We start from the raw sequence: 111,748 nt of genomic DNA on the forward strand, positions 1-111,748 counted from the left end.
GGACCACGGCGACAGCGTCCCATTCGAGGCCCTTGGATCCGTGGATCGTCAGCAGCTGGACCACTCCCGGCTCGGGCGGCTCCGGTCGCGGGACCAGCTCGTCGGTGCTCTCGGCCTTGTCGAGCCAGGCCAGGAGACTGGAGATGGTGCCCCGCTCGTCGGCTGCGAGGAAGGTACGCACCTCGTCGGTGAACGCCCGCAGCTGGGTGGCCGCGATGCGCGCCGGTCCTCTCGTCTCGTTCGCCGCGAGCTCGATGTCGAGACGCAGCTCGAGCTCGATGAGCCTCAACATGTCGGGAAGAGGAAGGGACGAGGCTCGACGGAGGCGTTCGAGCATCTCCCCCGCCGCGCGTATCCGGGCCCGCCCCTCGGGAGTGATCCGTGCCAGAAGGCGGTAATCGTCGCTGAGGCCGCGGAGCACGTCGACGGCGTCGACGATCGAGAGCGCCTCGTCGGCACCGCGTGATGCGCGGATGCGCTGCCGGAGATCCTCGTCCAGAGGCAGCAGCCCGCTGTCACGCCTCGACAGCTCGGCAGCGAGCTCTTGGAGGGCGGCCATGTCGGCGATCCCGACCGCGAATCGGGGCCCGACGAGGAGTCTGATCAGCGCAGAGCCGGCGGTGGGGTCGTGCAGCACCCGCAGCGTCGAGACGACATCGACGACCTCGGGCGTCGCCAGGAGCCCGCCCAGTCCCAGGATCCTGTGCGGGATCCCCTGTGCAGCGAGCGCCGCGGCGAACGTCTGCATGTGTCGCTTCGATCGGAACAGGACGGCGCCGGTGTGCGGCTTCGATCCGTCTTCATGCGCCGCGCGCCGTGCCGCGAACCACTCGGCGACCTCACGCGCCTCGTCGTCGACCGTGAGCGGGAACCGGATCTCCACCGCACCGTCACCCGCGCCTGGGCGAGCCTCGAGCGGTGGCACGTCCAATCCCGGTCGGCGCAGCGGCCCGAGGACCCTGTTGGCGATGCCGAGGATGTTCCGGTCGTTGCGCCAGCTCGTCATCAGGCTGTAGTTGCCGACCGACTCCTTCTCAGAGAAGGTCCGCGCGAAGGCGTGCAGGTTGTCTGCGCTGGCACCCCGCCATCCGTAGATCGACTGGTGCGGGTCTCCCACAGCCATCACGGCGGAGTCGCGGAAGAGCCGGGCGAGGAACTGCGTCTGGATCACCGAGGTGTCCTGGTATTCGTCCAGGAGCACCACGCGATGCTGCTGTCGCAGTTCGTCGCGCACATCGGGCGATGATTCGACGATGTCGTAGGCGCCGCTGACCTGATCGGCGAAGTCCAGCACGCCCCGGCGCTCCTTCTCCGCGATGTACTCGCGCACCAGGATGGAGAGCGCCGGCAGTGCGCGCAGATTCGCCGTGATTGTCGAGATGTCGGCATTGCTTCGGTACGGCTCGAACGCGTCAGCCTGACGCGATGCGATCCGATCCGCGCGTTCGAGGTCCGCTCGGTGATCGAGAGAGTCACCGGCCAGCCGCTGGACCGCGTCGACCACGCCGGCCACCGATCGGTCGATCTCCTCCAGCTCCGGCAGGTCGGCGCGGAGAACGATGTCCCGCGCCAGCATCCATGATGCGGCCTGACTGAGCATTGCGACGTCGGAGTCACGGCCGATCCGTGCCGCGTGCTCCCTCACGATGCCGTCCGCGAACGCGTTGTACGTCGAGACCTTGGGGCGGATCAGCAGATCCTCGACCGCGGGCGGCGTCACGTCTCCCGCGGTTCCGTAGCGTTCTGCGAGCTCGTCGAGCACCTGCGATCTGACGACCTCCCGCTGACGGGCGTTCGCCGCTCTGGACACACGATCGAGCGCGCCGCTCGCCACGATCTCGGGCAGGTGCGGCAGGAGGCCACGTCTGCCGTATTCGTCGATGAGCGCGAGCCGGACAGCGATCCGCTCCGCGAGCTCGCCGGCGGCCTTGCGGGTGAATGTCAGCCCGAGGATCTCATCGCGCCGCACGTGTCCGTTCGCCACGAGCCAGACGACGCGTCCGGACATGGTCTCGGTCTTGCCGCTCCCCGCCCCTGCGACGACGAGCGCGGGCGCGGGCGGTGATTCGATCACCCGCTGCTGCGCCTCGGTCGGTGCCGGGAGGCCGAGTGCTGCGGCGACGTCGAGGGCGGAGATGCCGTTGCCCGCCCCCGTCCACGCTGTCATGCGCTCACCGCGGCGACGGTGTGGATACGGCACGGCTGGACACGCCATTGCGTGTCTGCGCAGTGCGACTCGACGTGTGCGGTGAAGCTCGACGCCGACATGCCTCGAGCGGCCTCTGCGATCCGGCCGAGGAAGTGCACCCGTTCGTCTCCGGCGAGAGTGTGCTGGTGCGCGACGCGGAAGTCGCTGCCTGCCAGTGTCTTGGCCACGAGGACGAGGCGCGCTCCGACGAGCGCCGCCGGGTCCGCGCCTGCGATGAGTCCCTCCTGCACGGCCACCTGGTAGGCCGCGAGCTGGGCATGGTCTGCGACCTTCTGCTCGCTCTCGGGCTCGTACTTGCCCGTCTTCAGATCGACGACCACGACGCGCTCTCCGTTCTGAGCGTCCGCCATGCGCGTCCACTTCTGCCCTCGGGCCTTCGCGTGCTCGCCGCCGCCGGGCGCGTATGCCTCGACCCTGTCGATGAAGCCGTGCACGATCGCTTCGTGAGGGTGGGTTTCCACCTCGGTGCTCGCCGCGCGCGCAGTGGGCAGCGCGCCGGATTGCTCGGGGATGTCGACGGCGAAGCGGAACTCGACCTCACCGGCGATCACACGGCCACCGTCCGCTGCGACGTCCGAGAGGTAGCTGTGCAGCCGATCGATGTAGAGATCGGCCCGGCGGCGCTCTTTTCGTCCGATCCACGCCGTCTCGAAGTCGAGCTCCGGCCAATGCTCGGCGAGGACGTCGCGCAGGCGCTCCAGTTCACCGTCGGGCACCTGCTCCATCGCCTCGTGGATGATCGTTCCGATCCCCGCAGACGGCGGCATCACCGTGTCGCCGCCGAGTGCGGACACGGCCCAGTTCAGCTCGCATTCCTCGAACGACTCCATCCGCGAGGGCGACACCCTCGCGGCCTCGACCGTCAGGTCATGCAGGGGCGCATCCGTCGACGGTGGCGTCACGCCGTACCACTCGGCAGGATTCGCACCGGGCACGCGCTCGTTCGCGAGCACTGCCAGTTGGGAGGCCGCATGCTCTCGCGCGGGCGCGGAGCTCGAAGACGTCAGCACGCGACGGTGGCGCGCGACGAGGCCCCGCAGAGTGAGGGGATGTTCGGCCGACGCGTGCATCTCGGGCGGATCGGGCACCGGGAGGAAGGCGAAGAACGGGCTCGGCGTCATGTCGTCGTCGTCGACTGCGGTGATCAGGAGTCGACGCCGCGCCCGCGAGATCGCTCGCACGAAGAGGCGCAACTCGTCGTGCAGCGCACCTCGGCGCCGATCGAGCACATCGGGAGGCTGCTCGGCCGTTGCGGTGCGGGCCGCGAGCAGCGCGTCGGCGAGCCTCCAGGTCTGCAGCATTCCTCCGCGGAGCCGGACGTTGGGCCAGATGCCGTCCTGAACCCCCGCGACCACCACCGCGTCGAATTCGGTGCCGAGAGCCGTCGCCGGGGTGAGCAGAGTCACCCGTCCCGGTCGATCGGGGCTGGCGAGCGAGTCCTCAGGCACCTCGCTGTCGAGGATGTCGCGGACGAACACCTCCGGCTTCTCGTTCGGGCTCCGCTCGACGAACCGCTTCGCGGCACCGAACAGGGATACCAGCGCGTCGAGCGCCCTCGCAGTCTCAGACCCGCTCGCCTGCAGCGACATCTCCCGCCAGGCGGTCTGCAGCTTTCGCCCGTCGACGGCCCTCGACTGATCCCACACACGCCAGAGGAGGTCGTGGATCGTCTCGCCCGCCGCGGCCCCGTCGGCCACCTCGGCGACCGTCTGCGCGAAGCGCGCGGCTCTGCGGGACTCCTGCGAGTCGATCAGGTCGAGGTGCGCGGGTGCGGTCAGTGCCTGGCGCAGGAGCTCTCGCGCCGGGGTGGAGCCGCCGTGCTCGAGCTCGATGTGGCGAAGACGAGCCCGAAGGCGGCGCAGTCCGATGGCGTCCATCCCGCCGAACGGAGTGCGCAACGACTCCTCCCAGTCCTGGGAGGAGCGCTCGCCCGGTGCAGTGAGGCCCAGCCGCACGATGCCGACGATGTCGCGGACGACCGATTCGCTGCCGAGCGGGCGCTGCACTCCGGCCGCGCGCGTCGGGATCTCCCGGGCGGCCAGCTCCGTCTCGAGCTGGGTCACCTGGCGGGTGTCGTGCGCGATGACCGCCATGCGATCCCACGGGACATCGTTCGTCAGGTGCCATTCGCGCATGACGCCCGCTATGCGATCGAGCTCCTCGTGAGGCGACGGCGCCACGAAAGTGCTGACGACGGCTGTCGCTCCGCGCTCCTCCGGCTCGGCGGGGACCGGGGCGCGCCGATGGTCGACACGACCGGACACGCCGATCGCCTGCGTGACCGTCCTCGTCAGTGCGGTGAGTGCTGCTGCCTGCCGATGCGGACCGTCCAGGACGTGCACCTCGCCGAGCTCGGTCGCGAGCCGGGAGAACAGCTCAGGGCTCGCCCCTCGGAAGGCACCGGACGAGATGTCGGGATCACCGAAGGCGAGAACGGCGATACCGCGGGCCCGGAGGGCCTCGACGACCGCGATGCCGCCCCTGGTGAGCTCCTGGGCATCGTCGATCAGGACGGCTCTGAGGTGCGCGAGAGGTCCGAGGTCCGCGGCATCCGCCGTGCGCAGGATCGCACTGGCCTCTGCGAGCAGGTCGGCGGCGTCCCGATGCGATGCGCGCGCCAGATCGAGAACCGCCCGGTACTCGACGAGGAAGTCCGCCACCGCAGCCCACGCGGGATCGCCCGCCGCCCGGAGCTCGGACGGCTGTGCGCCGAGTTCGACGCACTCCGCGAGGAAGGCCCGGAGCTCGGAGCGGAACCCCTTGGACGCTCGGACCGACGGGCTGAGCGAGTCGGGCCAGGCGATGCGCTCGTCTTCTGCATCGCCCGCGAGCAGCTCGGCGATGATGCGGTCCTGATCGGCACCGGTCAGCAGCGCCGGAGGTTCGGCTCCTGCACGGACCATCGCTCCACGCACGACCTGGAAGGCGAACGACCCGAGCGATCGGGCGAGCGGACCAGGGGTCGCCTGACCGATCCGCACGCCGATCCGGTCGCGAAGAGCCGTCGCGGCCTGCCTGCTGGGCGTGAGCACGAGGAGTTCTTCGGGTCGGACTCCTCGCGAGTCGAGCAGGTGCACGACCCGCTCGGTGAGGGTGCGGGTCTTGCCCGTTCCCGGTGCGCCGATGATGACTCCGGATGCCGTGACGTCAGCGCCGATCACGGCGTTCTGCGCGGCATCCTCTGTCATGTCCTCCACGCTACTGGGGCGCACGGACATCATCGGCCGGGCGGTGCCGCACGTGCTGTGCGCTCACGGCGAAACCGGCCACTCGGCCGATCCGAGGGCGTCGCCGCCCGGTAGAGTTGGGCGCAGTCGTCGACCTCCGTGGTCGACTCGACCACAGCATCGTCGACTGGAAAACAGGAGTACGCGTGGAAATCCGCATCGGCATCATCAACACCGGCCGCGAGCTCAGCTTCGAGACCGCATCGAGCGCGGACGAGGTCCGCACGCAGGTCGCCTCGGCTCTCGAGCAGAACACCTCGCACCTGAACTTCTCCGATGTCAAGGGGAACTCGTACCTGGTTCCCACCGCGAACCTCGCGTACATCGAGCTGGGCACCGAGGAGTCCCGTCGCGTCGGCTTCTTCGCCTGACACCGCGATGTACATCCTTCTCGCACTCATCGGGGCGTGCGCGCTCGGCATCGCCGCCCACTTCATGATCGGTGGCCGAGAACTGCGCGGAGTCGCACTGACGCCCGCGATCGCCACGGCTCTGGCCGCTGTCGTCTACACCGGGCTCCAGTGGCTGGGTGTCGGCGAGGACAGCGTCTGGCTCTGGCTCGCCAGCGTTCTGGGCGCGGTCGTCGTGGCCGCTGGGCTGACCGTCGCGATCGTCGCGCTCCGTCGCCGGTCGGACGCCACGGCCAAGGCCGCACTCGGCATCTGACAGCTCGTGGACGAGCGTCGCACTCTGCGGTGGATCCGCATCAGCATCGTCGTGCTCATGATCGGTCTCGTCGTGAGCGGCGTCACGGCCTTTCCGTTGCGCCTCGAGCTCGGCTTCGCGTCGAACCTCCTGCACGACAGTCCCGCCGCAATCTGGTTCCCTGACGCGGTCGGCTGGGTCGACCGCGTGGCGGATGCTCTCACCGATGTCGACGCCCGATACCCGTTCATCGCCTACGGCACGGACTGGCTCGCCTTCGCGCACCTGGTGATCGCCGTCGTGTTCATCGGCCCGCTGGTCGATCCGGTGCGCAACATCTGGGTGATCCAGTTCGGTGTGATCGCCTGCATCGGGATCGTCCCACTCGCCCTGATCGCCGGCAGCGTCCGCGGCATTCCGCTCGGTTGGCAGCTGATCGACATCTCGTTCGGCGTGATCGGAGCCATCCCGGCAGTGATCGCCTGGCGCCTGACGCGGCGCCTCGAGCGGATGCGCGCGCAGGAGGTCGTGGCCTAAGAGGCCAGGCCCATGGCATCCATACGCCGTGCGTGGGCTCCCATGAGCTCGGTGTAGACCAGCTCGACGCGGTCCTCGCTCATGGCGGCGAGCTCGGGCTGACGCAGAGCCGACCGGCAGACGAGGATCGTGTCGCCGACCAGACGACGAGCCCACATCGAGAGCAGCGAGCGCCACTCTCCGTCACCGTCGATCGTCTCCTGGATGATCGCGACGATCTCGTGTCGAGCATCGTCCTCGCTGAGGAGCTCTGCCACCCGTTCCCCCGTGTCGCCGTAGCTCGACGCGAGCGCGAAGTAGAAGTCGTCGAGCATGCCCGCCGTGATGTAGACGGCCAGGAGGGTCTCGCGCGGGCGGGCGCCGATCGTCTTGCGGCGGAACGCGTCGAGGTTCTCCCGGAACGGGAGCATCAGTTGCGTGGGGTCGTCCCCGCGCTCGGCGATCAGATCGACGATCGCCCGGTGCTTCGTCAGCGCCGCGCCGGCGGCGCGCGACAGCGATTCCTTCTCGGACAGCTCCGGGGTCGCTCTGATCAGACGGGTGAGCGTCTCGAAGTAGCCGAGCTGCAGATACGCCGCCTGTCCGAGGAACCGGGTGAGCTCAGGCGCGAGTTCGGCGAAGTCGACGCGCGTCGACGCGCCCTGCTCGCCGCGACTGCGCAACGTCATCGTGCGCCGGGGCGTCCTACGCTTCCAGAACCAGTTCACCACGGGGTTCACAATACTCGGGCGACGCGGTACTTCCGGGCGCCACCACCCCCTCGGGTAGGCTGGTGCTGTCCCCGCCGTCGGAGCGGGGCCCGCGCCTGTGGCACATGAGACGGCGTGGATCCGTGAAACATGGCGATCCTCGCAGGTCGCCGGACAGGCATCTGAACATTGACAACCTTCGCTGATCTCGGAATCGATCAGGACATCGTCGACGCACTCGCCTCCAAGGGCATCGTCGACGCGTTCCCGATCCAGGAGCAGACCATCCCCCTCGGCCTTCCCGGCCAGGACATCATCGGCCAGGCCAAGACCGGAACCGGAAAGACCTTCGGCTTCGGCATCCCCGTCGTGCAGCGACTGGGCCTGAACCCGGAACACGGCGTCAAGGCGCTGATCGTGGTTCCCACTCGCGAGCTCGCCGTGCAGGTGTACGAGGACATCGACCTGCTCACCAGCAACCGCTCGACCAGCGTCGTCGCGATCTACGGCGGCAAGGCATATGAGGGTCAGATCGACCAGCTCAAGGCCGGGGCGCAGATCGTCGTCGGCACGCCCGGTCGTCTCATCGACCTCGCGGGCCAGCGCCTGCTCGACCTCTCGAACGCGACCGAGGTCGTGCTCGACGAGGCCGACAAGATGCTCGACCTCGGCTTCCTGGCCGACATCGAGAAGATCTTCCAGCGCGTGCCCGCCGTGCGGCACACGCAGCTCTTCTCAGCGACCATGCCCGGCCCGATCGTCGCGCTCGCGCGCCGATTCATGTCGAACCCGATCCACATCCGGGCCAACGACCCCGACGAGGGTCTGACGCAGGCGAACATCAAGCACCTCGTCTACCGAGCCCACTCGCTCGACAAGGACGAGATCATCGCCCGCATCCTGCAGGCCGAGGGCCGCGGCAAGACCGTGATCTTCACCCGCACCAAGCGTGCGGCGCAGCGTCTCGTCGACGAGCTCGGTGACCGCGGCTTCAACGTCGGCGGCGTCCATGGCGACATGGGCCAGGATCAGCGCGAGCGCTCGATGGCCGCCTTCAAGGCGGGCAAGCGCGATGTGCTCGTCGCGACCGATGTCGCCGCTCGAGGCATCGACGTCGACGACGTCACGCACGTGATCAACCACACCATCCCGGATGAGGACAAGACGTACCTGCACCGCGCGGGTCGCACCGGCCGCGCGGGGAAGACCGGCATCGCCGTGACCTTCGTCGACTGGGAGGACCTGCACAAGTGGGCGCTGATCAACCGCGCCCTCGAGTTCGGCCAGCCCGAGCCCGTCGAGACCTACTCGTCGAGCCCGCACCTGTTCGAGGAGCTCGACATCCCGGCCGGCACCAAGGGCCGCCTCGTCTCGGCTCCGAAGACGCAGTCGGTGAAGACCGAGCGCGCGCCTCGTCCCGAGCGAGCGGCAGATGCCGCCGCCGAGGGAACGGAAGAGGGCGGCACCCGTCGTCGTCGCCGCCGCCGCGGAGGCTCGAACCCGGTGGGTTCGACGTTCGCAGAGGGCACGACCGACTCGGCATCAGGCGACTCGCAGTCCGCTCCGTCGGGTGACCGCAGCGCCGAGGGCGCCGGCACCCACGACGGTGCAGGCAAGGAGCACCACGACGGCAAGCCCGCCCCGGCACGTCGTCGCCGCCGTCGCCGCGGCGGCTCGGGCGGGGCAGGCGCCGCTCCGGTCGTCGGAGCCTGATCGTCTCGACCTGATCGACCTCAGAGGGGGCGGATGCCGCATCAGCGGCGTCCGCCCCCTCTGTCGTCTCCCCGAGACCGCGGCACTGCACCTTCGTGATCAGGGGTAGCGCGGCGCAGTACCCGTCGCTCGTTCGATGAGCCGAGCCACCATCTCGTCCGATGTCGTGTTCTCCCCCGGCAGGTTGGGTTTGCCGGTGCCGTGGTAGTCGCTCGAGCCGGTCACGATCAGATCGTGCTTCTCGACGATCGCGCGCAACGTCTTCTTGCCGGATTCGGTGTTCTCACGGTGATCGATCTCGAAGCCACCGAGGCCCGCGGCGATCAGCTTCTCGATGAACGGCACCGGCATCATCCGATCGCGTCCGACCGTGACGGGGTGCGCGATGATCGCGACTCCCCCGGCATCGGTGATGAGACGCACCGCCGTGAGCGGGTCGGGAGCGTAGTGAGGCTCGTAGTAGCCCTCGCGCGGGTGCAGGATGCCGTCGAAGGCCTCCGTGCGGTCTCTGACGATGCCGCGCGCGACCAGGGCGTCTGCGATGTGCGGGCGTCCGACGGTCGCGTCGAGGGTGGTCTGCGCGAGCACGTCTTCCCAGCTGAGGTCGTAGTCGCGGCCGATGCTGCGGACGATCCGTTCCGCGCGCCCGATCCGGTCGCCGCGGATCCGGTCGGTCTCGGCGATGAGCGCATCGTCGAGCGGGTCGAAGAGGTATCCGAGCACGTGGACGCTGCGCCACTCGTGCTTCGCCGACAGCTCCATGCCGGGGATGAACGTCATTCCGAGCTCAGCGGTGGTCGCCACCGCTTCATCCCACCCGGTCGTCCGATCGTGGTCCGTCAACGCCATCGTGCGCACCCCGAACCTCTGCGCCTGCCGCACCACCTCAGCCGGCGACTCGGTGCCGTCGGACTGGTTGGAGTGCATGTGCAGGTCGGCGGGACCGGCGAAGCGAGGGGAACGATCGGTGGCCATCCTCTGAGCGTACCGACGACGGGCGACGCCGGACGCGCGCCCCGTCGCGGCAGGGACTTCACAGAGACGCCTTCTAGGCTGGATGGGATGTTTCGACTACTGGGGATCCTCGTCACCGTGCTGTTCGCGATCGCGACGGCTGTGCTGGTGTGGCCGCAGTTCTTCCATCTCGAGCAGACGTATCCGTTCGCGCAGGTCGTGGCGGCCCGTGGGGTCGTGCTCGCCGCGTTCCTCGTCGTCGCAGCTCTCGCCCTGCTGCTCCTCCTCGCCAGGCCCCTGCGCGGCTTCGCCGCATCGGTCCTGATCGTCGCCCTGCTCGGCGCCGGCGCGACCGGCGCCATCGGATTCCAGCGCGGGTTCGGCGGAGACACGCTTCCTGCGGCGACGGATTCCAGCATCCGCGTCCTGACATGGAACACGGCCGGCGACGAGGTCTCCGCCGAGGAGATCGCGAAGCAGATCCTCGATCGGGGTGCAGACATCGTCGCGCTCCCGGAGACGACCGAGGAGGTCGGCGAGCAGATCGCGGTGCTGCTGCGCGAGCAGGACCACCCGATGTGGGTGCACCACGTGCAGTTCAAGCCGGACGTCGTCGACGGTCCGAAGTCCTGGCACACGACGGTCCTCGTCTCGCCCGATCTCGGCGAGTACTCGGTCATCGAGTCCTCGGAGGACGGCACGAGCAACACCGGTTCCGTGCCGAGCGTCGTGCTGATGCCGGTCGGCGGGAACGCCGGTGGCCCCGCGATCGTGGCCGTGCACGCCGTCGCGCCCCGCATGGAGGACATGGCGCAGTGGCAGAGCGATCTGCGCTGGATCGCCGACCAGTGCCCCGAAGGGAACTTCATCCTCGCCGGCGACTTCAACGCGACGATCGACCACATGGCCGGCCTCGGTGTCGACGGCGGCGACATGGGGTACTGCCGAGATGCCGCGACGCGCACCGGCAACGGCTACAGCGGCACCTGGCCGAGCTCCCTTCCTGCACTGCTCAGCACTCCGATCGACCACGTCATGGCGTCCCCGAGCTGGACCGCCACCGGGTCCGTCGTCATCGACGACGCCACCGGCAGCGATCACCGCGGCCTCGTGGTGCAGCTCGAGCCCGCAGGCTGACATCCCGCGTCCGTCGCGCAGGTGACAGACTGGAGGGATGAGCACCGCAGAGCGCGACACGATCGCAGAGCCCACCACAGAGACCCCCGTCGAGGCAACGACGACGAACCGCAAGCAGCCCTTCCCGCGCGGCTTCCTCGACACGATCTCGACCGGTTGGGCGGAGCGCCCCGAATCGATTCCCGCACCTCGCGCACAGGCATCGTACGCGGCGACCCGCAGGGCAGCCGTCTCGGCCGCGTTCCCCGGCAAGCGCCTCGTCATCCCCGCAGGTTCCCTGAAGCAGCGCAGCAACGACACCGACTACCCGTACCGCGCGCACTCGGCATTCGCGCACCTCACCGGGTGGGCCTCGGATTCCGAACCCGATTCGATCCTCGTCTTCGACCCCACCGACGACGGACACGACGTCACCCTCTACTTCCGTGAGCGAGCAGACCGCACCACGACCGAGTTCTACGCGGACGCCACGGTCGGCGAGTTCTGGATCGGTCCCCGTCCCTCGCTCGCAGGGGTCGCCGCCGACCTCGCGGTCGAGACCCAGCACCTCGACCGGTTCGCAGCCGTCGAGGGCGAACTGGTTCTCGAAGAGGACGACGACCTCACCCGCTTCGTCTCCGAGCTGCGTCTGGTCAAGGACGAGTTCGAGATCACCGAGATGCGCCGTGCGGTCGACATCACCGCTCAGGGCTTCGAGGACGTGATCCGCTCGCTTCCCGAGGCGATCGCGCACGCACGCGGCGAGCGCGTCGTCGAGGGCGTGTTCCACCGCCGCGCCCGCGAAGACGGCAACGGCGAGGGCTACGACACGATCGCCGCCTCCGGACCTCACGCGTGCTACCTGCACTGGACGCGCAACGACGGCACCGTCGTCCCCGGGGATCTGATCCTCGTCGATGCGGGGGTCGAGGCCGACAGCCTGTACACAGCCGACATCACCCGCACTCTGCCGGTCTCCGGCACTTTCACCGAGGTCCAGCGCCGCGTCTACGAGACCGTGCGCGAGGCTGCGGACGCCGCCTTCGCCGCAGCACGGATCGGAGTGCGCTTCCGCGAGGTGCACGAGGCGGCCATGCGGGTGATCGCCGCACGTGTCGCCGAATGGGGCCTGCTGCCCGTGACCGCCCAGGAGGCCCTCGACGGTGACGCGGGAGGACAGCACCGCCGCTACATGGTGCACGGAACGTCGCACCACCTCGGCATCGACGTCCACGACTGCGCCCAGGCCCGCCGCGAGATGTACTACGACGGCATCCTGGCCCCGGGCATGGTGTTCACGATCGAGCCCGGCCTGTACTTCCAGATCGACGACCTCACCGTGCCAGCGGAGTACCGCGGCATCGGAGTGCGTATCGAAGACGACATCCTGATGACGGAGGACGGCCCGGTCAACCTGTCGGCCGACATCCCCCGTACGGCCGACGAGGTCGAGGCGTGGATCGCTCGGGTCCAGGGCTGACGTCGCCGGATGCATGAGGGCGAGCTCGAGCTCACCGACGGCACCGCCGGGCGTCTGATCGCCCGGCGGTTTCCCGAGTTCGCCCTGATGCCGCTGCGGCGCGTCCCCACGGTGGGGACGGTGAACACGATCTTCCGCATCGGCGACGATCTCGCCGCGCGATTCCCGCTCACCGGGGAGGCCGAAGCGGCGCTGACCGCCGAGGCCGACGCGATGTCGGCGTTCGCTGCGGTGTGCCCGGTGGCGGCGCCCCGGCCTGTCGGCATCGGCGTGGCATCCTCTGCCTATCCGTCGGCCTGGTCGGTACAGACCTGGGTTCCGGGAGAGACAGCCCACCATGACCGCCACGAGGCATCCGAGTCACTGGCGTTCGATGTCGCAGGGCTCATCGCCTCTCTCCGGGCGATGGATGCGCGGGGACGCGTCTTCGACGGGCACGGTCGCGGTGGCGTCCTCACCGACCACGACGAGTGGATCGCGCTGTGCGTCGAGCGGAGCGGGCACCTGCTCGATGCCGCTCGCGTGCGGACCCTGTGGGATGCTCTGCGGTCCCTCCCCTCCGCAGGCCCCGACGTCATGAGCCATCGGGACCTCACACCTTTCAACCTCCTGGTCTCGGAGGATCGCCTGGTCGGCGTCCTCGACGGAGGCGGTTTCGGAGCGGCGGATCCTGCGCTCGATCTCGTCGCCGCCTGGCACCTGTTCGACGTCCCTCGTCGCCGGGTCGTCCGAGACCGGCTGGGCTCGGGAGACGTCGAGTGGATGCGGGGTGCGGCGTGGGCACTGCAGCAGGCGATGGGGCTCGGCTGGTACTACGAGGACTCCAATCCCGCCATGAGCGACCTCGGGCTGTCGACCATGCGCCGACTGCTCGACGACGCCGAGCTCTCATCCCTCGGGTGATGCCTCGGCGTGTGACTCCGCGACGATCTCGACCTTGAACCCCTGCGCGTTCTCCACCCATCCCGCATAGTGGTCCGGTCCGCCGGCGTGCGGATACCTCTCCTGGTACAGCGGATGCCAACCGTGCGCCTCCGCGTCCGCCAGCACGGCATCGACTTCCTCGCGGGTCCCGCCCCAGAAGGCCAGGTGGTTCAGGCCCGCGCGACGCCGGTCATGTGCGGCAGACGTGAGGTTCGGTGAGGTCGTGAGTGTCACATAGGCGCTCCCGGAGTCCCACGTGCGGCCGTCCGACCACTCACTCGTGAGTTCGAGGCCCAGTCGCGTGAGCAGCCACCCCCAACTGCTCACGGCCTCGTCGATGTCGGGCACCCAGATCTCGACGTGATGCAGCCCCTTCATGACTGCCGCCCCCGGTATACGGCGGTGCGGAGCTCGACCGACCAGACATCGGCGGTGGGCATGTCGAGCGACTCGGCAACCGCGATCTCGGCCTCGATGTCGTACGGCACTCGCACGAACTGCACGCCGAAGGGGTCGTCGGACGAGGCCCCGCCTTCGAGGATCACGTACGACGGCACCGGAGTGTCGAGCGGGTTCCCGACGCTGCCGACGTTGAACAGCGTGCGTCCGTCATTCGATTCGATGTAGGCGTCGTGGATGTCGGCATAGCCCACGACGTCAGGGAGAGGGCCGTCGCCGGTCATCTCGGTCGCCTCGAACATCGCGGAGAACTGCTCGGGTGTGTGGTGGAAGTGCACCCGGACATGCGGGCTCTGCGCCGAGGCGTGGAACAGCCGGATCCGACGACCGCTGAGCATGAGATCGGCGCTCAGCGGAAGCGCCGCCAGCCAGTCCCTGCTCGACGGCGACAGCTCGTCGCGCCACCAGAGCATCTCGGGCGGTCCGTCGTCGGGGATCGTGTGGAGGAAGTCGTCCCAGTTGCCGCGGACGTTCAGCTCGCACACGGCGCGGCAGCGCTGCACGGCATCCTCACCTCGCGGGCCCTTGCCCGCCGTATCGCCGAGATTGACGATGCGGGTGATCCCGCGACGCCCGATGTCGGCGAGCACCGCCTCGAGAGCGGTCAGGTTGCCGTGCACATCCGAGATCAGGGCGATTCGTTCGAGGCTCACCCTGCCATGCTGTCAGGGCCGGGCGAACTCCGCGACGAAAGGTGCGAGCGACGCGCCGATATCGGATGCCGGGCGCTTGCGCCCCTTCACCTCGAAGGTGTGGCCGCCGCCCTCGATCCAGATGACCCTCGCGTCCTGACAGGTGGCGACGACGTCTTCGAACTGCGTCACCGGCTGGATGAACGGATCGTTCGTGCCCTCGATGAAGAGCTGAGGAACGGCGATAGGCGGCAGGTGCTCCGCGCGCGGCTTCTCGGGTCTGCCCGGGGCGTGCAGGGGATAACCGAGGTAGGCGAGGCCGTCGACGGCGAGTCCCTCGGACGCCGCCATGGAGGCCATGCGCCCGCCGTAGGACTTGCCGGTGGCCCAGATCGTCGCGGCCGGATCCTGCTCGCGGGCGAAGGCCACCACCGCGTTCCACGTCGCGATCGCATGCGCCGCCGGCCCCGGCATCCTGCGGCCCTGCTCGACGTAAGGGAAGTTGAACCGCAACGTCGAGAATCCGAGCGCCCCGAGCGCGTCGGCGAAGCCCGTGAGGAAGGGGTGGTTCTTGCCCGTGCCCGCGCCATGCGCGATGACGACGGTCGCACCGTTCGTTCCGGGCGCCCAGTCCGCCGACACCGTTGCCACTCCATTGGCCAGCTCGACGGAGATGTCGGCCATCAGCCGCGGAGGTACGGGATGGCGAACGGCACCCGCATGACCTTGCCGCCTGCTGCACGGACCATGCCGATGATCACGAGGACGAGGTGCAGCACCGAGAGCGCGAAGTAGATCGTGATCGGGATGCCGATCGGGTAGAAGCCCGACGGAGAGTCGGCCGTCAAGGAGAACAGCAGAACGAAGTGCGAGACCAGGAGGACCGTCGAGACGAGCAGGTAGGTCAGACCCCAGTTCAGTGCCGCGCGCGCATTCTCTCGCGCCACTCCCCCGAAGCGACGGGACGCTCCGCCACTGACCGCCATCGCGATCCCGGACGCGAGTCCGCCCAGGAACGGGAAGGGGATGAGGATCAGGAGGCCCAGCGCCCACGGGAGCAGGCCACGGGGTGGGACGGCGGCAGGATAGGCACCGACCGGGTAGCCTCCTGCGGGATAGCCGGGAGCGGGGTGACCGGTCTGCTGCGGCGGGTATCCGTATGCGGGCGCCTGCGGCTGGGCGTACCCGGGCGCAGGCGGCTGGGCGTACCCGGGCGCAGGCGCCGGGGTGTCGCCGTAGACCGGCGCCTGGGGCGGCACGGGAGGCAGCGGGCCTGCTGTCGGCGTCGCCGGAGGAACCGGCGGCGCAGGCGGAACGGACTCGTACGGCGACGGTGCCGGCGACTGCTCCGATGCCGCGCGATCCGTGGGAGCGTGTGTCTCGCGGTTCGTGTCCGACATCAGGCGGGCTCCGCCGACTTCGGCGGGATGCCGGCCGCGCCGGGGTCCGGAGCCTCTGCGGGCGGTGTGGCCGGGTCCGCCGGACGCGGCGGGATCGCCGGTTCGGCGGGCGGGGTCTGGCCACCGCCGAGGGGCGGTGTCGGCTCCGAGCCCGGGACCTGATCGGGGCCGGGAGTCGGCTCGACGGGGGTGGCGGGAGGAGTCGGTGCAGTGTGCCCCCCGGGAGTGATGCGCTCGCCGTACCGCGGCGGTTCATCCAGGTTCACCGGCGCGCGGACGGGGGTGGGCTTCGCCGCTCCCAGCGCCAGACGCGCCTTCGCCAGCGAGGCAGCCTGCACCCTGACCTCGTAGTGGTCGGCGGCGAACTGCGTCACGCTCGCGAAGTCGCGACGGCGACGCACGATGGCGTAGGTGACGAGGCTCAGCAGCATTCCGAGGGCCACACCTATGAAGACGAAGCCGACGAAGAGCTGGATCGGCACCTCGGGGTTGCCGATCACGAGGATCGCCGAGAGGAAGAGTCCGATGAGCACGCCGTTGACGGCTCCGGATCGGGCGGCGGCGGCATACCCGAGGCGACCGGTGATGCGCTCGACCGTCCGGACGCTCTGTCCGATGATCGCGATGTCGCGGGCCGGCACGTCTTCGGCGATCAGTTTCGACACCGTCTTCTGCGCGCCTTCGTAATCACGGGTGGAGGCGACGATCTCGCCTTCATCGCGGCTGTCAGCTGGACGGTTCAGCATGCTCATCCCGCCATTGTTCCATGCCCACCGGTGACGGGGCCTGGAGTGTGTCACACCGAGGCCCCGGCGCATCGCTCCCGGCAGTACCCGCACAGGCCCCGCGCACTACGCTGGATGGGTGAGCACACAACGGGTATTCGCCGCGCGCCTTGCAGGTTGCGCCGTCTTCGACCCCGTGGGCGACCGGCTCGGCAAAGTCCGTGATGTCGTCATCGTGTACCGAAGTACGGCGGCCCCGCGCGTCATCGGCCTCGTGGTCGAGATCCCCGGGCGCCGACACGTCTTCCTCTCGATCGGACGGGTCACATCGATCCGTGCAGGCCAGGTCATCAGCACCGGGCTGATCAACGTGCGACGGTTCTCGCCGCGCGCCGGTGAGGTGCGCGTCCTGGCAGAGCTGCTCGGCCGCCGGGTGAGCCTGGTCGACGGGAGCGGCACCGCCGTGATCGAAGATGTGGCGATCGAGCCCAACCGCCTCGGCGAGTGGGCCGTCAGCCAGCTCTTCCTCCGCCGGCCGAAGACCAGCGCGTCGCCGTTCGCCAAGGGCCCGACCACGTTCGCCGCGTGGAGCGAGGTCGCGGAGCAGCACTCGCCCGGCGAGGCGCAGTCCGCCGAGCAGCTCGTGGCGTCCTATTCCGAGCTGCACGCCGCCGACCTGGCGAACACCCTGCTCGACCTGCCGCAGCAGCGCATGATCGAGGTCGCCGAGGAGCTGTCCGACGACCGTCTCGCCGACGCCCTCGAGGAGATGCCCGAAGACGAGCAGGTGCACATCCTCGATCGACTCGGCGACGAGCGTGCCGCCGACATCCTCGACCAGATGGAACCCGACGACGCGGCCGACCTCCTCGCCCAGCTTCCGCCCAACCGGCTCGAACAGCTGCTCGAGCTGATGGAGCCGGAAGAGGCCGAAGACGTCAGGATGCTGCTGCGTTACGGCCCTGACACGGCCGGTGGCCTCATGACCCCCGAGCCGATCATCCTCTCCGCCGATGCCACGGTGGCCGAGGCGCTGGCACTCATCCGCAGGCACGAGCTGCACCCGGCCCTCGCCGCGGCGGTCTTCGTGACGCTGCCGCCCTTCGAGACGCCGACGGGCCGTCTTCTCGGCATGGTGCACTTCCAGCGGATGCTGCGCTACCCGCCCCATGAGCGACTCGGCGCCATCATGGACGACAGCCTCGAGCCGGTGCACGTCACGGCGTCCGCCGCCGAGGTCGCCAGGATGCTGGCGAGCTACGACCTGGTCTCGCTGCCGGTGATCGACACCGCGCACCGACTGGTCGGCGCGATCAGCATCGACGACGTCCTCGACTACCTGCTCCCCGATGACTGGCGCACGCACGACAGCGACGAGCCGACGGTCCCGAAGGAGGTGCGCTGATGGCCCGCTCCCGCTCGCCCCAGCTCGACGCTCCTCTGGGCCGTGGCACCTCTCGCCAGCGGTCGACGTCGCGCGACCGCTTCGGGCGCTTCACCGAATGGGTCGCCCGCGCCATGGGCACCCCTGCATTCCTACTGATCCTCACGCTGTTCTGCGTGCTCTGGATCTGCTGGAACACGCTGCTGCCCGATCACCTGCGCTTCGATGACGCGGCGCTCGGATTCACGGCGCTCACCTTGATGCTCTCGCTGCAGGCGTCCTACGCCGCTCCCCTGATCCTGCTCGCGCAGAACCGGCAGGACGACCGCGACCGCGTGCAGATCGAGCAGGATCGTCAGCGCGCCGAGCGCAACCTCGCCGATACCGAGTACCTCGCCCGCGAGATCGTCGCCCTGCGCATGTCGCTCGAGGAGCGCAACAACCAGGTCGTGACCCGCGACGTCCTCCGCCAGGAGCTCAAAGCCCTGCTGGCAGAGCTCGGCGACAACGACGAGCCTCCCGCCCCCGAGCGACGGTCCGGCGGGCGATCCGCATCATGAGTTCCGCCGAGTCCGTCCGCGCGGCGGTCGCAGCCGTCAGCGACCCTGAGCTCCGCAGACCGATCGGCGACCTCGACATGGTGCGGGAGATCGCGGTCGACGACGGTCGCGCGCGCGTCTCCATCGTGCTCACGATCGTCGGATGCCCCGCAGCGGCACGCATTGAATCCGACGTGCGCGCCGCCGCGGCATCCGTGCCCGGTGTCACCGAGGTCGACGTCGAGGTCGGCGTGATGACGCCCGCGGAGCGCAAAGCGCTCACCGAGAAGCTCCGTGACGGACGCCCTGCTCGTCAGATGCCGTTCGGCCCGGATTCGCTCACGCGCGTGATCCTCGTCTCCAGCGGCAAGGGCGGAGTGGGAAAGTCCACTGTGACCGCGAACCTCGCGGCCGCCCTCGCCGATCAGGGGCTGGCCGTCGGCCTCGTGGACGCCGACGTGCACGGGTTCTCGATCCCTGGCCTGCTCGGCATCCCGACCGGGACTCAGCCGACCCGCATCGACGACCTCATGCTTCCGCCCGTGGCACACGGGGTGAAGACCATCTCGATCGGCATGTTCCTCCGCGACGGCGAGGCCGTCGTCGCGTGGCGCGGACCGATGCTGCACCGCACGGTGCAGCAGTTCCTGACGGATGTCTTCTTCGGCGACCTCGACATCCTGCTGATCGACATGCCCCCCGGCACCGGTGACATCGCCATCTCTCTCGGCCAGCTGCTTCCGCACGCCGAGGTCCTGGTCGTCACGACGCCGCAGGCCGCCGCATCCGATGTGGCGATCCGCAGCGGACTCGTCGCCCGCCAGACCGGTCAGCGGGTCATCGGCGTCGTCGAGAACATGGGCGCTTTCACGCTGCCGGACGGCACAGTGATCGACCTGTTCGGCTCCGGCGGAGGTGCGGCCGTCGCCGAGGCCCTGTCCGAGACGGAACCCGTTCCGCTGCTCGCCTCGATCCCGCTCAGCCCCGCCCTGCGCACGGGAGGGGACATCGGCGTCCCGATCGTCCTCAGCGACAGCACGGATGTCGCAGCGACGGCGATCCGCGACCTCGCCCGCACCCTCGCAGGCCAGGGACGCGGACTCGCAGGCCGCTCGCTCCCGATGACCCTCGGATAGGTGCGACAGATGGCACTCACCGTCGATGAGCGGCTGCTGAAAGGCATGGCCCGTGACGCCGCGGTCTACGCCCTCACCCGCCCTGCGGCGATCGTCATGTGGATAGCCCTCGCCGCAGCGCTCGCGCTGAGCATCCTGAACCTGAGCGCAGCCGGAGGGAGCGCCGGGCTCTCGGGGCTGCTTCCCGTCGCGAGCATCGCCCTCATGGTCTACGCCGTCGTGATGACGATCGTCGGAGCTCGACGCGCTGTGCGAGCCGCCACTCCGCCGGGCACCGTGGTCTGGGTGCGGCTCGGCGAGAGCGCTCTGCACATCGGCTCAGGCAGCCGCTCGTCCGACATCGAGTACCGCACGTTCCAGAGCGTGCGCGCAGGCACGGATGCCGTGCTGCTCAAGCTGCGTGGCGCATCGGCGATCACCGCGATCCCGCGGGCGCTGGTGAGTGACGCCGACATCGCGCAGCTGCGCGCGCGGATCGGCTGACCGCAGCTCGCAGGTCAGGGGCCGGTTCAGGTGGATTCCGGGTCGTACGGCGGAGGGCTCGAGTGCGAGAACTCCGGTCGCACCCTGGGCGTGTGCACAGGCTTCACTGCGGGCTCCGCGACGACTGTCTCCGCCCGGGCCTGGCCCGGTGCGGGGTCGTCCTCGAAGAGTGCATCCCGGATGATCCGCCGCGGGTCGTACTGCCGGGGGTCGAGCTTGCGCCAGTCGACGTCGTCGATCTCGGGGCCCATCTCGTCTCGGACGCGCGATTTGGTGTCCCGCAGGAACTCGCCGGCACGCCGAGCGAGCTTGGCGACGCTCTCGGCGTAGCGCGGCAGCCGCTCCGGTCCGATGAGCAGCACAGCGATCAGACCGATAAGCAGCAGCTTTTCGAAGGTGATCCCGAACTGCATCTGTCCAGGCTACCGCCGCGCCTGCCCGTGCGCCGCGCACCGAGCACATACCCTGGGAGAACACACATCTCAGTCGGGAGAATCAGGCAATGAGCGAGAACGATGCGAACGCACGTTTCATCCGCGAATCCATCGTGGAGCCGTCGCCGATCGCCCGCGCCCGCGCGCACGCCGTCGAGCTCGGCGCGTCGCCGATCAGCGCGGCCATCGGCTCGCAGATCTCCGTGCTGGCCGCCGCGACAGGCGCTCGGTCGATCGTCGAGATCGGCACCGGAGCGGGCGTCTCAGGGCTCTGGCTGCTGCGCGGCGCACCGCAGGCCGTCCTGACATCGATCGACAACGAGCCGGAGCATCTGGCCGCCGCTCGTCAGGCGTTCGCGGATGCGCGCATCCCGGCGACGAAGGCGCGATTCATCACCGGGCGCGCCGCCGACGTGCTGCCGCGCATGAACGAGGCGTCGTACGACATCGTGCTCGTCGACGCAGACCCCGAGAACGTCATCGACTACGTCGAGCACGGGCTGAGGCTGGTGCGCACCGGCGGTATGGTCCTGGTCCCCCGCGTGCTCGGTGGAGGCCGCGTCGCCGACCCCGTGCAGCGGGACGAAGTCACCTCTGCCTACCGATCGCTCATCCAGGAGACCCAGGAGTCGTCTGCGGTTCTCGCCACCGTGTCGACGACCGGCGAGGGCCTGCTGCAGCTGATCAGCGTCGGAGAGTCCTGAGCGATCGGATCACCACGACAGAAAGAGGGCGACGGATCATCGATCCGTCGCCCTCTTCGTGAATCCGCGTGCGCGAATTCGAGTTCGATCAGGCGGGTGCCACGACGGCTGCCAGCACGTCGTGAAGTTCCTTCGCCTCTGCGTCGTTCACGGAGACGACCAGACGGCCGCCTCCTTCGAGCGGGACGCGCACGATGATGAGTCGCCCTTCTTTCACGGCCTCCATGGGTCCGTCTCCGGTCCTCGGCTTCATCGCTGCCATCGTGGGCTCCTTTTCCTCCGGTGGTATGCGACCAGTTTATCGGGTGTTACCCGAACCTGGATGTCCCCTATGAAGAAATGCATCAAGCCTTAACATTCAGGGCACCTGCCAGAAGGTGTTCCCGAGGGCGTAGACGTGGTAGATCCACAGCCACTGGCCCACCAGACAGGCGGCCAGAACTCCCACTCGCCAGAGGCGCGACCGCGGCACCGCGAGTGCTCCCCAGGCAGGGCTCAGAGGAAGCAGCAGCCGGAACGTACTGGACTGCGGGAAGAAGACCGCGAGCAGGTAGAGCAGGTAGCTCGCGCTCCACAGACGCAGATCCGGGCCGAGTGCGCGCACCTGCGGAAGGTAGATCAGTGCGGCGCCGGCCGCCACCACCAGGAGCGCGAGCACGACCGGCCCCCACGATGTCGGAAGCCCCCACTGGCCGAACCAGAACTGGGATGCCTGGATCCATCCCTCGAAGGGGATGAACCCCTCCACCCCGCCGACGAGCCAGTTCCGACGCCAGGAGAGCTCGGTCGCGAGGTAGGCCCCCGGGTCTCCGGTGACGATCCCGGCGATCACCTGCCACGAGAATCCGGCCACCGTGGCCAGAGCGCCGAGGGCGACGATGTGCATGACCTCTCGGGTCGCAAGCGGGTCCTCGCGCCGGTGCCACCAGCGGAGGATGCCGTGCAAGCCCAGGTAGAGCGCGAAGGCAAGGATCCCCGGACGTGTGAACGCCATGATCGGGATCAGCAGGTACAACCACGTGTATCGGCGACGCACCGTGGCGTCGAGTGCGAGGAAGAGCAGGAGGAGGAAGAGCGTCTCGGCGTAGCCGACCTGGAACATCGCGGCGATCGGCCCCGACGCGAAGAACACGACCGCCCACATCGCGGCCTGCTGCCCGATGCGGTCGCGCAACAGGCGGTGCAGCGCGACGCACGCGAAGTACCCGGCGACGAAGGACAGCAGGAAGGCGCCCATCCCCCACGACCCGAACAGGAAGCCGATGCCCTTGGCCGCGAACGCGAACACGGGCATGAACGCCCAGGCGTTCTCGGCGACGTCGCCGGACTCGGTGAGCGGCAGCTCCGACGGGTATCCCTCTTCCGCCACGAGCCAGTACCACTGCGCGTCCCAGGCGACGATGAAGTCGACGAGGCCGGGATCCGCGCCGAATCGCGACAGCGACGTGGACTGCAGCGCCGCCGCGATCATCAGCGCGGTGGTCACCGCCCGGGCGGCCAGATAGACGAGCGCGATCCGCAGCGGGAGCGGAGCACTCGCCCAACGACGTGTGAGCGTCAGCGCGAGCTGAGCCACGTGCGCAGTCCTCGCTCGACCGCGTCGATCTGCGCGAGGGGCACCCGCTCCTCGTCGTGGTGTGCGAGGTGGGGGTCGCCGGGGCCGTAGTTGACGGCGGGGATGCCGAGGGCCGAGAAGCGCGCCACGTCGGTCCAGCCGTACTTCGGGCGGGGCTCGGCGCCGACGGCGGTCACGAACTCCTGCGCGATGGGTGCGTCGAGCCCCGGGCGGGCGCCTTCTGCGGCATCCGTGATCTCGACGTCGAAACCGGCGAGCAGGTTGCGGATATGAGCCTCGGCGTCGGCGGCGGACTTGCTCGGCGCGAACCGGTAGTTGACCTCGACCTCGCACGCGTCGGGGATGACATTCCCCGCGACTCCACCGGCGATGCGCACAGCGCTCATGCTCTCTCGGTAGAGCAGTCCGTCGACCGGGATCTCCCGGGCGCGGTACTCGGCGAGACGAGCGAGGATCGGGGCGGCGCGATGGATCGCGTTCTCGCCGATCCAGGCGCGCGCCGCGTGGGCGCGAACCCCGGTGGTGCGCACGATCGCGCGCATCGTGCCGTTGCATCCGCCCTCGACCTCGCCGTTGGAGGGCTCACCGAGGATCGCGAAGTCGGCCTGGAAGAGATCGGGGCGCACCACGGCGAGAAGCGCCAGGCCGTTCTTCGACGCCTCGACCTCCTCGTTGTCGTACCACATCCAGGTGATGTCGACCGAGGGCTCGGTGAGCTCGGCGGCGAGCTTGAGCTGCACGGCGGTGCCGCTCTTCATGTCGACGGTTCCGCGGCCCCAGAGGTAGGCGACGCCGTCGACCTCGATGTCCTTCGTCGGCACGTTGTCGTTGATCGGCACCGTGTCGATGTGACCGGCGATCGCGACCCGCTGTGTGCGCCCCAGGTTCGTGCGGGCGACGATCGTGTTGCCGTGGCGGATCACCTCGAGGTGTTCGAAGGCCGAGATCGCCTCCTCGATGGCATCCGCCAGGGTCTTCTCGTCACCCGAGACACTCGGGATGTCGCAGATCGCGCGGGTCAGGTCGACGGAGGACGCTGTCAGATCGAGCACCATGCCCCCAGCCTACTTACCCCGACATCTGTGCGATCGCGCATATCTCCTCGCGATAGCGTGGAGACATGACTGAGGCGCGCACCGTGTGGGGTACTGGACTTTCGACGATCTCCGGCAACGGGACCGTTCTCGATGCCTGGTTCCCCGAGGTGCACACCGACACTCCGTCGGCAGCGGACGCCGCGGCCGCGCTCGTCACCCTCGAGGCTCTGGCCGGACCCGACGAGCGCCGCAACGTCACGGTGGAGACCGTCCAGCTGCAGATCGACCTCGATGCCGCACCGGCATCGACCGTCGACGCATACCTGCGCCTGCACGCGCTGTCGCACCTGGCGGTGCGTCCGAACCAGCTCAACCTCGACGGCATCTTCGCCCATCTGCCGAACGTGGCGTGGACGAATGCCGGCCCCGTGCACCCCGATGACGCGGCCAGACTCCGTCCGCTGCTGCAGCGCGCCGGCATCCAGGTGCAGGGACTCGACAAGTTCCCGCGCCTCAGCGACTACGTACAGCCCACCGGTGTCCGGATCGCCGACGCCTCGCGCGTTCGTCTCGGCGCCCATCTCTCCCCCGGTACCACCGTCATGCACGAGGGCTTCGTGAACTTCAACGCCGGCACGCTCGGATCATCGATGGTCGAGGGCCGCATCTCGCAGGGCGTCGTGGTGGGCGACGGCAGTGACATCGGCGGAGGCTCGTCGATCATGGGCACCCTGTCCGGTGGCGGTGCACACCGTGTGTCGATCGGTTCTCGCACGCTGCTCGGGGCGAACGCCGGCATCGGCATCTCGCTCGGCGACGACTGCGTGGTGGAGGCCGGTCTCTACGTCACGGCGGGCACCAAGGTCGTGCTCGTCGACGGCCCCGCCACGGCCGACGGCGGCAGGAAGACGGTCAAGGCCGCTGAGCTCTCGGGGCAGGACGGTCTGCTGTTCCGTCGCAACTCGCTCAGCGGAGCGGTCGAGGCGGTCAAGCGCGCCGGCGTCGGCGTGACCCTCAACGACGCTCTGCACGCCTGACCCCGACTCGCTGGGGCGGGCGACGTCCCAGGCTTCTCCTCCTGACGCGTGATAGTGTCGAGGCGACGCTCCTCGCTATGCGAGACGTCTGCGTCGTCGACACGCTCCCGCGCCACTTGCCTGGTTCTGGCCATTTCGAACGGCGAAACGATGCGCGATCCCGCGCCGTCGCCCACCTTCCCGCACCCGGCCCGATGGTTCGTGCGTGCATTCTCGGAGATACTTCATGACTTCCTTCCTCGATCTCGGCGTGCCCGCCGACCTCGCCGCCGTCCTCTCGAAAGACGGCAAGACCGAGGCGTTCGCGATTCAGCGCGACACGCTTCCCGACTCTCTCGCGGGCCGCGACCTCCTCGGCCGTGGCCGCACCGGCAGCGGAAAGACGATCGCATTCGCGCTTCCCCTCGTCTCCCGCCTCGCGGCCTCTTCGCGCAAGAGCCGCCCCGGACACCCCCGAGGACTCGTCCTCGCTCCGACCCGTGAGCTCGCGACCCAGATCGCCGCGACCATCGCTCCCCTCGCCGAGGCCAAGGGCCTGCGCGTCACCACCGTCTTCGGCGGCGTGAGCCAGCGCCCGCAGGAGCAGGCGATGCGCAACGGCGTCGACATCGTCGTCGCGTGCCCCGGCCGCCTGGAAGACCTGATGAAGCAGCGGGTCGTGCAGCTCGACGCCGTCGAGGTCACCGTCCTCGACGAGGCCGATCACATGGCCGACCTCGGCTTCCTGCCCGGCGTCACCCGCATCCTCACCGCAACCCCTGCCGGTGGTCAGCGCCTGCTGTTCAGCGCGACCCTCGACCGGGGCATCGACACGCTCGCGCGTCGGTTCCTCTCGAACGCCGTGAGCCACGAGGTCGATGAAGAGAGCGTTCCGGTCGGCGAGATGACGCACCGCGTACTCGTGGTCGATTCGACCGACAACAAGACCACGCTCGTGCGCGACCTCGCCTCGGGCACCGGGCGCCGCATCCTCTTCACCCGCACCAAGCACCAGGCCAAGAAGCTCGCGAAGCAGCTCACCGCCGCCGGCATCCCGGCCGTCGACCTGCACGGCAACCTGTCGCAGAACGCGCGTGAGCGCAACCTCGGCGCGTTCTCGTCCGACCCCGAAGACGGCGGAGTTCGCGTTCTCGTCGCGACCGACGTCGCCGCCCGTGGCGTGCACGTCGACAATGTCGACCTCGTCGTCCACGTCGACCCGCCCATGGAGCACAAGGCGTACCTGCACCGCTCCGGTCGCACCGCTCGTGCGGGAGCCGCCGGGACGGTCGTCACGGTCGTGCTGCCCGAGCAGCGTCGCGATGTGAAGGACCTTCTGCGCAAGGCGTCGATCACCGCCGCTCTGGAGCCGGTCACGTCCGGCGCCATCACCGAGCTCGTGCCTGAGCGTGCGCCGCACGTTCGTCCGGCTCCGGTTCAGGCGCAGCAGCAGCAGCAGCGCCAGTCGTCGAAGCAGCGCCCGGCCGGTGGCGAGCGCAACTCGGCCGCCAACCCGCCGTCGCGTCGCAGCCGTCGCCCCCGCTCGGGCGGTCAGGGCGGACAGGGTGCAGCGGCTGGATCCCGTCAGGGCGGCGGCCAGTCCCGCTCCGGTGGCCAGGGCGGCCGCGGTCGCGGCTCACAGGGCCGCTGACCCTCAGACATGACGAGGCGGGTGCACCGATGCTGAGGCATCGGTGCACCCGCCTTTTCGTGCCNTGAGGCGTGACCTCGTCTCGTCACCCCCGAACGGCGGCCAGCACCTGCGGGTCAGAGCACCCTCGGACGAAGCCGGCGAGGCGTCGCCGGATCTCGAACCCGAGAACTCGCACGCCGATCCACTCCGCGATCGGAGCGATCCACGCCGGGCGGCACGAGAAGTTGTACTTCCACACCGCGAGCGTTCCCTCGGGAACCTCGGTGAATCGCCAGCCGCCGCCGAGCTTGGTGAAGAACCATGGCCCGGTCTCCATGACCATTCCGACGTTGCGCGGTGGGGCGTAGGACACGTAGCGGCTCACCATCGAGAAGCCGAAGCGCTGGCGTGTAAAGGTGCGCACGTCCTTCGCCGCGACATCGGCACCGTCGAGGAAGTGCTGCTCGCTGATGAACGGATCCCAGCGCCTGCGCACGGCTCCGGTCGTCTGGGACACCGCGAAGGCCGTCGCCGGATCAACCGGAACGACGGCCTCAGCGGTGACGACGGGCATCGCGCCTCGGATCAGCGAGTCTGGAACGTGCGCTCGGGGGACCCCGTGTAGAGCTGCTGCGGACGGCCGATCTTGGTCTGCGGGTCGAGCTGCAGCTCGCGCCACTGCGCGAGCCAGCCGGGCAGGCGGCCGATCGCGAACAGCACGGTGAACATGCGCGTCGGGAAGCCCATCGCCTTGTAGATCACGCCGGTGTAGAAGTCGACGTTCGGGTACAGACGACGCTCCTTGAAGTAGTCGTCGGCGAGGGCGAGCTCCTCGAGCTCCTGAGCGAGGTCGAGAAGCGGGTCGGTGACACCGAGCTCTGCGAGGACTTCGCCCGCGGCTTCCTTGACGAGCTTGGCACGGGGGTCGTAGTTCTTGTAGACCCGGTGCCCGAAGCCCATCAGCTTCACGCCCTCTTCCTTGTTCTTCACCCGCTCGACGAAACGCGACACGCTCTGACCGGAGTCGCGGATCTGACCGAGCATGGTGAGGACGGCCTCGTTCGCCCCGCCGTGCAGGGGGCCGGAGAGCGCCTGGATGCCCGCGGAGACCGAGGCGAACTGGTTCGCGCCGGTCGATCCGACGAGGCGCACGGTCGACGTCGAGGCGTTCTGCTCGTGGTCCTCATGCAGGATCAGCAGGAGCTCGAGCGCCTTCGACATGACCGGGTTGACCTGGTATTCCTCGGAGTGCACGCCGAAGTTGAGCTTGAGGAAGTTCTCCACGAACCCGAGGGAGTTGTCGGGGTAGAGGAACGCCTGGCCGACGCTCTTCTTGTGCGCGTACGCCGCGATGACCGGCAGCTTGGCGAGCATGCGGATCATGTTGAGCTCGACGTGCTCGGGGTTGTGCGGGTCGGTCTGGCCCTCGTAGTAGGTCGACAGGGCGGCGACAGCCGACGACAGTACCGACATCGGGTGCGCCGTGTGCGGGAGAGCCGAGAAGAAGCGCTTGAGGTCTTCGTGCAGCAGCGTGTGCCGACGGATCTTCTCGTCGAACTCTGCGAGCTCGGCAGCCGAGGGCAGCTCGCCGTAGATCAGGAGCCAGGCGACCTCGAGGTAGCTGGTCGAGCCCGCGAGCTGCTCGATCGGGTACCCGCGGTAACGCAGGATCCCCTTGTCACCGTCGATGAACGTGATCGCGGACTTCGTCGACGCCGTGTTGACGAACCCGTAGTCGAGTCCCGTGTACCCGGTCTGGCGGGTCAGCGTCGAGAAGTCGATGCTGTCGGTTCCTGCCGTGCCGCGCACGAGCGGGAACTCCGCAGTGGTCTCGCCGATCGTCAGCTTCGCCGTCGCCTGCTGCTCTGCCGCTGCGCTCACGCGGGCCTCCTCATGGATCTTCATCAAGTCGGATGTGGCGATGTCACGGCGCTGTGCACCAGGTCGGATCGAGATCATCGATACATGACCGAATCGCCTTTACAGCCTAGTAGGCACACCGGCCTACTGTGACATCGGACAAAAGAAAGGCAATGGTAGGGAGGGAACCTACAGAGCCTGGGCGTGCAGGCGCCGAGCACCCTCGGCGATCCGCTCGGACGGGGCCGTCAGAGCGAGACGCACGTGCTGCGTGGAGTGCGGCCCGTAGAAGGGGCCGGGGCCCGCGAGGATGCCGAGATCGGCGAGCCGGGCGATGCTGACCCACGCATCCTGCCCTTCGGTGGCCCACAGGTACAGCCCGGCCTCGGAGCCGTCGATGCGGAACCCCGCAGCCTCGAGCGCGGGGCGCAGGGTGTCACGCCGGTGCCGGTACAGCTCCTTCTGCGCCGCGACATGCTCGTCGTCGCCGAGGGCGACGGCCATCGCATGCTGCACGGGCTCGGGCGGCATCAGACCGAGATGCTTGCGTGCCGTGAGCAGCTCGCCGACGATGCGCGCGCATCCGGCGACGAACGCTGCTCGGTAGCCGGCGAGGTTGGACTGCTTGCTCAGCGAGTACACGCTGAGCAGGTTCGCCCTGCTGCCGTCCGTCACGCGGGGATCGAGGATCGATGGAATGGACTCGCTCGCCCAGCGACCGTCCCAGCCGAGCTCCGCGTAGCACTCGTCGCTGGCGAGAACCGCGCCGATCTCACGCGCGCGGCGCACCGCTGCCGAGAGCTCGTCGACCGTCCACGTGCGTCCGTCGGGGTTTCCCGGGGTGTTGATCCAGATCAGCTTCGCACCCTCGGGCCATTCGGCGGGGTCATCGGCGGCCAGAGGTGTGGCACCGACGACGCGGGCGCCGACCTCGTAGGTCGGGTAGGCGATGCGCGGGTGCACCACGATGTCGCCCTCACCGAGACCCAGGAGGGTCGGCAGCAGCGCGACGAGCTCCTTCGAGCCGATCGTCGGAAGGACGTTGGCCACGGTGAGGTCGGGCACTCCCCTACGCCGCGCGTACCAGTCGACGATCGCCTCGCGGAGAGCCGGAGTTCCGACGGTCTGCGGGTAGGCGTGCGCGTCGGTCGCGTCGGACAGCGCCCGACGGATCAGCTCGGGCGTCGGATCGACGGGCGATCCGACGGAGAGATCGACGATGCCCTGGGGATGCAGGGCTGCGCGCTCACGGTACGGGACGACGGCATCCCAGGGGTAGTCTGCGAGGTCGCGGACGCTCACGGACTACTCGCCCTGGGGAGGGAGAGCGGCGATGATGGGGTGGTCGTGCGCGATGACGCCGACCTTCGCCGCACCACCGGGCGAGCCGACCTCGTCGAAGAACTCGACGTTGGCCTTGTAGTAGTCCTGCCACTCGTCGGGCAGATCGTCTTCGTAGTAGATCGCCTCGACGGGGCAGACCGGCTCGCAGGCGCCGCAGTCGACGCACTCGTCGGGGTGGATGTACAGCGAGCGTTCGCCCTCGTAGATACAGTCAACGGGGCACTCGTCGATGCAGGCGCGATCCTTGACATCGACGCACGGAAGGGCGATCACATACGTCACCCTCTCAGTCTACGACTCGCGACCTGTCCGATCGCCCAGCGCGGGTCCTCGAGTGGGCGAACTCGCGTCGTCGCCGCGCGGTCCGGCCTGCGGTGCGGCGGGCTCCGCCACGGCATCCGTGCGGACAGGCAGCCGAGAGAACGACGGCCACGCGACAGCGAGCAGTACGAGACCGGCGACCAGATAGATCCAGATGCGACCGCTGAGCGTGTCTTCGACCACGACGGATCCGCCGGGGCCGACGCCGGAGATGAGGACGAGCATCCCCAGCATCCCGAGACCGGCGGCGAGAGTCGCACCCCGATCGTGGGTGAGCGCCCGGATCGCCACGAGGATCGCGCCGCAGGCGATGGCACCGACGATGAGACCCACGGGGATCGGTCCCCACATCAGACTGTGGCCGATCGTGCCGGCGACGCCGAACACGCCGCCGACGAGGGCCGCCGCTATCCAGGAGAGCACCCGGGAGATCCATCCGATACGCACGAGACGATCCTACGCGCGGTCGCCCTGCGCCCGGATCATGCCGCGGCCCGGCGTCAGGCTGCGAGACCGAGCAGACGCAGCAGAGCGGCCACCGCGGCCGCAGCGAACACCACGACCAGGAATGACTGCCGCAGCCACAGCAGCCCTGCCGCGACGAGCAGCGCGGGCACCCGCGCATCCACGACGACGGCCTGCCCCGCCCCCAGGGTCTGCACCGCCACGAGCGCGGCGAGCAGCGCGACGGTGAGGAGATCCGAGATGCGTGCGGGACGAGGGGCTTCCAGCACCTTCGGCGGCACGAGGTATCCGACAGCTTTGAGCGCGAGGCAGATAACCGCGGCCAGCAGGATGGCGCTCCAGACGCTCATCTGCCCGCCTCCGGATCGTCAGGTCCGACCGGGGCGTCCCGACCGAGCCAGTTGAACCATCCGACGACGATCGCCACGACCGCGGCGATCAGCACCGGGAGCCCCGGCATGATGAACGGCGTGAGTGCCGCCGCCACGACCGCTGCCGCGATGCCGACGGCGATCGCCTGACGCTGCCTGAGCCGTGGCCAGAGCAGAGCGAGGAAGGCCGCAGCAGCCGCGGCATCCAGTCCCCAGGTCTTCGGATCACCGAGCACGTCGCCGACCAACGCGCCGATGAGGGTCGTGGCGTTCCATCCGACGAAGATGCCGACGCCCGTGACCCAGAAGCCCACCTGGCGGAGCCGCGGGTCGCTCTGCGCGATCGCGACCGCGGTCGACTCGTCGATCGTGAAGTGAGCCGCGGCCACCCTCCGCGCCGGAGTCGTGCCGACGATCGGCGACATCCGCATGCCGTAGGCGACGTTGCGCACGCCGAGCAGCGCGGCCGAAGCGATGGCCGACGGGAGTGCGGCGACTCCCCCGGCGGCGAAGACACCGACGAAAGCGAACTGCGACCCGCCGGTGAACATCAGCAGGCTGAGCACGCAGGACTGCCAGACGTCGAGACCGGATGCCACGGCCAGCGCGCCGAACGAGATGCCGTAGGCGCTGGTGGCGAGCACGACGCCGAGCGCCTCACGCCAGACCTCGCGCTCGGCGCTCACGAGAGATTCGTTCGATTCAGTGAACACACGATCATCATTCTGAACATCGATCGATGGATAGTCAAGCGAACGATCGTTTGACATGATGAACACATGGAGGATCTCCGCACCCGCATCGCCCGTACCCTGCGCCGAGAACGAGAGGTCGCCGGGCTGTCGGTCTCCGAGCTCGCCCGTCGCGCGGGGATATCGAAGGCAACGGTCTCGCAGCTCGAGTCAGGATCGGGCAACCCCAGCGTCGAGACCCTCTGGGCGCTGGGCGTCGCGCTGGGCGTGCCGTTCGCCGTCCTCGTCGATCAGCAGACCAACGCCCCCACCCTGATCCGCGCAGACGATCTCGCGGGCGTCCCTTCCTCCGCAGCGGCCTACAGCGCGACGCTGCTCTCCGCCAGCCCTCCCGGGGCACGTCGGGACGTCTACCTGATCCAGGCGGAGCCCGGAGATCCGCGACGCTCGGACCCGCATCATGCCGGGACGACGGAGCACGTGATCCTCATCTCCGGACAGGCGCAGATCGGACCGGCGGGCGAGCCCGTGCTGCTGAACCCTGGCGACTACCTCTCCTATGCCGGTGACGCCCCCCACGTGTTCGAGGCCACGGCGCCCGGAACCAGTGCCGTGCTCATCTCGGAGCTGCGCTGAGGTCAGTCGGTGGCCGTCGCCGGTGACGGATCGGGGATCTCGTCGGGCTTGTACTTCGGCAGGCGAGACGCCGGGAGGATCGCCACGGCGCTGAGCCCCGCGAGAAGCAGCAGCCCGAGGCGCAGGGTACCCAGGCGCGACTCCTCGTTGACCGCCACCGCGGCGTCGATCTGCTCGGGGGTCGCATCCGTCTGTTCGAGAGCCGCGCGGAGATCGTCGTTGCTGACGAAGTTCAGGTTGTCCATGTCGACCTGCGCCACGAGCGTGGGCGGCAGCTCAGGATGCTCCACCACCGCGCGACCGATGCTCAGGCCGAGCAGAGAGACGAGCAGCGCCCCCGCCAGGGCGGTTCCGACGGCCGACGCGAGGTTCTGGGTCGTTCCGCGGAGGGAGCCGACGTCGCCCGCGAGCTCAGCGGGGGCTGCCGTGACCAGGACGTTGAAGACCAGGGTCACGAGCGCACCCTGCCCGATGCCGAAGACGATCAGACCGAGGATCGTGGGCAGGGTCTCCCAGTTGTTGTTCACCACGAACGAGAGCCAGACGAGCGCGACCGTCGTCAGGATGAACCCGAAGACGCCGATCACCCGGGGCGGGTACTTCTTGTAGAAGCGCACCACGAGCGTTGCGGTGATGAAGACGGTGAGGTTGAACGGCATCATCGCGAGCGAGGTGTCGAACGGCGTGCGTCCCTGCACGATCTGGATGTACAGCGGGATCGTGAAGTTCACGCATGCTTCGAGGGCCACGACGATGAACATCGCGTACACCGCTGCCCGCTCCTTCGAGGACCCCAGCACGCTGAGATCGATCAACGGCACCTTGCCCTCAGCCATCCGCTTGCGAGTCCACACGAAGAACGCCTGGCCGAGCACGATTCCCACCACGATGAACGCCGGCGCCGGCGACAGACCGAGGATGCTGAACGGCGCAGCCTCCGTTGCCGCCACCGCGCCCCACCCGTTCAGGTTGTTGAAACCGAGGGTGAGCAGCACGATCGCCGCACCGATCAACAGCGAGGCGACGAGGTCGATGCGGATGGAGGCGTCGCCTCGGTCACCGCGAAGGGTGAAGCTGAAGGCGAAGACGACGACCGCGATGCCGAAGACGATGAAGAACATCGGACGCCACCCGACGAGCGTGCCCAGTGTGCCGCCGATCAGGAACGCCGTCACACCCGAGATCGCGCGAGCAGAGCCGATGGCACCGATCGCGGTGGCCTGCTGGGCACCTCGATAGTTCTCGGCGATCAGCGCCACGATCGAGGGCACGATGATCGCCGCTGCAGCTCCCGCGACCGCCTGCCCCGCGATGGCCCATCCCACGGTCGGAGACATGATCATCAGCACAGACGACGCGGCGAACAGCGCGATCACGACGCGGAAGATGAGCACCCACCCGACGCGCTGCCCCAGCTTCGCGCCGGTCATGACCAGCGCGGCGACGGCGAGTCCGTACATCACGATGGTCGTGCTGGCGACGGTGGGCGGCACGCCGAACTCGCTCACCATGCCCCCCAGCGAGATCGGCAGAGCCGCCACGTTGAACGACATGAGCACCTGAGCGAGGAAGAGGCTGACCAGCGGCATCCACGACTTCTTGGTGGACGTCGGCGCGATGTGTGTCATGGGAGGGTCCTCTGATCGGTGGATGAAGGAGTCAGTCCGTCGACCGAGCGGTCGCAGAGGGGGCGGAGGCGAACAGGTTCAATCCGAGCGCGCGGGAGAGATGACCGATCGCGAGCTGCGACCGCACCGAGTTTCCCGCCCGATCGAGACGCGGCGAGAATCCTGCCACGGCGCCCTTGCCCGGGGCGACAGCGACGATGCCACCGGCAACGCCCGACTTGGCTGGAAGGCCGATCTCGAACAGCCACTCCCCCGATGCCTCGTAGAGTCCCGTCGAGGCTGTCACGGCGAGGGTGTCGCGGCAGACGTCGGCGGAGACGACCCGCACGCCCGTGACCGGGTTCACGCCGCCGTCGGCGAGCGTCGCCCCCATGACCGCCAGATCATGCGCAGTCACGCTCAGCGCGCACTGCCGGGTGTAGACGTCGACGACCTCGTCGGGGTCGCCGTCGAGCCGCCCGTAGCTGCGCAGAAGCCAGCCCATCGCGCGGTTGCGCTCGTTCGTCTCCGCCTCGGAGGCGTGCACCACGCCGTCGAGACTGAGCGGACGACCGGCGAATGCCGACAGTCCCTCCCTGACGCGCTCCCACTGCTCAACCGCGGTGGCCCCGGGCATGAGCCCCGTCGTCGCGATCGCGCCGGCGTTGACCATCGGGTTCATGGGGTGCCCGCTGTTGAGTTCCAGCGCCATCAGCGAGTTGAAGGCGAGACCTGTGTTGTTGACACCGACGATCTCGCGCACGCGCTCGTGACCGTGCTCCTGGATGGCGAGGGCGTAGACGAACATCTTCGAGATCGACTGGATCGAGAACGGATGCAGGGCATCCCCCGCATCGTGGAGGCCGCCGTTCACCTCGATGACGGCGAGGCCGAACAGCTCGGGGTCGACCTCGGCGAGCACCGGGATGTAGTCGGCCACCGATCCGCTGCGATCGTCGGCGTAGCGCCGGTGCGCCTCGCGGACGTGATCCTCGACGCTGTCCCACGCGGGAAGGGTTCCCGTCGACACCTGCTGGGGAATGTCGGATAGCACCTCGACGTCCATTGGTCCTCCTCCGGATCCACGACCCCCCAGCCGTCACCGCTCACGGTAGTGCCAGCGCGCCCGCGCTGCCTAGAGGTTTCAGTGACCGTTTCAGATCGTCACAAACGCCGAGACCCACCCGCCGCGGATATCACGGGGGTGGGTCTCGGTGGGTGCAGCTGCTCGTGGCGTGAGGTTCAGTACCAGTTGGAGGCCTGCGAGTGACCCCAAGCGCTGCACGGCGCGCCGTACACGGAGTCGATGTAGCCCAGACCCCAGGCGATCTGGGTGGCTGCGTTGGTCTGCCAGTCGCTTCCGGCGGAGGCCATCTTGCTTCCGGGAAGCGCCTGCGGGATGCCGGTGGCTCCCCCCGATGCGTTGTACGCCTGGTAGTTCCAGCCCGACTCCTTGGTCCACAGCGAGTTGAGGCAGGAGAACTGGTCCTCGCCCCATCCGTACTTGTCGGCCATCATCTGACGAGCGGTGGCCTTCGCGCCCTCGGGGGTGTTCGCCTGCGCGAGTGCGGCAGCCTCCGCCGCCGCCTGCTCGGCAGCAGCCTGGGCCGCGTCGTCAGCCGCCTTCTTCTCCTGGGCGGCAGTGAACGATGCCTCAAGCGCGGCCGTACCGGCGATGACGTCGTCGGTGCCCGTGGAGGTCGCGACGGCGACGGAGGAGAGCAGGAGCGCGGACATGGAGTCACGATCGCCGCTCAGACGGTCGATGTCGGCCGCGAGCTCGTCGGTCGCGACCGACGACGGGTCGGCGCCGAGGTCGAGCCCCGAGGCCGCGACCTCGGCGTTGAGGGCGTCTGCCGCGGTCACGGCATCCTCTGCCAGAGCGATAGTGATCGCCGAGTCGTCGGCGATCTTGGCCAGGGGCTCGCCGCCGGTCACGAACGAGGTCACCTCGGCGACAGCATCCGGCATCTCTGCTCCGGCGGCCGGGCCCGCCGCCATTCCGACGGTGACCGCGAGTCCGAGGACAGCGCCCGCGACCGTGCCGAAGATCATCTTGGGGCGGCGTGCGGTGACCGCGTTACGGGCGGACGCCGCCGCGTGGGCGCGCCGAAGCGCACGGGAGGTGTGAAGCATGGGTTCGACTTTCGGGTCGTCGTACGCCCGTCACAGGACACTCATCGGGAGATCGCCCCAGGCGCAAGGTAACGATTCTGCAACGGCCCGCCTGTGCGTTTCATGAAAAAAGGGCCCTGTACAGCCATTTACGGCTGCACAGGGCCCTTCTCTTAGACGATTCTCAGGAGCCGGCGTCCTGACGCTTCAGGCGCGCGGTGTCGCGAGCACGCGTGTTGGCGTCGAGGTTCACCTTGCGGATGCGGACGACCTCGGGCGTGACCTCGACGCATTCGTCGTCACGCGCGAACTCGAGGCTCTCCTCGAGGGTGAGCTGGCGCGGAGGGGTCATCGACTCGAAGGTGTCGGAGCTCGCCGCACGCATGTTGGTGAGCTTCTTCTCCTTCGTGATGTTCACGTCCATGTCGTCGGCGCGCGAGTTCTCGCCGATGACCATGCCCTCGTAGACCTCCTGCGTCGGCTGCACGAAGAACGACATGCGCTCCTGCAGGGCGATCATCGCGAACGGGGTGACGACACCCTGACGGTCGGCGACGATCGATCCGTTCTGGCGGGTCGTGATCGATCCTGCCCACGGCTCGTAGCCGTGGGAGATCGCGTTGGCGATGCCGGTACCGCGCGTCGTGGTGAGGAACTCGCTGCGGAAGCCGATGAGGCCGCGCGACGGGACGACGAACTCCATGCGCACCCAGCCGGTGCCGTGGTTCGTCATGTTCTCCATACGACCCTTGCGGCCCGCGAGCAGCTGGGTGATCGCACCGAGGTGCTCCTCCGGCGTGTCGATCGTCAGGTGCTCGAACGGCTCGTACGTCTTGCCGTCGACCTTCTTCGTGACCACCTGCGGCTTGCCGACGGTGAGCTCGAAGCCCTCGCGACGCATGTTCTCGACGAGGATCGCCAGAGCCAGCTCGCCGCGGCCCTGCACCTCCCAGGCGTCGGGACGCCCGATGTCGACGACCTTGAGCGAGACGTTACCGATCAGCTCCTTGTCGAGACGGTCCTTGACCATACGAGCGGTGAGCTTGTGGCCCTTGACCTTGCCCATGAGCGGCGAGGTGTTCGTACCGATCGTCATCGAGATGGCGGGGTCGTCGACCGTGATCGCGGGAAGCGGACGGACATCCTCGGGGTCGGCGATGGTCTCGCCGATCGTGATGTTCTCGAAGCCTGCGATGGCGACGATGTCGCCGGGGCCTGCGGACTCAGCGGGGTAGCGCTCGAGCGCACGCGTCTTGAGCAGCTCCGTGATGCGCGCGTTCTGGTGCGTGCCGTCTGCACGGACCCAGGCGACGGTCTGACCCTTCTTCAGCGTGCCGTTGAAGACGCGCAGCAGCGCGAGGCGACCGAGGAAGGGGCTGGAGTCGAGGTTGGTGACCCAGGCCTGCAGCGGGTGCTCGTCGTCGTACGCCGGAGCCGGGACGTGCTCGAGGATCGCCTCGAAGAGCGGCTCGAGGTCGTCGTTGTCGGGCAGCGAACCGTCGGCGGGACGGTTCTGCGATGCCGCGCCGGCACGACCGGAGGCGTAGACGACCGGCACGTCGAGCAGTGCGTCGACGTCGAGGTCGGGCACGTCGTCGACGAGGTCGGATGCGAGGCCCAGGAGCAGGTCGTGGGCTTCTTCCTCGACCTCGGCGATGCGAGCGTCGGGACGGTCGGTCTTGTTGACCAGGAGGATGACGGGGAGCTTGGACTCGAGAGCCTTGCGCAGCACGAAGCGGGTCTGCGGAAGCGGGCCCTCGCTCGCGTCGACGAGCAGGACGACACCGTCGACCATGGACAGGCCGCGCTCGACCTCACCGCCGAAGTCGGCGTGGCCCGGCGTGTCGATCACGTTGATCGTGATCTCCTTGCCCTGGGCGTGCTTGCCCTTGTAGGTGATCGCCGTGTTCTTGGCGAGGATCGTGATGCCCTTCTCACGCTCCAGATCGTTGGAGTCCATCGCGCGCTCATCGACGTGGGCGTGTTCGCCGAAGGAGCCCGTCTGACGCAGCATGGCGTCGACGAGGGTGGTCTTGCCGTGGTCGACGTGCGCGACGATTGCGACGTTGCGGAGGTCAGAGCGGAGGGCGTGCGCCATGCATAAGTCCTAAAGAGTGTGGGTTTTTGTCGAGAAGCCGACGTTCCAGGATACCGTATCCAGACGATTCGTTCCTGAACGGCGAAGTACGATCGTGTGCGTGACCGATGCCGACCGCCCCCTCGCCCCCTCTCGCAGTCGTCTGTGGTGGGAGATCGCGATCGTGCTGGCTCTCGGGCTCGGGCAGTCCGCGGTGTACGCGATCGTGCAGCTGGCCTACCGGCTCACCGACGAGACCCCTCTCGCCGATCAGACGGCCGCGCTCAATCCGTCCCGCAGCGATCGGGAGATCTTCGACCTGATCTATCAGGTCCTCTCGATCGGATTCTCGATCGTCCCGGTGCTGCTGGTCTGCTTCCTGCTCTGGCAGTCGTCGAGGCCGCACCTCGGCAGGCTCGGCCTCGACGGGACCCGCGTGGGTGCCGACATCGGACGCGGCGCACTGCTCGTCGCGGCGATCGGCATCCCGGGGATCGGGCTCTACCTGGCCGGAAGAGCCATGGGAATCTTCGTCGCGGTCGACCCCTCGGGCCAAGGCGCCCACTGGTGGACCGTTCCGATCCTCCTTCTCGCGGCAGCCCGTGCATCGCTGCAGGAGGAGTTCGTTGTGCTGGGATATCTGTTCGCCCGCCTGAAGCAGCTCGGGTGGGGGCCGTGGACCATCATCCTGACGACGTCGCTGCTGCGCGCGAGCTACCACCTCTACCAGGGCCCCGGCGCCTTCATCGGCAACTTCGCGATGGGCCTGCTGTTCGGCTGGCTGTTCCAGTGCAGTGGCCGGCTCATGCCGTTCCTGGTGGCGCACTTCCTGATCGACGCGACGGTTTTCGTCGGCTACCCCTGGGCCGCTGACGCGTTCCCCGCACTGTTCGGCCTTCCGGGCTGAGAGTGCCGAGCCTCACGCAGGCGTTCAGGCGTTGGCGATGAGGACCGACACGACGGCCCAGAGCACGATCACAGCGAGCGCGATGAGCGCGCGCGAATCCCAGGTGCGTCGGAGAGGAGCATCCGCGGTCACCGGTGCGTCCTGCCAGCGGTCCCGGATCTCGGTCAGGTCGCGAAGACCTGCCGGAGCTTTCGCCTCGTCATCACCGCTCGTGGGGCGGCGGACGGGGCGCGCACGAGCCGGCCCGCCGTAGCACGAGAGATCCGTGCCGTCATCGAGGGAGAACACCAGCTGCCAGCGCAGGTCGATGTCGCGCACCCGACTCCAGCCGAACGACGTGCGGCGGAGCATGTTCTGCACGACGGCGCCCTGGGCGTCGACACGCACGACCGACACGAAGGCGATCTCGTAGACCACCCAGAGCCCCAGCAGCACCCACGGAGCGAGCAGCAGCATCTGTCCCCACCCGGCGCGCACGACGGCGTCGCCCAGCAGGAAGATCGCGAGCAGTGAGCAGAGGACGAGGGAGACAGGCCCGGAGGCCGCACGGAATGTCCGTGCGGCCTCCGGTCGAGGTTCGACGCTCACTCTCAGTGACCGCCGAGGGTGATCGATGCGCCCGGGATCGCCTTCAGCAGGCGGTCCGTGTACTCCTGCTGCGGGTTGGCGAAGATCTCGTCGACAGTGCCCTGCTCGACGATCTTGCCCTTCTCCATGACGCACACGAGATCGCTCGAGACACGGACGACCGCGAGGTCGTGCGTGATGAACAGATACGTGAGCCCGAGCTCCGACTGGAGCTCGGCCAGCAGCTGCAGCACCTGATCCTGCACCAGCACATCGAGCGCCGAGACGGCCTCGTCGAGCACGATGATATCGGGCTTGAGCGCGAGAGCACGAGCGATCGCGACTCGCTGACGCTGACCGCCCGACAGCTCATTCGGATACCGGGATGCGAGCACGCGAGGCAGCGAGACCTGGTCGAGGAGCTCCTCCACCCGCTCACGCTGCGACGCACGATCGCCGACACCGTGGATCTGCAGCGGCTCGGCGATGGTGTTGCCGATGTTGCGCAGCGGGTCGAGCGAGCCGTACGGGTCCTGGAAGACCGGCTGCATGCGCCGGCGCAACCCGAACGCCTGAGCGTTCGAGAGCTTCGACACATCCTGGCCGTCGATCTCGATGGATCCGCTCGTCGGCTCCTCGAGCTTGAGCACCATCTTCGCGACGGTGGACTTGCCGGAGCCCGACTCGCCCACGAGCGCGAGCGTCTTGCCCCGAGGGATCTCGAACGACACATTGTCGACCGCTCGGAACGCTTCGCTGCGGAAGTTCCCCTGGCGGATCCGGTAGTCCTTCGTGAGCCCCGCGACACGCACGGTCGGCGGGATGGCGGCGAGGTCTTCGAGCGTCTCGATACCTCTGTCCTCCACCACCGCCTGGATGCGCTGCGACGCCACGCTGGGCGCTGCGGAGACCAGACGCTTCGTGTACGGATGCTGCGGATTCTCGAGGATCTCGCGGCTGGGACCCGCCTCGACGATGTTGCCGCCGTTCATCACGATGATCTTGTCCGCGCGCTCGGCCGCGAGGCCGAGGTCGTGCGTGATCAGAAGCACCGAGGTGCCCTTGTCGCGAGTGAGCGAGGCCATGTGATCGAGGATCACGCGCTGCACCGTCACGTCGAGAGCCGAGGTCGGCTCGTCGGCGATGAGCAGCTTCGGGTCGGCTGCCAGGCCCATCCCGATCAGCGCACGCTGGCGCATTCCCCCCGAGAACTGATGCGGGAACTGGTGCAGACGCTTCTCGGCGTCCGCGAGCCCTGCCTGCTGCAGCACCTCGACCGTGCGTGCCTTCGCGGCGTCGCGCCCCTGGGCGATGCCGTTCGCACGGATCGCCTCCTTCACCTGGAAGCCGATGCTCCAGACGGGGTTGAGGTTCGACATCGGGTCCTGCGGCACGAAGCCGATGTCCCGACCGCGGACGGCCTCGATCTCGCGACGGTTGAGTGTCGTGAGCTCGCGCCCCTCCAGCGTGATCGATCCTGCGGTGACCTGACCGGTACCGGGCAGCAGGTTGACGATGGCCGTGGCCGTCGTCGACTTGCCCGAGCCCGACTCGCCCACGATCGCGACCGTCTCGCCGGGCATGACGTCGAAGCTGACTCCGTGGAGCACTTCGCGCAGGCCCTCCTGCGTGCGGAACGCGACACTGAGGTCGCGGATGCTCAGCAGCGGGACCTGTTCGGTGATTCGCTCGCTCATCGGCGTGCCCTCGCCTTCGGGTCGAGGGCGTCTCGGATGAGCTCGCCCAGGGTGACGAACGCCAGCACCGCGAGGGTGAGTGCGATCGACGGATAGATGAGCGCCATCGGCGCGACACGCAGCGATGCCTGCGCCTTGGCGATGTCGTTACCCCACGACATCACGTCGCTGCCGAGACCGACCCCGAGGAACGAGAGCGTCGCCTCGGCGACGATCGCCGCCGCGAGTCCGAGCGTCGACACCACGAGCAGCGGTGCGATCGCATTCGGCACGACGTGGTTCAGGAGGATCTTGAACTTCGACTGGCCCAGTGCCTGCGATGCCATGACGAAATCGGCCTGACGGACTCTGAGCACCTCGGCGCGCACGACTCGGGCTGTCGAGGCCCAGGCGAACGCACCGATGGCGAAGGCGAGTGTCCAGACCGATCGGGAATCGCGGAAGACGGTCATCACGACGACGGCCGCGAGGATGTACGGGATCGCGAAGAAGATGTCGCCGATGCGTGAGAGCACCGAGTCCAGCCATCCGCCGTAGAAACCCGCGAGGGCTCCCATGATCAGACCGAGGACCGACGAGATCAGCGTCGCGATCAGGCCGACGGCGAGCGAGGTCTGCGATCCCCAGACGATGCGCGCATAGATGTCGCAGCCCTGGAAGGTGAACCCGAGCGGGTGCCCGTCTGTAGGCCCTCCGTTGCTGTTCGACAGCTGGCAGTCGTCGTTCGGCGGCGTGGCCGTGAACAGCGTCGGCCACAGCGCCATCACGAGGAAGAAGAGCGCGAGCACGATCGAGAACCAGAACAGCGGACGACGACGCAGGTCGAACCACGCGTCCCGCCACAGATTGCTGGGCTTGTCCGAGATGCGGACGGCGTCGACCGCGATCGACTCCGTCTCGATCGGAGCGACGTAGTGCTTCTGAGATGTGGGATCAGGCATAGCGAATCCTCGGGTCGAGCAGACCGTAGAGCAGGTCGATGAGAAGGTTCACCAACACGTACAGGATGACGAACACGGTCACGAACGAGACGACCGTCGGTCCCTCACCGCGCTGGATCGCCTGGAACAGCGTGTTTCCGACGCCGGGGACGTTGAAGATTCCCTCGGTGACGGTGGCACCCACGAGCAGCACGCCGAAGTTCGTGGCCGAGTTGGTGATCACGGGGATCAGCGAGTTGCGCAGCACGTGCACGGGGAGCACGCGGTTGCGCGAGAGCCCCTTGCTGTACGCCGTGCGCACCCAGTCCTGGTTCAGCGTCTCGATGACGGAGCTGCGCATCAGACGCATACTCACGGCGTAGAGGCTGAAACCGAGCACGATGGCCGGCAGCCAGAGCCCGCCCCAGTCGTTGTCCGCGCCCACCGTCGGCTTGAACCACCCGAGCTGGATGGCGAGGAAGTACTGCGCGAGGAACGCCACCACGAAGATCGGGATCGCGATCGCGACGAGCGCCACGATCAGAGAGACGTTGTCGAACAGCTTGCCCTTGCGCAGCGCCGAGATGGTGCCGATGACGATGGCGAGCACGAACTCGATGGCGATCGCCATCACCGCGAGCCGGCCGGTGACCGGAAGGGTGGCGGCGAGCACGGCCGACACGGGCCGACCGGAGTAGGTGGTGCCCAGGTCGCCCTGGAACACGCCGGTGATGTAGTACCAGTACTGCACGATGAACGGCTGGTCCAGGTGGTACTGCGCGCGCAGCTGCTCGACGACCGCCGGGTTGGGGGTCTTGTCGCCGAACAGGGCGAGGATCGGGTCGCCGGGCATGGCGAACACGAGGAAGTAAATGAGCAGGGTGGCTCCGAAGAAGACCGGGATCACCTGCAGAAGACGTCTCAGAATGTAACCGAGCATCCGCCTGTCCCTTCTTGAGGGGAAAGAAAGCTACGTGAACACAAGCCTGTGAGGCGGTGACGAATAATCGTCACCGCCTCACAGGTGAAGTGCCGTCAGACTTACTCGCCGGCCTTCGTGATCTCGTAGTAGAGCGGAACCGAGTTCCAGCCGAACGTGACGTTGTCGACGTTCTCGCTGAAGCCACCGGTCACGTTCGAGTACCACAGCGGGATCGCGGGCAGGTCCTTGAACAGGACCTCCTGCGCCTTGGTGAAGTCCTCGATCTGAGCGTCGGCGTCGGGGTTGCTGATACCGGCCGAGATGAGGTCGTCGAACTCGGGGTTCGTGTAGTCACCGTCGTTGGAACCAGCGCCCGTTGCGTAGAGCGGTCCGAGGAAGTTGTACAGACCCGGGTAGTCGGCCTGCCAGCCCGAGCGCGCAGCCGTGGTGATGCTGCGGTCGTTGATCTTCGTGCGAAGGTCCTGGAAGGTCGGGTACGGGTCGCCCGATGCCTCGATGCCGAGCGTGTTCTTGATGCTGTTGCTCACTGCGTCGACCCAGGCGTCGTGCCCGCCGTCGGAGTTGTAAGCGATCTTGAACTCGCCGTCCCACGGGGCGATGGCGTCGGCCTCGGCCCACAGCTTCTTCGCCTCGTCGGGGTTGTACTCGAGGACCTCGCTGCCGGGGACCGAGTCAGACCAGCCGTCGATGACGGGAGAGGTGAAGTCCGATGCCGGGGTGCGGGTGCCCGAGAAGATCGTCTCGGTGATCTCCTCGCGGTTGATCGCCATCGACAGCGCCTGGCGACGCAGCTGGCCCTCTTCGCCGCTGAAGTGCGGGAGGAACTGGCCGATGGTGAACGACTGGAACACGGCCGAGGGCTGGTTCACGGCGCGCTCGCCGAGCTCGTCGGTGAAGACCGGGAGCGAGTTCGTCGGAATCGCGTCGATGACGTCGACCTCGTTCGACAGCAGGTCGGCGTACGCCGCTTCCTGCGTGGCGTAGAACTTGATCGTCAGACCGCCGTTGGCTGCCTTGCGGCCACCGTCGTAGTCGTCGTTGCGGACGAGGTCGATCTGCACGTCGTGCTGCCACGCGTCGTCGCCGTCGATCATGTACGGGCCGTTGCCGACCGGGTTCTGCCCGAAGGCTTCCATGTCCTCGAACGCGACGTCGGGGAGCGGGTAGAAGGCCGAGTAGCCGAGACGCAGAGCGAAGTCGGAGGCCGGCTTGTTCAGCGCGATCGTGAAGGTGTAGTCATCGACCTGCTCGAGGCCGGTGAGCTCCGAGTCCACGTCATAGCTGAATCCCTCGATGTCCTCGAAGAAGTAGCTGGACAGATGGCCGTTGGAGAGCTTGGCGCCCTCGTTCCACGCCTTGATGAAGTTGTCGGCGGTGACCTCTTCACCGTCGGTGAAGGTCAGGCCTTCCTTGATCTTGACCGTGAGGTGCTGCGGGTCCTCGGTGGTGATCTCCTCAGCCACATCGTTGACCGGCTTGCCGTCGGCGTCGTAGTAGATCAGACCGGCGAAGATCTCGTCGAGGATCTTTCCGCCACCCACCTCGTTGGTGTTGGTCGGGATCAGCGGGTTCTCCGGCTCGGAGCCGTTCGTGGTGATGATGGCATCTGCGTCGACGTTCGCGCCGGAGCCGCCGTCGCCTTCGTTGCCTCCACCGCTCGCGCAGCCCGCGAGCGCCAGGGCGCCGATCGCGAACAGCGCGGTGCCCGCAAGGGCGATCTTGTTGCGCTTCACTTGTGTCCTCCTGTGGACGGGAATTCATCAGACTGCGCGCTCACAATCGAGCACGTAGGGATAGTTGACTGTAACCCGCGTTTCAGGCGGCATCGCACTCGGCTAATGAACCGTTACTGAGTGGTGATCATCCGTAATCTCGCGGAAACATGCGGAAATGCACGGAAACGAGAAGCGGCGTCGCATCCGGGAGGACACGACGCCGCATCAGGGCGATCATCCGATCAGGCGAAGGCCTCGATCGGAGGGCAGGCGCAGACCAGGTTGCGATCGCCGTACGCCTGGTCGATGCGGCGCACCGGCGGCCAGTACTTTCCGGCGACCAGGGCGTGCACCGGGTAGGCGGCGTCCTCACGGGTGTACGCGTGGTTCCACTCCCCCGCGATCAGCGAGACCGCGGTGTGCGGCGCGTGGACCAGCGGGTTGTCGTCTGCGGGCCAGCGGCCTGCCGCGACCGCGTCCGCCTCGGCCTTGATCATGATCATGGCCTCGATGAAGCGCTCGATCTCGCCGAGATCCTCCGATTCCGTGGGCTCGACCATCAGCGTGCCGGCGACGGGGAACGACATGGTCGGGGCGTGGAAGCCGTAGTCGATGAGGCGCTTGGCGACGTCGTCGACCGTGATCCCGGTCGCTTCCTTCAGCGGACGCAGGTCGAGGATGCACTCGTGCGCGACGCGACCGTTCTCGCCCGCGTACAGCACCGGGTAGTGCTCGCCGAGACGCGCGGCGATGTAGTTCGCCGAGAGCACCGCTGCGGCCGTCGCATGGCGGAGGCCGTCGGCCCCCATCATCCGCACGTACGACCACGAGATCGGGAGGATGCCCGCCGAGCCGTAGGGAGCCGCCGACACGGCGCCGCCCTCGAAGACGAATCCGCCCGCATGCTCCGCCCGCTGCGCGAGCGGGTGGGACGGCAGGTACGGCGCGAGGTGCGCCTTGGCCGCGACAGGGCCCACACCGGGGCCGCCGCCGCCGTGCGGGATCGCGAACGTCTTGTGCAGGTTGAGGTGCGAGACGTCGCCGCCCAGGTCGCCGAAGCGGGCGTAGCCGAGCAGCGCGTTCAGGTTCGCACCATCGACGTACACCTGGCCGCCGGCGTCGTGCACGGCCGTCGTGATCTCCACCACGTCCTGCTCGTAGACACCGTGCGTGGACGGGTAGGTGATCATCAGCGCGGACAACTCGTCGGCGTGCGCCGCGATCTTCGCCCGCAGGTCGTCGAGGTCGACGTTGCCGAGCTCGTCACAGGCGACGACGACGACCTTCATTCCGGCGAGCACCGCGGAGGCGGCGTTCGTCCCGTGAGCCGACGAAGGGATCAGGCACACCGTGCGCTGCGTATCGCCGTTCGCGAGGTGGTAGCCGCGGATCGCGAGCAGCCCGGCGAGCTCGCCCTGCGAACCCGCGTTCGGCTGCAGCGACACCGCGTCGTACCCGGTGACCTCGGCGAGCCACGCCTCGAGCTGGGTGATCATGTCTAGGTAGCCCTCGACGTCGGATGCCGGTGCGAACGGGTGGATGCCTGCGAACTCCGGCCAGGTGATCGATGCCATCTCGGTGGCGGCGTTGAGCTTCATCGTGCACGAGCCGAGCGGGATCATTCCGCGATCGAGCGCGTAGTCACGATCCGCGAGGCTCTTCAGGTAGCGCATCATCGCCGTCTCGCTGCGGTGCGCGTGGAACACGGGATGCGTGAGGTACTCGTCCTGGCGCAGCAGGTCGCCGGGCAGGGCGCCCTGCGATCCGGATCCGAAGAACCCGAAGGCCCGCTCCCGCGCGCCGCCGAACACCTGGGCGACCTGGTGGAGCTCGGAGACCGTGGTGGTCTCGTCGACCGAGATGCCGATCGTGTCGGCGTCGGGAGCGTGCAGCAGGATGCCGAAGCCGTGATGGGCCTGCTCCACGTATTCGGCCGCGCGCCCCGGAACCTGCACCTGAAGGGTGTCGAAGAACGAGTCGTGCACCACATCCGCACCCGCATCGGCGAGCCAGTCGCGCAGCATCGCGGTCTTGGCCGCGACCTCCCGGGCGATCGCCTTCAGTCCATCCGGACCGTGGTACACCGCGTACATCGACGCCATGACCGCGAGCAGCACCTGCGCGGTGCAGATGTTGCTGGTCGCCTTCTCGCGGCGGATGTGCTGCTCGCGGGTCTGCAGGGACAGCCGGTACGCCGGCTTGCCGTCCGCATCGACCGAGACTCCGACGAGGCGTCCGGGCAGCTGTCGCTCGAGTCCGGCACGCACAGCCATATAGCCGGCGTGCGGCCCTCCGAAGCCGATGGGCACGCCGAAGCGCTGGGTGGTGCCGACCGCGACGTCCGCACCGAGCGAACCGGGCGAGGCGATCAGGGTGAGCGCGAGCAGATCGGCCGCGACGACCGCGAGGCCGCCGGCGAGGTGCGCGGCGTCGATCACGGCGCTGGGGTTCCACACGCGACCGGAGGCACCCGGATACTGCACGAAGACGCCGAACAGCTCTGCGGGGAGTTCCCCGCCGGCGGCGAAGTCGACCGTCACGAGCTCGATGCCCACCGCCTCGGCGCGGGTCTCGAGCAGCGCCTTCGTCTGCGGGAAGGCGTCGGCGTCGACGGCGAACACGTTCGATGCCTTCTTCGACGCGCGGCGCGCCAGAAGCATCCCCTCGACGACCGCGGTCGACTCGTCCAGCATCGACGCGTTCGCCGTGGTGAGACCGGTGAGCTCGGCCACCATCGTCTGGAAGTTGATCAGCGCCTCGAGGCGTCCCTGCGAGATCTCCGGCTGGTAGGGCGTGTAGGCCGTGTACCAGGAGGGGTTCTCGAGCACGTTGCGCTGGATCACCTGCGGGGTGATCGTGCCGTAGTACCCGAGGCCGATCATCGGCCGGTTCACCGTGTTGCGAGCTGCGATCGCGCGCAGCTCGGCAAGAGCCTCGGTCTCGCTCGCCGCGCGAGGGATGACCGAGTCCGTGGGGGCTGAGGTGAAGATCGAGGAGGGCACGGCCTGGCGCATCAGCGCCTCGACCGGGCTCCAGTCCTCGAGCGCGGACTCGACGCCCAGCGCGTCGAGCATCTGGCGCTGCGTGGATTCGGTGGTTCCGATGTGACGGTCGGCGAAGGAGACCACTGCTCGATCAGCCCTCCGTCAGAGCGACGTACGCGTCGCGGTCCATCAGACCGTCCAGCGCACCGTCCGCCACTGCGACCTTGATGAGCCAGCCGCCGGCGAACGGCTCCGCGTTCACGAGCGAGGGGTCGTCGACCACGGTGTCGTTGATCTCGACGACCGTGCCGGTGACCGGTGCGTAGAGCTCGCCGACCGACTTGGTCGACTCGATCTCGCCGACGACGGAGCCTGCGGCGATCTCGGTGCCGACGGCGGGGAGCTCGACGAACACGACGTCGCCGAGCTTGTCGGCCGCGTAGTCGGTGATGCCGATCGTCACGGTGTCGCCGTCAGCGGCGATCCACTCGTGCTCGTCGGTGTAGCTGAGGGCGTTGAGGTCGGTCATTTGGTCCTCCGATAGAAAGGCAGGGCGGTCACGGTCGCGGGGATCCTGGTCCCCCGCACATCAAGGAATACTGCGGTTCCCTCCGCAGCGGAAGACGGTTCGACGTAGGCCATCGCGATCGGGTGGCCGAGCGTCGGGCTGAGTGCACCGCTGGTGATCTCGCCGAGTACAGCGCCGTCCTGATCGACGACGGGGTATCCGGCACGGCCTGCGCGCTTGCCTTCAGCGACGAGCCCCACGAGCACCGGGGCATCGGATGCGGCATCCACCGCGCCCTTGCCGATGAAGCTCTCTTTGTCGGCCACGACGACCCGACCGAGACCGGCCTGCGACGGCTTGGTCTCACGGGAGAGTTCGTGGCCGTAGAGGGGCATTCCCGCCTCGAGCCGGAGGGTGTCGCGCGCGGCGAGACCGGCGGGGACGAGACCGTGCGCCTGACCGGCCTCGACGAGCGCGTCCCAGAGCGCCGGGGCGTCCGCGACGCGGACGAGAAGCTCGAAGCCGTCCTCCCCCGTGTACCCGGTGCGGGCGAGGAGCAGCGGGCCGCCGAGGAACGAGGCGTCGGCCCAGGCGTAATACTTCTGCTCCGACCACGGGATCCCGAGGTCGGTGATGCCCGCCGTCGTCGAGAGGATGCTCTCGGATGTGGGGCCCTGCACGGCGAGCAGCGCGTACTCGTCGGAGACGTCCTCGACGTCGACGCCACGGTCTCCGAGGAAGCCCTCGAAGGTGCGCTCCTCGCCGGCGGCGAGCGCGGGCCGTTCACGCTCGATCCGCGAAGGGAACGAACGGATGCGCGAAGCGAACGCGCCGTCGACGAATCCGCGGTTGCCCGCGTTCGCGATCACGAGGAACCGATCCTCGGCGAGGCGGTAGACGATGACGTCATCGATGATCCCGCCGTCGCCGGCCAGCATGAGCGAGTACTTCGCCTTGCCGACGGACATCGCCGACAGACGACCGGCGAGAGAGTAGTCGAGGAAGGCTCCCGCGAAGTCTCCGGTGATCATGAACTCCGCCATGTGCGAGATGTCGAAGATCCCGGCGGCCTGACGCACCGCGTGGTGCTCGGCGAGGTCGGAGGTGTAGCGCACCGGCATCTGCCAGCCGCCGAAGTCGGTGAATGAGGCGCCGAGCGCCTCATGGCGTTCGCGGAGCGGGGTGTAGCGAGGGTCGGACATGGAGTTCTCCCGGGCTGGGTCGGGCGGAACAGCGGTGTCGCCGTTCCTCGGAACTCCCCCTCTGTCATGGGCCTGAGAGTTTCACCCAGAGACTGGGCTTTCACCGTCGGCGGAGCCGAGCGCTACAGCATCGCTCGATCTCGCTTTTCAGAGTGGCCGGAACCGCGCGGTACGCGTACCTGAGAGATTGGCGGGGAGGCTTGCTCCTTCGGTGCCCGGCTGCGTTCGCCGGGGCTCTCCCGCGTGGTTCATTCGGCCTGTCTTCACTTGTGCGTTCAGTCTAGCGGGTCACCCCCGCCGAGACAGATGGTCCTCCGGTCGCGCTTCGCGCCGCGCGCCATGCGCAGCGGTCGAGGGAAGCACGACCGGAAGAATGCTCAGCGGCCTGCGAGCTCTGCCCGCACCTCGTCACGGAGGCGGCCGAGGTTCTCGGGCTCGGGCGCTGCGCCCAGCAGCGTCTTCGTGTACTCGTGCTGCGGATTGAGGATCACCTCGTCGGCGGGCCCCCGCTCCACGACATCACCCTTGTAGAGGACCATGATCTCGTCGCTGAAGTGCCGAGCCGTCGCGAGATCGTGCGTGATGTACAGCACGCCGAGATTCTCCTCCCGCTGCAGATCCGCCAGCAGGTTGAGCACCCCCAATCGGATCGAGACATCGAGCATCGAGACCGGCTCATCCGCGACGATGAACCGCGCCCCCGGGGCGAGCGCCCGTGCGATGGCCACGCGCTGTCGCTGACCGCCGGACAGCTCATGCGGGCGGCGCTCGGCGAAGCTCTCGCCCGGTGACAGTCGCACGCGCTCGAGCAGCTCGATCGCGCGTGCACGCACCTCAGCGCCCGAGAGCTTCGGGTGGTGGAGCCTGATGGGGCGCTCCAGGTGGTGGATGATCGTGTGGAACGGGTTCAGCGAGGCGAACGGATCCTGAAACACCATCTGCACCTGCGAGCGGTACTCCTCGACCGCACGGCCCCGCATACCCGAGTCCTTGCCGTCGAGCAGGATCTGCCCACTCGTCGGCGTCTCGAGCTTCATCAGCATCCGGGCGATCGTCGACTTGCCCGACCCCGATTCGCCGACGAGGGCGACCGTCTTCCCCGCTTCGATCGTGAACGAGACGTCCTTCACGGCGTGCAGGATCGACGTCTTGAGCCCCGATCGCAGGGTGAAGTCCTTCACCAGATTGCGGGCTTCGAGGGTGGGAGCACTCATCGGATCTCCTCCTGACTGGGCTGGCTGCCGGTGCGGACGAAGTCGCCGCGCTCGCCGGTCAGACTCGGGAAGCTCGACAGCAGCTTCTTCGTGTACTCGTGCTGGGGCGTGCGGTAGATCTCCTCCGCTGTGCCCTCCTCCACGATCTGTCCCTGCAGCATCACGGCGATCCGGTCGCTGATCTCGATCAGCATCGGCAGGTCGTGCGTGATGAAGATCACCGCGAACCCGAGCCGCTCGCGCAGGCGCATGATCTCGCGGATGATCCCCCGCTGCACGACCACGTCGAGCGCGGTGGTGGGCTCGTCCATGATCATGACCTGCGGATCCAGTGCGAGCGCCATCGCGATCATCATGCGCTGCCGCATGCCGCCGGACAGCTCGTGCGGGAAGCTCGTCAACCGCGAAGGGTCGACGCCGACCAGCGTCAGCAGTTCCTCTGCCCTGGCCTGCTTGTCCTTCTTGGACATGCCGGGGCGATGGGTCTCGAAGATGTCGAAGATCTGCGCCTTGACGCTGATCACCGGGTTGAGCGAGTTCATCGCCCCCTGGAACACCATCGAGATCTTGTCCCAGCGGAACGCGCGCAGGCCGTCACCGTCGAGCGCGACGATGTCGATGTCGTGGCCATCACGGTCATGGAAGACGATCTCGCCGCTCGTCATGAGCGCCGGCGCCTTGAGCAACCGGTTCATGCCGTAGGCGAGGGTGGTCTTGCCGCATCCCGACTCTCCCGCGAGGCCGAGTATCTCCCCGCGGTTGAGGGTGAGGGAGACATTGCGGACCGCCTTGACGGGCGGATCCACTTCGTACTCGATCGACACGTCGCGTGCGGTGAGCACGGCATCCGGAGCGCTCATGCGGCGACCCCCTTCGTCTTGGCCGCCTTGCGCACACGCCGAGCGGCGTCCGGCGCGTTGCGCAGCTTGGGGTTGATGACCTCGTCGATCGCGAAGTTGATGAGTGAGAGACCCGCGCCGAGCATGGCGATCATGATTCCCGGCGGCACGAACCACCACCAGGCCCCTCGCCCGAGTGCCTGGCCGGACTGCGCGTCGTTGAGGATGGTGCCCCAGGTGATGGACGAGTTCGGCCCGAGGCCGAGGTACGAGAGACCGGCCTCTCCGAGGATCGCGAAGATGATCGCGAAGAGGAACTGCGCCGTGAGCAGCGGCAGCAGGTTCGGCATGATCTCGACCAGGATGACGCGGAAGGATCGCTCCCCCGCGACTTTGGACGCGTAGACGTAGTCGCGGGTGCGCAGCGATCGGGTCTGCAGTCGGAGCACGTAGGCCGCACCGGCCCAGGAGGTGATGCCGAGCACGAACGCGACGAGCTGCCAGCTGCGCTGCGGGACGAAGGACGAGATCACCATCACCAGCGGCAGGCCGGGGATCACGATCATCACGTTCGTCAGCAGCGCGAGGGTGTCCTCCCGCCAACCGCCGAGGTAGCCGGCGAGGACTCCGAACAGCAGCGACAGGACGATGGCGATGCCGCCCGCGACCACGCCGACCAGGAGCGAGCCCTGCGCGCCGATCGCGAGCTGGGCGAACATGTCGTTGCCGAGCTTGGTGGTGCCGAGCCAGTGCTCCGGCGACGGCGGGAGCAGAGCAGGGTTGTCGGTGCTCCGCGGATTCTGCGAGAAGATCGGCGCGATGATCGCGAACAGCACGATCGAGATCACGATCACCGCCCCGGTGATGAACTTCGGCGAGGTCGTCGGGAGAACGCGGCGGCGCTTGCGCCCTCGCTGCGTGGCCAGCGAGATCGTGCTCGCGGGCTGGGTCATGGGCTGATCCTTCGTGATCAGCACTGTGTTCTCGATGTCAGACATTCTGGCGCGCCCTCGGGTCGATGAAGCCATAGACGAGGTCCATGATGAAGTTGGCGGCGAGCACCGTGATGGTGATGACGAGGAAGAGCCCCTGCATCAGCGCGTAGTCGTTGTTCGTCACCGCCTGGAACATCAGCTTGCCGATGCCCGGGTAGGTGAACACCTGCTCCATGACGATGGAGCCGGCCACCACGAACCCCAAGGTGATCGAGAACCCCGCGATCGATGGGATCGCGGCGTTGCGCGCAGCGTACGTGGTCATGATGCGACGCGGGCGGAGCCCCTTGGCCTCGGCCGTGAGCACGTAGTCCTCGGCCATGGTCTGCACCATCATGTTGCGCATCCCGAACATCCAGCCACCCACCGACGAGATCACGATGGTGATCGCAGGGAGGATCGCGTGCGAGAGCGCATCCGTGAAGAACGCCCAGGTCGGCTCGGGGCCGTCCGGGAAGTCGAACACGTCGTAGCCCCCGAAGATCGGGAACCAGCCGAGTCCGACCGCGAACACCGAGACGAGCAGCAGCGCCATCCAGAAGTAGGGGATGGACTGCAGCACGGTGGTCGCCGGGATCAGGTGATCGACCCAGGTTCCGCGCTTCCATCCGGCCCAGGCGCCGAGCACGACGCCGAGGATGAAGGAGATCACGGTCACCGTGCCGACGAGAATGAGCGTCCAGGGCAGCGCCTGCCCGATCAGCTCACTCACGGGCGCGGGGAACTTGGTGACGGAGATGCCCAGGTCGCCCTGGAACATCCGCCCCCAGTACGCGATGTACTGATCCCAGAGGGAGGAGTCATCACCGCCGAGCAGCAGCTTGATGTTGCGGATCGTGGTCTCGGAGACCTCGCCACCCGCACGCTGCATCTTGGCAATCATGATGTCCGCCGGGTTCCCCGGCATGAGCCGGGGAAGCAGGAAGTTGAGTGAGATCGCGGCCCACAGCGTGAACGCGTAGAACCCGATTCTTCGTGCATAGAACTTCATGTCACTGACCGTGCTTCCTGCTCCCCCGAGCTCATTCGCTTAGTTCGCCGGCTCGAGCTGCGTCAGGATGTAGCCTGCCGCGATCGCGCCCCAGGACGGCGGGAAGGCGTAGAGGTCCTCCTCCGTCGGCCAACCGGTGAAGTCCTTCGTGTTGTAGAAGGTCTGCGTCGCGTTGATCACGAGCGGGATGTAGGGCAGGTCGCGGACGATCTCGGTCTGGATCGTGCCGTACAGCTCCTTCTTCTCTGCCTCGTCGTTCGTGCTGATCGCGGCCTGGACCGCCTCGTCGACGACAGGGTTGCTGTAGCGGCTGAAGTTCCAGCGACCGGCTGGAACCTCGGAGCCCACGGCTGCGGTGGAGCCGACGGTCGTGCCGCCGAACCAGTCGCGGTAGATCTGGAACGGATCAGCCACCGAGGTGCCGATGACACCGCCGACGATCAGCTGGAAGTCGCCACCCTGACGGGCGTCGGAGAACTCCTGCCACTGCACTGTCGATGCGGTGACCTTGATGCCCGCAGCCTCGGCCTGTTCGGCGATCAGCTTCGCGGCGTCGTTGTAGTCGGTCCAGCCGTCGACCGAGATCAGGCTGAGCTCGAGCGGCTTTCCGTCCTTGGAGTAGAAGTCGCCGTCCTTGGTGTAACCGGCAGCCTCGAGGATCTCGCCCGCCTCTGCGGCGTTCGCCTCCTGCGGGCTGACCTCGTTGGCGGGGTCCGCCACCCACTTCTCGTCACGCGGGAGCAGCGCGAACGTCGGCGAGATGTCGCCGGTGAGTCCGACGAACGCCTTGTCCTTGATCGCGGCGCGGTCGATCGCGACGTTGAGCGCCTGACGCACGGCGACATCGGTCTGCGGACCGGTGCAGCCGAGCTCGGCGTTCGAGCAGGTGTAGAGCACGGTCGGATCCTGCGGGGTGTTGATCCAGTCGATCGCACCGTTGCCCGTGACGTCATCCGGGTTCGGGATGAACATGCCCGTCCAGTCGAGCTTGCCCGCGGCGAGCAGGTCCTGAGCCGTCTGGTTGTTGTCGACCGCGATGTACTGGACCTTCTTGACTCCGAGGTCGTCGGCATCACGGAAGTTCTCGTTGGCCACGAGCGTGTACGACTCGCTCGTGGTCTTGTCGACGACGTAGGCGCCCGAACCCACCGGGTCCTCGTTGGCGAAGTTCGCGAAGTCCGTGACCTCGGACCACACGTGCTCAGGGAGGATGTAGGTCGAGCCGAGTCGCTGGAACTCGGTCGTGTACTGCGCGGTGGTGTAGGTGAGGACGACGGTGGTGTCATCGGTCGCCTCGGCCGAGACGAGGCCGTTGCCTTCGGGGTTGTTGGCCTCGTAGGTGAACGAGAACGCCACGTCGGCGGCCGTGAGGGGCTCGCCGTCGCTCCACTTGAGGTCGGGCTTGATGGTGACCGTGATCACCGTGCCGTCCTCGTTGTATTCGTACGAGTCGCCGATCAGGCCGACGGGCTCGGAGTCCGCCGTCTTGTTGAAGAAGAACAGCGGCTCGTAGATGGGGCCGAGCGCGCCATGGAGCACGGTCGGTGCGAACGGGTTGTAGTTCGCGGTGATGGGGGTCTGGCTGCCGGCCCACACGCGAAGAGCCCGGTCGCCATCGCCGCCGCTCCCCTCGTTGCCGCCGCCTGCGCCACAGGCCGTCAAACCCAGGGCGAGGACGGATGCCCCCGCCACAGCGGTGAGCGCGATCTTGCGCCTTCCGTTACGGATCATTCTGTATTTCCTCTCGGTGCTGCACTGCAGGAGGGATCTCCGGGATGGAGCCGAGTCCCGGATCGGAACTCGCGACAGATCCCTGTGAAAGGGATTTGTTAGGACAGTAACCTAACAAATAGCCATCCGGGCAACAAGAGGCCAGAACGCTGGTATATAACGTTTCGGCCTCAGGGGCTCGTCCGTCACACGGGTGCACTAAGGGTCGAGATGACACTAAGATCGATCTCGGAGGTTAAGGTACTCATGACTCAAACCAGGGGCATCGACGTCGCCGTGTCGACGGTGATCCTCACGCTGCGTCGCACCGAGGACGGCGCTGCTGTGCTCGCGCTCCCGCTGGTCCTGCGCACCCGCGAGCCGTTCGCCGATCAGTGGGCGCTTCCCGGCGGCTGGCTGACTCCGACCGAGTCACCGGTCGACGCCGCCGCCCGCACACTCGCCGAGACCACCGGTCTCACTCCCAGCTACCTCGAGCAGCTCTACGCCTTCGGAGCCGTCGACCGCTCCCCCACCCGCGTCGTGTCGATCGTCTACTGGGCGCTGCTCCGACAGGACGAGGTCGACGCGCAGAGCGCCGCGCATCGGGCATCCGGTCTCGCTCCCGAGAACGTGCGATGGTTCGATCTCGGCGACCTGCCGCCGCTCGCCTTCGACCACCGCAAGATCGTCGACTACGCGCTCTGGCGCCTGCGCAGCAAGGTCGGCTACAGCCGTGTCGCGCACGGCTTCCTGCCGGCCGAGTTCACTCTGGCCGACCTTCGAGAGGCCTACGAGGCGATCCTCGGCAAGCATCTCGACCCGGCCAACTTCCGCCGACAGGTCGAATCCGCCGGCAATCTCCTCCCCACCGACCAGTTCCGCACCGGCAGTCACCGCCCCGCCCGCCTGTACCGCTACAACACCGACGTCGAGCTGGCCGATCACGGCCCCCTCGGCCCCGAGGAAACGAGCACCCGATGAGCATCACCTTCGTTCCGACCCCGGCAGTCCAGCCCCTCGACGCCTCCGTCGATCACGCGATCCAGTCGATCGTGGCGGGCGCGTCGACCGATGAGACCTGTACGACCGACCTCGCCGTCGGCCCCTGGGACTTCGACACGCGCCCCGGTTACGGACCCGGGTCGTCGATGGGCGACGTCATCCCGACGGGGGCACCCCGCCAGGGAGAGCTTCCGGCGGCGTATCGCGAGGCGAGCGAAGACGAGCTCGACGAGCGCATCCGTGCGGCGAAGGCCACGCTCGGCGACCGAGCCGTCGTGCTCGGCCACTTCTACCAGCGTGAGGAGGTCGTGCGTCACGCCGACTACGTGGGCGACTCGTTCCAGCTCGCGACCGCGGCGAAGGAACGACCCGACGCCGAGGCCATCGTCTTCTGCGGCGTCCATTTCATGGCAGAGACCGCCGACCTGCTCTCCGGGCCCGACCAGGCGGTGATCCTGCCGAACCTCGCAGCCGGATGCTCGATGGCCGACATGGCCGACATCGATCAGGTCGAGGACTGCTGGGAGCAGCTCGCCGATGTCCTCGGCGATCTCGACGCTCAGGACGAACACGGCCGAGTGCCGGTGATCCCCGTCACGTACATGAACTCCTCTGCCGCGATCAAGGGCTTCGTCGGCAGGCACGGCGGGATCGTGTGCACCTCCTCGAACGCGCAGACCGTGCTCGAGTGGGCGTTCGAGCGCGGTCGACGGGTGCTGTTCTTCCCGGACCAGCACCTGGGCCGCAACACCGCGAAGGCGATGGGCGTGCCCCTGGAGCAGATGCCGATGTGGAACCCGCGCAAGGCGCTCGGCGGCTCCACGGCATCCGATCTGCTCGAGTCGCGCGTCATCCTGTGGCACGGGTTCTGCTCGGTGCACCGGCGCTTCACTGTGGCCCAGATAGACCAGGCGAGGGCGGAGCACCCCGACGTGCGCGTCATCGTGCACCCGGAATGCCCGATGGACGTCGTGGACGCGGCCGACGAGGCAGGCTCCACGGATTACATCCGCCGGGCGATCGCCGCCGCGACAGAGCCCACGACCTTCGCGATCGGCACCGAGATCAACCTCGTACGCCGGCTGGCCGCGCAGTTCCCGCAGCACGAGATCTTCTGCCTCGACCCCGTGGTGTGCCCGTGCTCGACGATGTACCGCATCCACCCCGGATACCTGGCGTGGGTGCTCGAAGAACTCGTGGCAGGGCGCACTCCCAACCGGATCACGGTCACGGCAGACATGGCCGACCCCGCGCGGGTCGCCCTCGAGCGGATGCTGGCGGCGAAGCCGCCGGTGGTGGCGAGCGCCCGATGAACGTCGTCGTCGTCGGATCGGGCATCGCCGGCCTCACCGCCGCGCTGCATGCCCACGAGGCGGGGCACGCGGTCACGGTCGTCACGAAGGGTGCACTCGGCGACGGATGCACCGGATTCGCACAGGGCGGAGTCGCCGGAATCTACGGCCCGGCGGACTCGGCGGCCCAGCACGCCGCAGACACGATCGATGCGGGTGCCGGTTTGTCCGACGCCGCCGCGGTCGACGTGCTCGTGCAGGACGCCGCCGAGCGGATCGCCGAGCTGATCGCGCGAGGAGTCGCCTTCGACCGCAGCCCGGACGGCGAGCTGCTGCTCGGACGCGAGGCCGCGCACAGCCACGCCCGCATCGTGCATGCGGGCGGTGATGCGACCGGTGCCGCGATCGCGCACGCGCTGGTCGCCGCCACTCGACGTGCACCCATCACCGTGGTCGAGGCCGCGTTCCTCGCCGACCTCGTGATCGAGGACGGCATCGCGCGGGGCATCCGCGTGCTCGTCGACGGCGCCCTCTCAGACCTCGGGGCCGACGCGGTGATCCTCGCCACCGGAGGTGCAGGCCACCTCTACGCGCACACGACGAATCCGGTGGGAACCACGGGCGACGGCATCGCCGCGGCCCTGCGCGCCGGCGCGGCGGTCGCGGATCTCGAGTTCATGCAGTTCCACCCGACGGTCCTCGCCGAGGGGTCGGCGTTCCTGATCTCCGAGGCGGTGCGCGGCGAGGGCGCGACACTCATCGATGTCGACGGTCGGCGATTCGTGTTCGACACCCACCCCGACGGCGAGCTGGCTCCCCGCGACGTCGTGTCCCGGGCGATCGCGCGACAGGCCGCAGCCCAGGGCTCCCCTGTCCGTCTCGACGCCACGATGCTGGGCGCCCCCGTGCTGGCGCATCGCTTCCCGACGATCGACAGGGTGACGCGCGAGCGCGGTTTCGACTGGGCCATGCACGCCATCCCGGTGACCCCCGCCGCGCACTACCTGATGGGCGGAGTCGTCACCGACCTCGACGGACGCACGTCGATCCCCGGGCTCTTCGCCGTCGGCGAGGTCGCACGCACCGGCGTGCACGGTGCGAACCGCCTCGCCTCGAACTCGCTGCTGGAGGGTGCCGTGTTCGGCGCACGCGCGGCCACCGCCGTGGGGATGCCCTGGAAGCCGTCCCCTGCTCCCCTGCCCGCGGACACTCGCAGCGCCACGATCGCCGGTACCGCCGGCGCTCGACCGCACCCGGACGGCAGCCCGTTCAGTCGCCCCGCGCTGCAGCGGCTGATGTGGGATGACGTCGGGCTCCTCCGCACGGACGAGGGGCTCGAGCGCGCTCTCGACGCCGTCATCCGCTGGCGGTCCACCGCGCCCGCACCCGCCACGGTCGCCGAGCGCGAGGACGCGAATCTGCTCCTGCTCGCCGGGGCCACGGCATCCGCCGCCCTCGCCCGCACCGAATCGGTCGGCGCCCACTACCGCGAACCCGTCGCCTCGCCCCTCCTGGAGACCGTCTGATGCTCACTCACGCACTCATCACCCGTGCCGTCGGGGCAGCCCTCGAGGAGGACGCACCGTGGGGCGACCTCACCAGCACGACGCTCCTTCCCGCAGAGGCCACCGCCACCGCCGACCTGGTCGCCAGGGAAGCCGGGATCTTCAGCGGCGGCGAGGTCTTCGCAGCCGCCTTCGCCCTCACTGATCCGTCGATCACGATCGACGTGCACGTCGGCGACGGCGACCGCTTCGCCCCCGGCGACGTACTGGCCTCGGTCTCGGGCTCGGCCCGCGGCATCCTCACCGCGGAGCGCATCGCGCTGAACTTCACACAGCGGATGAGCGGCATCGCCACCTTGACCGATGCCTATGTGCGGGCGATCGAGGGGACCTCGGCTCGCATCGCCGACACCCGCAAGACCACCCCGGGCCTGCGTGCCTTCGAGCGTCACGCCGTGATCTCGGGCCGGGGGCACAACCACCGCTACTCGCTGTCGGACGCGGTGATGGCCAAGGACAACCATCTCGCCGTGCTGCAGCGCTCCGGTGTCGACCTCGCCACAGCCCTGCGGGAGGCGTTCTCCCGGCTGCCTCACACGACCCACGTGGTCGTCGAGGTCGACCGGCTCGATCAGATCCCGGCCGTGCTCGACGGCGGAGCGCACACCGTACTGCTCGACAACTTCTCGCTCGAGGATCTCCGGGCGGGTGTGGCGTTGATCGGCGACCGCGCGCAGGTCGAGGCCTCCGGCGGGGCGAGTCTCGACACGGTCGGCGACATCGCGAGGACCGGGGTCGATGTGATCTCGGTCGGTGCGCTCACCCACTCGGCGCGCGCGCTCGACCTCGGCCTGGACGTGCGGATCGACTGATCCCGATGCTCTACCTCGATCACGCTGCGACCTCTCCGGTCCGTCCGGAGGTGCTCGATGCGATGCGTCCGCACCTCACCGGCATGTTCGGCAATCCCTCCAGCCACCACACCTACGGCGAGGCTGCGGCGAGCGCGCTCGACGATGCGAGATCGCGGGTCTCGCGTGTGCTGGGGATGCGCGCCGGTGATGTCGTGTTCACCGCGGGCGGCACCGAGGCGAACAACCTCGCGGTCAAGGGGATCGTGCTCGCCGCTCTCGCGGACGGCCGCCGTCATCTGGTGATCTCGCCGATCGAGCACGAGTCGATCCTGGAGTCCGCGGACTACCTGCGGCGCTTCCACGACGTCGAGGTCACGGCGGCGGCCGTCGACGCGCACGGCCGGGTCTCCGCGGCATCCCTGCGACAGACGATCCGCGAGGACACCTCGCTGGTCGCCCTCGGGCACGCCAACAACGAGATCGGTACGGTGCAGGACGTGGCCTCGCTCGCGGAGGTGACCCGCGCAGCGGGCGTGCCGCTGCACGTCGACGCGGTGCAGTCCGCGGGGTGGCTGCCGCTCACCGGACTCGGGGCGGATGCGATCGCGATCGCCGGGCACAAGCTCGGAGCGCCCAAGGGGATCGGCGCCCTCGCCGTGCGCGGCCGGGTCCCCCTCGAACCTCTCCTGCACGGAGGCGGTCAGGAGCGAGGACGTCGATCGGGGACGGAGAACGTCGCCGGGGCAGTCGGCCTCGCCGTGGCGTTGGAGCTCGCCGAGGCGGAACGCGACACTGTCAGCCCCCTCGTCGGAGCGACGACGCAGCGTTTCATCGCCGCCGTACTCGCAGTCGTCCCCCAGGCGGCGCTCACGGGAGACCCGGTCCGGCGGCTCCCCGGGACCGCGAGCTTCACCTTCGCGGGAGTGAGCGGCGAGGCCGTGCTGCTCGAGCTGGAGCGCCGGGGCGTGGTGTCGTCGAGCGGTTCGGCGTGCGCTGCCGGGAGCGACGAGCCGTCGCACGTGCTGCTCGCCTGCGGCATCGCCCGCTCCGTCGCGCAGAGCTCCGTGCGGTTCACCTTCGGTCACACGCCGCTGCCCGACGATCTTCCCGACCGGCTCGCAGCCCTCGTCGCAGAGTCCGTACGCGCCGTCGTCGGCACCTGAGAGGGCGAGACCCCTGAGAGGGCGAGACCTCCGTCAGCGGCCATAGACTCGGCTGGTGACCGCCCCCACCCCGATCGTGACCCTGATCGTCCCCGGCCGCGACATCGCCGGCTTCGCCCCGGCCGCACTCGATTCCCTGCGTGCACAGACCGAGAATCGGTGGCATGCGATCCTCATCGACGACGGCTCGACCGACGATACGGCCGAGATCTTCGCCGCGGCCGCGGCATCCGATCCGCGCTTCCGTGCGGTGCGACATGAGGCGTCACGCGGCCTCGGCGCTGCACGGAACGTGGGTGTGGATCTCGTCGACACCCCTCTGGTCGGCTTCCTCGACGGCGACGACGAACTGACCCCCACCGCACTCGAGCGTCTCCTCGGCAGCCTCGCCGAGACGGGGAGCGACTTCGTGGCCGGTGCCTACGTGCGCTCGCGCTTCGACGGCGACCGCTACATCCCGGGACGCGTGCAGCCCTGGGTCGAGGCAGCCACGTCCCCGGCACGACTCGGAACCACGATCGTCGAGCACCCCCGGGCCAGCGCCAACATCGTCGCCTGGTCGAAGATCAGCCGCACCGAGCTCTGGAGCGACCTGCGATTCCCCGAAGGGGTCGCCTACGAGGATCAGGTGGTCGCTCAGCTCATGTACACGCGAGCACGCGCCTTCGACGTGATCCCCGACACGGTCGTCCGGTGGCGCCTGCGGGCCGACGGCACCTCGATCACGCAGGGCCGCGCACAGCTTCCCGTGCTCCGCGACTACCTCCGGGCCCTGCGGGGCGGCATCCGCGTGCTGCACGACGCCGGTGCGCACGCAGCCGTCGCCGCGCGCCTCGAGCTGATCCTGGCGATGGACCTGCCGCCGCTCGTCGAGATCGCCGGCACCCACCCCGACCCCCGCTACGCCGAGGGCGTGGAGTCGTTCGTCGCCGAGATCCAGGCGCTGCCCGAATACGCCGATGCCCGCCCCGATCCCGCTCTCACCGCTGCCCTGGCGTGGTGAGCGCACTCCCCAGGAGACACATGAACGGCTACCTCGCCGACCTCTTCTCGCTCGACGGCCGCACGGCGGTCGTGACCGGAGGCAGCTCCGGCATCGGTCGCGGCATCGCCACGGCACTCGCGAAGGCGGGCGCCTCGACCGTGATCGTGGCTCGCGGCGAGACCAGGGTCGAGGAGACCGTCGCCGAGCTCGCGGATGCCGGATGCCGTGCGGCGGGCGTCGTCGGCGATCTCAGCACCCGTGAGGGGATACGTGCCGTGGCGGAAGCTGCCGCCGTCCCCTTCGGAGAACCGGACATCCTGGTGAACTCCGCCGGCATCAACATCCGTCCACCCTTCGCCGAGATCACCGAGCAAGACTGGGACGCGACCATGACCGTCAATGCTCTCGCGCCGTTCCTGCTCGGACAGCGGTACGGCACAGGGATGGCCGAGCGCGGATTCGGCCGGCTGATCCACATCAGCTCGCAGCAGGCGCACCGCGCCTTCGTCGGCAGCGGGATCTACGGGGTGTCGAAGGGTGCGGTGGAGTCGCTGATGCGGTCAGAAGCCGAGGCCTGGGGCGGCACCGGCGTCACGAGCAACACGCTCGTCCCGGGGTTCGTGCTCACACCGTTGAACGCCCGTCTGCAGGAGGACCCCGCCCAGATCGCCGCCCTCGCCGCCCGTACGATGATCGGTCGCAACGGCCTGCCTTCGGACTTCGCGGCAGCAGCCGTCTTCCTGGCGGGTGCCGGATCGAGCTACGTCACCGGTCAGTCGCTGTTCATTGACGGCGGGCTCTCGGTGCACTGACACCAGCTCCGTGCACTGAGACCAGCTCGGTGCACGGACACCAGCTCCGTGCACGGACACCAGCTCCGTGCACTGACACCAGCTCAGCCCTCTGCCGGGTACACCCTCTCGTCGGCGCGCGGAGCGTCGAGCAGCGGCACCGAGGCCGTCAGGGTCGCGACCGCATCCGCTCCGGCAGAGTCCTCCGGCGCACGGTCGGCCCTCCGGTCGGCGAGCGCCGCACTCACTCCCCCGGCCACGGTCTCCTCGATGACGGTCTCGGTCTCGATCACCCGAGACGCCGCGACCTGCTGCGCCGCGAGCTCTGCATAGAGTCCGCCACGAGCGATGAGCTCGGCGTGGGTGCCGGACTCGACGATCTGCCCCGCTTCGAGCACGTGGATCACGTCAGCGCCGATCACGGTCGACAACCGGTGCGCGATCGTCAGGGTCGTGCGTCCCTTGGCAGCCTCGTCCAGCGCCTCCTGCACGACGCGCTCGGAGACGGTGTCGAGAGCCGACGTGGCCTCGTCGAGCAGCAGCACCGGCGGGTCCTTGAGCAGCACGCGGGCGATCGCGATGCGCTGCTTCTCGCCGCCCGAGAGCCGGTAGCCGCGCTCTCCGACGACCGTGTCGTAGCCGTCTTCGAATCCGGCGATGATGTGATGGATGTTCGCCGCGACGCACGCGGCGATCACCTCGTCCTCCGTCGCCCCGGGCTTCGCGTACAGGAGGTTCTCCCGGATCGTCGCGTGGAACAGATAGGTCTCCTGCGAGACGATCCCGACCTGATCGATGATCGACTCCTGCGTGAGCGTGCGGACGTCGGCCCCCGCGAAGAGCACGGCCCCGCCGTGCGCCTCGTACAGGCGCGGTGCGAGGTAGAGAACGGTCGTCTTGCCCGCCCCCGAAGGACCGACGAACGCGACGTGCTTCCCCGGCTCGGCGACGAACGAGACGCCCTGGAGCGTGGGGCGAGCGTCCGGCGCGGCATCGGGATAGCGGAAGACCACGTCGTCGAACTCGATCCGCCCACGCGGCCCCGGCGCCTCGGCGACCGTGATCGCGTCCGGTGCGTCCTGGATCTCGGGGACGAGATCGAGGTACTCGAAGATGCGCGCGAACAGCGCGGACGAGGTCTGCAGATCCAACGACACCCGCATGAGGCCCATCAGCGGCTGGAGCAGACGCGCCTGGACAGTCGTGAACGCGACGACTGTCCCGGCCGTGATCGCGCCGGTACCGCCCGCGATCAGGTATCCCGAGACGAGGTAGATGACAGCCGGCACGCTCGCCATGAGCACCTGGACGACGGCGAAGAAGCCCTGACCGCTCATCGCCCTCCGCACCTGCAGCTTCACCTGGTTGCGGTTCTCCGCCTGGTAGCGCTGGGATTCGGTGCGCTGCCGGTTGAACGCCTTGGACAGCAGCATCCCCGACACGCTCAGCGTCTCCTGCGTGATCGAGGTGAGCTCGGACAGCGACTCCTGCGTCTCCCCCGCGATGCGCGCGCGCACCTGCCCGACGCGTCGCTGCACGATGATCAGGAACGGCATCAGCACGACAGCGATCAGGGTCAGACGCCAGTCGATCAGGATCATCGCGACCAGCGAGGCGATCACCGTGACGACGTTGCCCAGGATGCTGGTGACGGTGTTCGTCAGCACGCCGGAGACACCGCCGACGTCGTTCTGCAGCCTCGACTGGATCACCCCGGTCTTCGTGCGCGTGAAGAAGCCGAGCTCCATCGCCTGCAGGTGCTCGAAGAGCCGCACTCGCAGATCGCCGGTGACGCTGTTGCCCACCGTCGAGGTGAGCCAGGTCTGGGCGACACCGAGCACGGCGGAGATGAGGAACAGCCCGACCATCGCCGACACGAGCCAGATGAGCAGCTGCAACTGCGGACCGCTGCCGTCGACGGGGAACAGCGCGTCATCGAAGATGCGCTGCACGATCAGCGGCGGGATGACCGCGATGCCGGCGCCGATGACGACCAGCACGCCTGTCCAGAAGATACGCCACCGGTACGGCCGGAACAGGGTGATGACCCTCGCCCCGAGTCCGCTGATCCGCGGCGCCTCGGCATTGAGCCGACGCTGTGCGCTCTCGTCCACACCGCGGAATCCGCCGCGTCCGCCACCCATGCTCATGTCGCCAGCGTAGTCAGGGTGACGGACGCCGGGCCGTCCGCAACCTCGCTGAACGTCCGCTGAGAGCGGATCCGACCGGATCCGGAATGAAATGTCCGAACCTGTGGTTACGCTGAATGGTCCCCGCGCACTCGCGCGATCTCCCCCCCTCTTCAGTGCCTAGGAGGCCGTATGTCTGCCGTCGACACCGGTTCGATCACCACGCCCCCTGCGTCGTCAGGAGGGGAGATCTCTCGCAGCGACATGCGCGTGATCTGGCTCCTGCTCGTCGCGGCGTTCGTCGCCATCCTCAACGAGACGACGATGGGAATCGCGATCCCGCACCTGAACGCGGATCTCGGCATCCCGCCCGAGCTCGGTCAGTGGTTGACGAGCGCCTTCATGCTCACCATGGCCGTGGTCATCCCGACCACCGGTTTCATCCTGCAGCGCTTCACGACGCGTCAGGTCTTCATCGCGGCGATGATCTCGTTCTCACTCGGAACCCTGGTCGCTCTCGTGGCACCCGGTTTCGAGATCCTCCTGGTCGGTCGCGTGATCCAGGCGGCCGGCACCGGCATCATGATGCCGCTGCTCATGACGACGATCATGAACGTCGTCCCGCCGCAGTCCCGCGGTCGCATGATGGGCCGGGTCGGCCTCGTGATCTCGCTCGCCCCGGCCATCGGCCCGACGCTCGCGGGCGCTGTGCTCGAGACGCTCCACTGGCGTGCACTGTTCGCGATCATCCTTCCGATCGCGCTCGTCTCTCTCCTCATCGGCGCCAAGTGGATGACGAACCTCGGCGAGACCCGCAAGGTCCCTCTCGATGTGCTCTCCATCCCGCTCGCGGCCCTCGGATTCGGTGGCATCGTATTCGGCCTCAGCCAGTTCGGCGGCGAGGGCGGCTCGGGCGAAGCCGCCGGTGTGACCGCACTCATCGTGGGCGTCGTCGCGCTCGCACTGTTCGTGTGGCGCCAGCTCGTCCTGCAGCGCATCGATGACGCGCTGCTCGACCTTCGGGTGTTCCGATCGTCCAACTTCACGTTCGCCGTCATCATCATGGCCATCCTCGCGCTGTCGATGTTCGGCACGCTGACCTTGCTCCCCCAGTACCTGCAGAACGTCGCCGGCCTCAACGCGCTCGAATCCGGGCTGATCCTGCTTCCGGGTTCGGTGCTGATGGGTGTGCTCGGCCCCCTCATGGGGCGCGTCTACGACGCTCGCGGCACTCGCCCGCTGCTGATCCCCGGAACGATCCTCGTCTCGGCAGCACTGTTCTACTACTCGACCGTCGGCGAGCACACCGTGTGGTGGGTGCTGATCATCGTTCAGGCCGCGATGTCGGTCGGGCTCGCGATGTCGTTCACGCCGCTGTTCTCCGCGTCACTCGGGTCGCTGCCTCGGTCGCTGTACTCGCACGGCTCGGCCGTGCTCAACACGTTGCAGCAGGTCGGCGGAGCGGCCGGTGTGGCCGTGCTCACCGTCACCTACTCCGCCATTCTTCATGCCGGCGAGGCAGAAGGACTGGAGACAGCAGCTGCCGGAGCGCCGGGTGCGCGCATGGCTTTCCTCATCGCGGCGATCATCTCACTCGCCGCTGTCGCGCTGAGCGCATTCGTCCGCAAGCCGGCAGACGACATCGCCGGTGGTGTGCACGGCGGGCACTGATCACCGCAGCGGCGGCGTCTGACCGGCTACTGCGTCTTCGGCGCGGGGAAGTGGCAGACGCCGCCGCTGCAGTACCCGGCGGAGTCGTTCTCGAGCAGGTTCAGAGCGTCCGGAACCGGCTGGAGCACGGTGGGTGCGTCCTGCTCGACGGAGTCCTGTGTCTTGGCCATCATTAGATGCTACGCCTGCTCTGACCGGATGGCGCGGAAATCGACACGCCGATCGACAGTGGACGGACAGCCGCGCTCCCCTACGGTTGACGAGTGCTCAAACGACTCATCGCCCGCCTGTACTGGACGCTCAGCCGCTGGACCCTCACCGCTGAGGGCACGCCCACCCGCCCGACGATCCTGATCGGTGCGCCGCATACGTCGAACTGGGACTTCCTGCTGATGCTGGCCATCGCCTGGCGCCTGGACATCGAGGTGCACTGGCTCGGCAAGAGCAGCCTTTTCAGAGGATGGCGTGGCCCGATCATGCGCGGCCTCGGCGGCATCCCCGTCGACAGAGCGGACCCCGCGCGCGTCGTGGCGGATGTGGTGGCACAGGTCCACTCGGGAAGCGTGTTCGGGCTGGTCATCACGCCCGACGGCACCCGCGGCGGCAACGAGTACTGGAAGTCGGGCTTCTACCGCATCGCCCGAGAGACGGGGATGCCGGTCACGCTCGGGTTCGTCGACCGCACCACGATGACGACCGGCCTCGGACCCACGATCGACCTGACCGGCGACATTCCCGCCGACATGGATCGGATCCGTGCCTTCTACGCCGACAAGGCGGGAGTCCGCCCCGAGCGCCGCACGGAACCGCGCCTGCGAGAAGAGAAACCGACCAGCGACAGCTGAACGCGACCCGGGTCAGTCCGAGTCCGCCGCGTCGACCTCCGCGCGAGCCTCGGAGCGCGCGTAGGCGAGGTCGTCGGCGGAGATGGTCTCGGCCATCCCGACCACGGCTCCCGTGATGGTGCGGATCTCCTCGCGAGCCCGTTCGCCGAGATGCGGTGCAGTCTCGCCGAGCACCTCCACTCGGGCGTCGAGCGACAGCTCGGACCACCATTCGCGAATGGGGGGAATCGTCATCCGAACCTCCTCGGAGTTCGTGCGGCAAGAGTCTGGACAGCATCCGACTTCCCCCGCGAGACTGACCACATGGAACCCGAAGAGCGCCTTCCTGCCGCCGAGCGCGATGACCTGGTCGACGGACGCGATGAGACCCGCAACGAGCGTGCCGACCGCAACTGGGACGAGCTGCTGCAGGAACTGCGCGTCATGCAGACCGGGACGCAGATCCTCACGGGCTTCCTCCTCGCGGTGGCGTTCCAGCCTCGATTCGAGGACATGGATGAGTTCCAACGCGACCTCTACGTCGTGCTCGTGGCACTCGCCGCGCTCGCGACCATCCTCGCACTGGCACCCGTCGGCATGCATCGGGCCATCTTCGGACGACGACGCAAACCCGAGCTCGTGCGCGTGGCCGCGCGGATCGTCAAGATCGACCTCGTGGTGATCGCAGCGCTGACCATCGGGGTGACCACGCTGATCATCGACTTCACGGTGAACCGCGCGGCGGGCCTGATCGCGCTCGTCGCATCTCTGGTGACGATCGCGCTCCTGTCTGTGGTGCTCCCCCGCCTCATCCGGCGGGCGGTGGACCGCAGCTGACCGCGGCCCACCTGCATCGCCTCGGCGAAGCGCGTCGACTCAGCGCCCGGCAGGAGTCCGGTTCTCAGCGCTGACCATCCAGGCGAACTGCTCGAGGCTCTCGAGGACGGCGTGCAGGATGTCAGCAGAGGTCGGGTCCTCCTCATCGACGGCATCGTGCACGTCGCGGATGGTGCCGATCGTGGCCTCGAGGCGCGCGGTGATGAGGTCGATCGTGTCGGTGGTCGACACCTCACCCATCGGGAATGCGGGAAGCGATGTCGTCTCGGCGATCGTGTCGGTGCGCCCGTCGGGAACGGCGTGCAGCGCACGCATGCGCTCGGCGACCGTGTCGCTGAAGGCGCGCGCCGCATCGATGATCTCGTCGAGTTGACGGTGCGTATCGCGGAAGTTGCGACCGACGACGTTCCAATGGGCCTGCTTGCCCTGCAGCGAGAGCTCGATGAGGTCGACGAGCACGACCTGCAGGTTGGCCGCCAGCGTCGAAGAGGCGGTGAAGCCCTTCTCGGCGTTCTGGCGCCTCGTGGTCTTCGCGCCGCGCTTGGACGTGCTGCCTGTCTTGGACTTGGTGTTCTCAGCCATGGGATCCTCCTGGGGTCTGGCCTGCGACGGTAGCCTCCGAGGCCCTCGTGTTCGAGGGGGTTGACAGTCCATCGGTGCAGGCCTGATCGTGGCGCAGTGACGGAACCAGAGACATCCCACGACCAGACCGGCGGCCCGGAACCAGAGGTGGCCATCGCGCCCATGATCGAAGCGGATGCCGGTGAGGTGCTCACCCTGCAACGCGCGGCCTTCGTCTCGGAGGCGCAGATCTACGGCAGCGCCGACATGCCGCCGCTGACGCAGACGCTGGGCGAGGTCGAGGCGGAGCTGCGAACTGGCGGCGGTCTGACCGCCCGTATCCGCGGACGTCTGGTGGGCGCGATCCGGTTCGTCGAGGACGACGGCCTGCTGCTCATCGGCCGCATCGCGATCGCTCCCGACATGCAGGGCGAGGGCATCGGCCGCACCCTTCTCAACGAGGCTGAGCGCTCGTCGACGGCTGGGGAGGCCGAGCTCTTCACGGGCAGCCTGAGCGAGGCGAACATCCGCCTCTACGAAGCGTGCGGCTACCGAGAGACGGTGCGGGTGCCGGACGGCGACGGGACGGAACAGGTCTTCCTGAGAAAACCTCTGCATCAGGTGGGAGACCCCTCCGAACCGGGCGCGTCGGGTTGAAACGCGTCGCCGGGTGGGGAATCGTGGCCCGGACACGCCGCACCCGCGTCGTGACCGCAACCGGAAGGAGAGTCTCGTGCTCACCCTCACCGATAACGCCACCGCAATCGTGAACACCCTCGTCAGCCGTCAGACCGACGCCACCGACGCAGGGCTCCGCATCCACTCCACGCCCGCACCAGGGCCCGACGGCGGCGCGCGCCTCGCCGTCCTGGTCACGCCCGACCCCGAGCCTGAGGATCAGGTCGTCGAGGTCTCGGGCACGCGTCTCTTCCTCGATGAGACGGCCGCCGCTGCGCTCGATGACAAGATCCTCGATGCCGGAGTGGACGACGAGGGTTCGGTGTCCTTCGCCGTGCTCCCGAAGGTCGCCTGACGAAGACTTCCCGGATGCCGCGGCTCATCGAGCCGCGGCATCCGTGCGTCCGCGGGTGTGTGCACCCCGGCTCGCGTAGGTTAGAACCAGAGCCGCGATCGTCGTGGTTCGAGAAGGACCGTTCACGCGCATGAAGTTGGCACTGCTCCGCCGGTACGTCGTCCTCGCCGAGACGCTGCACTTCCCCCGAGCCGCGAAGGAACTGGGTATCCCGCTGGCTTCGCTCTACACCTCGCTCGACAAGCTCGAAGCAGAGGTGGGCCACACACTCGTCAACCGCGAGGGCACACCTCGCCTGACGAGCGTCGGAGAGCTGTTCCTCGTCGAGGCTCAGGCCACTGTCGCGGCCGCTCCCCCGCCCGCACCGAAGACCGTGGGCCCGGCCGGCGGCAAAGCCAAGGCGTCGAAGGGCAAGGGGCGGGCGCCCATCGTCAAGGGGCAGCCCAAGCCGTATAAGAAGCGTCAGGGTCGCTGAGCTTCCCGAGCATCGAGACTCAGCGTTCTTCGACCTGTCCGTTCTCGACGCTCCAGCGGCGGTTCGTCTGCACCGCTTCCAGCATCCGACGATCGTGGGTGACGAGCAGAAGAGTGCCCGTGTACGATTCGAGGGCCTGTTCGAGCTGTTCGATCGCCGGCAGATCGAGGTGGTTGGTGGGCTCGTCGAGCACCAGCAGGTTGATTCCGCGCGCCTGCAGCAGGGCGAGTGCCGCCCGCGTGCGCTCCCCCGGTGAGAGTTCGTCCACCGGCCGTGTCACGTGCTCGGCCCTGAGACCGAACTTGGCCAGCAGAGTCCGCACCTCGGCCGACGACATCTCGGGCACAAGCGCCTCGAACGCATCGGCGAGCGCAGCATCTCCGATGAGGAGCGAGCGCGCCTGGTCGATCTCTCCGATCAGCACGCTGCTTCCGAGTGTCGAGGTGCCCTCGACGGGCGTCTGTCGCCCGAGGAGCGCGCGCAGCAGGGTGGACTTCCCCGCTCCGTTCGGCCCGGTGATGCCGATGCGGTCTCCCGCGTCGACCTGCAGCGACAGCGGACCGAGCGTGAAATCGCCCTGCCAGAACACCGCGGAGTTCAACGTCGACACGACGGTGCTCGAGCGAGGCGCAGACCCGATCGTGAACTCGAGCTGCCACTCCTTGCGAGGCTCGTCGACCTCGTCGAGGCGTGCGATCCGGCTCTCCATCTGACGCACCTTCTGTGCCTGCTTCTCGCTGGACTCCATCGATGCCTTGCGCTTGATCTTGTCGTTGTCGGGAGACTTCTTCATCGCGTTGCGCACGCCCTGGCTCGACCACTCCCGCTGGGTGCGGGCACGGGCGACGAGATCGGCCTTCTTGTCGGCGAACTCGTCGTACTTCTCCCGCAGGTGACGGCGGACCACCGCGCGCTCTTCGATGTACGCGTCGTACCCGCCGCCGTAGACGCGATGGGAGTTCTGCGCGAGGTCGAGCTCGAGAACCCGGGTGACGCTTCGCGCGAGGAACTCGCGGTCGTGACTGACCAGCACGACGCCACCGCGAAGCCCGCGCACGAAGGACTCCAGCCGGTCGAGGCCGTCGAGATCGAGATCGTTGGTCGGTTCGTCGAGGAAGACGATGTCGAAGCGCGACAGCAGCAGGGCGGCCAGCCCGACGCGTGCGGCCTGGCCTCCGGACAGTCCCGTCATGAGCGCGTCCTCGGCCACGCGTCCGCCGCTCGGGAGGCCGAGATCCGCCAGCACCGCGGGGATGCGCTCATCGAGGTCCGCCGCGCCGCTGGCGAGCCATCGGTCGAGTGCCTGCGAGTACGTGTCCGCGGGGTCCGTGCCCACCGGCGCCAGCGAGGGGTCTCCCAGGGCGGCAGCCGCGGCATCCATCTCGTGCGTCGCCTCGGCGCAGCCCGTGCGGCGCGCGATGTACTCGGCCACCGTCTCCCCCTCGACGCGCTCGTGCTCCTGCGGCAGCCAGCCGACGAAGGCGTCGGCCGGTGCGAGAGACACCGTTCCGTCAGCAGGTGCGAGAACCCCCGCGAGGATCCGGAGCAGCGTGGACTTGCCTGCGCCGTTTGCGCCGACGACCCCGATCACGTCTCCGGGAGCGACGGTCAGGTCGAGGCCCTCGAAGAGGATGCGGTGACCGTAGCCACCTGCCAGATTCTGGGCGACGAGGGTAGCGGTCATCAGACCAGTCTGTCAGGAAGCCATCCCGCCGACCGCACGGAAGAACAGCGAGAACCAGATGATGAAGAAGCCGATCTGAGCGAGCGTGCCGAAGATGCCGATCACCATCGCCCAGCGGGCGAGTCCCCGGCCGGATTCGGTGTTGCCCGGCGCATCGAGCTGACGGCGGGCGAACACGGACAGGATCACGCCCGCGAGCGGGATCATGAATGCGGCGATGAAGCCGACGAGGGCGAGCACATTCGTCTTGGCTGGTGCGGCGTACTGGGTCACGGGATCAGGATAGAGCGCGATCCGCCCTCAGAGCGCGACCCGGTCATGCGTGGCGATCGCGAACCGCTGCCCCGGATACCGCAGCCCGGAGAAGTACATGTTCGTGTGCGCGACGATCTGCTCTCCCGTGATCGGTACGCCGTCCCATTCGGTGTCGACGGTGGTGTGCGCGACGCTCACGAGCGTGACGTCGTACCCCTCGGCCGCAGCACGCTGCATCGTGGTGCGCACGCAGAAATCCGACTGCGCCCCGGTGATCACCAGGTGCGTCGCGCCGAGGCCATCGAGCGTCTCGCGCAGCGTCGTGTCGGCGAAGGAGTCGCGGTAGCTCTTGCCCACCAGCGGCTCCCCTTCGGCCCGGTTCAGCGGCGCCGCGAGCTCCCACTCGGGTGTGCCCACCCCGACGGGATCGTGATGCACCCAGACCACGGGAACGTCGGCGGCGCGAGCGCGATCGACCAGCGCCGCAGCGCGCGCGAGCACGCCATGCTCGTCGTGGCATCCGGGCATCACCCCGGCCTGCAGGTCGATCGCGAGGACGACGGTGCGCTCGCCCGAGGCCATCGGGTTCAGTCCCAGTCCAGGTATTCCTCGATGATCACGCCGGTCTCGATCGGGTGATGCATCGGGAACAGGTGATCGCCGGCGATCGTCTTGATGCTCGATCGGTCGGGGATCGCGGACTGCAGCGCCTCGGCGTTCGCGGCGGGAGTGTCGGTGTCTTCGGTTCCCTGCACGATCAGTACGGGGATCGCGGGGGCCACCTCGATATCGACGTCCTCGACACCGAGCAGCAGGAGTCCGTTCGCGCGATCGGCGTGTGCGGAGACCAGTGCCCGAGCGATGGTTCCACCGAATCCGTGGCCTCCGACCCAGGTGTCGTCGATGCCGACATGGTCGACCACGGCGACGACATCTTCGACGCGCTCCTCAAGCGTCGCCTCGCCGGCACGGTGGCCGATGCGCAGCACGTGGAAGCCCGCCTCCTCGGCGAGGTAGTGCGCGGCGACGCCCAGAACGTCGGCCGCGAGCCCCTGCTCCTGGATCAGCACGAGCTTGACCGGCCCGTCACCCTCATCCACGAAGGGGATGGCGCGGCCTTCTGGCTCGAAGATCTGGGTGTCGGTCATGGGCGCGCGGCTCCTCGTTCAGCGTTCAGGGGTCGTGTTCCAGCGTAGTCGAGCGCGTCTATTCGCTGTGGTCCTGGAGGTCGGGGCTCGCCCGCAGGGCATCGGCGATCTGCTCCTCCGGTCGCGGCGCGACGGTCTCGTCGAGTTCGAGCTCCGGGACTGACGGCTCGTCCGCGGCTGGTATGTGCTCGTTGTGGTCAGACATGGCGAATCCTTCGGTCGACGGCACCCACAGCGTACGCCCCTAGAGGTGCCGTTTCAGGCCGACGTGAGCGGTCTCGTACCCGAGTCGGGTGTAGAACGCGCGAGTCCGATCCCGCGCCTCGTCTGTGGTGATCTGCGACAGTTGCGCCCCTCGTGCACGGCCGAACTCGTGCGCCCACTCGAGCATCGCGGCACCCAGTCCCTGTGACCGTTCCGCCGGCGCGACTCGCAGCCCCTCGATCTGCAGGCGGGTCGAACCACCGCGGGAGAGCCCCGGGATGACGGTCAGCTGCATGGTGGCGACGATACGATCGGCGCTGTCGCGAACGACCCCCAGATAGTTGGATGCATCGCGAGCGACCGCGCTGAAGCCTGCCTCATATCTCTCGAGCTCGACGCCCTCACGGTCTGAGCCGAACTGATCATCGGACAGCAGCGCTGCGATGGCCTCGATGTCATCACGGCTCGCACGCTCGAGCCGGAAGGTTCGCCCCGACACCTGCAACCGTCCACGCACCGAGGACCGCGCGTCCGCCTGCAACCTGGCGACGAGCAGGTCGAGCCAGCCGCCGACGTTCGTGCGAGCCTCAGCGGTGTCGGGATAGCGGCATCTCAGATGCAGACCGGACTCATCGAGGATGAACCACAGCATGACGCCGTCGGTGTCGGTCGCCGCGCTGACGTATTGCGCGTCGAGCCCGACGGAGTCGATCCGCACGGGGAGTCTGCGCAGGTCCAGCCACGAGATCGCGAACATTCCGGGAGCCACGGGCATGCCGCCCCACGGAGCGAGTACGTCTGCGAGCGGCCACGCACCGAGCTGCACAGCCTCCTTCACCGCGGCCGCTGCCGCGTGCGGTTCGGCGAGCTCCGATTCGAGGACGGAGTTGGTGATGAACCAGCCGACCGAGTCGTGCCAGTTGTCCTCGAAGCGACTGTGCACGGGAAAGACGGCTCGCAGCGCGGTGCCCGCCAACTCGCGGGTCACCGCGGTCATCGCGACGACTGCGCGTGCGAGGGTCGAGACGCCGTCGTCACGGGCCTGCGCAGCGAACGCCGCGGCGTCGTCGACATCGAACACGTCGCGTACTTCCACGCGCTCACGATGCGGCTCGGGAGACCCCAGTGACAGCGGGAACTGCGGCATGACGCCGCCGCTGTCCGCGATAATGGCCTCCCACCGCTGACGGACGCGATCGGGTGCGGCATCCCGATCCAGCAGTGCCTGCGTGTGCTCGACGAAGGCCGGCGCGTGAGCCTTCATCGGCTTTCCGCCGGCCTTCCCCGCGTCGAGCGCGGAGAGCAGGTCGCGCGCGATCACCAGCATCGACCACATGTCGACATGCGCGTGGTCCGCCGCGATCACCACCGTGAGCCCCGCAGCAGTCTCCAGCACGCACAGCCGGTGCGACGGACGTCGGTACGGCGAACACGCGGCATCGAGGATGTCCCGCAACGCGTCGTTGACCGCCTGACCGGGGCCCACCTCGTGCTCGACCCAGCTTCCGGGGCCGATCTCGATCTCGTGGAGCACCGGATCGCCATTAGCGCCCGGCGCGAATGCCGATCGCAGCGTTCCATGACGGGCGACGACAGCCAACCAGGCATCGGCGATCGATTCACGACGAGTCTGCGCAGGCAGCCGGAAGGACAACGCCATCCACGAGCCGGGTCGGTCACCGGCCCCGACATGGAGTCGCTGATCGAACGAGACAGGGAGGCGGCGCCCGAGCGCAGACGCGCTCACGTCGTACCCCCAGAGCCGTCCGAACGGGAGGCGGAGGTGCGTGACGTTGGTCAGTCGCATGGGCAGTACCTTATCGGCCCCAGATAACCTGAAAACTCCACGACTGCCCGACCCGACGCGGTCAGTCACCGATCGAGGAGCCTGATGCCCACTTTCGAGGTGCCCGGAGCCGAGCTGGCTGTGTCCTTGAGCGATGAAGGCGGACACCCGGTCGTGCAGCTGCATGGCCTCACATCGAGCCGCGCCCGTGACAGGGTGCTCAATCTCGATCTCGGCCGAGGACTCAGCGGCACTCGACTGCTGCGATACGACGCGCGCGGCCACGGTCGGTCGACCGGGCGGAAGGTCCCCGAGGACTATCGCTGGGAGAATCTCGCCGACGATCTTCTGCGAGTACTCGATCAGTGGTTCCCCGCCGAGCGCGTCCACGGAGTGGGACCGTCGATGGGCACCGCGACGCTCCTGCACGCGGCGACGATCGAGCCGGACCGCTTCTCCGGGCTCACACTCATGGTGCCGCCCACGGCGTGGGAGACCCGACTCGATCAAGCCGAGATCTACCGAGCAGCGGCGGCGCTCATCGAATCCGACGGTGTGGAAGCATTCCTCGCCGGGTCGCGCGGAATGACACCGCCCCCTGCCGCTGTCGCCGCACCGGAGTCCTGGCCCGACATCGCCGATGCTCTTCTGCCGTCAGTCCTTCGCGGTGCAGGGCTCAGCGACCTGCCCACCCCTGACCTCATCGCGCGAATCAGTGTGCCGACGACGATCCTGGCGTGGGTGGACGATCCGGGCCACCCCTTGTCAACTGCGGAGCGCCTCGCCTCGCTGCTCCCGCACGCGACACTGACGATCGCCCGCACGCCGGGAGACGTCGAAGCGTGGCCCGAGGTCTTGCGTCGCGACGTCGAGCGTCGCGGCTAGGCGGGCTGTTCGCGCCGAGTTCGCTTGCGACTCCACGGCATCGCGATCATCGCTAGTCGAGGTCGATGCCGGTGCTGTCCTCGCTCAGACAGCGCAGTGATATCTTCATGCGGTGAGGCCAGAGTTCGGGGATGCCGCAAACGCGACCTTCGCCGTGAGCATCGTCGTGGACATGCCGATCACCAAGCTCCATGCGCTGGACGTCATCGCTTTCGTGGCCGACAGTGCCATCGCAGACGCACGAACGGCGTCTCCTCGGGTACCGCTTTCGCCCGACGCCTGGGCAGAGGTGCAGATACCACGCTTTGCCGATCCGCCGCCGATCGCCATCGACGTCTGCTCAGACGCAAGCTTCGATGTCGCGCGCGCTGCCGCCGACCGCCTTGCGGACGCATTGGCGCAGGTCGGCTGGATCGTGCGCACTCGACGGAGCGACGAGATCTGATTCGTGACCCGCGGCTTCATGCGAGACATACCCGATCGCCTCAGCACTCTGGCATGGCCCCGCTCAGTTGTTGAAGCGGAACTCCACGACGTCGCCGTCCTTCATGACGTAGTCCTTGCCCTCGAGGCGTGCCTTGCCCTTGGAGCGGGCTTCGACGACGGAGCCGGTCTCGACGAGGTCGTCGAACGACACGATCTCGGCCTTGATGAAGCCCTTCTCGAAGTCGGTGTGGATGACACCCGCGGCCTGCGGAGCCTTCGACCCCTTGGGGATCGTCCAGGCGCGTGCTTCCTTGGGACCTGCCGTGAGGTACGTCTGCAGACCGAGCGTGTCGAAGCCGATGCGAGCGAGCTGGTCGAGACCCGACTCGTCCTGACCTGTCGACGCGAGAAGCTCTGCGGCGTCCTCGGGGTCGAGGTCGATCAGCTCGGACTCGATCTTCGCGTCGAGGAAGATCGCCTTGGCCGGGGCGACGAGTGCCGCGAGCTCCGCCTTGCGGGAATCGTCGGTGAGCACGCCCTCATCGACGTTGAAGACGAAGATGACGGGCTTGGCCGTCAGCAGGCCCAGTTCGCGGATCGGCGTCAGGTCGATGCCTGCGACCGACAGCAGCACGCCGCGCTCCAGAGCATCCTTCGCTGCGGTCGCGGTCTCGAGCACGACCGGCTCGATCTTCTTGCCGCGGACTTCCTTCTCGTAACGGGTGATCGCCTTGTCGACCGTCTCGAGGTCCGCGAGCATCAGCTCCGCGTTGATCGTCTCCATGTCGGACGCAGGGTTGACGGCGCCGTCGACGTGCACGACGTCGTCGTCGGCGAAGCCGCGGACGACCTGAGCGATGGCATCCGCCTCGCGGATGTTCGCGAGGAACTTGTTGCCGAGTCCCTCACCCTCACTCGCGCCGCGCACGATTCCGGCGATGTCGACGAACGACACAGCCGCGGGAAGGATGCGCTCGCTGCCGAAGATCTCGGCGAGCTTGTCGAGACGCGGATCGGGCAGGTTCACCACCCCGACGTTCGGCTCGATCGTCGCGAACGGATAGTTCGCCGCGAGCACGTCGTTCTTGGTCAGAGCGTTGAAGAGGGTGGACTTGCCGACATTGGGCAGGCCGACGATTCCGATAGTGAGAGCCACGGGGGTCGAGTCTACCTGTCGCGGATGCTCCGCCCCTGCGGAATGCCGGATCAGCCGGTCAGTCGCGCACTGCGCGGAACACGTGCGTGACGTAGGGAAGATCGATCGTCGAGTCCCCGTCGAGCCCGAGCTCGTCGAACAGTGCGTCCATCTGGTGCGTGATCTCCGCTCGCTCGTCCGCGGACGCAGCGATGAGATAGCTGCGCGAGCGCGCCATCTGGTGCAGTTGAGTACGCGTCACCGGACGGGTCCACTCCCAGCGCTGCGTCTCGACCCTGCCGAAGGGCGCGGAGATGCGCGGGCCTTCGGATTCGGGACCGTTGACCATGTTCTCGGCAGGGCTGCTGTGCATGACATCGGTGAGCCGCCGCACCCACTCGGTGCTCTCGTCACGGATGTTCCAGATGAGACCCAGCACTCCCCCGCTGCGGACGACTCGCCCCAGCTCCGCGGACGCGGCGATCGGCTCCACCCAGTGCCACGCCTGGCCGAGAGTCACCGCATCGAGGCTCGAGTCCGGCAGGGGCATCCGCTCTGCGGATCCCTGGAAGGTGGGCACTCCGGGAACGCTCTGTTGCAGCGCGGCGAGCATCTCCGCATCCGGATCCACGGCGACGACCTCCGCACCCGGCGCATGACCGAGCACCCGAGTGAGCTTTCCGGTGCCCGCGCCGACATCGGCGATGCGGCGCGAATCGGCCGGCATCCGCTCGAGCATCCACGCGACCGCCTCGAAGGGATACTCGGGCCTTCCGGCCTCCTAGTTCGCCGCCTCCGCGCCGAAGGATGTCGCCCTGTCTGCACTCATATCGCCAGCCTACGGCGAGTCCTCCTCGAGCGTCATCGACACCGGGAGAGAGTGGAACCGTGCCACTGGACTTCACCGCGATCGACTTCGAAACCGCGAACTCCAGCCCCGCCTCGGCCTGCTCCGTCGGACTCGTCCGCGTGCGCGACGGCCAGGTCGTCGCCACGGCAGGATGGCTGATCCGCCCACCCGCCGGCCACGACGAGTTCCAGGAGTGGAACACCAAGATCCACGGCATCCGCGCGCAGGACGTCGTCTCGGCCGCCACCTGGGCGGACCAGTTCGATCGTCTGTGCGCCTTCGCCGGTGCTGACGTGCTGGTCGCCCACAACGCGGGCTTCGACCTGAACGTCCTGCGCCGCGCATCCGAGGCCACCGGCGGCGACTGCCCTCCCTACCGTTCGCTGTGCAGCCTGCAGGTCGCACGCAAGACCTACGAGCTCGAGTCCTACCGTCTCCCCAAGGCCGCCGAGGCCGCGGGCTTCACCGGCTTCTCCCACCACGATGCGCTCGCAGACGCCCTCGCCTGCGCCCACATCATCATGGATGCCGCACGCCGACACGATGCCGCGGACGTGTTCGCCCTCGCCGCAGCGCTCCGGCTGCGAGTGACCGAACCCGTCGTCGCCACCCCGGAGCGCGCTGTCGCCTGAGTCGCAGCGGACGAATGTCCGTGGCCGAGCGCATCATGGAGCACATGGATGCTCTGACGATGGTTCTGCTGCTGGCCGCCCTGGTGGCCGGCGCTGCGGTGGGCTGGTTCCTCCGTGCCTCGCGAGGCGCTGCCGACCTCGCCCGAGCGCAGGCCGAGCTCGCGGCCGCGAGAGACGACCGCGATCGGCAGTACGACCTGTACCGGGATGCCGTCGAGCACGCCAGACTCGAGCAGCGCGCCGAGGCGCAGCGGGTGCAGCAGCAGAACGCCGTGCTCACGGCACTCGCACCCGTGCGCGAGAGCCTGCAGCAGATGCAGCAGAAGGTGTCCGCGATCGAGCAGGAGCGTCATGCGCAGTTCGGCTCGCTCGCCGAGCAGCTCCGGCGCGCACAGGAGTCCGATGAAGCTCTGCGTGCGACGACGGAATCGCTCGCCGGCGCGCTCAAGTCGACCGCCACGCGAGGCGTGTGGGGCGAGACGCAGCTTCGCCGCGTCGTCGAGGCCGCTGGTTTGACCCGGCACGTGGATTTCGATCTCCAGTCGACCATCTCGTCCGACCACGGTCAGGGCCGCCCCGACATGGTGATCCGTCTGGCGGGAGGCACGTCGATCGCGGTCGACGCGAAGGTTCCGCTGGATGCCTATCTCGAGGCCTCCGCGCTGCCGATCGGCGACGCCCATGAAGCGCAGCGCCGGGTGCACATGCAGAAGCACGTCAAGGCGGTGCGTGCCCATATCGACGCTCTCGCCAAGAAGGCGTACTGGTCGGGGCTCGACGCGAGCCCTGAATTCGTCATCTGCTTCCTGCCGAGCGAGTCGCTGCTGGCTGCGGCCATCGACGAGGACCCGACTCTGCTCGACTACGCCTTCAGTAAGAGGGTCGCCCTCGCGTCCCCCGTGAACCTGTGGGCGGTGCTGAAGACCGTCGCCTACACCTGGACGCAGCAGGAGGTATCCACCGAGGCACGGTCTCTGCTGAACCTCGGCACCCAGCTGTACGACCGACTGGGCGTGCTCGCCGGTCACGCCGACGACCTCCGTCGAGCGCTCGAACGCACCGTCGACAGCTACAACCGCTTCGCGGGCTCACTCGAGAGCAGAGTGCTCGTGACGGCGCGGCAGTTCCCGGGCATCAGCGCGACGACTCTCGACTCCGCTCCCCCGACGATCACTGCGCAGACGCGCAGGTTCACGGCCGAGGAGCTCGTCGAGAACTCGGAACAGCACGACCCGGGGCTTCTGGCCGACGTCGGCGAGATCCGGTCGCGCCTCACCGGTCACGACGCAGCGGACCCTACGTCCCCCGAATCGAACGGATCCGAGACGCTGAGAGGCTGAGGGGCTGAGCTCAGGCGATGCCGGGCACGCCGCTGAGCAGCAGGATGACCAGGCCGCTCGTCACGACGAACGCGCCGATCATCCACCAGGAGCTGAGTTCGTGCCCGTCGTCGAGGCGCTTGCGAAAGAGCACGTCTGCGCGGCGAGCCGGATCTGTGGCGGCCGGAGCCTTGGCCACCGGCACGGCCGGCGCACCGGATGCGATCGGCATCCCTGCCTCGTCGACCTTGACACGCATGATGCGGCCGGTGCTCGTCGTGACGATCTTGGTCGGCGCGGCTTTTGAGCCACTCGTGTGCTGCGTTGTCATCGGTCTGCCCTCCTGTGCCTGCGGTGCCTGGCGGCTCCGTCGACGGCGACAAATCCAGTGACAATTGTGACACGGCAACGCACGAATGCCGGGCCCAGCACTCCACGGAGCGGTACCGGGTCGGTAACGATGGCCCCCGAGCGCTCAGCCGACCGGCGTCAGAGCCACTTCGAGACGAGGTGCTCCGAGGCGATCCTGCGCAGCGTTCCCGAGGCACCGCGCAGCACGACGCTCTCGGTGTAGATGTAGCCGCCCTCGCGACGCACACCGGCGACGAGCTGCCCGTCCGTGACGCCGGTCGCGACGAAGATCGTGTTGTCCCCTCGCACCAGGTCGTCGGCCTCGTACACCTTGTCCATGTCGAGCCCCGCATCGATACCGCGCTGTCGCTCGTCATCGTCGCGCGGCCAGAGGCGCCCCTGAATGTGACCGCCGAGCGCCTTGATGGCACAGGCCGTGACGATGCCCTCCGGGCTGCCTCCGACGCCGACGCACATGTCGGTGCGAGCGGCATGACGCGCAGCGTTGATGCCGCCGGCGACGTCGCCGTCGCTCATCAGGCGCGTCCCCGCTCCGGCATCCCGGATCTCCTGGATCAGCTTCTCGTGACGAGGGCGGTTGAGCACCGAGACGACGATCTCGTCGACGGGTTTGCCGAGCGCGCCGGCGAGCTTGCGGATGTTCTCGCCGATCGGAAGGCGGATGTCGACCACTCCGACGCCGGCGGGGCCCGTCACGAGCTTGTCCATGTAGAACACGCTGGATGCGTCGAGCATCGACCCCCGGTCGGAGACGGCGATCACGGAAAGAGCGTTCTGGCGTCCCGCCGCGGTGAGCGAGGTGCCGTCGATCGGGTCCACGGCGATGTCGCACTGCGGCCCGGTGCCGGTGCCGACCTCTTCGCCGTTGAACAGCATCGGTGCGTTGTCCTTCTCGCCTTCGCCGATCACGACACGCCCCTGGAACGCGACCGTGCCGAGGAACGCGCGCATCGCGTCGACCGCTGCGCCGTCTGCAGCTTCCTTCGCGCCTCGACCGATGAACGGGACGGCGCGGATCGCGGCTGCCTCAGTGGCCCGCACCAGCTCCATCGCGAGGTTTCGATCGGGACGAAGAGGGCTGAGATCCGCTGTAAGACTAACCATGCGGTCAGCCTAGCCATCGCGACGTCGTCAACCGGGGTGTTTTCGCGTAGCAAAGTCCGAAGGAATCGCGATTCTTAACGTGAGCGCAGGAGCCCGATGGCCCCCTCGCCTCACCGCCGGAAACCGAGAGCCAGCCCCGATAGAGTGACTGCTGTCCCGGCTTCCCCAATCGCAGGAGTTCTCATGCCCGTCGCCACCCCGGATCAGTACGCCGAAATGCTCGACCGCGCGAAGGCCGGCGGCTTCGCGTACCCGGCATTCAATGTCTCGAGCTCGCAGACGATCAACTCGGTCCTCCAGGGCCTCACCGAGGCAGGTTCCGACGGAATCATCCAGGTCACCACCGGTGGCGCGGACTACTTCGCCGGCCACACGGTCAAGGCACGCGCGACCGGCGCACTCGCCTTCGCACGCTTCGCGACCGAGGTCGCCAAGAACTACCCGGTCACCGTCGCGCTGCACACCGACCACTGCCCGAAGGATGCCCTCGCCGGCTTCGTCGAGCCGCTGATCTCGGCCTCTGAAGAAGAGGTCAAGGCCGGACGCAACCCCATCTTCCAGTCGCACATGTGGGACGGCTCGGCCGTGCCCCTCGCGGAGAACATCGAGATCGCTCAGGACCTCCTCCCCCGCATGAAGAACATCAACGCCATCCTCGAGGTCGAGATCGGCGTCGTCGGCGGCGAAGAGGACGGCGTCGCACACGAGGGATCGAACGATGCCCTCTACACGACGTTCGCGGACGTCGACCAGGCCGTCCAGGCTCTCGGCCTCGGCGAGCAGGGCCGCTACATCGCCGCCCTCACGTTCGGCAACGTGCACGGTGTCTACAAGCCCGGCGGCGTAAAGCTGCGCCCCGAGCTCCTGGGCGAGATCCAGCAGCAGGTCGCCGCGAAGTACAACACGGGTGCGAAGCCGCTCGACCTCGTCTTCCACGGCGGGTCCGGCTCGACCGATGAGGAGATCGCCCTCGCGGTCGCCAACGGTGTCATCAAGATGAACATCGACACCGACACGCAGTACGCCTACACCCGTGCGATCGCCGACTACATGTTCAAGAACTACGACGGCGTCCTCAAGGTCGACGGCGAGGTCGGCAACAAGAAGCAGTACGACCCGCGCGCCTGGGGCAAGATCGCGGAGACGGCGATGGCCGCCCGCGTCGTCGAGTCCACGCGCCAGCTCGGCTCGTACGGTCAGTCGAAGAGCTGATCTTCCTCTGACAGCGAGATGCTCCCGACCGCTGCGGTCGGGGGCATCTCTGCGTCTGAGTCGCCTACTGGCCGGCGGTCTTGGCGACGAAGTCGATGAAAGCGGGGTCGTTCATCAGCGGGATGGCGGCGCAGATCGATGCCACGAGGAGCGTCACGGCGGCTCCTGCGAGCGGGACCCACCACGAGGCCTTGCCCCCGCGCAGTCGACGGATCGAGAAGAACGCGGTGAGTGACCACCCTGCGGCGAGGACGATCGCTGCGACCGTTCCCCAGACCTTGCCCTGAGCGAAGTTCGTGAACTCGCCGTCGACCCCGAGGACCTTCATCATCTCGTTCATCGCGGTGGGGAAGTCGAGATACGAGAGACCCGTCATCACGACGTTCACCAGTCCGTAGGCGAGCAGCCCGATGGTGATGAACCTGTCGACGGGTCGCGGCCGGGCGGTTGCTGCGCGCCCGGATGCCGGCTCGGGTGCCGGTGCGGCGGCTGCGGCGGGAGGCATCTCGTCGAGCGGCGGCAGCCCCGCTGCCTTGCGCTGCTCTTCGAGGGTCGCGATTTCGCCGTACTGAGGCCGCTGGTCGGTCATGCCGCCATGCTATCCGCACCGTCTCTGCGCGGCTCTCAGACTGAGCGGCCCGAACATGATGGCGGCCCCGGAGAAGTGGGGACTCCTCGGGGCCGCGGATTCGGAACGCTGGGGACGCTCGTCATCCAAGTGGGTCGAGGAACGCTGGGGACGTTCCACCACCAGTAGTGCCGTTTGCACATGCGACTACATCTCACATGTTAGGAAAGCGCGTGCCGACCCGCTAGTGGCATTTCTTCAGATAGTGAACATTTTCGCGGACGAGCGTCAGATCGCCGTCTGCAGATCCGGTTCTCCGCCCGTCAGCGCATCCGCGCCGAGCTGCAACGACAACCGTGTCGCGGTCTGCTTGAGCTTCGTGACGAGGCCGCGGCCGACGTGCGCCCGGTCGGACGGGAGGGAGATCGCCAGCGACGCCACGATGTTCGGGGCGATCACGGGAACGGCGACGCACGTGTTGCCGATCGCGTACTCCTCACGGTCCAGAGCGAAGCCCGGTGACCGCTCCAGCTCTGCCAGAAGCGCGTCCCGGTCGCTGATGGTGCGCGGTGTGAGTTCCTCGAGGCGATGCCGCGACAGATAGTCGAGACGCTCGGAACAGGTGAGGTCGGCGAGGATCTGCTTGCCGAGAGCTGTCGCGTGGGCACTCGATTCGAGCGCCACCGACAGGTCGATCCGCGGAGTCCGCACCGCGTCGACGATGTCGATGAGGTGCACCTCTCCGTCGTGGTACCGCGACAGGTACGCCGTCTCCCCCACCGCTTCGGTGACTTCGCGCAGGGCAGATCGCACCCGCGCAAGGAGCACTCCGCCCGCATCGGGGGCCGCCCGGAACACCGGGAAGCTCGCGCCGAGCACGAGTCCGTCCGGTTCGTTGGCCAGGTATCCCTCGTGGATCAGCGTGCGAACGAGGTTGTAGGTGGTGCCATGGGTGAGACCCGTGAGCGCCGCGAGCGCCTTGACCGGAACGGGGCGGGCCGAGTTCGCCACGATGTCGACCAGACGCAGAGCACGCTGGACCGATCCGATGAGCGTCGGCGCCGCATCCGTGGTGGGCATCGTCAGGCGTTTCCGCCAGACGCGCGGCCCCCCAGCGCACGAGCATCGCGCTGACCCGAGGCGTCCTGTCGGAGTTCCTTCGGCAGCGAGAACATGAGGTCCTCCTCCGCCGTCTTGACCTCTTCGACGTCGTGGTAGCCCGCGCCGTCGAGGGCCTCGAGCACCTCACGGACGAGGACCTCGGGAACGGATGCTCCGCTGGTGACGCCGACCGTGGCGACGCCGTCGAGCCACTCCTGCTTGACCTCTTCGGCGTAGTCCACGCGGTAGGCGGCCTTCGCTCCGTATTCCAGGGCGACCTCGACCAGGCGCACGGAGTTCGAGGAGTTCGACGAGCCCACGACGATCACGAGATCGGCGTTCGCCGCGACCTTCTTGATCGCCACCTGACGGTTCTGCGTCGCATAGCAGATGTCGTCGGACGGAGGGTTGTGCATCTCCGGGAAGCGGGTCCGCAGACGGTTGACCGTCTCCATGGTCTCGTCGACCGAGAGAGTGGTCTGCGACAGCCAGACGACCTTCGACGGGTCCTTCACCTGCACGGTGTCGGCCTCATCGGGAGAGTTGACGATGGTGACGTGTTCGGGAGCCTCGCCGGCGGTGCCCTCGACCTCTTCGTGTCCTTCGTGGCCGATGAGAAGGATCTCGAAGTCGTCGCGGGCGAAACGGACGGCTTCGCGGTGGACCTTGGTGACGAGCGGGCAGGTCGCATCGATCGCGTGCAGGCCGCGGTCGGAGGCTGCCTCCACGACCGCAGGCGAGACTCCGTGTGCGCTGAAGACGACGTGAGCGCCCTCCGGCACCTCGTCGACCTCCTCGACGAAGACCGCGCCCTTCTCTTCGAGTTCCGACACCACGTGGATGTTGTGCACGATCTGCTTGCGCACATAGACGGGTGCGCCGTAGCGCTCGAGCGCCTTCTCGACCGCGACGACCGCGCGATCGACGCCTGCACAGTATCCGCGCGGTGCCGCGAGCAGAACGCGCTTGTTCCCCGCCACCGGGTTATCCTGAAGCCGCCCGGCCGCCCCACGTACTCGTGGGATGCGCGGCAGAGGCAGATGAACGGCAGTCGAAGTCACACTGGAATTCTACCGCCGAGAACCTGAGCAGGAGCGGGAAGGTGCACTGAGCGGATGACGGTCTTCGAAGCCTCGACGCGCCCGGGCGAGACTCCACCGGCGGATGCGGTCGCTCCGCGCGACTCCTCCGCGGATGCCCCGACCTCCGTCGCCCGCCTGAACGGCACGATCCGAGATTTCGTCGCCCGGTGGAACACGGTCTGGGTCGAGGGCGAGATCACCTCCTGGAACGTCCGCGGCGGCAACATCTTCGCCCGACTCAAAGACACCCGCTCGGACGCGCAGATCTCGATCCGGGTGTGGTCGAGCGTCCGCCCCCGCATCCCCGGCGACCTCGCCGTGGGCGACCACGTCGTGGCAGCCGTCAAGGCCGACTACTTCGTCAAGGCCGGCGATTTCAGCTTCACCGTCTCGGCGATGAAGCACGTCGGGCTCGGCGATCAGCTCGAGCGCCTCGAGAAGCTCCGCCTGCAGCTGCGCCAGGAGGGACTGTTCGACCCCGCACGCAAGAAGCGTCTCCCGTTCCTCCCGCACGTGATCGGGCTGATCACGGGCGAACGATCCGACGCGGAGAAGGACGTGCACCGCAACGCGGAGCTGCGCTGGCCCCAGGTGAGGTTCCGCACCGAGTACGCCGCCGTCCAGGGCGACCGCTGCGTGCCCGACACCCTCGCCGCGCTCGCCCGACTCGACGCAGACCCCGATGTCGACGTGATCATCATCGCGCGCGGCGGTGGAGACCCCCAGACCCTCCTCGGATTCAGCGATGAGCGGCTCGTCCGCGCCGTGTCTGCAGCATCCACCCCTGTGGTGAGCGCGATCGGACACGAGAACGATCGCCCGCTCCTCGACGACGTCGCAGACCTCCGCGCCTCGACTCCGACGGATGCCGCCAAGCGCGTCGTGCCGGACGTCAGCGAGCAGCGCGCGCTGATCGCGCAACTGCGGTCCCGCGCGACCTCCCGCCTCACGCAGCGGCTGTCGCACGACATCGCCCAGCTCGAACAGCTGCGCTCCCGCCCCGCGCTTCGCTCACCCGACCCCATCATCGAGTCGCGCTCGCAGGAGGTGTGGTTGCTGTTGTCCCGCGGCCGCGACACGATCACGCGCCAGCACGATGCGGCAGGGCGGGCGACCAGCGAGCTGCGCGCGTCACTTCGCGCCCTCTCCCCCGCCGCCACACTCGCTCGCGGCTATGCGATCGCCCACCTCGAGGGCGGCGTGATCCTTCGCGATGCGGCGGATGCACCGGCCGGCAGCGCACTGACGATCACGGTCGACCGCGGCTCGGTCGCGGCCCGTTCCGAAGGTGAGATCGCGGAGGGACCGGCGCCTCGCTCCGGATGAGCACACCCTGCGCACCGCGTAGGATGGAGGCGTGAGTGCGCTGAACGACACCCCTGTGGACACGCTGTCGTTCGAGGCCGCTCGCGACGAGCTCGTGAAGGTCGTCTCCGAGCTCGAACAGGGCGCTCCGACCCTCGAGCAGTCGCTCGCCCTCTGGGAGCGCGGCGAGGCTCTCGCCGCGCGGTGCGAGGAGTGGCTGCTCGGCGCCAAGCGTCGACTCGAGGCCGCCCGTGCCGCCGCCGACGCCTCCGACGAGGACGAGTCGTGAACAAGCCCGCACCGATCGTCGCGGAGCTCGGCCGCCCGGAGACCCCCGCTGAGACGGCGGCCCGCAAGGCCGCATCGAGCAAGGCCTATCGCTCGAGCCAGACAGTGCGCAGCCTGATCGCGGCCCTGATCGCCACCCTGGCCATCGTCGCGGTGATCGTGTTCGCCGTGCCCCGCGGCGAACCCGCGACGACCCCGACCATCGACATGGTCGGCATCGCCGCCGACGTGGAATCCACGGTCGACAGCTCGGTGATCGTTCCCGATCTCGACGACTTCTGGCGCGTGAACGCAGCCGGGCTCACGAGCGGCGCGACCGCGGTGTGGGATGTGACTCTCGCCCCGTCCGCCGAGGACGAGCGCGGCTTCATCAAGCTCGCGCAGGCGTTCGCCGCCGATTCGTCCTGGGCTCCGCAGCGCCTGAACGGAACCGCGCCCACGGGCACGACCTCGATCGGCGGCCTCGAATGGGATGTCTACGAACTCGGCGATGCCGGCGCGAAGCAGAACATCACCTACGCGATCGGCACCCAGGCGGGTGACGACTACCTTCTGCTCTACGGCTCGCGTTCGGCCGACTCCACGGCTGAGCTCGCCGAATCCCTCGTCCCGCAGATCCGCGACCTCTCGGAGTAGCCCTCATGACAGATACGCTCACGCCCGCCGCCGCCTGGAAGCAGATGCAGGAGGGCAACCAGCGATTCGTCGATGACGCCCCTCGGCACCCGAACCAGGACGTCGCGCGACGCAAGCACCTGGCTGCCGCGCAGCATCCGGTCGCGACCCTGTTCGGATGCTCGGACTCGCGCCTCGCGGCGGAGATCATCTTCGACCTCGGCCTCGGCGACCTCTTCGTCGTCCGCAACGCCGGCCAGGTGATCGGCGAATCCATCGTCGCGAGCCTCGAATACGCGGTAGCCGTGCTGAACGTGCCCCTGATCGTCGTCCTCGCGCACGACTCGTGCGGCGCCGTGCGCGCCGCCATCGACGGCACCGCGATCGACGCCGCTCCCCTGCCTCCGCACATCTGGAAGCTCATCGCGCCGATCGTCCCCGCCGCCCGCAAGGTGCTCGTCGAGAACGGCGGAACCACCGTCGACGAGATCGACGCCGACCTGGTCGGCCAGGAGCACCTGCGCAACACCGTCAGCGATCTGCTGCAGTCGTCCGAGGTGATCTCCCACGCGGTCGCCGAAGGCCGCCTGGGCATCGTCGGCGCCAACTACCGTCTGGCCGAGGGCACCGCGGTGCCCGTCATCACGGTCGGAATCGACACAGACGGAATCGAGACCGAGGGGCACGGCCCCGCAACCAAGGAGGGTTCGGAATGACCGACACCGACCAGCTCAGCGGCGAGAACTCGCAGGGCTACCGCATCGAGCACGACACCATGGGCGAGGTGCGGGTTCCCGTGAACGCGCTGTACGGCGCGCAGACACAGCGCGCCGTCGAGAACTTCCCGATCTCGGGCAAGGGTCTCGAGTCGACGCAGATCGCCGCTCTCGCGCGCATCAAGAAGGCCGCAGCGCTCGCGAACAAGGAGCTCGGCACGCTCGACGGCGCGATCGCCGACGCGATCGCGCAGGCCGCCGACCAGGTCGCCTCGGGCGCACACGACGGCGAGTTCCCGGTCGACACGTACCAGACCGGATCCGGCACGTCGTCGAACATGAACATGAACGAGGTCCTCGCGACTCTCGCAACGCGCATCCTCGGTGCGAACGTGCACCCGAACGACCACGTGAACGCTTCGCAGTCGTCGAACGACGTCTTCCCGACCTCCGTGCACATCGCCGTGACGCAGGCCCTGATCGACACCCTGATCCCGGCGCTCGACCACCTCGCCGTCGCACTCGAGGCGAAGGCGGAGCTGTGGAAGGACGCGGTCAAGTCCGGCCGCACGCACCTCATGGATGCGACCCCGGTCACCCTCGGCCAGGAGTTCGGCGGCTACGCACGTCAGATCCGCCTCGGCATCGAGCGCGTGCAGTCGGCGCTCCCCCGCGTCTCCGAGGTCCCCCTCGGCGGCACGGCCACTGGCACCGGCATCAACACGCCGCTCGGCTTCCCGCAGAAGGTCATCGCGCTGCTCGCGGCCGAGACCGAGCTGCCGATCACCGAGGCGAAGGACCACTTCGAGGCGCAGGCCAACCGCGACGGCCTCGTCGAGGCATCCGGTGCACTGCGCACCATCGCCGTCTCGCTGACCAAGATCAACAACGATCTGCGCTGGATGGGCTCGGGCCCCAACACGGGTCTCGGCGAGCTGCACATCCCCGACCTGCAGCCCGGGTCCTCGATCATGCCCGGCAAGGTCAACCCGGTCGTCCCCGAGGCCGTGCTGATGGTCTGCGCGCGCGTGATCGGCAATGACGCGACCGTCGCCTGGGCCGGCGCATCCGGTTCGTTCGAGCTCAACGTCGCCATCCCCGTGATGGGCACGGCGCTGCTCGAGTCGATCCGTCTGCTCGCGAACGCGTCGCGCGTTCTCGCCGACAAGACCGTCGACGGCCTGGAGGCCAACCTCGAGCGCGCTGCCGCATTCGCCGGGATGAGCCCGTCGATCGTCACCCCGCTGAACAAGCTCATCGGCTACGAGGCTGCGGCCAAGATCGCCAAGCACGCCGTGGCGAAGGGCATCACCGTCCGCGACGCCGTGATCGACCTCGGCTACGTCGAGCGGGGCGACCTCACGCTCGAGCAGCTCGACGAGAAGCTCGACCTGCTCTCGATGACCCACCCGGGTTGATCGTCGCACGCTGACACGCGGATGCCGCAGGGACTCGTTCCCTGCGGCATCCGTCGTTTCGAGGACTAGCTGAGTTCGCCGCCCTCGAGGAGTTCGGTGACGAGAGCCGCGATCGCAGAGCGCTCCGACCGCATCAGCGTCACGTGTGCGAACAGGTCGTGCCCCTTGAGCGTCTCGATCACACTGGCGATGCCGTCATGACGACCGACGCGCAGGTTGTCTCGCTGGCCCACGTCGTGCGTGAGGATGACCCGGGAGCTCTGTCCCATCCGGCTGAGCACCGTGAGCAGCACGTTGCGTTCGAGTGACTGCGCCTCGTCGACGATCACGAACGCGTCGTGGAGCGAACGGCCGCGGATGTGGGTCAGCGGCAGCACTTCGAGGATGCCCCGCTCGACGACCTCTTCCATGACGTTGCCCGAGACCACCGATCCGAGCGTGTCGAAGACCGCCTGCCCCCAGGGGCCCATCTTCTCGCCCTGGTCTCCGGGAAGATAGCCGAGCTCCTGACCGCCGACCGCGAACAGCGGGCGGAAGACGATGATCTTCTTCTGCTGCTGACGTTCGAGCACCGCCTCGAGTCCGGCGCACAGTGCGAGCGCCGACTTGCCCGTGCCCGCTCGTCCGCCGAGAGAGACGATGCCCACATCGGGATCCGTCAGCAGGTCGATCGCGATGCGCTGCTCGGCCGAACGTCCGTGCATGCCGAAGATGTCGCGATCGCCCCGGACGAGCTTGTACTCACCGTCGCCCGTCATCCGGCCGAGGGCGGAGCCGCGCTCGGAGTGGATGATGAGGCCGGTGTTCACCGGAAGCCCCCTGGCGTCTTCGCTGATGCCGACCTCGCTCTCGTAGAGGTCGCTGATCTCGTCGCCCGAGAGGTTCAACGTCGTGATGCCGGTCCAGCCGGAGTCGACCGCCTGCTCGGCCAGGTACTCCTCGGCACGGAGGCCGAGGGACGCCGCCTTGACGCGCATCGGGAGGTCTTTGGAGACGATCGTGACGTCCTGCCCGTCCTGTGCCAGGTGCATGGCGACCGAGAGGATGCGGGTGTCGTTGTCGCTGAGCCGGATGCCGGCCGGAAGCACCGAAGCGTCGGTGTTGGCGAGCTCGACGCGAAGAGTGCCGCCCTCTCCGACCTCCACCGGGAAGTCCAGGCGGCCGTGCTCGACGCGCAGGTCGTCGAGGTGACGCAGCGCCTGCCGGGCGAAGTAGCCGATCTCGGGGTCGTGGCGCTTGCCCTCGAGCTCGGTGATGACGACCACCGGAAGCACGACCGAGTGCTCGGCGAACCGGAAGAACGCCTGCGGATCGCTCAGCAGGACCGACGTGTCGAGCACGTAGGTCCGGAGATCCTGATCAGGATCAGCGGACGCTGCTCTCGTCGTCGTCTTACGGGTGGACTGCTGCGCGGTGCTTGCGGACTGCTGCGCTGTACGTGAGGTCACGACCCACTCCCGACCCGGGGAGAATCCCGGTTTTTCGAACGAGTCGACCAGGGGGTCACGAGTCGTCAACCTGAGGCCGACCCGACGGGCACCTTGCCCGATGCCTAGAAGCTACGACCAGGTGCCGACATTAACCCGACTCGACACGCCATCACTTCGTTACGTGTTGATTAACGGGCGGTGCCGTATCCCTGAAGAGCCTCGTCGAGCATCGCCGAGGTGGCGGCATCCGTGCCTGCATGAGGCGCCACACGGATCGATGAGCCGCGCGCGGTGACCACGAGACCCGCGTTCGCGAGCGCGGCGGCGAGGCGAGCCGGCTCGTCGGGGAGCAACGACACGATGCCGGCACGACGCCCGCGCTCGCGCGGGGAGACCACCGGGACGCCGTGCCGATCGGCGATCTCGATGACCGCGTCGACCTGCTCGGCGAGACGCGCCTCGATCGCCGCCACACCGGCGTCGCACACGTCGCGCAGGCCGATCGCGAGCCGACCTGCCGCGAGCGTGTCGGGGCCGCTGACCGTGTAGGCCTGCGCCGTCGGAGACGGAGCCGGGAGGTCGTCGACGGGAAGCCCTGCGGACGACGAACCGGTGATGCCGCTGAGCAGAGGTGCGATCCTCTCCCGCGCGCGGGGCGAGAACCACGCGAAACCACTGCCGCGTCCGGCGCGCAGCCACTTGTACCCGTGGCCCACCACGACATCGGCCGCGGAGTAGTCGGCGTCCACCACGCCGAACGACTGCACCGCGTCGACGATCAGCAGACGGTCGGGGCCGATCAGCTCTCGCAGCGCAGCGAGGTCGGCGCGATAGCCCGTGCGGAAGTCCACGTGGCTCAGCACGAGGGCGGAGACATCCGCATCGAGCGCCTCGGCGACGGCATCCGGCGTGATGCGTCCGTCAGCCGGCGCGAGCCAGCGCGGGGCGAGCGATCCACGTGATGCCGCGGCGGCACGCTCGAGCGTGAGGCTGACACTCGGGAACTCGGCGCCGCCTGCGATCACCGATCCGCTCAGCCCGTACAGCGCGTGCATCAGGCCGTGGGTCGAAGAGGGCTGCAGCGTGACATCGGCGGCATCCGCCCCGAGCATCTGCGCGATGAGATCCTGTGCCTGTCCGACTCGCTCGGCCACGAGCGCGAGGGACGAGGGGCGACCGCTCGCGAGCAGATCCGCGTCGGCGAAGACCTCCTCGCGAACCGAAGGAGACAGCGGCCCGAAGGCCGCCCAGTTCAGATAACCCGGCTCGCCGTCGAAGGAGGCGAGGTAGGCGTCGAAAGCACTCACCGACCAATTCTGGCACGGCGTTCAGAACGCCTCGGATCAGCGCCCGAAGCGCCGATCGCGGTCTGCGAAGTCGCGGATCGCACGCAGGAAGTCGACCTGGCGGAGATCCGGGCCGAGTGCCTCGACGAAGTAGAACTCGCTGTGCGCGCTCTGCCAGAGCAGGAAGTCGCTCAGACGCTGCTCACCGCTCGTGCGGATGACGAGATCGGGATCCGGCTGCCCGCCGGTGTAGAGGTGCTCTCCGATCATCTCGGGAGTGAGGTGCGCGGCGAGATCCTCGATGGTTCCGCCCGAGGCCTGGTGCGACGTGACGATGCTGCGAACCGCGTCGACGATCTCATTGCGTCCGCCGTAGCCGACCGCGAGGTTCACATGGAGTCCGGTGTGATCGCGCGTGCGCTGTTGCGCGTCGTCGAGCACCCTGGCGAGCTCCGGCGGCAGGATGTCGGATCGTCCGACGTGCTTGACCCGCCAGTTAGGCTCCTGCGACAGCGCCTCGGCGAGCTCCGCGATGATCTCGATGAGGTCGGCCAGCTCTGCGGAGTCACGCTTGAGCAGATTGTCGCTGGAGAGCAGATAGAGAGAGACGACACGGACTCCGAGCTCGTCGCACCATCCGAGGAACTCCCGCATCTTGGCGGCACCTGCCCGGTGCCCCTCGGCCGGGGTCTCGTATCCGAGCTGTCGGGCCCATCGCCGATTCCCGTCGATCATCATCGCGACGTGGTGCGGAACGGACGCCGGGTCCAGGTGGCGGCGCAGCCTGCTGGTGTAGAGCCGGTACAGCGGCCCCCGCCCCTGACCATCACGTGACATCACCTCCCTACGCTATCGTGCCGGGGCCCGAGCGACAGTGGGCTGACGCTCAGGATATGTACGCGTGGTGGAATGGCGGCCCGCATAGAGTGAGAGCGTGAGCACTCCCGACTCCTCGGTACCTGACGTCCCCCAGCTGCCCCTCCTGGAGGAGGCGGCGCACGACGCCGCCGTCGAGATCAGACCGACGTGGCGCGGCTGGATCCATGCGGCCACGTTCCCCGTCGCGATCGTCGCCGGTGTGGTGCTCATCATCGTCGCCCAGGGCGGGGCCGCGAAATGGGCGGCCGCGGTCTTCATGGCGACGTCGCTGCTGCTGTTCGGCAATTCCGCGCTCTACCATCGGTTCGATTGGAGCCCGAAGGTCAAGGTCGTCCTCAAACGGATCGACCACGCGAACATCCTGCTGCTGATCGCCGGCACCTACACACCGCTGGCCGTGCTCGCCCTGCCGCCCGAGAAGGGGGCACTGCTCCTCGTGCTCGTCTGGAGCGGCGCTCTGCTCGGCATCCTGTTCCGGGTGTTCTGGATCAACGCCCCGCGCTGGCTCTATGTGGCGCTGTACCTGGTGCTCGGCTGGGCGGCCGTGATGTACATGGCCGACCTGCTCGTCGCGAACGCGGCGATGATGGTGCTCGTCATCATCGGCGGCCTGCTGTACACGGGCGGGGCGATCGTCTACGCGCTCAAGAAACCCAACCCGTGGCCGGGCCATTTCGGCTTCCACGAGATCTTCCACGTCTGCACGGTGCTGGCATTCCTGTGCCACTGGACAGCGTGCCTGCTCATCGCCCTGGCGCCGCTGTCGCCGTCGCTCGGAGCGTGACCGAGCCTGAGCGTCTCAGTGACTGATCAGCGCTTGTCGGGATCGTCGTCGCCCTCGCGGACGATCGGCAGGCCGGCATCCGTCTCGGTCGCCTCATCGGCCTTGAGAGCGGCCTCTTCGGCGTCGAGCTCTTCTCTGACCTCTTCCCGGTACCGCACGCGGCGGATCCGTCGGTTCATGTCGAGGATCAGGAGGATCACGGCGACCAGGATGATCACCACGGCGGCGAAGCCGACGAAGCCGGGCGTGACCAGCTGGGGGTCAACCGTCATCGTGGGCGTCGGCATCGGGGTCTCGGTCAGAGCAAGCACGGAGTCGGCCTTTCATGCGCAGGTCGCATAACCTGGAGTTACCAGCCTAACGACCGGAAGCGCCACCCCGTGACAACCGCAGAACAGCTCGACGACCGATACGGCCGCACCCGCCGGCGACGAGGCCCGTGGATCGTGGTCATCGCGATCGCCGTCCTGCTCGTCGGAGCCTTCGGATGGATGACCGTGACCACCCAGATGAACGCGGTCGACTCCGACGATCTCGGTTTCGATCTGGTCGACGAGCACACCGTCAACGTGCGGTTCCAGATCACCGGAGTGCAGGGCAAGGACGTGGCCTGCGTCGTCGAGGCGCTCGACGAGGAGTTCGGCGTCGTGGGGTGGAAGGTCGTCGAGATCCCCGCCGGCGACACCCATTCCCAGGCCCTCTCGGCCACGGTTCCCACGGTCTCGGCCGCGACGACAGGTTTGGTGAACAGCTGCTGGGTCGCCTAGACTCGTCGCAGCAAGACGACGCCCTGGCAACCTGCCGGGGCGTCTTGGCATATCCCCCGCGGATCGTCGGCGGGTACCTACCGAAGGAGCTTCGTCATGTCTACTGACGCTCAGGTTCCCTTCCTCACGCAGGAAGCATACGACCGGCTCGTCTCCGAGCTGGAACACCTGTCCACGACGGGACGCGACGAGATCGCCAAGCGCATCGAAGCGGCCCGCGAAGAGGGCGACCTCAAGGAGAACGGCGGCTATCACGCGGCCAAGGACGAGCAGGGCAAGCAGGAGGCGCGCATCCGCACCCTGGAGAACCTGCTCAAGACCGCGAAGGTCGGAGAGGCTCCCGCCAGCCGCGGCATCGTCGAGCCGGGCACCGTCGTCACCGCGGTGGTCGCGGGAGGCGAAGAGGTCTTCCTCCTCGGCAGCCGCGAGATCGCGGCCGGCGGCAGCGACCTCGACGTGTACAGCGAAGCCAGCCCGCTCGGGCAGGCGATCCTCGGTCTCAAGGTCGGCGAGAAGTCGTCGTACGAGGCTCCGAACGGGCGCTCCATCGCCGTCGAGATCGTCAACGTCGAGACCTACACCGGCTGACGTCGCCGACCGGGCGATCATGCCCGTCATACGAAGAGGCCCCGTCCGCTCGGACGGGGCCTCTTCGTACGCTCGGGTGCTCAGTCCGGAACGATCATCGGGTGGAAGCCCGCCCGACGCAGCGTGTCGAGCGTGTGCTCGGAGTGCTCGGCACCGCGCGTCTCGACGCTGAGCTCGAGGAACACCTCGCTGATCTGCAGTCCGTGGCCGTGGCGGGTGTGCATGGCCTCGATCACGTTGGCTCCCGCCTCGGCGATCAGCTCGGACACGCGCGCGAGCTGACCGGGGCGGTCGGGAAGCGGGATGCGGATCGTCAGGTACCTGCCGGATGCCGCGAGGCCGTGCGAGACCACGCGCTGCAGCAGCAGCGGATCGATGTTGCCGCCTGAGACGACGGCCATTGTCTTGCCGCTGGCCTTCACCTTGCCGGCGAGAATCGCCGCGACTCCCACGGCACCCGCGGGCTCCGCGATCACCTTGGACTGTTCGAGCAGCACGAGGATGGCGCGTGCGAGGTCGTCGTCCGTCACCGTGACGACCTCGTCGACGAGGTCCTTGATGATCTCGAACGGGATGGCTCCGGGGCGGGCGACAAGGATGCCGTCGGCGATCGTGGGCTTCGTCTCGATGTCGACGGGGTGCCCGGCTTCGAGCGAGGGGAGCATCGCCGCGGCGTTCTCAGCCTGGACGCCGATGATGCGGACGGTGCGGCCGAGCTCTGCGGCCTTCGCCTTCACGGCGGCGGCGACGCCGGCGATGAGGCCTCCTCCGCCGATCCCGAGCACGATCGTGTCGACGTCCGGAGCGTCCTCGAGCAGCTCCAGTCCGAGGGTGCCCTGACCGATGACGACGTCGCGGTGGTCGAAGGGATGGATGATCACAGCCCCCGTGCGCTCGGCGAACTCCTCGGCGAGCCGCAGCGAGGTCGCGACGGTCTCCCCCTCGAGCACGACCTCGGCACCGTAGCTCCTCGTCGCGAGAAGCTTGGGCACCGGGATGCCGATCGGCACGAAGATGGTCGCCGGGATTCCGAGAGTCTGCGCCGCAAGGGCGACGCCCTGCGCGTGATTTCCGGCGGAGGCCGCGACCACCCCGCGTGCGCGCTCTTCGGCGCTCAGCTGGGACAGACGATATGCGGATCCCCGGATCTTGAAGGACCCCGTTCGCTGCAGGTTCTCCATCTTGAGCACGACCGGCGCTCCGAGGACATCCGACAGCGCGCGCGAGGGCAACGTCGGCGTTCGCGTGATCACCTCAGCCAGGCTCTGAGCTGCCTTCTCGAACTCGTCCAGGCTGGGGACTGCGCTCATCGATTCCTCCGTCTCCGCTCGCGCGGAACTGTACTCCAGATAAGGTCTGCGTTCGGCACGTCGCCGGTCTTCCACGACCCCGTGCTGACGGTCACCGCTGCGACGTTGACGAACGCTGCGAGAGGCACCGCGAACAGCGCGCCGGGGATGCCGCCGACCATCGAGCCGCCGGCGACGACGAGCACGACCGCGAGCGGATGCACCTTCACGGCCGACCCCATCAGGATCGGCTGCAGGATGTGACCCTCGAGCTGCTGCACTCCGAGCACCACGGCCAGCATCGCGAGGGCGATCCAGGGGCCGTTGTAGACGAGCGCGAGCAGCACGGCGATCGCGCCGGTCACGACGGCACCCACGATCGGGATGAACGATCCGAGGAAGACGAGCACCGCGACGGGGATCGCGAGCGGGACGCCGAGCAGCGCCGCGCCGACTCCGATGCCGACCGCGTCGATCGCCGCCACGAGCAGCTGCGTGCGTGCGTAGTTGACGATCGTGGCGAACCCGTTGCTCGCGGCGGCGTCGGCGGCGGGGCGCGCGGCGCGCGGGAAGAGGCGCAGCGTCCACCCCCAGATGCCTCGGCCGTCGGCGAGCAGGCAGATGAGGATGAAGAGCGAGAGCACGGCGCCGGTCGCGACGTGCGCCGCCGTGGTGCCGACCGCGAGGGCGCCGTTGAGCAGCGTCTGCGTCTGCTCGTTGATGATCTGGAGTCCCTGATCGATGTACCCCTGGATCTGCGATTCGCTGAGGTGCAGCGGGCCGTCGAGGAGGAACGTGCGGAACTCGTCGACGGCTTGGGAGCTGCGCTCCTGCACATCGGGGAGCTGGGCGCGGATCTGCCAGATCACGAGCCACAGCAGCAGCGACACGATCGCGAGCGTGCCGATGATCGAGAGGGCGACGGCGAGCCACCGCGGGAAGCGGTGGCGAAGCATCCACTGGAACCCGGGCCAGAGCAGCGCGGTGATCAGGATGCCCACCATGAGCGGGATGACGAGGAGCTTGAGCTCGATCACGAGCCAGATGAAGCCGGCGACGACGGCCGCGATCAGCAGCAGCCGCCACGCGTATGCCGCCGTGACACGCAGTCCGACCGGCACCGTCGCATCGGCATCGGCGGTCGGAACACGGTCCGACGCCACCGGGCGTGGACGGAAGAGATCCCTCAGCCGCGGACGCTGCTCTTCGCTCATCGCCCAAGTCTACGGCGCTGCCGTCGGGCGGCATGACGACGGGGTCACTATGTCCGACACCGGCGATACGCTGGCGACGTGACCGACACTCTCAGCTCTGCCCAGGCGCGTCGAATCGCGCTGGCTGCGCAGGGTTTCACCCGTGCCCGGCCGAGTTCCGTGTCCGCTCGGCACGTGCATCGCGTGATGGATCGGCTCGGCGTGCTGCAGATCGACTCGGTCAACGTGTTCGCACGCTCGCACTACCTGCCGCTGTTCTCGCGTCTGGGTTCGTACGACCCCGCGCTGCTCGACCGGGTGTTCCACTCGCGCACGACCCACTACGTCGAGTACATGGCCCACGAGGCGACATTCATCCCGGTGGAGGACTGGCCGCTCTGGCGGTTCCGCATGGACGACTTCCGTGCGCGCTGGGCGGGGCCGGACTCCTGGATGAGCACCAACACCCGCACTCTGCGCTGGGTGCGGGACGAGCTGCGGGATCGTGGCCCGCTGCGCCCCGCCGACCTCAGAGCCGATGCTCCTCGCGAACGCGGCACCTGGTGGGACTGGGACGACGTGAAGCTCGCTCTCGAGCACCTGTGGCGCACGGGCGACGTGGCGATCAGTGGCCGCAAGGGCTTCGAGCGCAGCTATGCGCTCGCCGAGCACGTGATCCCTGACTCCGTGCTCTCACAAGAGATCCCCCGCGACCAGGCGATCCGCGAGCTCACGCGACGCGCGGCACGTTCCTCCGGAGTCGCGACGCAGTCCGATCTCGCCGATTACCACCGCATCCGCGATCGTGCGGCGGTGTCGCAATCCATCTCCGATCTCGTCGATGCCGGGGAGCTCCTCCCGGTCGCGGTGCGAGGCTGGGAGCGCGCGGGGCGCCCGCTTGCCACCTGGCGCCACCACGAGGCCGCGCTCCCGCGAAAGGTCGATGCTGCGGCTCTGCTGACGCCCTTCGACCCCGTCGTGTGGTTCCGCGACAGGGCGCTGCGCGCGTTCGACCTCGACTACCGCATCGAGATCTACGTCCCCGCCGAGAAGCGGCGCTACGGGTACTACTCGTTGCCGGTGCTCGTCGGTGACCGGATCGTCGCCAGGGTCGATCTGAAGTCCGATCGGGCGACTTCGACACTCCAGGTGCAGTCGGCCTGGTGGGAGCCGCAGGCCAGGCCCCATGAAGATGCGGAGCGGATCGCGGCCGAGCTGGCACTCGCCGCGTCGTGGCAGGGGCTCGCCCACATCTCCGTATCGGGGTGGGGCACCGCCTCCGAGAGCCTGCACGATGCCCTCTCCGGCCACTCGGGGGCGTCTGTTCGGCGCCACGTGCACGCCAGGGAAGCCACGCCATGACACGTCGCCTCGCGTGGACGATCGGCGGAGGCGTCGCCGCCCTCGTCATCGCCGTGGCGGCGGTGTGGCTGTGGCAGTCATCGAGCGTCCGTCCGTCGCCTCAGGCATCGCCCACCGCGACCGTCGCACCCACCGCCGACGCACAGTCGCTCGCGCAGCAGCAGCTCGACGAACACCTCGAGAGCTGCACGGCGAAAGAGGTCACCGGGGGCGCCGTCCCCGAAAGGTGCGGCATCCGGATCCCCTGGGGTATGGAGTTCGCGGCGGTCGACAGCGTGCGCTTCCGAATCGATCGGATGCCTGTGCTGGAGCTGACCGACGACGGATTCATCGCTGACGGCGGAGTTCTCGTCGCGACGGTGTCGGGCACCGGGCAGAACGGCGCCGCGAGAACCGAGACCTACCGCACCGAGTCGTGGAGAGTCCGCGGCGACGTCGCGGTCGACGGAGACCGGGTCGATCTCGACGTCTGGTGAAGCACCGCACCTGGCTCCTCCGCCCGGGTACGAAGAAGGCCCGATGCGGCGGTGCGCATCGGGCCTTCGGACGTCAGAACTGCACGCGCGGCGGTTCGGAGATCGCACCGCTGTCCGCGACCTCGAAGAACTCGCGCTCGGTGAATCCGAGCCCCTTGGCGAACAGGTTGTTGGGGAAGACCTTGATCTTCGTGTTCAGCTCTCGGACGCCGCCGTTGTAGAACCGGCGGGCCGCCTGGATCTTGTCCTCTGTGTCGACGAGCGCCTGCTGAACCTGCAGGAAGTTCTGGCTCGCCTGCAGCTGCGGATACGCCTCGGCCACCGCGAAGAGGCTGCGAAGGGCCTGTTGCAGGTGTCCCTCTGCGATTCCCGCTTCTCCGGGGCTCCCGGCAGACAGCGTCTCAGCGCGCGCACGGGTGACGTTCTCGAACACCGCCTTCTCGTGCGAGGCGTAGCCCTTGACCGTCTCGATGAGGTTGGGTATCAGGTCCGCCCTGCGCTTCAGCTGCACGGTGATGCCGCTCCAGGCCTCGTCGACGCGCACGTTCAGCTGCACCAGCGAGTTGTAGGTCGCCCAGAGGTAGATTCCGATGAGCAGAATCACACCGACGACGATCAGTACCGGCACGAGCCATTCCATCAGAGGCCCACCCTTCCTCGTGTTTGTCTCATCCTATCGGCGCAGTCTGCGCGTCGACTGGGTGTGGCCCCGCACGGCCGCGGGATATCCCGATCATTCACCGAGGACGCGATCCAGATACCGGTTCGTGAACCGGCGATCGGGATCGAGCTGATCCCGCAGCGCCGTGAAGTCACCGAATCGCGGATACCGTTCGCGCAGCTGCTCCGAGCCCAGAGTGTGCAGCTTGCCCCAGTGCGGGCGCCCGCCGTGCTCGAGCATGATCTGCTCGACCGCCTCGAAATACGTCGTCGGATCGGCTCGCCAGTAGCGGTGCACGGCGATGTATCCGGTGGCTCTCCCGTATGCGGTGGACAGCCACCGGTCGTCCTCCGCGGCGAACCTCACCTCGATCGGGAACTCGATCCGCCACCCGCGTTTCTCGATGAGCGCACGCACGGCACGGAAGGCGGGAACCACGTTCCCGGCGGGCAGCGCGTACTCCATCTCGCGGAACCGCACGGTGCGGCTCTGCGTGAGCACTCGGTGGGACAGGTCGGTGTACTTGCGATCGCCCGTCAGCTTCACCGCGAGACGACTGAACGGCGGAGTGACGGCGGGCACGACCTGCCCTGCCGCGCAGGCTGCTCGATACACGCCGTTCGACAGCAGGGTCTCGTCGATCCACCGGCCCACCACCGGAAGGGGCTCGCGTCTCGTCGACTCCGGCACGCGGGTCTGGCGTTTGGTCAGGGCGACGTCGGTGTGCGGGAACCAGTAGAACTCGTAGTGATCCGACGCTGCGACACGGTGAGCGAGGGTCGCGAGCACGTCGTCAAGCGGCGCGGGCTCATCGATCGCCTTCATCACGAACACGGGCACGCATTGGAGCGTGACGTCGACGATGATGCCGAGCGCACCGAGGCCCAGCGCCACGGCGGGCAGCATCTCGGCGTTCTGCTCCGCGTCGATGCGCAGGAACTCGCCTGCCGCCGTGACCAGCGTGACGCCCACCACCTGCGTCGCGAGTCCGCCGAACCCGGCGCCGGTGCCGTGCGTCCCCGTCGAGATCGCACCGGAGATGGACTGTCGATCGATATCGCCGAGGTTCTCCATCGCCAGTCCGAACGGCGCGAGCAGGCCGGGGATGCGGTGCAGCCGCGTGCCTGCGAGCAGCGTGACCCGCCCGGTGGCCGCGTCGGCCGACACCAGCCCCTGGAGGTCGTCGAGCTCGAGCAGCACACCCGGAGCCACGGCGATTCCGGTGAAGCTGTGGCCGGCGCCGACCGCCTTGATGGTGAGGCCTTGGGTGACGGCCGCCTTGACGGCGCGCTGCACCCCTTCCGGCGTCCGAGGGCGCTCCACGCGGAGTGGTTTCACCTGCGCCGATCGCCCCCAGTTCTGCCAGGTGCCACCGATCCTCGTCACAGGAACGCCTTTCCTTCGCCGCGGTACGTCGGCAGCTCGTCGATGATCTCGTCGCCGGAGACGAGCTGATAACTGAGGATGCGCTCGGCGGGTTCACCACTCTTCGAGTGCCGGAACCAGACGCGGTCTCCGACGCCCAGTCGCGCGGCCTCGCGCCCCTGCAACGGCGTCTGCACCTCTCCCGCAGCTTCACGCGGGAGCGTGCGCAGTCCCTGCGGCCACACGGGAAGAGGCTGACGGGAGGCCAGTGCGGGTCCCGATGCGATCCATCCACCGCCGAGCACCGTCGCGATGTCGGCGGTCGGTCGCCGCACCACGTCGAACGCGAAAGCGGATGCCGGGGCCGGGCGGAACGAACGGTACCCGTCGAAGAGGTGGCCGCCCAGCAGTCCGCTGCCCGCGCTCGCCTCCGTCAGAGACTCGTCGCTGCCGGTGAACTCGAGCGATCCGGTGCCGCCGCCGTTGAGGAACTCGAGGTGTGCGATATCGGTGAGCGCTCTGACGATCGCTGCTCGCCGCTCGCGCAGTTCGGCGCGCGAGCGCGCCTGGACGAGACGGATGACCGGAGCATCCGCCCCCGCGTTGTCGCCCTGGCCGGCGATCTGCGCTTCGTACATCTGCAGCCCGACCAGGGTGAAGCCGGGGCGACGGACGATCGTACGAGCGAATGCGGCGACCTCGCCGGCGGTGAACAGTGCCGACCTGCGCACCCCGATGTGCCCGAGAGCGGCCGACCGGAGCGATGCGTCGGCATCGATGGCCACCCGGATGTCGGGGCGGCTTCCGGCGGGAGCGACGCTGTCGATGACGTCGAGATGCGCGGAATCGTCGACCATCAGAGTGATACGAGCGGCGGCCTCTTCCGAGGCGAAGAGCTGCGCGAGCCCTGCGCGGTCGACCGTCGGGTAACCGAGGACGATGTCGTCGTGGGTCTCCGCGAGCCACAGCGCTTCGGCGAGGGTGAACGCCAGGATCCCCCGGTAGCCGGGAAGTTCCAGCACCGCATCGAGCACCGAGCGCACGCGCACGGACTTCGAGGCGACGCGGATCGGCAGCCCTCCCGCGCGGACGAGCAGGTCCATGGCGTTGTGCCGCAGAGCCTCGCGGTCGATCACCGCGACGGGAGCAGGCAGGTGCCCGGTGGCCGCGGAGAGGCGCGGCCAGAATCGCGACGGGTCCTGCCACTCGGGGGAGACGGCGGAGGGTCCCTTTTCAGGGCTCAGATCGGCGGTGAGGTCGAGCACTCCCCCACCCTACGGCGTGATCGAACTCGGATTCATTCTTTCTGGAATCGAGTCGCACGGCGCAGCTGTGATCGGGGCACTCACAGAATCCCAATACTCTAGCCAGAAGCGACGTCATGAACCTCGACGATCACCGTCTTAACCTCTGGGACCGTCGTTCAGACGGGCTCACCGGCCGTGTTCGGCCGGTTGCCGGGGGGTGGCGATGCTGTCTCAGCAGCATCAGGAGAGAGACGGGCACTGAGAGGCCCGTCTCTCTTGCGCCCGCTCGCGTGGACGCCGAATCCCGCCTCGAAGATTTCGGAGGGCACCGTCACGTTCCCACTCGATCGGGGTCTTGCTTGATGGACCGTTCCGGAGCGGTCCGCAGTGCCGCGGCCGTCGACCCGCCTCCCCGTGGTCGCCGGCGGTCAGTTCGCGTGCTGGAGAGGCGGGCGTCCCCCTGACGGGCGCCCGCCTCTGACCCCCGTGTACTCTGAGCCAGAGTCAAGGCCGACCGCCCCCGTAGCCCAATGGCAGAGGCAGGCGACTTAAAATCGCTTCAGTCTGGGTTCGAGTCCCAGCGGGGGCACCCGGCGCTCTGTCACTCGAGCACTCCGCCGGGCCGGTCAGCAGCCTGAGACGACCGCACGGGTCCCGATCCGCGCGCCTCGCGCACTCGACGGACGACGAGTATGCCGAGGGCGATGGCGATCGCCGCGTAGACGACGTAGTCGACGTACCCGAGAACACCCTCGAGCTGCTCGTGCTGGGTGCCGAGGGCGGCGCCGACCCCGATGAGGAACGAGTTCCACAGACCGCTTCCCACGATCGTGTACAGGCTGAATCGGACGAGATTCATCCTGGTCGCTCCGGCCGGGATCGAGATCAGGCTCCGGACGCCCGGCACCAGGCGGCCGACGAGCACCGTCCATCCTCCGCTGCGCAGGAACCACTGTGCTCCTCGGTCGAGGTCCGAACGACTCACGAGCTTCGTCGCCGCGAGGAATCGCACGGCTCGTTCGACCCCGACCGCCGCGCCGAGCCAGTACAGCAGCAGCGCACCGATCCACGACGCGAGGGTGCTCCAGACGATGAGCCACCCGAGGTTCAGATCGCCGCTCTGACTCAGGTATCCGGCGAAGGGAAGGATCACCTCGCTCGGGATGGGCGGGATCAGCACCTCGACGAACACCAGCACGCCGACTCCGACGTCGCCGAGTGCGGTGAGGACGTCAGCGGCGAAGCCGGTGAGGCCGGAGAAACCGTGGTCCGCCTGTGCGGCGGCGGCCATGACGGAGCCCGACACGCTCATCGGCTGAACAGGTCGCCGATGCCGGGGATCCCGAGATCACCCAGACGCTGTCCCCACTCGCCCGCCGCATCTCCGAGGCCCGACACCGTCTCCCCCGCCGATCCGAGAATTCCCTCCGCCGCACCCGCGAGTTCTTCGCCGCCGAGGCCACTCGCGATCGCCTCGACGTCGAGGCCCTGGGCGAGGGCTTCGAAGTCGACGCCGAGTCCGGCCGCCTGTTCGAGGAGGGGCCCGGCGACCGCGCTCCCCACCGCGCCGACGGCGACGACACCGAGCACGCCCACGGCCGCGCCGCCGACCATTCCCGCGGCACCGCCACCCCGGACTCGCGAGAGCAGTCCGCGCATCCGCCCGGGTCGAGCGGCTTCCGTGCGGCCCGCCGCACGCGCCAGATCATCGACCGATGACGACGCGGGGCGTTCCCCGGGCGAGAGCTCCGTGTTCATTCGCTCCTGCACCTGTGAGCGCTGCGAGGGAGTGAGGCGCGCGAACGCCTCGCGGTGGATCTGCTCGACGGTGCGGGGATCGGCCGTCTCGAGCAGGTAGTCGTAGCGGGCGATCGCCGCGCGATCGGCATCCGAGGCAGCACCCGTGGCGACGCCCCGGGCAGTCGGCGCCGCAGAGACATCCTGCCCCGTCGGGCGCGCGGGGGGCGGTGCGTACGGGTCGTGCACGGTGGGGCGCGGAGAGACGGGAGACGCGGTCGATCGCCGCGAGGCCGCCTGTGGCTGCGCCGACCGCTGGTCACTGCGCCCTTCGCGTCCACTGTCGTCGAGATCGAGCGCGCGAGCGGCCATGCCGATGAGCTTGGTCAGTTTTCCCATGGTGTCGATTTCCTTCGTGGCGTGTGGACGACCACGGGAATCGACAGCGGTGCGACGAGGGTCCATGGTCGTCCGCGAATACGGACGCCAGGTCTCCTCCACCCTCACGGGCCGGTGGGCCGGGACACGACATCATGTCCGTAATGACGACACCACCGCAGACGGGAGTACTCCCCTTGCTCCACCGAGCCTAACGACCGCTCCTATGAGCCCGGTGCGAGCCTTCGTTCCACACCGGAGACGACGAACGCCCCGATTCCGGAGCGGAAACGGGGCGTTCGTGGAGAGACCCTACTTGGCTGCAGCCGTCTCGGAGGCCTTCTCGGCCGCCGTCTCGACAGCGGGCTTCTTCGCTGCGGGCTTCTTGGCGGAGGGCTTCTTCGCTGCGGTCTTCTGACCGGCAGGCTTCTCGTCTGCGGCCTTGTCGGCGGCGGCGGCCTGAGCGGCCGGGGCCGTGGTCGCGGGAGCTGCCGGACGCGGGCGAGCGGCGAACTCCTCGAAGACGTAGCGCGGGTTCTGCACCGTCTCGAGGTTCACCAGGTCGCGGCCGAGCCACAGGTTGTTCCACCAGCCCCAGACCACACGGAACTTGCGCTCCCACGTGGGCATCGCGAGACCGTGGTAGCCACGGTGCGCGACCCAGGCGACGAAGCCCTTGAGCGCGATCTTGCCGGACTGGAAGACACCGTTGTAGAGACCGAGGCCCGCGACGGCGCCGAGGTTCTTGTGGAAGTACTCCTTCGGGTCCTCACCGCGCAGGACCGCGACGACGTTCTTCGCGAGGAGCTTCGCCTGACGCACGGCGTGCTGAGCGTTCGGAACGCAGAAGCCGCCGACGCCACCGCCCGAGAGGTCGGGGACGGCCGAGACGTCACCGGCAGCCCAGGCACCTTCGACGAAGGCCTCGGGGGTGCCGACGCGGAGGTCGGCACGGGTCTGGATACGACCGCGCTCTTCGATGGGAAGGTCGCCGCCGCGGACGACGGTCGGGTTCGCCATGACACCGGCGGTCCAGACGATGAGGTCGGTCGGGATGACCTCGCCCGTCGAGAGCTCGACGTTGCCGTCGACCGCGCTGGTGAGCTGCGTGTCGAGGTGCACGTTCGCACCGCGCTTCGCGAGGTCCTTGAGGACCCACTCGCTCGTGGGCAGCGAGACCTCGGGCATGATGCGGCCCATCGCCTCGATGAGGTGGAAGTGCGTGTCCTCGAAGCTCAGCTGCGGGTACTTGCCCACCAGCGACGACGCCAGCGAACGCAGCTCGGCGAAGACCTCGATGCCGGCGAAGCCGCCACCGACGACCACCACGGAGAGCAGACGGTCACGCTCGGGGCCCGCAGGCAGCGAGGCCGCCTTGTCGAAGTTCGACATCAGGCGGTCACGGATCGCGACGGCCTCCTCGATCGTCTTGAGGCCGATCGCGTTGTCCGCGATGCCAGGGATCGGGAAGGTACGCGAGACCGCACCGGCGGTGACGACGATCTGGTCGTAGGCGAACTCGTAGGGCTCGCCCACGGGCGGCGTGATCGTCGCGACCTTCTCGGCATGGTTGATGCCCGTCACCTTGGCGCCCAGCACGTGGGTGCGCTTGAGGTGACGACGGTGGGCGACCACCGAGTGGCGGGCTTCGATCGAGCCGGCGGCCACCTCGGGGAGGAACGGCTGGTACGTCATGTACGGCAGCGGGTCGACCATGGTGACGTCTGCTTCACCCTTGCGAAGGTGCTTCTCCAGCTTCCACGCCGTGTAGAAGCCTGCGTAGCCTCCACCGACGATCAGAATCTTGGGCACAGTGCTGTTCTGAGGCACAGGGGAAAACTCCTCGGGAGTCAGGGATGTGGCGTGCGAGCGCGCGCCGATCGGATGCGCCGGGCAGCTGCGGTGACGCCAAGCGCTACCAGGATACCAGGGACTGTGAGCGCGATGAGCGGCAGGGTACCGTAGCGCAGTGAATCAGCGCTGGGAAGCAACGGTGAACCGGCTTCCGTCGGCGCGTCGGCTGCAGGAAGCGGCGGCACCTCGACCGGTGCGACAGTGGGCTCGGGCTCCGGAACCGTCTCGGCCCTGCGGTACAGCCGCACCCATTCGGCGAGGTCGCCCATCGGGTTCTCATCGACCTTCGCGACGTCGGCGCTCACCGCGGCCTCGGCGTCGAGCAGTCCGTAGCCGTAGAGCGGGTCGGGCAGCTTCGCCGCACCGGGCACGGGGATCGCCGTCTTGATGATGCGGTTGATGACGTTGGCGGCGTCCAGGTCAGGGTGCGCCGAGCGGATGAGCGCCGCGACGCCCGCGACGATCGGGGCCGCGCCGCTGGTTCCGCTCCAGGACACGAGCGTGCCGTCGGCGGACACGCCCCGCAGCCCCTCGCTGGGGGCCGCGATGCCGATCGTGATGCCCTGCGTGGACGCCTCGATGCTCGCTGTCCCCGTCTGGTCGACGCCACCCACGGTGAGTACTCCGGGGATCGTCGCGGGGGCGCCGATGATGTTCGTCCCGCTCCCCCGGTTGCCGGCCGCCACGACGACCACCACGTCGTGGTCGAACGCGTAGAGGAACGCGTCGTCCCAGCTCCGATCCCAGTCGAGGGTGTTGGTCGTGAACGAGAGGTTGATGATGTCGGCGCCGTGGTCGACTGCCCAGCGCATCGCCTTCGCGACCTGCTCCGTGAAGGGCACCGCGGCCGCCGCACCGAAGCCCACCGAGATCGAGAGGAGGTCCGCCTCCGGGGCGACCCCGATCATGCCCTTGCCGTCGGCTGCGCCGCGGCCGGCGGCGAGCGATGCCACCCAGGAGCCGTGGTTGCCGTCGATGGCGCCGACGGGGGTGCGCCCGTCGGGAGACCCGGTGCCGGAGACATCGGTGCCGCCGACGACGGCCTCATCGAAGACACCGGGGACCTTGCCGATGCCGGTGTCGATCACCGCGATCGTCACCCCGTCGCCGCGCGTCGTCTGCCACGCGTCACGGATTCCGGCGCCGTCGAGCCAGTACTCCGAAGCACGCACGGGATCTGCGGGGTCGTCGGGCACGGGAGGCGGCGTGGCAGCCGCCCCGAGGAGCAGGACGGATGCCACGACGACCGCCAGCGCGACGCCGTTGCGCAGCACCCGGCGCGGCCTCATGCCGACGATGCCTCGGCGTCGCGCACGGCAGCACCCGGATCGTCGCAGCGGCACTTCTCGGGCGACCAGCTCGAACGCTCGAGCGCCAGGTCGCCGATCGGATTCACACCGCGCCCTGCGGCGAGGGCGTGACCGGCGAGAGCGTGGAGGCACTTGACGCGTGTCGGCATTCCGCCGGCGGAGATCCCGTCGATCTCGTTGACCTCGCCGAACTGCGCGCGGTCGTTCAGGTATGCCTGATGCGCGGCGAGGTACGCCGCCGCGACGTCCTCGTCGTCGGCGAGCAGCGCGGCGAGCTCGGGCATGACCTGCGTCGCCTCGAGCGTCGACATCGCGGCGGTCGCGGCCGGGTGCGTCAGATAGTAGAACGTGGGGAAGGGCGTGCCGTCGGGAAGCCGCGGCGTGGTGGCGACGACCGTCGGGTTCCCGCACACGCAGCGCGCAGCGATGCCGACGACGCCTCGCGCCTGCCGACCCAACTGGGCCGACACCACGGCGAGCTCGGCGGTCGTGGGGGCGGCGAAGGGAGGCGTGGTCACTCCTCCAGCGTACGGGAGACGCCGGGGAGGATGCTCGGAGGCCGCGGCGTCGCGTGCGACTGTGCTCAGCGGCTGACCGCGGCCGTGTCGCTCAGCCCGGCGGCGGTCAGGGTGCGCAGCAATTGGGACATCCAGTCCGACGGCGTCTCTTCGAGCGTGTCGCTGACAGGGCCCTGCTCCTGCGGAAGCGCTGCGGGGTCGAGATCGTTGTCGATCAGGTAGACGACCTCGCCCGGCTTGACGTAGTAGAGGCGCTCGCGCGCCTGGGTGGTGATGTAGGCCGGGTCGTTCCAACGCTCGCGCTCTTTCTCGAGCGCGGTGATCTCGTCTTCGGAGACCTGGATCGACTGCTCGAGGGCGGCGATCTTCTGACGCTGGTCGATGAAGGTGCCGAGCGTGGGGACGAGCACCCACGCACCCAGGACGACGAGCGACAGCATGATGACGGAGAAGGCGGACAGCCGGATGCCGGATGCCCATTCGCGCACGTCGACGCGTCGTTCCTGACCTCCCCTGCTCGCAGCGCCACGCGGCGGGCGGGAGTTCCCGGTGCGCGGGGCGGACTTCGCAGCCGCGGCCGGGCGGGAGGAGCCCGGAGACGCCGAAGGAGGAGCCGGTCGTCGTGCCACGGCTCCTCCTCCGTACGTGCCGCTCAGGCGGCGTGTGTCTGTCTCAGCTGCATTCAGCCCTGGTAGCGCGGGAACGCCGAGCGGCCCGCGAAGACCGCCGCGTCGCCCAGCTCCTCTTCGATGCGCAGAAGCTGATTGTACTTCGCGACGCGCTCGCTGCGAGCAGGCGCACCAGCCTTGATCTGACCCGCGTTCGTGGCGACGACGAGGTCGGCGATCGTGGTGTCCTCGGTCTCACCCGAGCGGTGCGAGAGCATCGCCGTGTAGCCCGAGCGCTGCGCGAGGCTGACCGCGTCGAACGTCTCGGTGAGCGTTCCGATCTGGTTCACCTTGACGAGCAGCGAGTTGGCGACGCCGCGCTTGATACCGTCGGCGAGACGCGTCGGGTTGGTGACGAACAGGTCGTCGCCGACGAGCTGGACCTTCGAACCGAGAGCATCCGTGAGGAGCTTCCAGTTGTCCCAGTCGTCCTCGGCCAGTGCGTCCTCGATCGTGACGATCGGGAAGTCCTTGACCAGACCCTCGTAATACTCGATCAGCTCGGGGCCGGTCCAGTCCTTGTTGTCGAGGCGGTAGACGCCGTCCTTGAAGAACTCGGTGGCGGCGACGTCGAGGCCCAGCGCGATGTCGGTGCCCGGCGTGAAGCCGGCCTTCTCGATCGCCTTGACGAGGAAGTCGAGGCCCTCGCGGTTGCTGGGCAGGTCGGGGGCGAAGCCGCCCTCGTCGCCGAGGCCGGTCGCGTAGCCGGCGGCCTTCAGCTCGCCGCGCAGCACGTGGTAGGTCTCGACGCCCCAGCGGAGCGCCTCGGAGTAGGTCTCGGCGCCGATCGGCGCGAGGAAGAACTCCTGCATGTCGATGCCGTTGTCCGCGTGCTCGCCGCCGTTGATGACGTTGAACAGCGGAACGGGCAGCACGTGCGCGTTCGGGCCACCCAGGTAGCGGAACAGCGGCAGGTCGGCCGAGTCGGCCGCGGCCTTCGCGACGGCGAGGCTGACGCCGAGGATCGCGTTGGCACCGGTGCGCTGCTTGTTCTCGGTGCCGTCGGTCTCGATGAGGATCTCGTCGACGATGCGCTGCTCGCTCGCCTCGACGCCCTCGAGCGCCGGGCCGAGCTCGTCGATGATCGCGTCGACGGCCTTGAGCACGCCCTTGCCGCCGTAGCGGCTCTTGTCGCCGTCACGCAGCTCGTATGCCTCGAATGCGCCGGTGGATGCGCCGGAGGGGACGGCGGCGCGCTGGACGACACCGTCGTCGAGGAGCACCTCCACCTCCACGGTCGGGTTTCCGCGCGAGTCGAGAATCTCGCGTGCGCCTACAGCCTCGATCAGTGCCACTGATGTGCTCCTTGCTCAGAGAAAAGGTGTGTGGAGCGTCGTCGATCCGCGCCCAGTCTAGCCCGCCTGCGACTCATGCCCCTGGCTCGCGTCGGAGGG

Annotated in this window: 113 protein-coding genes, 1 tRNA gene, 1 pseudogene and 1 riboswitch; of the genes and pseudogenes, 45 read left to right on the top strand and 70 right to left on the bottom strand. The window is 68.3% G+C overall.

The features are described from left to right. A pseudogene (locus ASF80_RS19250) lies at positions 1 to 2,167 on the bottom strand (ATP-dependent helicase); the annotation flags it as partial. Continuing rightward, positions 2,164 to 5,397 carry an ATP-dependent helicase gene (locus tag ASF80_RS05215; protein ID WP_056308582.1) on the bottom strand — a complete coding sequence of 1,078 codons (3,234 nt, stop codon included), beginning with the start codon at positions 5,395 to 5,397 and terminating at the stop codon, positions 2,164 to 2,166. The gene ASF80_RS05215 and the pseudogene ASF80_RS19250, both read right to left, overlap by 4 nt. 185 nt (positions 5,398 to 5,582) lie before the next feature. On the opposite strand from ASF80_RS05215, the gene ASF80_RS05220 reads away from it, so the two are divergent. Genes ASF80_RS05220 through ASF80_RS05230 form a run of 3 tightly spaced genes read left to right on the top strand, consistent with a single transcriptional unit; the run spans position 5,583 to position 6,618 of the window. Next, positions 5,583 to 5,807 (top strand): DUF3107 domain-containing protein, encoded by a 225-nt coding sequence (locus ASF80_RS05220; RefSeq protein ID WP_056308584.1) that lies wholly within the window; start codon positions 5,583 to 5,585, stop codon positions 5,805 to 5,807. A gap of 7 nt (positions 5,808 to 5,814) precedes the next feature. Then, entirely contained in the window at positions 5,815 to 6,102 is a 288-nt protein-coding gene (locus tag ASF80_RS05225; RefSeq protein WP_056308586.1) for a hypothetical protein, read from the top strand. A 6-nt stretch (positions 6,103 to 6,108) separates the two neighbouring features. Continuing rightward, positions 6,109 to 6,618 carry a hypothetical protein gene (locus tag ASF80_RS05230; protein ID WP_056308588.1) on the top strand — a complete coding sequence of 170 codons (510 nt, stop codon included), beginning with the start codon at positions 6,109 to 6,111 and terminating at the stop codon, positions 6,616 to 6,618. Here the strand turns inward: ASF80_RS05230 and ASF80_RS05235 are convergent. Continuing rightward, on the bottom strand, positions 6,615 to 7,328 hold the full coding sequence (locus ASF80_RS05235) for a ferritin-like fold-containing protein (RefSeq protein ID WP_056311798.1): 714 nt from the start codon (positions 7,326 to 7,328) through the stop codon (positions 6,615 to 6,617). The genes ASF80_RS05230 and ASF80_RS05235 overlap by 4 nt on opposite strands. 168 nt (positions 7,329 to 7,496) lie before the next feature. Here ASF80_RS05235 and ASF80_RS05240 point away from each other — a divergent pair, with 168 nt between their 5' ends. After that, positions 7,497 to 9,020: a DEAD/DEAH box helicase gene (locus ASF80_RS05240; RefSeq protein WP_056308590.1), complete on the top strand. Its 1,524-nt coding sequence runs from the start codon at positions 7,497 to 7,499 to the stop codon at positions 9,018 to 9,020. A 99-nt stretch (positions 9,021 to 9,119) separates the two neighbouring features. Here the strand turns inward: ASF80_RS05240 and ASF80_RS05245 are convergent, their stop codons facing one another. Then, the gene (locus tag ASF80_RS05245; protein WP_056308592.1) at positions 9,120 to 9,995 is read right to left on the bottom strand and encodes a PHP domain-containing protein; all 876 of its coding nucleotides are present in this window, start codon (positions 9,993 to 9,995) and stop codon (positions 9,120 to 9,122) included. Positions 9,996 to 10,082: 87 nt separating this feature from the next. On the opposite strand from ASF80_RS05245, the gene ASF80_RS05250 reads away from it, so the two are divergent. The 3 genes from ASF80_RS05250 to ASF80_RS05260 are packed head-to-tail and all read left to right on the top strand — an operon-like array spanning position 10,083 to position 13,473. Further along, positions 10,083 to 11,111, top strand: coding sequence for an endonuclease/exonuclease/phosphatase family protein (locus tag ASF80_RS05250; protein WP_056308594.1), 1,029 nt, complete (start codon positions 10,083 to 10,085; stop codon positions 11,109 to 11,111). Positions 11,112 to 11,148: 37 nt separating this feature from the next. Continuing rightward, positions 11,149 to 12,570, top strand: a complete 1,422-nt coding sequence (locus ASF80_RS05255; protein WP_056308596.1) for an aminopeptidase P family protein — start codon at positions 11,149 to 11,151, stop codon at positions 12,568 to 12,570. Between the two features lie 9 nt (positions 12,571 to 12,579). Continuing rightward, positions 12,580 to 13,473, top strand: coding sequence for a phosphotransferase (locus tag ASF80_RS05260; protein WP_056308598.1), 894 nt, complete (start codon positions 12,580 to 12,582; stop codon positions 13,471 to 13,473). Here ASF80_RS05260 and ASF80_RS05265 read toward each other — a convergent pair. Genes ASF80_RS05265 through ASF80_RS05285 form a run of 5 tightly spaced genes read right to left on the bottom strand, consistent with a single transcriptional unit; the run spans position 13,459 to position 16,737 of the window. Then, positions 13,459 to 13,872: a VOC family protein gene (locus ASF80_RS05265; protein WP_056308600.1), complete on the bottom strand. Its 414-nt coding sequence runs from the start codon at positions 13,870 to 13,872 to the stop codon at positions 13,459 to 13,461. The genes ASF80_RS05260 and ASF80_RS05265 overlap by 15 nt on opposite strands. Beyond that, positions 13,869 to 14,606, bottom strand: coding sequence for a metallophosphoesterase family protein (locus ASF80_RS05270; RefSeq protein WP_056308603.1), 738 nt, complete (start codon positions 14,604 to 14,606; stop codon positions 13,869 to 13,871). Before ASF80_RS05270 ends, ASF80_RS05265 begins: the two co-directional genes overlap by 4 nt. Positions 14,607 to 14,618: 12 nt before the next feature. Next, a complete protein-coding gene (locus ASF80_RS05275; RefSeq protein WP_056308605.1) occupies positions 14,619 to 15,269 on the bottom strand; it encodes an alpha/beta family hydrolase in 651 nt (216 codons plus the stop codon). Then, positions 15,269 to 15,985, bottom strand: coding sequence for a DUF4870 domain-containing protein (locus tag ASF80_RS19500; protein WP_056308607.1), 717 nt, complete (start codon positions 15,983 to 15,985; stop codon positions 15,269 to 15,271). The genes ASF80_RS05275 and ASF80_RS19500 overlap by 1 nt, the downstream gene beginning before the upstream one ends. Further along, complete coding sequence (locus tag ASF80_RS05285) at positions 15,985 to 16,737, bottom strand: general stress protein (protein ID WP_056308609.1); 753 nt, start codon at positions 16,735 to 16,737, stop codon at positions 15,985 to 15,987. Before ASF80_RS05285 ends, ASF80_RS19500 begins: the two co-directional genes overlap by 1 nt. A 112-nt stretch (positions 16,738 to 16,849) precedes the next feature. Between ASF80_RS05285 and ASF80_RS05290 the strand changes: the two genes are divergently transcribed. The 4 genes from ASF80_RS05290 to ASF80_RS05305 are packed head-to-tail and all read left to right on the top strand — an operon-like array spanning position 16,850 to position 20,252. Continuing rightward, positions 16,850 to 18,115 carry a magnesium transporter MgtE N-terminal domain-containing protein gene (locus ASF80_RS05290; protein WP_056308611.1) on the top strand — a complete coding sequence of 422 codons (1,266 nt, stop codon included), beginning with the start codon at positions 16,850 to 16,852 and terminating at the stop codon, positions 18,113 to 18,115. Next, entirely contained in the window at positions 18,115 to 18,654 is a 540-nt protein-coding gene (locus ASF80_RS05295) for a DUF1003 domain-containing protein (protein WP_056308613.1), read from the top strand. Before ASF80_RS05290 ends, ASF80_RS05295 begins: the two co-directional genes overlap by 1 nt. Continuing rightward, a complete protein-coding gene (locus ASF80_RS05300) occupies positions 18,651 to 19,769 on the top strand; it encodes an Mrp/NBP35 family ATP-binding protein (RefSeq protein WP_056308617.1) in 1,119 nt (372 codons plus the stop codon). The genes ASF80_RS05295 and ASF80_RS05300 overlap by 4 nt, the downstream gene beginning before the upstream one ends. A 9-nt stretch (positions 19,770 to 19,778) precedes the next feature. Next, on the top strand, positions 19,779 to 20,252 hold the full coding sequence (locus ASF80_RS05305; protein WP_056308618.1) for a hypothetical protein: 474 nt from the start codon (positions 19,779 to 19,781) through the stop codon (positions 20,250 to 20,252). Positions 20,253 to 20,278: 26 nt separating this feature from the next. Here the strand turns inward: ASF80_RS05305 and ASF80_RS05310 are convergent, their stop codons facing one another. After that, entirely contained in the window at positions 20,279 to 20,665 is a 387-nt protein-coding gene (locus ASF80_RS05310) for a twin-arginine translocase TatA/TatE family subunit (protein WP_056308620.1), read from the bottom strand. An 89-nt stretch (positions 20,666 to 20,754) separates the two neighbouring features. Here ASF80_RS05310 and ASF80_RS05315 point away from each other — a divergent pair, with 89 nt between their 5' ends. Next, a complete protein-coding gene (locus ASF80_RS05315; protein ID WP_056308621.1) occupies positions 20,755 to 21,390 on the top strand; it encodes an O-methyltransferase in 636 nt (211 codons plus the stop codon). 88 nt (positions 21,391 to 21,478) lie between these two features. On the opposite strand, the gene ASF80_RS18685 is transcribed toward ASF80_RS05315, so the two are convergent. The 3 genes from ASF80_RS18685 to dapE all read right to left on the bottom strand — a co-directional run bounded on the left by ASF80_RS18685 (position 21,479) and on the right by dapE (position 24,021). Further along, a complete protein-coding gene (locus tag ASF80_RS18685; protein WP_017203323.1) occupies positions 21,479 to 21,652 on the bottom strand; it encodes a DUF3117 domain-containing protein in 174 nt (57 codons plus the stop codon). Positions 21,653 to 21,748: 96 nt separating this feature from the next. Next, positions 21,749 to 22,966 (bottom strand): hypothetical protein, encoded by a 1,218-nt coding sequence (locus ASF80_RS05320; protein WP_056308623.1) that lies wholly within the window; start codon positions 22,964 to 22,966, stop codon positions 21,749 to 21,751. Beyond that, positions 22,948 to 24,021 carry a succinyl-diaminopimelate desuccinylase gene (dapE, locus tag ASF80_RS05325; RefSeq protein WP_056308625.1) on the bottom strand — a complete coding sequence of 358 codons (1,074 nt, stop codon included), beginning with the start codon at positions 24,019 to 24,021 and terminating at the stop codon, positions 22,948 to 22,950. The genes ASF80_RS05320 and dapE overlap by 19 nt, the downstream gene beginning before the upstream one ends. A 65-nt stretch (positions 24,022 to 24,086) precedes the next feature. On the opposite strand from dapE, the gene dapD reads away from it, so the two are divergent. Next, complete coding sequence (dapD, locus tag ASF80_RS05330) at positions 24,087 to 25,040, top strand: 2,3,4,5-tetrahydropyridine-2,6-dicarboxylate N-succinyltransferase (RefSeq protein WP_056308627.1); 954 nt, start codon at positions 24,087 to 24,089, stop codon at positions 25,038 to 25,040. 226 nt (positions 25,041 to 25,266) lie between these two features. Beyond that, complete coding sequence (locus ASF80_RS05335) at positions 25,267 to 26,670, top strand: DEAD/DEAH box helicase (RefSeq protein WP_056308629.1); 1,404 nt, start codon at positions 25,267 to 25,269, stop codon at positions 26,668 to 26,670. An 85-nt stretch (positions 26,671 to 26,755) separates the two neighbouring features. Here ASF80_RS05335 and ASF80_RS05340 read toward each other — a convergent pair whose 3' ends face one another. The 7 genes from ASF80_RS05340 to ASF80_RS05370 form a co-directional block, all read right to left on the bottom strand. Beyond that, positions 26,756 to 27,226, bottom strand: coding sequence for an SRPBCC family protein (locus ASF80_RS05340; RefSeq protein ID WP_056308631.1), 471 nt, complete (start codon positions 27,224 to 27,226; stop codon positions 26,756 to 26,758). 11 nt (positions 27,227 to 27,237) lie between these two features. Beyond that, complete coding sequence (locus ASF80_RS05345) at positions 27,238 to 28,557, bottom strand: citrate synthase (RefSeq protein WP_120493400.1); 1,320 nt, start codon at positions 28,555 to 28,557, stop codon at positions 27,238 to 27,240. Between the two features lie 144 nt (positions 28,558 to 28,701). Beyond that, complete coding sequence (gene dapC, locus ASF80_RS05350) at positions 28,702 to 29,814, bottom strand: succinyldiaminopimelate transaminase (RefSeq protein WP_056308633.1); 1,113 nt, start codon at positions 29,812 to 29,814, stop codon at positions 28,702 to 28,704. 3 nt (positions 29,815 to 29,817) lie between these two features. Continuing rightward, positions 29,818 to 30,138, bottom strand: a complete 321-nt coding sequence (fdxA, locus tag ASF80_RS05355; protein WP_042542002.1) for a ferredoxin — start codon at positions 30,136 to 30,138, stop codon at positions 29,818 to 29,820. A 9-nt stretch (positions 30,139 to 30,147) separates the two neighbouring features. After that, complete coding sequence (locus ASF80_RS05360; RefSeq protein WP_235559889.1) at positions 30,148 to 30,624, bottom strand: histidinol dehydrogenase; 477 nt, start codon at positions 30,622 to 30,624, stop codon at positions 30,148 to 30,150. Positions 30,625 to 30,677: 53 nt separating this feature from the next. Beyond that, the gene (locus tag ASF80_RS05365) at positions 30,678 to 30,992 is read right to left on the bottom strand and encodes an AzlD domain-containing protein (protein WP_056308635.1); all 315 of its coding nucleotides are present in this window, start codon (positions 30,990 to 30,992) and stop codon (positions 30,678 to 30,680) included. Beyond that, positions 30,989 to 31,699, bottom strand: coding sequence for an AzlC family ABC transporter permease (locus ASF80_RS05370; RefSeq protein WP_056311802.1), 711 nt, complete (start codon positions 31,697 to 31,699; stop codon positions 30,989 to 30,991). The genes ASF80_RS05365 and ASF80_RS05370 overlap by 4 nt, the downstream gene beginning before the upstream one ends. 93 nt (positions 31,700 to 31,792) lie before the next feature. On the opposite strand from ASF80_RS05370, the gene ASF80_RS05375 reads away from it, so the two are divergent. After that, positions 31,793 to 32,341 carry a helix-turn-helix domain-containing protein gene (locus ASF80_RS05375; RefSeq protein ID WP_056308637.1) on the top strand — a complete coding sequence of 183 codons (549 nt, stop codon included), beginning with the start codon at positions 31,793 to 31,795 and terminating at the stop codon, positions 32,339 to 32,341. A 2-nt stretch (positions 32,342 to 32,343) separates the two neighbouring features. Here ASF80_RS05375 and ASF80_RS05380 read toward each other — a convergent pair whose 3' ends face one another. From ASF80_RS05380 to typA, 4 genes are all read right to left on the bottom strand, one after another. After that, a complete protein-coding gene (locus ASF80_RS05380; protein WP_056308639.1) occupies positions 32,344 to 33,969 on the bottom strand; it encodes an MFS transporter in 1,626 nt (541 codons plus the stop codon). A 31-nt stretch (positions 33,970 to 34,000) separates the two neighbouring features. Continuing rightward, a complete protein-coding gene (gene glsA / locus ASF80_RS05385; RefSeq protein WP_056308641.1) occupies positions 34,001 to 35,014 on the bottom strand; it encodes a glutaminase A in 1,014 nt (337 codons plus the stop codon). Between the two features lie 176 nt (positions 35,015 to 35,190). Continuing rightward, a complete protein-coding gene (locus ASF80_RS05390) occupies positions 35,191 to 36,084 on the bottom strand; it encodes a hypothetical protein (protein ID WP_056308644.1) in 894 nt (297 codons plus the stop codon). Between the two features lie 163 nt (positions 36,085 to 36,247). Continuing rightward, a complete protein-coding gene (gene typA / locus ASF80_RS05395) occupies positions 36,248 to 38,161 on the bottom strand; it encodes a translational GTPase TypA (RefSeq protein ID WP_056308646.1) in 1,914 nt (637 codons plus the stop codon). A gap of 100 nt (positions 38,162 to 38,261) precedes the next feature. On the opposite strand from typA, the gene ASF80_RS05400 reads away from it, so the two are divergent. After that, a complete protein-coding gene (locus tag ASF80_RS05400; protein ID WP_321163960.1) occupies positions 38,262 to 39,047 on the top strand; it encodes a type II CAAX endopeptidase family protein in 786 nt (261 codons plus the stop codon). Positions 39,048 to 39,071: 24 nt separating this feature from the next. On the opposite strand, the gene ASF80_RS05405 is transcribed toward ASF80_RS05400, so the two are convergent. The 13 genes from ASF80_RS05405 to ASF80_RS05465 all read right to left on the bottom strand — a co-directional run bounded on the left by ASF80_RS05405 (position 39,072) and on the right by ASF80_RS05465 (position 55,353). Continuing rightward, positions 39,072 to 39,635: a hypothetical protein gene (locus ASF80_RS05405; RefSeq protein ID WP_056308648.1), complete on the bottom strand. Its 564-nt coding sequence runs from the start codon at positions 39,633 to 39,635 to the stop codon at positions 39,072 to 39,074. Positions 39,636 to 39,637: 2 nt separating this feature from the next. After that, a complete protein-coding gene (locus tag ASF80_RS05410; protein WP_056308650.1) occupies positions 39,638 to 41,311 on the bottom strand; it encodes a dipeptide ABC transporter ATP-binding protein in 1,674 nt (557 codons plus the stop codon). Beyond that, positions 41,308 to 42,252, bottom strand: a complete 945-nt coding sequence (locus ASF80_RS05415) for an ABC transporter permease (protein WP_056308652.1) — start codon at positions 42,250 to 42,252, stop codon at positions 41,308 to 41,310. The genes ASF80_RS05410 and ASF80_RS05415 overlap by 4 nt, the downstream gene beginning before the upstream one ends. After that, positions 42,245 to 43,171, bottom strand: a complete 927-nt coding sequence (locus ASF80_RS05420; protein ID WP_056308653.1) for an ABC transporter permease — start codon at positions 43,169 to 43,171, stop codon at positions 42,245 to 42,247. Before ASF80_RS05420 ends, ASF80_RS05415 begins: the two co-directional genes overlap by 8 nt. Before the next feature lie 101 nt (positions 43,172 to 43,272). After that, a complete protein-coding gene (locus ASF80_RS05425) occupies positions 43,273 to 44,907 on the bottom strand; it encodes a peptide ABC transporter substrate-binding protein (protein WP_056308656.1) in 1,635 nt (544 codons plus the stop codon). A 224-nt stretch (positions 44,908 to 45,131) separates the two neighbouring features. Beyond that, positions 45,132 to 47,963, bottom strand: coding sequence for an aminomethyl-transferring glycine dehydrogenase (gene gcvP / locus ASF80_RS05430; RefSeq protein WP_056311807.1), 2,832 nt, complete (start codon positions 47,961 to 47,963; stop codon positions 45,132 to 45,134). Between the two features lie 61 nt (positions 47,964 to 48,024). Further along, on the bottom strand, positions 48,025 to 48,402 hold the full coding sequence (gcvH, locus tag ASF80_RS05435; protein WP_056308659.1) for a glycine cleavage system protein GcvH: 378 nt from the start codon (positions 48,400 to 48,402) through the stop codon (positions 48,025 to 48,027). After that, the gene (locus tag ASF80_RS05440; RefSeq protein ID WP_056308661.1) at positions 48,399 to 49,583 is read right to left on the bottom strand and encodes a glycine cleavage system aminomethyltransferase GcvT; all 1,185 of its coding nucleotides are present in this window, start codon (positions 49,581 to 49,583) and stop codon (positions 48,399 to 48,401) included. Before ASF80_RS05440 ends, gcvH begins: the two co-directional genes overlap by 4 nt. A 157-nt stretch (positions 49,584 to 49,740) precedes the next feature. Then, positions 49,741 to 49,835: riboswitch (glycine riboswitch) on the bottom strand. Between the two features lie 125 nt (positions 49,836 to 49,960). Further along, positions 49,961 to 50,797 carry an ABC transporter ATP-binding protein gene (locus tag ASF80_RS05445; RefSeq protein ID WP_056308663.1) on the bottom strand — a complete coding sequence of 279 codons (837 nt, stop codon included), beginning with the start codon at positions 50,795 to 50,797 and terminating at the stop codon, positions 49,961 to 49,963. Then, positions 50,794 to 51,657, bottom strand: a complete 864-nt coding sequence (locus ASF80_RS05450; RefSeq protein WP_056308666.1) for an ABC transporter ATP-binding protein — start codon at positions 51,655 to 51,657, stop codon at positions 50,794 to 50,796. The genes ASF80_RS05445 and ASF80_RS05450 overlap by 4 nt, the downstream gene beginning before the upstream one ends. After that, positions 51,654 to 52,589 (bottom strand): ABC transporter permease, encoded by a 936-nt coding sequence (locus ASF80_RS05455; protein WP_235559890.1) that lies wholly within the window; start codon positions 52,587 to 52,589, stop codon positions 51,654 to 51,656. The genes ASF80_RS05450 and ASF80_RS05455 overlap by 4 nt, the downstream gene beginning before the upstream one ends. Positions 52,590 to 52,626: 37 nt before the next feature. Continuing rightward, a complete protein-coding gene (locus ASF80_RS05460; RefSeq protein WP_056308670.1) occupies positions 52,627 to 53,622 on the bottom strand; it encodes an ABC transporter permease in 996 nt (331 codons plus the stop codon). A 39-nt stretch (positions 53,623 to 53,661) separates the two neighbouring features. Continuing rightward, a complete protein-coding gene (locus tag ASF80_RS05465) occupies positions 53,662 to 55,353 on the bottom strand; it encodes an ABC transporter substrate-binding protein (RefSeq protein WP_056308672.1) in 1,692 nt (563 codons plus the stop codon). Positions 55,354 to 55,599: 246 nt separating this feature from the next. Between ASF80_RS05465 and ASF80_RS05470 the strand changes: the two genes are divergently transcribed. Genes ASF80_RS05470 through ASF80_RS05500 form a run of 7 tightly spaced genes read left to right on the top strand, consistent with a single transcriptional unit; the run spans position 55,600 to position 62,948 of the window. Then, on the top strand, positions 55,600 to 56,316 hold the full coding sequence (locus tag ASF80_RS05470) for an NUDIX hydrolase (RefSeq protein WP_056308674.1): 717 nt from the start codon (positions 55,600 to 55,602) through the stop codon (positions 56,314 to 56,316). Then, positions 56,313 to 57,650: a quinolinate synthase NadA gene (nadA, locus tag ASF80_RS05475; RefSeq protein WP_056308675.1), complete on the top strand. Its 1,338-nt coding sequence runs from the start codon at positions 56,313 to 56,315 to the stop codon at positions 57,648 to 57,650. The genes ASF80_RS05470 and nadA overlap by 4 nt, the downstream gene beginning before the upstream one ends. Further along, on the top strand, positions 57,647 to 59,155 hold the full coding sequence (gene nadB, locus ASF80_RS05480) for an L-aspartate oxidase (protein WP_056308677.1): 1,509 nt from the start codon (positions 57,647 to 57,649) through the stop codon (positions 59,153 to 59,155). Before nadA ends, nadB begins: the two co-directional genes overlap by 4 nt. Beyond that, the gene (gene nadC, locus ASF80_RS05485; protein WP_056308680.1) at positions 59,155 to 60,006 is read left to right on the top strand and encodes a carboxylating nicotinate-nucleotide diphosphorylase; all 852 of its coding nucleotides are present in this window, start codon (positions 59,155 to 59,157) and stop codon (positions 60,004 to 60,006) included. Before nadB ends, nadC begins: the two co-directional genes overlap by 1 nt. A gap of 5 nt (positions 60,007 to 60,011) precedes the next feature. Next, a complete protein-coding gene (locus ASF80_RS05490; RefSeq protein ID WP_056308682.1) occupies positions 60,012 to 61,151 on the top strand; it encodes a cysteine desulfurase family protein in 1,140 nt (379 codons plus the stop codon). 55 nt (positions 61,152 to 61,206) lie between these two features. Then, complete coding sequence (locus ASF80_RS05495; protein WP_056308684.1) at positions 61,207 to 62,154, top strand: glycosyltransferase family 2 protein; 948 nt, start codon at positions 61,207 to 61,209, stop codon at positions 62,152 to 62,154. A 20-nt stretch (positions 62,155 to 62,174) separates the two neighbouring features. Next, positions 62,175 to 62,948 (top strand): SDR family NAD(P)-dependent oxidoreductase, encoded by a 774-nt coding sequence (locus ASF80_RS05500; RefSeq protein WP_056308685.1) that lies wholly within the window; start codon positions 62,175 to 62,177, stop codon positions 62,946 to 62,948. Between the two features lie 83 nt (positions 62,949 to 63,031). Here ASF80_RS05500 and ASF80_RS05505 read toward each other — a convergent pair whose 3' ends face one another. Further along, positions 63,032 to 65,077 (bottom strand): ABC transporter ATP-binding protein, encoded by a 2,046-nt coding sequence (locus ASF80_RS05505; RefSeq protein WP_056308687.1) that lies wholly within the window; start codon positions 65,075 to 65,077, stop codon positions 63,032 to 63,034. A gap of 171 nt (positions 65,078 to 65,248) precedes the next feature. Here ASF80_RS05505 and ASF80_RS05510 point away from each other — a divergent pair, with 171 nt between their 5' ends. After that, positions 65,249 to 66,727, top strand: a complete 1,479-nt coding sequence (locus tag ASF80_RS05510) for an MDR family MFS transporter (RefSeq protein ID WP_056308689.1) — start codon at positions 65,249 to 65,251, stop codon at positions 66,725 to 66,727. Positions 66,728 to 66,753: 26 nt separating this feature from the next. Here the strand turns inward: ASF80_RS05510 and ASF80_RS19075 are convergent, their stop codons facing one another. Continuing rightward, positions 66,754 to 66,897, bottom strand: a complete 144-nt coding sequence (locus ASF80_RS19075) for a hypothetical protein (RefSeq protein WP_164481736.1) — start codon at positions 66,895 to 66,897, stop codon at positions 66,754 to 66,756. Positions 66,898 to 66,990: 93 nt separating this feature from the next. Between ASF80_RS19075 and ASF80_RS05515 the strand changes: the two genes are divergently transcribed. Beyond that, positions 66,991 to 67,572: a 1-acyl-sn-glycerol-3-phosphate acyltransferase gene (locus tag ASF80_RS05515; RefSeq protein ID WP_056308690.1), complete on the top strand. Its 582-nt coding sequence runs from the start codon at positions 66,991 to 66,993 to the stop codon at positions 67,570 to 67,572. Between the two features lie 12 nt (positions 67,573 to 67,584). On the opposite strand, the gene ASF80_RS05520 is transcribed toward ASF80_RS05515, so the two are convergent. Beyond that, positions 67,585 to 67,806 (bottom strand): hypothetical protein, encoded by a 222-nt coding sequence (locus ASF80_RS05520; protein WP_056308692.1) that lies wholly within the window; start codon positions 67,804 to 67,806, stop codon positions 67,585 to 67,587. 69 nt (positions 67,807 to 67,875) lie between these two features. Between ASF80_RS05520 and ASF80_RS05525 the strand changes: the two genes are divergently transcribed. Continuing rightward, entirely contained in the window at positions 67,876 to 68,388 is a 513-nt protein-coding gene (locus tag ASF80_RS05525) for a DUF6328 family protein (RefSeq protein ID WP_056308693.1), read from the top strand. A gap of 39 nt (positions 68,389 to 68,427) precedes the next feature. Here ASF80_RS05525 and ASF80_RS05530 read toward each other — a convergent pair whose 3' ends face one another. Next, complete coding sequence (locus ASF80_RS05530; RefSeq protein ID WP_056308695.1) at positions 68,428 to 68,970, bottom strand: Dps family protein; 543 nt, start codon at positions 68,968 to 68,970, stop codon at positions 68,428 to 68,430. Positions 68,971 to 69,132: 162 nt separating this feature from the next. Here ASF80_RS05530 and ASF80_RS05535 point away from each other — a divergent pair, with 162 nt between their 5' ends. The 3 genes from ASF80_RS05535 to ASF80_RS05545 all read left to right on the top strand — a co-directional run bounded on the left by ASF80_RS05535 (position 69,133) and on the right by ASF80_RS05545 (position 70,457). Next, positions 69,133 to 69,606: a GNAT family N-acetyltransferase gene (locus tag ASF80_RS05535; protein WP_056311809.1), complete on the top strand. Its 474-nt coding sequence runs from the start codon at positions 69,133 to 69,135 to the stop codon at positions 69,604 to 69,606. Positions 69,607 to 69,682: 76 nt separating this feature from the next. After that, positions 69,683 to 69,982 carry a hypothetical protein gene (locus ASF80_RS05540; protein ID WP_056308697.1) on the top strand — a complete coding sequence of 100 codons (300 nt, stop codon included), beginning with the start codon at positions 69,683 to 69,685 and terminating at the stop codon, positions 69,980 to 69,982. A gap of 130 nt (positions 69,983 to 70,112) precedes the next feature. Then, positions 70,113 to 70,457 (top strand): LysR family transcriptional regulator, encoded by a 345-nt coding sequence (locus ASF80_RS05545; protein ID WP_056308698.1) that lies wholly within the window; start codon positions 70,113 to 70,115, stop codon positions 70,455 to 70,457. A gap of 19 nt (positions 70,458 to 70,476) precedes the next feature. Here ASF80_RS05545 and ASF80_RS05550 read toward each other — a convergent pair whose 3' ends face one another. Genes ASF80_RS05550 through ASF80_RS05570 form a run of 6 tightly spaced genes read right to left on the bottom strand, consistent with a single transcriptional unit; the run spans position 70,477 to position 75,555 of the window. After that, positions 70,477 to 72,141 carry an ABC-F family ATP-binding cassette domain-containing protein gene (locus ASF80_RS05550; RefSeq protein WP_056308701.1) on the bottom strand — a complete coding sequence of 555 codons (1,665 nt, stop codon included), beginning with the start codon at positions 72,139 to 72,141 and terminating at the stop codon, positions 70,477 to 70,479. Between the two features lie 12 nt (positions 72,142 to 72,153). Further along, a complete protein-coding gene (locus tag ASF80_RS05555) occupies positions 72,154 to 72,414 on the bottom strand; it encodes a DUF4190 domain-containing protein (protein WP_235559891.1) in 261 nt (86 codons plus the stop codon). Positions 72,415 to 72,441: 27 nt separating this feature from the next. Further along, positions 72,442 to 72,978 carry an isochorismatase family protein gene (locus tag ASF80_RS05560; protein ID WP_056308705.1) on the bottom strand — a complete coding sequence of 179 codons (537 nt, stop codon included), beginning with the start codon at positions 72,976 to 72,978 and terminating at the stop codon, positions 72,442 to 72,444. Positions 72,979 to 72,983: 5 nt separating this feature from the next. Then, positions 72,984 to 73,544 carry an alpha/beta fold hydrolase gene (locus tag ASF80_RS05565; protein WP_056308707.1) on the bottom strand — a complete coding sequence of 187 codons (561 nt, stop codon included), beginning with the start codon at positions 73,542 to 73,544 and terminating at the stop codon, positions 72,984 to 72,986. Positions 73,545 to 73,602: 58 nt separating this feature from the next. Further along, on the bottom strand, positions 73,603 to 73,749 hold the full coding sequence (locus ASF80_RS19080) for a hypothetical protein (protein ID WP_164481737.1): 147 nt from the start codon (positions 73,747 to 73,749) through the stop codon (positions 73,603 to 73,605). A 39-nt stretch (positions 73,750 to 73,788) separates the two neighbouring features. Further along, entirely contained in the window at positions 73,789 to 75,555 is a 1,767-nt protein-coding gene (locus tag ASF80_RS05570) for a GNAT family N-acetyltransferase (protein WP_056308709.1), read from the bottom strand. Between the two features lie 84 nt (positions 75,556 to 75,639). Here ASF80_RS05570 and ASF80_RS05575 point away from each other — a divergent pair, with 84 nt between their 5' ends. Then, positions 75,640 to 76,419 (top strand): alpha/beta fold hydrolase, encoded by a 780-nt coding sequence (locus ASF80_RS05575; RefSeq protein WP_056308711.1) that lies wholly within the window; start codon positions 75,640 to 75,642, stop codon positions 76,417 to 76,419. 154 nt (positions 76,420 to 76,573) lie between these two features. After that, positions 76,574 to 76,864, top strand: coding sequence for a hypothetical protein (locus tag ASF80_RS05580; RefSeq protein WP_235559892.1), 291 nt, complete (start codon positions 76,574 to 76,576; stop codon positions 76,862 to 76,864). Between the two features lie 63 nt (positions 76,865 to 76,927). Here ASF80_RS05580 and ychF read toward each other — a convergent pair whose 3' ends face one another. Then, positions 76,928 to 78,001: a redox-regulated ATPase YchF gene (gene ychF / locus ASF80_RS05585; RefSeq protein ID WP_056308714.1), complete on the bottom strand. Its 1,074-nt coding sequence runs from the start codon at positions 77,999 to 78,001 to the stop codon at positions 76,928 to 76,930. A 58-nt stretch (positions 78,002 to 78,059) separates the two neighbouring features. Continuing rightward, positions 78,060 to 78,707, bottom strand: coding sequence for a class I SAM-dependent methyltransferase (locus tag ASF80_RS05590; RefSeq protein ID WP_235559893.1), 648 nt, complete (start codon positions 78,705 to 78,707; stop codon positions 78,060 to 78,062). 161 nt (positions 78,708 to 78,868) lie between these two features. On the opposite strand from ASF80_RS05590, the gene ASF80_RS05595 reads away from it, so the two are divergent. After that, positions 78,869 to 79,462: an exonuclease domain-containing protein gene (locus ASF80_RS05595; protein ID WP_056308716.1), complete on the top strand. Its 594-nt coding sequence runs from the start codon at positions 78,869 to 78,871 to the stop codon at positions 79,460 to 79,462. A gap of 14 nt (positions 79,463 to 79,476) precedes the next feature. Then, the gene (locus tag ASF80_RS05600; RefSeq protein WP_082488193.1) at positions 79,477 to 80,802 is read left to right on the top strand and encodes a DNA recombination protein RmuC; all 1,326 of its coding nucleotides are present in this window, start codon (positions 79,477 to 79,479) and stop codon (positions 80,800 to 80,802) included. A gap of 10 nt (positions 80,803 to 80,812) precedes the next feature. On the opposite strand, the gene ASF80_RS05605 is transcribed toward ASF80_RS05600, so the two are convergent. After that, positions 80,813 to 81,112 (bottom strand): hypothetical protein, encoded by a 300-nt coding sequence (locus ASF80_RS05605; protein WP_056308719.1) that lies wholly within the window; start codon positions 81,110 to 81,112, stop codon positions 80,813 to 80,815. Between the two features lie 158 nt (positions 81,113 to 81,270). After that, positions 81,271 to 82,257, bottom strand: coding sequence for a class II fructose-bisphosphatase (gene glpX, locus ASF80_RS05610; RefSeq protein ID WP_056308721.1), 987 nt, complete (start codon positions 82,255 to 82,257; stop codon positions 81,271 to 81,273). A 183-nt stretch (positions 82,258 to 82,440) separates the two neighbouring features. Here glpX and fbaA point away from each other — a divergent pair, with 183 nt between their 5' ends. Further along, a complete protein-coding gene (gene fbaA, locus ASF80_RS05615) occupies positions 82,441 to 83,469 on the top strand; it encodes a class II fructose-bisphosphate aldolase (protein ID WP_056308723.1) in 1,029 nt (342 codons plus the stop codon). 64 nt (positions 83,470 to 83,533) lie between these two features. Here fbaA and ASF80_RS05620 read toward each other — a convergent pair whose 3' ends face one another. The 3 genes from ASF80_RS05620 to ASF80_RS05630 form a co-directional block, all read right to left on the bottom strand. Continuing rightward, the gene (locus ASF80_RS05620) at positions 83,534 to 84,058 is read right to left on the bottom strand and encodes a DUF6264 family protein (protein WP_056308726.1); all 525 of its coding nucleotides are present in this window, start codon (positions 84,056 to 84,058) and stop codon (positions 83,534 to 83,536) included. Between the two features lie 267 nt (positions 84,059 to 84,325). After that, on the bottom strand, positions 84,326 to 85,117 hold the full coding sequence (locus ASF80_RS05625; protein WP_056308728.1) for an IclR family transcriptional regulator: 792 nt from the start codon (positions 85,115 to 85,117) through the stop codon (positions 84,326 to 84,328). A gap of 2 nt (positions 85,118 to 85,119) precedes the next feature. Then, entirely contained in the window at positions 85,120 to 86,163 is a 1,044-nt protein-coding gene (locus ASF80_RS05630; RefSeq protein WP_164481746.1) for a 4-hydroxy-3-methylbut-2-enyl diphosphate reductase, read from the bottom strand. A 90-nt stretch (positions 86,164 to 86,253) separates the two neighbouring features. On the opposite strand from ASF80_RS05630, the gene xseA reads away from it, so the two are divergent. The 5 genes from xseA to ASF80_RS05655 are packed head-to-tail and all read left to right on the top strand — an operon-like array spanning position 86,254 to position 90,562. Further along, positions 86,254 to 87,546 carry an exodeoxyribonuclease VII large subunit gene (gene xseA, locus ASF80_RS05635; protein WP_056308732.1) on the top strand — a complete coding sequence of 431 codons (1,293 nt, stop codon included), beginning with the start codon at positions 86,254 to 86,256 and terminating at the stop codon, positions 87,544 to 87,546. Positions 87,547 to 87,577: 31 nt separating this feature from the next. Then, positions 87,578 to 87,814: an exodeoxyribonuclease VII small subunit gene (locus ASF80_RS05640; protein ID WP_056308734.1), complete on the top strand. Its 237-nt coding sequence runs from the start codon at positions 87,578 to 87,580 to the stop codon at positions 87,812 to 87,814. Then, a complete protein-coding gene (locus ASF80_RS05645) occupies positions 87,811 to 88,449 on the top strand; it encodes a DUF4245 family protein (protein ID WP_056308736.1) in 639 nt (212 codons plus the stop codon). Before ASF80_RS05640 ends, ASF80_RS05645 begins: the two co-directional genes overlap by 4 nt. Positions 88,450 to 88,454: 5 nt before the next feature. Further along, positions 88,455 to 89,144 (top strand): carbonic anhydrase, encoded by a 690-nt coding sequence (locus tag ASF80_RS05650; protein ID WP_056308738.1) that lies wholly within the window; start codon positions 88,455 to 88,457, stop codon positions 89,142 to 89,144. Then, the gene (locus ASF80_RS05655) at positions 89,141 to 90,562 is read left to right on the top strand and encodes a class II fumarate hydratase (RefSeq protein ID WP_056308740.1); all 1,422 of its coding nucleotides are present in this window, start codon (positions 89,141 to 89,143) and stop codon (positions 90,560 to 90,562) included. Before ASF80_RS05650 ends, ASF80_RS05655 begins: the two co-directional genes overlap by 4 nt. 65 nt (positions 90,563 to 90,627) lie before the next feature. On the opposite strand, the gene ASF80_RS05660 is transcribed toward ASF80_RS05655, so the two are convergent. The 3 genes from ASF80_RS05660 to ASF80_RS05670 form a co-directional block, all read right to left on the bottom strand. Then, positions 90,628 to 92,010, bottom strand: a complete 1,383-nt coding sequence (locus tag ASF80_RS05660; RefSeq protein ID WP_056308742.1) for a PhoH family protein — start codon at positions 92,008 to 92,010, stop codon at positions 90,628 to 90,630. 170 nt (positions 92,011 to 92,180) lie between these two features. Beyond that, positions 92,181 to 93,299: an aminotransferase class V-fold PLP-dependent enzyme gene (locus ASF80_RS05665; RefSeq protein WP_056308744.1), complete on the bottom strand. Its 1,119-nt coding sequence runs from the start codon at positions 93,297 to 93,299 to the stop codon at positions 92,181 to 92,183. 36 nt (positions 93,300 to 93,335) lie between these two features. Continuing rightward, positions 93,336 to 94,115, bottom strand: coding sequence for an isoprenyl transferase (locus ASF80_RS05670; RefSeq protein ID WP_056308747.1), 780 nt, complete (start codon positions 94,113 to 94,115; stop codon positions 93,336 to 93,338). A 97-nt stretch (positions 94,116 to 94,212) separates the two neighbouring features. Here ASF80_RS05670 and trhA point away from each other — a divergent pair, with 97 nt between their 5' ends. Beyond that, on the top strand, positions 94,213 to 94,941 hold the full coding sequence (gene trhA, locus ASF80_RS05675; RefSeq protein WP_056308749.1) for a PAQR family membrane homeostasis protein TrhA: 729 nt from the start codon (positions 94,213 to 94,215) through the stop codon (positions 94,939 to 94,941). Positions 94,942 to 94,967: 26 nt separating this feature from the next. On the opposite strand, the gene ASF80_RS05680 is transcribed toward trhA, so the two are convergent. After that, on the bottom strand, positions 94,968 to 95,252 hold the full coding sequence (locus ASF80_RS05680; RefSeq protein ID WP_235559895.1) for a hypothetical protein: 285 nt from the start codon (positions 95,250 to 95,252) through the stop codon (positions 94,968 to 94,970). Positions 95,253 to 95,321: 69 nt separating this feature from the next. Here ASF80_RS05680 and ASF80_RS05685 point away from each other — a divergent pair, with 69 nt between their 5' ends. Further along, positions 95,322 to 95,708 (top strand): DUF4307 domain-containing protein, encoded by a 387-nt coding sequence (locus ASF80_RS05685; protein ID WP_056308752.1) that lies wholly within the window; start codon positions 95,322 to 95,324, stop codon positions 95,706 to 95,708. 96 nt (positions 95,709 to 95,804) lie between these two features. Then, a complete protein-coding gene (gene greA / locus ASF80_RS05690) occupies positions 95,805 to 96,296 on the top strand; it encodes a transcription elongation factor GreA (protein ID WP_056308754.1) in 492 nt (163 codons plus the stop codon). Positions 96,297 to 96,376: 80 nt separating this feature from the next. Here greA and ilvA read toward each other — a convergent pair whose 3' ends face one another. Together ilvA and ASF80_RS05700 are read right to left on the bottom strand one after the other, a co-directional pair. After that, positions 96,377 to 97,606, bottom strand: coding sequence for a threonine ammonia-lyase (gene ilvA / locus ASF80_RS05695; RefSeq protein ID WP_056308755.1), 1,230 nt, complete (start codon positions 97,604 to 97,606; stop codon positions 96,377 to 96,379). After that, positions 97,603 to 98,799, bottom strand: a complete 1,197-nt coding sequence (locus ASF80_RS05700) for an AI-2E family transporter (RefSeq protein WP_056308757.1) — start codon at positions 98,797 to 98,799, stop codon at positions 97,603 to 97,605. Before ASF80_RS05700 ends, ilvA begins: the two co-directional genes overlap by 4 nt. A gap of 78 nt (positions 98,800 to 98,877) precedes the next feature. Here ASF80_RS05700 and ASF80_RS05705 point away from each other — a divergent pair, with 78 nt between their 5' ends. Together ASF80_RS05705 and ASF80_RS05710 are read left to right on the top strand one after the other, a co-directional pair. Continuing rightward, on the top strand, positions 98,878 to 100,140 hold the full coding sequence (locus tag ASF80_RS05705; protein ID WP_056308759.1) for a winged helix-turn-helix domain-containing protein: 1,263 nt from the start codon (positions 98,878 to 98,880) through the stop codon (positions 100,138 to 100,140). Beyond that, positions 100,137 to 100,616 (top strand): hypothetical protein, encoded by a 480-nt coding sequence (locus ASF80_RS05710; protein WP_056308761.1) that lies wholly within the window; start codon positions 100,137 to 100,139, stop codon positions 100,614 to 100,616. Before ASF80_RS05705 ends, ASF80_RS05710 begins: the two co-directional genes overlap by 4 nt. A gap of 73 nt (positions 100,617 to 100,689) precedes the next feature. Here ASF80_RS05710 and ASF80_RS05715 read toward each other — a convergent pair whose 3' ends face one another. The 3 genes from ASF80_RS05715 to ASF80_RS05725 form a co-directional block, all read right to left on the bottom strand. Continuing rightward, on the bottom strand, positions 100,690 to 101,256 hold the full coding sequence (locus ASF80_RS05715) for a LemA family protein (RefSeq protein WP_042542063.1): 567 nt from the start codon (positions 101,254 to 101,256) through the stop codon (positions 100,690 to 100,692). Between the two features lie 93 nt (positions 101,257 to 101,349). Next, the gene (locus ASF80_RS05720) at positions 101,350 to 102,663 is read right to left on the bottom strand and encodes a D-arabinono-1,4-lactone oxidase (protein ID WP_056308763.1); all 1,314 of its coding nucleotides are present in this window, start codon (positions 102,661 to 102,663) and stop codon (positions 101,350 to 101,352) included. Then, positions 102,660 to 103,907: an alanine racemase gene (locus ASF80_RS05725; protein ID WP_056308765.1), complete on the bottom strand. Its 1,248-nt coding sequence runs from the start codon at positions 103,905 to 103,907 to the stop codon at positions 102,660 to 102,662. Before ASF80_RS05725 ends, ASF80_RS05720 begins: the two co-directional genes overlap by 4 nt. Positions 103,908 to 104,405: 498 nt before the next feature. On the opposite strand from ASF80_RS05725, the gene ASF80_RS05730 reads away from it, so the two are divergent. Further along, positions 104,406 to 104,478: transfer RNA gene (locus ASF80_RS05730), tRNA-Leu, on the top strand. A 12-nt stretch (positions 104,479 to 104,490) separates the two neighbouring features. Here the strand turns inward: ASF80_RS05730 and ASF80_RS05735 are convergent. The 7 genes from ASF80_RS05735 to eno all read right to left on the bottom strand — a co-directional run bounded on the left by ASF80_RS05735 (position 104,491) and on the right by eno (position 111,649). Beyond that, positions 104,491 to 105,201, bottom strand: coding sequence for a DedA family protein (locus ASF80_RS05735; protein ID WP_414845663.1), 711 nt, complete (start codon positions 105,199 to 105,201; stop codon positions 104,491 to 104,493). Next, positions 105,198 to 106,025 (bottom strand): hypothetical protein, encoded by an 828-nt coding sequence (locus ASF80_RS05740; RefSeq protein WP_056308767.1) that lies wholly within the window; start codon positions 106,023 to 106,025, stop codon positions 105,198 to 105,200. Before ASF80_RS05740 ends, ASF80_RS05735 begins: the two co-directional genes overlap by 4 nt. Positions 106,026 to 106,316: 291 nt before the next feature. Then, on the bottom strand, positions 106,317 to 107,816 hold the full coding sequence (locus ASF80_RS05745) for an NAD(P)/FAD-dependent oxidoreductase (RefSeq protein ID WP_056311819.1): 1,500 nt from the start codon (positions 107,814 to 107,816) through the stop codon (positions 106,317 to 106,319). 38 nt (positions 107,817 to 107,854) lie between these two features. Beyond that, positions 107,855 to 109,147: a S8 family serine peptidase gene (locus ASF80_RS05750; RefSeq protein ID WP_056308770.1), complete on the bottom strand. Its 1,293-nt coding sequence runs from the start codon at positions 109,145 to 109,147 to the stop codon at positions 107,855 to 107,857. Further along, positions 109,144 to 109,686 (bottom strand): DUF501 domain-containing protein, encoded by a 543-nt coding sequence (locus ASF80_RS05755; RefSeq protein WP_056308773.1) that lies wholly within the window; start codon positions 109,684 to 109,686, stop codon positions 109,144 to 109,146. The genes ASF80_RS05750 and ASF80_RS05755 overlap by 4 nt, the downstream gene beginning before the upstream one ends. Before the next feature lie 65 nt (positions 109,687 to 109,751). After that, a complete protein-coding gene (locus ASF80_RS05760) occupies positions 109,752 to 110,315 on the bottom strand; it encodes an FtsB family cell division protein (RefSeq protein ID WP_082488194.1) in 564 nt (187 codons plus the stop codon). A gap of 53 nt (positions 110,316 to 110,368) precedes the next feature. After that, positions 110,369 to 111,649, bottom strand: a complete 1,281-nt coding sequence (gene eno, locus ASF80_RS05765; protein WP_056308775.1) for a phosphopyruvate hydratase — start codon at positions 111,647 to 111,649, stop codon at positions 110,369 to 110,371. Between the last annotated feature and the right edge of the window lie 99 nt (positions 111,650 to 111,748).

Origin of the sequence: Microbacterium sp. Leaf159 (genome assembly GCF_001423615.1) — a bacterium.
Taxonomy (GTDB): Bacteria; Actinomycetota; Actinomycetes; order Actinomycetales; family Microbacteriaceae; genus Microbacterium.

What these genes read in the sequence shown, in the direction of transcription:
- ASF80_RS05215 (WP_056308582.1), bottom strand. Translation starts at nt 5,397, where the DNA reads ATGACAGAGGATGCCGCGCAGAACGCCGTGATCGGCGCTGACGTCACG.
- ASF80_RS05225 (WP_056308586.1), top strand. Translation starts at nt 5,815, where the DNA reads ATGTACATCCTTCTCGCACTCATCGGGGCGTGCGCGCTCGGCATCGCC.
- ASF80_RS05245 (WP_056308592.1), bottom strand. Translation starts at nt 9,995, where the DNA reads ATGGCCACCGATCGTTCCCCTCGCTTCGCCGGTCCCGCCGACCTGCAC.
- ASF80_RS05250 (WP_056308594.1), top strand. Translation starts at nt 10,083, where the DNA reads ATGTTTCGACTACTGGGGATCCTCGTCACCGTGCTGTTCGCGATCGCG.
- ASF80_RS05255 (WP_056308596.1), top strand. Translation starts at nt 11,149, where the DNA reads ATGAGCACCGCAGAGCGCGACACGATCGCAGAGCCCACCACAGAGACC.
- ASF80_RS05260 (WP_056308598.1), top strand. Translation starts at nt 12,580, where the DNA reads ATGCATGAGGGCGAGCTCGAGCTCACCGACGGCACCGCCGGGCGTCTG.
- ASF80_RS05265 (WP_056308600.1), bottom strand. Translation starts at nt 13,872, where the DNA reads ATGAAGGGGCTGCATCACGTCGAGATCTGGGTGCCCGACATCGACGAG.
- ASF80_RS05275 (WP_056308605.1), bottom strand. Translation starts at nt 15,269, where the DNA reads ATGGCCGACATCTCCGTCGAGCTGGCCAATGGAGTGGCAACGGTGTCG.
- ASF80_RS19500 (WP_056308607.1), bottom strand. Translation starts at nt 15,985, where the DNA reads ATGTCGGACACGAACCGCGAGACACACGCTCCCACGGATCGCGCGGCA.
- ASF80_RS05285 (WP_056308609.1), bottom strand. Translation starts at nt 16,737, where the DNA reads ATGAGCATGCTGAACCGTCCAGCTGACAGCCGCGATGAAGGCGAGATC.
- ASF80_RS05295 (WP_056308613.1), top strand. Translation starts at nt 18,115, where the DNA reads ATGGCCCGCTCCCGCTCGCCCCAGCTCGACGCTCCTCTGGGCCGTGGC.
- ASF80_RS05300 (WP_056308617.1), top strand. Translation starts at nt 18,651, where the DNA reads ATGAGTTCCGCCGAGTCCGTCCGCGCGGCGGTCGCAGCCGTCAGCGAC.
- ASF80_RS05305 (WP_056308618.1), top strand. Translation starts at nt 19,779, where the DNA reads ATGGCACTCACCGTCGATGAGCGGCTGCTGAAAGGCATGGCCCGTGAC.
- ASF80_RS05310 (WP_056308620.1), bottom strand. Translation starts at nt 20,665, where the DNA reads ATGCAGTTCGGGATCACCTTCGAAAAGCTGCTGCTTATCGGTCTGATC.
- ASF80_RS05315 (WP_056308621.1), top strand. Translation starts at nt 20,755, where the DNA reads ATGAGCGAGAACGATGCGAACGCACGTTTCATCCGCGAATCCATCGTG.
- ASF80_RS18685 (WP_017203323.1), bottom strand. Translation starts at nt 21,652, where the DNA reads ATGGCAGCGATGAAGCCGAGGACCGGAGACGGACCCATGGAGGCCGTG.
- dapE (WP_056308625.1), bottom strand. Translation starts at nt 24,021, where the DNA reads ATGGTGCTCGATCTGACAGCGTCCTCCGTCGACCTGACCCGCGCGATC.
- dapD (WP_056308627.1), top strand. Translation starts at nt 24,087, where the DNA reads ATGACTGAGGCGCGCACCGTGTGGGGTACTGGACTTTCGACGATCTCC.
- ASF80_RS05335 (WP_056308629.1), top strand. Translation starts at nt 25,267, where the DNA reads ATGACTTCCTTCCTCGATCTCGGCGTGCCCGCCGACCTCGCCGCCGTC.
- ASF80_RS05340 (WP_056308631.1), bottom strand. Translation starts at nt 27,226, where the DNA reads ATGCCCGTCGTCACCGCTGAGGCCGTCGTTCCGGTTGATCCGGCGACG.
- ASF80_RS05345 (WP_120493400.1), bottom strand. Translation starts at nt 28,557, where the DNA reads ATGAAGATCCATGAGGAGGCCCGCGTGAGCGCAGCGGCAGAGCAGCAG.
- ASF80_RS05365 (WP_056308635.1), bottom strand. Translation starts at nt 30,992, where the DNA reads ATGAGCGTCTGGAGCGCCATCCTGCTGGCCGCGGTTATCTGCCTCGCG.
- ASF80_RS05375 (WP_056308637.1), top strand. Translation starts at nt 31,793, where the DNA reads ATGGAGGATCTCCGCACCCGCATCGCCCGTACCCTGCGCCGAGAACGA.
- ASF80_RS05380 (WP_056308639.1), bottom strand. Translation starts at nt 33,969, where the DNA reads ATGACACACATCGCGCCGACGTCCACCAAGAAGTCGTGGATGCCGCTG.
- glsA (WP_056308641.1), bottom strand. Translation starts at nt 35,014, where the DNA reads ATGGACGTCGAGGTGCTATCCGACATTCCCCAGCAGGTGTCGACGGGA.
- ASF80_RS05390 (WP_056308644.1), bottom strand. Translation starts at nt 36,084, where the DNA reads ATGCTTCACACCTCCCGTGCGCTTCGGCGCGCCCACGCGGCGGCGTCC.
- typA (WP_056308646.1), bottom strand. Translation starts at nt 38,161, where the DNA reads ATGGCGCACGCCCTCCGCTCTGACCTCCGCAACGTCGCAATCGTCGCG.
- ASF80_RS05410 (WP_056308650.1), bottom strand. Translation starts at nt 41,311, where the DNA reads ATGAGCGAGCGAATCACCGAACAGGTCCCGCTGCTGAGCATCCGCGAC.
- ASF80_RS05415 (WP_056308652.1), bottom strand. Translation starts at nt 42,252, where the DNA reads ATGCCTGATCCCACATCTCAGAAGCACTACGTCGCTCCGATCGAGACG.
- ASF80_RS05420 (WP_056308653.1), bottom strand. Translation starts at nt 43,171, where the DNA reads ATGCTCGGTTACATTCTGAGACGTCTTCTGCAGGTGATCCCGGTCTTC.
- gcvP (WP_056311807.1), bottom strand. Translation starts at nt 47,963, where the DNA reads ATGCTCGACGCGCTGGGCGTCGAGTCCGCGCTCGAGGACTGGAGCCCG.
- gcvH (WP_056308659.1), bottom strand. Translation starts at nt 48,402, where the DNA reads ATGACCGACCTCAACGCCCTCAGCTACACCGACGAGCACGAGTGGATC.
- ASF80_RS05440 (WP_056308661.1), bottom strand. Translation starts at nt 49,583, where the DNA reads ATGTCCGACCCTCGCTACACCCCGCTCCGCGAACGCCATGAGGCGCTC.
- ASF80_RS05445 (WP_056308663.1), bottom strand. Translation starts at nt 50,797, where the DNA reads ATGAGTGCTCCCACCCTCGAAGCCCGCAATCTGGTGAAGGACTTCACC.
- ASF80_RS05450 (WP_056308666.1), bottom strand. Translation starts at nt 51,657, where the DNA reads ATGAGCGCTCCGGATGCCGTGCTCACCGCACGCGACGTGTCGATCGAG.
- ASF80_RS05455 (WP_235559890.1), bottom strand. Translation starts at nt 52,589, where the DNA reads ATGACCCAGCCCGCGAGCACGATCTCGCTGGCCACGCAGCGAGGGCGC.
- ASF80_RS05460 (WP_056308670.1), bottom strand. Translation starts at nt 53,622, where the DNA reads ATGAAGTTCTATGCACGAAGAATCGGGTTCTACGCGTTCACGCTGTGG.
- ASF80_RS05465 (WP_056308672.1), bottom strand. Translation starts at nt 55,353, where the DNA reads ATGATCCGTAACGGAAGGCGCAAGATCGCGCTCACCGCTGTGGCGGGG.
- ASF80_RS05470 (WP_056308674.1), top strand. Translation starts at nt 55,600, where the DNA reads ATGACTCAAACCAGGGGCATCGACGTCGCCGTGTCGACGGTGATCCTC.
- nadA (WP_056308675.1), top strand. Translation starts at nt 56,313, where the DNA reads ATGAGCATCACCTTCGTTCCGACCCCGGCAGTCCAGCCCCTCGACGCC.
- nadB (WP_056308677.1), top strand. Translation starts at nt 57,647, where the DNA reads ATGAACGTCGTCGTCGTCGGATCGGGCATCGCCGGCCTCACCGCCGCG.
- nadC (WP_056308680.1), top strand. Translation starts at nt 59,155, where the DNA reads ATGCTCACTCACGCACTCATCACCCGTGCCGTCGGGGCAGCCCTCGAG.
- ASF80_RS05490 (WP_056308682.1), top strand. Translation starts at nt 60,012, where the DNA reads ATGCTCTACCTCGATCACGCTGCGACCTCTCCGGTCCGTCCGGAGGTG.
- ASF80_RS05500 (WP_056308685.1), top strand. Translation starts at nt 62,175, where the DNA reads ATGAACGGCTACCTCGCCGACCTCTTCTCGCTCGACGGCCGCACGGCG.
- ASF80_RS05505 (WP_056308687.1), bottom strand. Translation starts at nt 65,077, where the DNA reads ATGAGCATGGGTGGCGGACGCGGCGGATTCCGCGGTGTGGACGAGAGC.
- ASF80_RS05510 (WP_056308689.1), top strand. Translation starts at nt 65,249, where the DNA reads ATGTCTGCCGTCGACACCGGTTCGATCACCACGCCCCCTGCGTCGTCA.
- ASF80_RS19075 (WP_164481736.1), bottom strand. Translation starts at nt 66,897, where the DNA reads ATGGCCAAGACACAGGACTCCGTCGAGCAGGACGCACCCACCGTGCTC.
- ASF80_RS05520 (WP_056308692.1), bottom strand. Translation starts at nt 67,806, where the DNA reads ATGACGATTCCCCCCATTCGCGAATGGTGGTCCGAGCTGTCGCTCGAC.
- ASF80_RS05525 (WP_056308693.1), top strand. Translation starts at nt 67,876, where the DNA reads ATGGAACCCGAAGAGCGCCTTCCTGCCGCCGAGCGCGATGACCTGGTC.
- ASF80_RS05530 (WP_056308695.1), bottom strand. Translation starts at nt 68,970, where the DNA reads ATGGCTGAGAACACCAAGTCCAAGACAGGCAGCACGTCCAAGCGCGGC.
- ASF80_RS05535 (WP_056311809.1), top strand. Translation starts at nt 69,133, where the DNA reads ATGATCGAAGCGGATGCCGGTGAGGTGCTCACCCTGCAACGCGCGGCC.
- ASF80_RS05545 (WP_056308698.1), top strand. Translation starts at nt 70,113, where the DNA reads ATGAAGTTGGCACTGCTCCGCCGGTACGTCGTCCTCGCCGAGACGCTG.
- ASF80_RS05550 (WP_056308701.1), bottom strand. Translation starts at nt 72,141, where the DNA reads ATGACCGCTACCCTCGTCGCCCAGAATCTGGCAGGTGGCTACGGTCAC.
- ASF80_RS05560 (WP_056308705.1), bottom strand. Translation starts at nt 72,978, where the DNA reads ATGGCCTCGGGCGAGCGCACCGTCGTCCTCGCGATCGACCTGCAGGCC.
- ASF80_RS05565 (WP_056308707.1), bottom strand. Translation starts at nt 73,544, where the DNA reads ATGACCGACACCCAGATCTTCGAGCCAGAAGGCCGCGCCATCCCCTTC.
- ASF80_RS19080 (WP_164481737.1), bottom strand. Translation starts at nt 73,749, where the DNA reads ATGTCTGACCACAACGAGCACATACCAGCCGCGGACGAGCCGTCAGTC.
- ASF80_RS05570 (WP_056308709.1), bottom strand. Translation starts at nt 75,555, where the DNA reads ATGCGACTGACCAACGTCACGCACCTCCGCCTCCCGTTCGGACGGCTC.
- ASF80_RS05575 (WP_056308711.1), top strand. Translation starts at nt 75,640, where the DNA reads ATGCCCACTTTCGAGGTGCCCGGAGCCGAGCTGGCTGTGTCCTTGAGC.
- ASF80_RS05590 (WP_235559893.1), bottom strand. Translation starts at nt 78,707, where the DNA reads ATGCCGGCCGATTCGCGCCGCATCGCCGATGTCGGCGCGGGCACCGGA.
- ASF80_RS05600 (WP_082488193.1), top strand. Translation starts at nt 79,477, where the DNA reads ATGTCCGTGGCCGAGCGCATCATGGAGCACATGGATGCTCTGACGATG.
- ASF80_RS05605 (WP_056308719.1), bottom strand. Translation starts at nt 81,112, where the DNA reads ATGACAACGCAGCACACGAGTGGCTCAAAAGCCGCGCCGACCAAGATC.
- glpX (WP_056308721.1), bottom strand. Translation starts at nt 82,257, where the DNA reads ATGGTTAGTCTTACAGCGGATCTCAGCCCTCTTCGTCCCGATCGAAAC.
- fbaA (WP_056308723.1), top strand. Translation starts at nt 82,441, where the DNA reads ATGCCCGTCGCCACCCCGGATCAGTACGCCGAAATGCTCGACCGCGCG.
- ASF80_RS05620 (WP_056308726.1), bottom strand. Translation starts at nt 84,058, where the DNA reads ATGACCGACCAGCGGCCTCAGTACGGCGAAATCGCGACCCTCGAAGAG.
- ASF80_RS05625 (WP_056308728.1), bottom strand. Translation starts at nt 85,117, where the DNA reads ATGCCCACCACGGATGCGGCGCCGACGCTCATCGGATCGGTCCAGCGT.
- xseA (WP_056308732.1), top strand. Translation starts at nt 86,254, where the DNA reads ATGACGGTCTTCGAAGCCTCGACGCGCCCGGGCGAGACTCCACCGGCG.
- ASF80_RS05650 (WP_056308738.1), top strand. Translation starts at nt 88,455, where the DNA reads ATGACAGATACGCTCACGCCCGCCGCCGCCTGGAAGCAGATGCAGGAG.
- ASF80_RS05655 (WP_056308740.1), top strand. Translation starts at nt 89,141, where the DNA reads ATGACCGACACCGACCAGCTCAGCGGCGAGAACTCGCAGGGCTACCGC.
- ASF80_RS05670 (WP_056308747.1), bottom strand. Translation starts at nt 94,115, where the DNA reads ATGTCACGTGATGGTCAGGGGCGGGGGCCGCTGTACCGGCTCTACACC.
- greA (WP_056308754.1), top strand. Translation starts at nt 95,805, where the DNA reads ATGTCTACTGACGCTCAGGTTCCCTTCCTCACGCAGGAAGCATACGAC.
- ilvA (WP_056308755.1), bottom strand. Translation starts at nt 97,606, where the DNA reads ATGAGCGCAGTCCCCAGCCTGGACGAGTTCGAGAAGGCAGCTCAGAGC.
- ASF80_RS05700 (WP_056308757.1), bottom strand. Translation starts at nt 98,799, where the DNA reads ATGAGCGAAGAGCAGCGTCCGCGGCTGAGGGATCTCTTCCGTCCACGC.
- ASF80_RS05710 (WP_056308761.1), top strand. Translation starts at nt 100,137, where the DNA reads ATGACACGTCGCCTCGCGTGGACGATCGGCGGAGGCGTCGCCGCCCTC.
- ASF80_RS05715 (WP_042542063.1), bottom strand. Translation starts at nt 101,256, where the DNA reads ATGGAATGGCTCGTGCCGGTACTGATCGTCGTCGGTGTGATTCTGCTC.
- ASF80_RS05735 (WP_414845663.1), bottom strand. Translation starts at nt 105,201, where the DNA reads ATGAGCGTGTCGGGCTCCGTCATGGCCGCCGCCGCACAGGCGGACCAC.
- ASF80_RS05740 (WP_056308767.1), bottom strand. Translation starts at nt 106,025, where the DNA reads ATGGGAAAACTGACCAAGCTCATCGGCATGGCCGCTCGCGCGCTCGAT.
- ASF80_RS05750 (WP_056308770.1), bottom strand. Translation starts at nt 109,147, where the DNA reads ATGAGGCCGCGCCGGGTGCTGCGCAACGGCGTCGCGCTGGCGGTCGTC.